At 35.3% G+C, this 115,343-nt stretch carries 116 protein-coding genes, 10 pseudogenes and 1 riboswitch (1 of these 127 running past the window's edge); of the genes and pseudogenes, 99 read left to right on the forward strand and 27 right to left on the reverse strand.

All coding sequences use genetic code 11. The features are described 5' to 3' along the window. Positions 1-55: 55 nt before the first annotated feature. The 4 genes from AB9L17_RS09830 (at position 56) to AB9L17_RS09845 (ending at position 4,276) form a co-directional block, all read left to right on the forward strand. Positions 56-919, forward strand: coding sequence for a GNAT family N-acetyltransferase (locus tag AB9L17_RS09830; RefSeq protein ID WP_375200501.1), 864 nt, complete (start codon positions 56-58; stop codon positions 917-919). Between the two features lie 101 nt (positions 920-1,020). Further along, positions 1,021-1,572: a GNAT family N-acetyltransferase gene (locus tag AB9L17_RS09835; protein ID WP_375200502.1), complete on the forward strand. Its 552-nt coding sequence runs from the start codon at positions 1,021-1,023 to the stop codon at positions 1,570-1,572. A 153-nt stretch (positions 1,573-1,725) separates the two neighbouring features. Further along, the gene (locus AB9L17_RS09840) at positions 1,726-1,959 is read left to right on the forward strand and encodes a hypothetical protein (protein ID WP_068986262.1); all 234 of its coding nucleotides are present in this window, start codon (positions 1,726-1,728) and stop codon (positions 1,957-1,959) included. A gap of 553 nt (positions 1,960-2,512) precedes the next feature. Continuing rightward, positions 2,513-4,276, forward strand: coding sequence for a M60 family metallopeptidase (locus AB9L17_RS09845; RefSeq protein ID WP_375200503.1), 1,764 nt, complete (start codon positions 2,513-2,515; stop codon positions 4,274-4,276). A 196-nt stretch (positions 4,277-4,472) separates the two neighbouring features. On the opposite strand, the gene AB9L17_RS09850 is transcribed toward AB9L17_RS09845, so the two are convergent. Further along, positions 4,473-4,844, reverse strand: coding sequence for a hypothetical protein (locus AB9L17_RS09850; RefSeq protein ID WP_068986264.1), 372 nt, complete (start codon positions 4,842-4,844; stop codon positions 4,473-4,475). Positions 4,845-5,399: 555 nt separating this feature from the next. Between AB9L17_RS09850 and AB9L17_RS09855 the strand changes: the two genes are divergently transcribed. Further along, on the forward strand, positions 5,400-6,176 hold the full coding sequence (locus AB9L17_RS09855; protein WP_068986265.1) for a class I SAM-dependent methyltransferase: 777 nt from the start codon (positions 5,400-5,402) through the stop codon (positions 6,174-6,176). 158 nt (positions 6,177-6,334) lie between these two features. Here the strand turns inward: AB9L17_RS09855 and AB9L17_RS09860 are convergent, their stop codons facing one another. After that, positions 6,335-6,733, reverse strand: a complete 399-nt coding sequence (locus AB9L17_RS09860) for a glucosamine 6-phosphate synthetase (protein WP_068986266.1) — start codon at positions 6,731-6,733, stop codon at positions 6,335-6,337. A gap of 359 nt (positions 6,734-7,092) precedes the next feature. Between AB9L17_RS09860 and AB9L17_RS09865 the strand changes: the two genes are divergently transcribed. Then, positions 7,093-7,881, forward strand: a complete 789-nt coding sequence (locus tag AB9L17_RS09865; protein WP_068986267.1) for a DeoR/GlpR family DNA-binding transcription regulator — start codon at positions 7,093-7,095, stop codon at positions 7,879-7,881. A gap of 308 nt (positions 7,882-8,189) precedes the next feature. Here AB9L17_RS09865 and AB9L17_RS09870 read toward each other — a convergent pair whose 3' ends face one another. From AB9L17_RS09870 to AB9L17_RS09895, 6 genes and pseudogenes are all read right to left on the reverse strand, one after another. Continuing rightward, on the reverse strand, positions 8,190-9,140 hold the full coding sequence (locus AB9L17_RS09870) for a LysM peptidoglycan-binding domain-containing protein (RefSeq protein WP_375200504.1): 951 nt from the start codon (positions 9,138-9,140) through the stop codon (positions 8,190-8,192). 200 nt (positions 9,141-9,340) lie between these two features. Beyond that, positions 9,341-10,645: an alpha/beta hydrolase family protein gene (locus AB9L17_RS09875; protein ID WP_375200505.1), complete on the reverse strand. Its 1,305-nt coding sequence runs from the start codon at positions 10,643-10,645 to the stop codon at positions 9,341-9,343. A 289-nt stretch (positions 10,646-10,934) separates the two neighbouring features. Beyond that, on the reverse strand, positions 10,935-11,369 hold the full coding sequence (locus tag AB9L17_RS09880; protein ID WP_223555651.1) for a DUF3021 family protein: 435 nt from the start codon (positions 11,367-11,369) through the stop codon (positions 10,935-10,937). A 14-nt stretch (positions 11,370-11,383) separates the two neighbouring features. Continuing rightward, positions 11,384-11,821 (reverse strand): LytTR family DNA-binding domain-containing protein, encoded by a 438-nt coding sequence (locus AB9L17_RS09885; protein WP_223555648.1) that lies wholly within the window; start codon positions 11,819-11,821, stop codon positions 11,384-11,386. Between the two features lie 988 nt (positions 11,822-12,809). Then, a pseudogene (locus AB9L17_RS09890) lies at positions 12,810-13,443 on the reverse strand (sterol desaturase family protein). 21 nt (positions 13,444-13,464) lie between these two features. Continuing rightward, positions 13,465-14,148, reverse strand: coding sequence for a GntR family transcriptional regulator (locus AB9L17_RS09895; protein WP_223555645.1), 684 nt, complete (start codon positions 14,146-14,148; stop codon positions 13,465-13,467). A gap of 101 nt (positions 14,149-14,249) precedes the next feature. On the opposite strand from AB9L17_RS09895, the pseudogene AB9L17_RS09900 reads away from it, so the two are divergent. Next, a pseudogene (locus AB9L17_RS09900) lies at positions 14,250-14,719 on the forward strand (radical SAM protein); the annotation flags it as partial. A gap of 187 nt (positions 14,720-14,906) precedes the next feature. Here AB9L17_RS09900 and AB9L17_RS09905 read toward each other — a convergent pair. Then, positions 14,907-16,097, reverse strand: coding sequence for an MFS transporter (locus tag AB9L17_RS09905; RefSeq protein WP_068986275.1), 1,191 nt, complete (start codon positions 16,095-16,097; stop codon positions 14,907-14,909). A gap of 276 nt (positions 16,098-16,373) precedes the next feature. On the opposite strand from AB9L17_RS09905, the gene AB9L17_RS09910 reads away from it, so the two are divergent. The 8 genes from AB9L17_RS09910 to AB9L17_RS09945 all read left to right on the forward strand — a co-directional run bounded on the left by AB9L17_RS09910 (position 16,374) and on the right by AB9L17_RS09945 (position 24,035). After that, a complete protein-coding gene (locus tag AB9L17_RS09910) occupies positions 16,374-17,282 on the forward strand; it encodes a DUF2268 domain-containing protein (protein ID WP_375200506.1) in 909 nt (302 codons plus the stop codon). 243 nt (positions 17,283-17,525) lie between these two features. Next, positions 17,526-18,392 (forward strand): carbohydrate ABC transporter permease, encoded by an 867-nt coding sequence (locus AB9L17_RS09915; RefSeq protein WP_068986277.1) that lies wholly within the window; start codon positions 17,526-17,528, stop codon positions 18,390-18,392. A 3-nt stretch (positions 18,393-18,395) separates the two neighbouring features. Next, on the forward strand, positions 18,396-19,223 hold the full coding sequence (locus AB9L17_RS09920) for a carbohydrate ABC transporter permease (protein ID WP_068986278.1): 828 nt from the start codon (positions 18,396-18,398) through the stop codon (positions 19,221-19,223). 25 nt (positions 19,224-19,248) lie between these two features. Continuing rightward, entirely contained in the window at positions 19,249-20,601 is a 1,353-nt protein-coding gene (locus tag AB9L17_RS09925) for an ABC transporter substrate-binding protein (protein ID WP_068986327.1), read from the forward strand. Between the two features lie 108 nt (positions 20,602-20,709). Beyond that, positions 20,710-21,420, forward strand: a complete 711-nt coding sequence (locus AB9L17_RS09930; RefSeq protein WP_068986279.1) for an HAD family hydrolase — start codon at positions 20,710-20,712, stop codon at positions 21,418-21,420. A gap of 259 nt (positions 21,421-21,679) precedes the next feature. After that, complete coding sequence (locus tag AB9L17_RS09935; RefSeq protein ID WP_068986280.1) at positions 21,680-22,642, forward strand: sugar phosphate isomerase/epimerase family protein; 963 nt, start codon at positions 21,680-21,682, stop codon at positions 22,640-22,642. Between the two features lie 97 nt (positions 22,643-22,739). Continuing rightward, positions 22,740-22,910: a hypothetical protein gene (locus tag AB9L17_RS09940; RefSeq protein WP_375200507.1), complete on the forward strand. Its 171-nt coding sequence runs from the start codon at positions 22,740-22,742 to the stop codon at positions 22,908-22,910. A gap of 24 nt (positions 22,911-22,934) precedes the next feature. Then, a complete protein-coding gene (locus AB9L17_RS09945) occupies positions 22,935-24,035 on the forward strand; it encodes an ABC transporter ATP-binding protein (RefSeq protein ID WP_068986281.1) in 1,101 nt (366 codons plus the stop codon). A 225-nt stretch (positions 24,036-24,260) separates the two neighbouring features. Here AB9L17_RS09945 and AB9L17_RS09950 read toward each other — a convergent pair whose 3' ends face one another. Together AB9L17_RS09950 and AB9L17_RS09955 are read right to left on the reverse strand one after the other, a co-directional pair. After that, positions 24,261-24,368 carry a hypothetical protein gene (locus tag AB9L17_RS09950; RefSeq protein ID WP_083227102.1) on the reverse strand — a complete coding sequence of 36 codons (108 nt, stop codon included), beginning with the start codon at positions 24,366-24,368 and terminating at the stop codon, positions 24,261-24,263. Between the two features lie 15 nt (positions 24,369-24,383). Continuing rightward, the gene (locus tag AB9L17_RS09955; protein ID WP_375200508.1) at positions 24,384-25,202 is read right to left on the reverse strand and encodes a MerR family transcriptional regulator; all 819 of its coding nucleotides are present in this window, start codon (positions 25,200-25,202) and stop codon (positions 24,384-24,386) included. Between the two features lie 130 nt (positions 25,203-25,332). Here AB9L17_RS09955 and AB9L17_RS09960 point away from each other — a divergent pair. The 13 genes and pseudogenes from AB9L17_RS09960 (at position 25,333) to AB9L17_RS10020 (ending at position 40,759) form a co-directional block, all read left to right on the forward strand. Beyond that, positions 25,333-25,957: pseudogene (locus AB9L17_RS09960) on the forward strand (GNAT family N-acetyltransferase). Between the two features lie 446 nt (positions 25,958-26,403). Beyond that, the gene (locus tag AB9L17_RS09965) at positions 26,404-28,086 is read left to right on the forward strand and encodes an S-layer homology domain-containing protein (RefSeq protein WP_375200509.1); all 1,683 of its coding nucleotides are present in this window, start codon (positions 26,404-26,406) and stop codon (positions 28,084-28,086) included. Positions 28,087-28,976: 890 nt separating this feature from the next. Beyond that, positions 28,977-29,285, forward strand: coding sequence for a hypothetical protein (locus AB9L17_RS09970; protein WP_375200510.1), 309 nt, complete (start codon positions 28,977-28,979; stop codon positions 29,283-29,285). Between the two features lie 475 nt (positions 29,286-29,760). Next, positions 29,761-31,584 (forward strand): IucA/IucC family protein, encoded by a 1,824-nt coding sequence (locus AB9L17_RS09975; protein WP_375200511.1) that lies wholly within the window; start codon positions 29,761-29,763, stop codon positions 31,582-31,584. Further along, on the forward strand, positions 31,556-33,310 hold the full coding sequence (locus AB9L17_RS09980; protein WP_068986285.1) for an IucA/IucC family protein: 1,755 nt from the start codon (positions 31,556-31,558) through the stop codon (positions 33,308-33,310). The genes AB9L17_RS09975 and AB9L17_RS09980 overlap by 29 nt, the downstream gene beginning before the upstream one ends. A gap of 2 nt (positions 33,311-33,312) precedes the next feature. Further along, positions 33,313-34,545: an AMP-binding protein gene (locus tag AB9L17_RS09985; RefSeq protein WP_068986286.1), complete on the forward strand. Its 1,233-nt coding sequence runs from the start codon at positions 33,313-33,315 to the stop codon at positions 34,543-34,545. Then, complete coding sequence (gene asbD / locus AB9L17_RS09990) at positions 34,542-34,799, forward strand: petrobactin biosynthesis protein AsbD (RefSeq protein WP_049666019.1); 258 nt, start codon at positions 34,542-34,544, stop codon at positions 34,797-34,799. Before AB9L17_RS09985 ends, asbD begins: the two co-directional genes overlap by 4 nt. Positions 34,800-34,812: 13 nt before the next feature. After that, positions 34,813-35,787, forward strand: coding sequence for a DUF6005 family protein (locus AB9L17_RS09995; protein ID WP_375200512.1), 975 nt, complete (start codon positions 34,813-34,815; stop codon positions 35,785-35,787). After that, positions 35,784-36,608: a sugar phosphate isomerase/epimerase family protein gene (locus AB9L17_RS10000; RefSeq protein WP_375200513.1), complete on the forward strand. Its 825-nt coding sequence runs from the start codon at positions 35,784-35,786 to the stop codon at positions 36,606-36,608. Before AB9L17_RS09995 ends, AB9L17_RS10000 begins: the two co-directional genes overlap by 4 nt. A 405-nt stretch (positions 36,609-37,013) precedes the next feature. Continuing rightward, complete coding sequence (locus tag AB9L17_RS10005; RefSeq protein ID WP_375200514.1) at positions 37,014-38,132, forward strand: IS4 family transposase; 1,119 nt, start codon at positions 37,014-37,016, stop codon at positions 38,130-38,132. Between the two features lie 65 nt (positions 38,133-38,197). After that, positions 38,198-38,809, forward strand: a complete 612-nt coding sequence (locus AB9L17_RS10010) for a hypothetical protein (RefSeq protein ID WP_068986289.1) — start codon at positions 38,198-38,200, stop codon at positions 38,807-38,809. A gap of 57 nt (positions 38,810-38,866) precedes the next feature. Continuing rightward, the gene (locus AB9L17_RS10015; RefSeq protein WP_375200515.1) at positions 38,867-39,211 is read left to right on the forward strand and encodes a DUF6176 family protein; all 345 of its coding nucleotides are present in this window, start codon (positions 38,867-38,869) and stop codon (positions 39,209-39,211) included. A gap of 1,290 nt (positions 39,212-40,501) precedes the next feature. Further along, on the forward strand, positions 40,502-40,759 hold the full coding sequence (locus tag AB9L17_RS10020) for a hypothetical protein (RefSeq protein WP_068986329.1): 258 nt from the start codon (positions 40,502-40,504) through the stop codon (positions 40,757-40,759). 1,443 nt (positions 40,760-42,202) lie between these two features. Here the strand turns inward: AB9L17_RS10020 and AB9L17_RS10025 are convergent. From AB9L17_RS10025 to AB9L17_RS10035, 3 genes are all read right to left on the reverse strand, one after another. After that, positions 42,203-42,481, reverse strand: coding sequence for a hypothetical protein (locus AB9L17_RS10025; protein WP_375200516.1), 279 nt, complete (start codon positions 42,479-42,481; stop codon positions 42,203-42,205). A gap of 96 nt (positions 42,482-42,577) precedes the next feature. Then, the gene (locus AB9L17_RS10030; RefSeq protein WP_375200517.1) at positions 42,578-43,075 is read right to left on the reverse strand and encodes a hypothetical protein; all 498 of its coding nucleotides are present in this window, start codon (positions 43,073-43,075) and stop codon (positions 42,578-42,580) included. A gap of 12 nt (positions 43,076-43,087) precedes the next feature. Continuing rightward, entirely contained in the window at positions 43,088-43,558 is a 471-nt protein-coding gene (locus AB9L17_RS10035) for a hypothetical protein (RefSeq protein WP_375200518.1), read from the reverse strand. 865 nt (positions 43,559-44,423) lie between these two features. Between AB9L17_RS10035 and AB9L17_RS10040 the strand changes: the two genes are divergently transcribed. Both AB9L17_RS10040 and AB9L17_RS10045 read left to right on the forward strand, forming a co-directional pair. Beyond that, complete coding sequence (locus tag AB9L17_RS10040) at positions 44,424-45,194, forward strand: hypothetical protein (RefSeq protein WP_375200519.1); 771 nt, start codon at positions 44,424-44,426, stop codon at positions 45,192-45,194. A gap of 137 nt (positions 45,195-45,331) precedes the next feature. Then, positions 45,332-45,574: pseudogene (locus tag AB9L17_RS10045) on the forward strand (SMI1/KNR4 family protein); the annotation flags it as partial. Positions 45,575-45,756: 182 nt separating this feature from the next. Here the strand turns inward: AB9L17_RS10045 and AB9L17_RS10050 are convergent. Beyond that, positions 45,757-46,200, reverse strand: a complete 444-nt coding sequence (locus tag AB9L17_RS10050; protein WP_375200520.1) for a hypothetical protein — start codon at positions 46,198-46,200, stop codon at positions 45,757-45,759. A gap of 691 nt (positions 46,201-46,891) precedes the next feature. On the opposite strand from AB9L17_RS10050, the gene AB9L17_RS10055 reads away from it, so the two are divergent. From AB9L17_RS10055 to AB9L17_RS10065, 3 genes are all read left to right on the forward strand, one after another. Beyond that, positions 46,892-47,302, forward strand: a complete 411-nt coding sequence (locus AB9L17_RS10055) for a YugN family protein (RefSeq protein WP_068986305.1) — start codon at positions 46,892-46,894, stop codon at positions 47,300-47,302. Positions 47,303-47,632: 330 nt separating this feature from the next. Further along, positions 47,633-47,842, forward strand: coding sequence for a hypothetical protein (locus AB9L17_RS10060; protein ID WP_375200521.1), 210 nt, complete (start codon positions 47,633-47,635; stop codon positions 47,840-47,842). Next, a complete protein-coding gene (locus tag AB9L17_RS10065; RefSeq protein WP_375200522.1) occupies positions 47,836-48,012 on the forward strand; it encodes a hypothetical protein in 177 nt (58 codons plus the stop codon). Before AB9L17_RS10060 ends, AB9L17_RS10065 begins: the two co-directional genes overlap by 7 nt. Before the next feature lie 128 nt (positions 48,013-48,140). Here the strand turns inward: AB9L17_RS10065 and AB9L17_RS10070 are convergent, their stop codons facing one another. Beyond that, a complete protein-coding gene (locus AB9L17_RS10070) occupies positions 48,141-48,317 on the reverse strand; it encodes a hypothetical protein (protein ID WP_375200523.1) in 177 nt (58 codons plus the stop codon). Between the two features lie 546 nt (positions 48,318-48,863). Then, the gene (locus tag AB9L17_RS10075; RefSeq protein WP_375200524.1) at positions 48,864-50,462 is read right to left on the reverse strand and encodes a GMC family oxidoreductase; all 1,599 of its coding nucleotides are present in this window, start codon (positions 50,460-50,462) and stop codon (positions 48,864-48,866) included. A 206-nt stretch (positions 50,463-50,668) separates the two neighbouring features. Between AB9L17_RS10075 and AB9L17_RS10080 the strand changes: the two genes are divergently transcribed. Both AB9L17_RS10080 and AB9L17_RS10085 read left to right on the forward strand, forming a co-directional pair. Next, positions 50,669-50,935, forward strand: coding sequence for a hypothetical protein (locus AB9L17_RS10080; protein ID WP_375200525.1), 267 nt, complete (start codon positions 50,669-50,671; stop codon positions 50,933-50,935). A 418-nt stretch (positions 50,936-51,353) separates the two neighbouring features. Then, a complete protein-coding gene (locus AB9L17_RS10085) occupies positions 51,354-51,764 on the forward strand; it encodes a hypothetical protein (RefSeq protein WP_375200526.1) in 411 nt (136 codons plus the stop codon). 147 nt (positions 51,765-51,911) lie between these two features. Here AB9L17_RS10085 and AB9L17_RS10090 read toward each other — a convergent pair. Next, a pseudogene (locus AB9L17_RS10090) lies at positions 51,912-52,329 on the reverse strand (DUF3888 domain-containing protein). Between the two features lie 188 nt (positions 52,330-52,517). Between AB9L17_RS10090 and AB9L17_RS10095 the strand changes: the two are divergent. The 4 genes and pseudogenes from AB9L17_RS10095 to AB9L17_RS10110 all read left to right on the forward strand — a co-directional run. Continuing rightward, positions 52,518-52,982, forward strand: coding sequence for a hypothetical protein (locus AB9L17_RS10095; protein ID WP_068986311.1), 465 nt, complete (start codon positions 52,518-52,520; stop codon positions 52,980-52,982). 381 nt (positions 52,983-53,363) lie between these two features. Next, on the forward strand, positions 53,364-53,615 hold the full coding sequence (locus AB9L17_RS10100; RefSeq protein ID WP_375200528.1) for a hypothetical protein: 252 nt from the start codon (positions 53,364-53,366) through the stop codon (positions 53,613-53,615). A gap of 295 nt (positions 53,616-53,910) precedes the next feature. Beyond that, positions 53,911-56,040, forward strand: coding sequence for a type IA DNA topoisomerase (gene topB / locus AB9L17_RS10105; protein WP_375200529.1), 2,130 nt, complete (start codon positions 53,911-53,913; stop codon positions 56,038-56,040). Positions 56,041-56,602: 562 nt separating this feature from the next. After that, a pseudogene (locus tag AB9L17_RS10110) lies at positions 56,603-56,905 on the forward strand (dihydrofolate reductase family protein); the annotation flags it as partial. 202 nt (positions 56,906-57,107) lie between these two features. Here the strand turns inward: AB9L17_RS10110 and AB9L17_RS10115 are convergent. Beyond that, entirely contained in the window at positions 57,108-57,575 is a 468-nt protein-coding gene (locus AB9L17_RS10115) for an HIT family protein (RefSeq protein ID WP_375200530.1), read from the reverse strand. Positions 57,576-57,888: 313 nt separating this feature from the next. Here AB9L17_RS10115 and AB9L17_RS10120 point away from each other — a divergent pair, with 313 nt between their 5' ends. From AB9L17_RS10120 to AB9L17_RS10140, 5 genes and pseudogenes are all read left to right on the forward strand, one after another. Continuing rightward, complete coding sequence (locus AB9L17_RS10120; protein WP_223556963.1) at positions 57,889-58,062, forward strand: hypothetical protein; 174 nt, start codon at positions 57,889-57,891, stop codon at positions 58,060-58,062. Between the two features lie 242 nt (positions 58,063-58,304). Then, complete coding sequence (locus tag AB9L17_RS10125; protein ID WP_375200531.1) at positions 58,305-58,601, forward strand: DUF2087 domain-containing protein; 297 nt, start codon at positions 58,305-58,307, stop codon at positions 58,599-58,601. A 179-nt stretch (positions 58,602-58,780) separates the two neighbouring features. Continuing rightward, on the forward strand, positions 58,781-59,332 hold the full coding sequence (locus tag AB9L17_RS10130) for an NUDIX hydrolase (RefSeq protein WP_375200532.1): 552 nt from the start codon (positions 58,781-58,783) through the stop codon (positions 59,330-59,332). Between the two features lie 295 nt (positions 59,333-59,627). After that, a pseudogene (locus tag AB9L17_RS10135) lies at positions 59,628-59,793 on the forward strand (DUF2087 domain-containing protein). Between the two features lie 107 nt (positions 59,794-59,900). Continuing rightward, positions 59,901-60,623, forward strand: coding sequence for an SDR family NAD(P)-dependent oxidoreductase (locus AB9L17_RS10140; RefSeq protein ID WP_068986317.1), 723 nt, complete (start codon positions 59,901-59,903; stop codon positions 60,621-60,623). Between the two features lie 431 nt (positions 60,624-61,054). Here the strand turns inward: AB9L17_RS10140 and AB9L17_RS10145 are convergent, their stop codons facing one another. Beyond that, positions 61,055-61,765: a hypothetical protein gene (locus tag AB9L17_RS10145; protein ID WP_375200533.1), complete on the reverse strand. Its 711-nt coding sequence runs from the start codon at positions 61,763-61,765 to the stop codon at positions 61,055-61,057. Positions 61,766-62,252: 487 nt separating this feature from the next. Further along, entirely contained in the window at positions 62,253-62,852 is a 600-nt protein-coding gene (locus tag AB9L17_RS10150; protein WP_223556928.1) for a hypothetical protein, read from the reverse strand. 492 nt (positions 62,853-63,344) lie between these two features. On the opposite strand from AB9L17_RS10150, the gene AB9L17_RS10155 reads away from it, so the two are divergent. From AB9L17_RS10155 to AB9L17_RS10270, 24 genes and pseudogenes are all read left to right on the forward strand, one after another. Then, positions 63,345-64,139: a MerR family transcriptional regulator gene (locus tag AB9L17_RS10155; protein ID WP_068986320.1), complete on the forward strand. Its 795-nt coding sequence runs from the start codon at positions 63,345-63,347 to the stop codon at positions 64,137-64,139. 148 nt (positions 64,140-64,287) lie between these two features. Next, a complete protein-coding gene (locus AB9L17_RS10160; protein ID WP_223556927.1) occupies positions 64,288-65,121 on the forward strand; it encodes a CPBP family intramembrane glutamic endopeptidase in 834 nt (277 codons plus the stop codon). Positions 65,122-65,212: 91 nt separating this feature from the next. Further along, on the forward strand, positions 65,213-65,638 hold the full coding sequence (locus AB9L17_RS10165) for a hypothetical protein (protein ID WP_223556925.1): 426 nt from the start codon (positions 65,213-65,215) through the stop codon (positions 65,636-65,638). Between the two features lie 498 nt (positions 65,639-66,136). Next, a complete protein-coding gene (locus AB9L17_RS10170; protein WP_223556923.1) occupies positions 66,137-66,496 on the forward strand; it encodes a hypothetical protein in 360 nt (119 codons plus the stop codon). 525 nt (positions 66,497-67,021) lie between these two features. After that, positions 67,022-67,684: a hypothetical protein gene (locus tag AB9L17_RS10175; RefSeq protein ID WP_375200534.1), complete on the forward strand. Its 663-nt coding sequence runs from the start codon at positions 67,022-67,024 to the stop codon at positions 67,682-67,684. Positions 67,685-68,130: 446 nt separating this feature from the next. After that, the gene (locus AB9L17_RS10180; RefSeq protein ID WP_375200535.1) at positions 68,131-68,997 is read left to right on the forward strand and encodes a hypothetical protein; all 867 of its coding nucleotides are present in this window, start codon (positions 68,131-68,133) and stop codon (positions 68,995-68,997) included. A 153-nt stretch (positions 68,998-69,150) separates the two neighbouring features. Next, positions 69,151-69,579 (forward strand): SMI1/KNR4 family protein, encoded by a 429-nt coding sequence (locus AB9L17_RS10185; RefSeq protein ID WP_375200536.1) that lies wholly within the window; start codon positions 69,151-69,153, stop codon positions 69,577-69,579. A gap of 260 nt (positions 69,580-69,839) precedes the next feature. Then, positions 69,840-70,280, forward strand: coding sequence for an SMI1/KNR4 family protein (locus tag AB9L17_RS10190; protein WP_375200537.1), 441 nt, complete (start codon positions 69,840-69,842; stop codon positions 70,278-70,280). Between the two features lie 473 nt (positions 70,281-70,753). Continuing rightward, positions 70,754-71,329, forward strand: coding sequence for an imm11 family protein (locus AB9L17_RS10195; protein WP_375200538.1), 576 nt, complete (start codon positions 70,754-70,756; stop codon positions 71,327-71,329). Between the two features lie 434 nt (positions 71,330-71,763). Further along, positions 71,764-72,189 carry a hypothetical protein gene (locus AB9L17_RS10200; protein ID WP_375200539.1) on the forward strand — a complete coding sequence of 142 codons (426 nt, stop codon included), beginning with the start codon at positions 71,764-71,766 and terminating at the stop codon, positions 72,187-72,189. Between the two features lie 89 nt (positions 72,190-72,278). Then, positions 72,279-72,422 carry a hypothetical protein gene (locus tag AB9L17_RS10205; RefSeq protein ID WP_375200540.1) on the forward strand — a complete coding sequence of 48 codons (144 nt, stop codon included), beginning with the start codon at positions 72,279-72,281 and terminating at the stop codon, positions 72,420-72,422. A 40-nt stretch (positions 72,423-72,462) separates the two neighbouring features. After that, positions 72,463-73,059 carry a hypothetical protein gene (locus tag AB9L17_RS10210; RefSeq protein ID WP_223556905.1) on the forward strand — a complete coding sequence of 199 codons (597 nt, stop codon included), beginning with the start codon at positions 72,463-72,465 and terminating at the stop codon, positions 73,057-73,059. Between the two features lie 92 nt (positions 73,060-73,151). Further along, positions 73,152-73,826, forward strand: coding sequence for a hypothetical protein (locus AB9L17_RS10215; protein ID WP_223556903.1), 675 nt, complete (start codon positions 73,152-73,154; stop codon positions 73,824-73,826). A gap of 193 nt (positions 73,827-74,019) precedes the next feature. Then, positions 74,020-74,523 (forward strand): SMI1/KNR4 family protein, encoded by a 504-nt coding sequence (locus AB9L17_RS10220; protein WP_223556901.1) that lies wholly within the window; start codon positions 74,020-74,022, stop codon positions 74,521-74,523. Between the two features lie 400 nt (positions 74,524-74,923). Then, positions 74,924-75,571: a hypothetical protein gene (locus AB9L17_RS10225; RefSeq protein ID WP_068985557.1), complete on the forward strand. Its 648-nt coding sequence runs from the start codon at positions 74,924-74,926 to the stop codon at positions 75,569-75,571. Positions 75,572-75,667: 96 nt separating this feature from the next. Then, on the forward strand, positions 75,668-75,961 hold the full coding sequence (locus tag AB9L17_RS10230) for a hypothetical protein (protein ID WP_139114460.1): 294 nt from the start codon (positions 75,668-75,670) through the stop codon (positions 75,959-75,961). Positions 75,962-76,320: 359 nt separating this feature from the next. Continuing rightward, on the forward strand, positions 76,321-76,923 hold the full coding sequence (locus AB9L17_RS10235; protein ID WP_068985555.1) for a hypothetical protein: 603 nt from the start codon (positions 76,321-76,323) through the stop codon (positions 76,921-76,923). Positions 76,924-76,985: 62 nt separating this feature from the next. Continuing rightward, positions 76,986-77,450 (forward strand): hypothetical protein, encoded by a 465-nt coding sequence (locus AB9L17_RS10240; protein ID WP_068985554.1) that lies wholly within the window; start codon positions 76,986-76,988, stop codon positions 77,448-77,450. Between the two features lie 168 nt (positions 77,451-77,618). Next, positions 77,619-79,047 (forward strand): annotated as a pseudogene (locus AB9L17_RS10245) (IS1182 family transposase); the annotation flags it as partial. A 168-nt stretch (positions 79,048-79,215) separates the two neighbouring features. Further along, a pseudogene (locus tag AB9L17_RS10250) lies at positions 79,216-79,398 on the forward strand (FAD-dependent oxidoreductase); the annotation flags it as partial. A 58-nt stretch (positions 79,399-79,456) separates the two neighbouring features. Beyond that, positions 79,457-79,771 carry a thioredoxin family protein gene (locus tag AB9L17_RS10255; RefSeq protein WP_068985553.1) on the forward strand — a complete coding sequence of 105 codons (315 nt, stop codon included), beginning with the start codon at positions 79,457-79,459 and terminating at the stop codon, positions 79,769-79,771. Between the two features lie 356 nt (positions 79,772-80,127). Beyond that, a complete protein-coding gene (locus AB9L17_RS10260; protein ID WP_068985552.1) occupies positions 80,128-80,337 on the forward strand; it encodes a hypothetical protein in 210 nt (69 codons plus the stop codon). A 381-nt stretch (positions 80,338-80,718) separates the two neighbouring features. Then, positions 80,719-81,093, forward strand: coding sequence for a hypothetical protein (locus AB9L17_RS10265; RefSeq protein ID WP_068985551.1), 375 nt, complete (start codon positions 80,719-80,721; stop codon positions 81,091-81,093). 165 nt (positions 81,094-81,258) lie between these two features. Further along, positions 81,259-81,873 carry a cysteine peptidase family C39 domain-containing protein gene (locus AB9L17_RS10270; RefSeq protein WP_068985550.1) on the forward strand — a complete coding sequence of 205 codons (615 nt, stop codon included), beginning with the start codon at positions 81,259-81,261 and terminating at the stop codon, positions 81,871-81,873. 196 nt (positions 81,874-82,069) lie between these two features. On the opposite strand, the gene AB9L17_RS10275 is transcribed toward AB9L17_RS10270, so the two are convergent. The 3 genes from AB9L17_RS10275 to AB9L17_RS10285 all read right to left on the reverse strand — a co-directional run bounded on the left by AB9L17_RS10275 (position 82,070) and on the right by AB9L17_RS10285 (position 84,592). Beyond that, on the reverse strand, positions 82,070-82,225 hold the full coding sequence (locus AB9L17_RS10275) for a hypothetical protein (protein ID WP_175401775.1): 156 nt from the start codon (positions 82,223-82,225) through the stop codon (positions 82,070-82,072). Between the two features lie 630 nt (positions 82,226-82,855). Next, entirely contained in the window at positions 82,856-83,809 is a 954-nt protein-coding gene (locus AB9L17_RS10280; RefSeq protein ID WP_375200541.1) for a TRM11 family SAM-dependent methyltransferase, read from the reverse strand. A gap of 429 nt (positions 83,810-84,238) precedes the next feature. Beyond that, positions 84,239-84,592, reverse strand: coding sequence for a hypothetical protein (locus tag AB9L17_RS10285; RefSeq protein WP_068985547.1), 354 nt, complete (start codon positions 84,590-84,592; stop codon positions 84,239-84,241). A gap of 223 nt (positions 84,593-84,815) precedes the next feature. Here AB9L17_RS10285 and AB9L17_RS10290 point away from each other — a divergent pair, with 223 nt between their 5' ends. Further along, positions 84,816-85,643: a DNA alkylation repair protein gene (locus AB9L17_RS10290; RefSeq protein WP_375200542.1), complete on the forward strand. Its 828-nt coding sequence runs from the start codon at positions 84,816-84,818 to the stop codon at positions 85,641-85,643. Positions 85,644-85,847: 204 nt separating this feature from the next. Here the strand turns inward: AB9L17_RS10290 and AB9L17_RS10295 are convergent, their stop codons facing one another. Continuing rightward, on the reverse strand, positions 85,848-85,988 hold the full coding sequence (locus tag AB9L17_RS10295) for a hypothetical protein (protein ID WP_375200543.1): 141 nt from the start codon (positions 85,986-85,988) through the stop codon (positions 85,848-85,850). 26 nt (positions 85,989-86,014) lie between these two features. On the opposite strand from AB9L17_RS10295, the gene AB9L17_RS10300 reads away from it, so the two are divergent. From AB9L17_RS10300 to AB9L17_RS10395, 20 genes and pseudogenes are all read left to right on the forward strand, one after another. Beyond that, positions 86,015-86,341: a hypothetical protein gene (locus AB9L17_RS10300; protein ID WP_375200544.1), complete on the forward strand. Its 327-nt coding sequence runs from the start codon at positions 86,015-86,017 to the stop codon at positions 86,339-86,341. Between the two features lie 491 nt (positions 86,342-86,832). Then, entirely contained in the window at positions 86,833-88,191 is a 1,359-nt protein-coding gene (locus AB9L17_RS10305) for an aspartate kinase (protein ID WP_068985544.1), read from the forward strand. 225 nt (positions 88,192-88,416) lie between these two features. Further along, on the forward strand, positions 88,417-88,599 hold the full coding sequence (locus AB9L17_RS10310; protein ID WP_068985543.1) for a hypothetical protein: 183 nt from the start codon (positions 88,417-88,419) through the stop codon (positions 88,597-88,599). Between the two features lie 206 nt (positions 88,600-88,805). Further along, positions 88,806-89,489, forward strand: a complete 684-nt coding sequence (locus tag AB9L17_RS10315) for an adenosylcobinamide amidohydrolase (RefSeq protein ID WP_375200545.1) — start codon at positions 88,806-88,808, stop codon at positions 89,487-89,489. Then, the gene (cbiB, locus tag AB9L17_RS10320) at positions 89,486-90,442 is read left to right on the forward strand and encodes an adenosylcobinamide-phosphate synthase CbiB (protein WP_068985541.1); all 957 of its coding nucleotides are present in this window, start codon (positions 89,486-89,488) and stop codon (positions 90,440-90,442) included. Before AB9L17_RS10315 ends, cbiB begins: the two co-directional genes overlap by 4 nt. Continuing rightward, on the forward strand, positions 90,429-91,505 hold the full coding sequence (locus AB9L17_RS10325; RefSeq protein ID WP_375200546.1) for a pyridoxal phosphate-dependent aminotransferase: 1,077 nt from the start codon (positions 90,429-90,431) through the stop codon (positions 91,503-91,505). Before cbiB ends, AB9L17_RS10325 begins: the two co-directional genes overlap by 14 nt. Positions 91,506-91,917: 412 nt before the next feature. Beyond that, positions 91,918-92,526: a histidine phosphatase family protein gene (locus AB9L17_RS10330; protein WP_068985539.1), complete on the forward strand. Its 609-nt coding sequence runs from the start codon at positions 91,918-91,920 to the stop codon at positions 92,524-92,526. A 12-nt stretch (positions 92,527-92,538) separates the two neighbouring features. Then, positions 92,539-93,114, forward strand: coding sequence for a bifunctional adenosylcobinamide kinase/adenosylcobinamide-phosphate guanylyltransferase (locus AB9L17_RS10335; protein WP_223556882.1), 576 nt, complete (start codon positions 92,539-92,541; stop codon positions 93,112-93,114). 40 nt (positions 93,115-93,154) lie between these two features. Then, positions 93,155-93,931: an adenosylcobinamide-GDP ribazoletransferase gene (cobS, locus tag AB9L17_RS10340; RefSeq protein ID WP_375200547.1), complete on the forward strand. Its 777-nt coding sequence runs from the start codon at positions 93,155-93,157 to the stop codon at positions 93,929-93,931. After that, positions 93,904-94,503: a histidine phosphatase family protein gene (locus tag AB9L17_RS10345; RefSeq protein WP_375200548.1), complete on the forward strand. Its 600-nt coding sequence runs from the start codon at positions 93,904-93,906 to the stop codon at positions 94,501-94,503. Before cobS ends, AB9L17_RS10345 begins: the two co-directional genes overlap by 28 nt. Beyond that, positions 94,452-94,844, forward strand: a complete 393-nt coding sequence (locus AB9L17_RS10350) for a bifunctional adenosylcobinamide kinase/adenosylcobinamide-phosphate guanylyltransferase (RefSeq protein ID WP_068985536.1) — start codon at positions 94,452-94,454, stop codon at positions 94,842-94,844. The genes AB9L17_RS10345 and AB9L17_RS10350 overlap by 52 nt, the downstream gene beginning before the upstream one ends. Before the next feature lie 112 nt (positions 94,845-94,956). Beyond that, entirely contained in the window at positions 94,957-95,454 is a 498-nt protein-coding gene (locus tag AB9L17_RS10355) for an ECF transporter S component (RefSeq protein WP_375200549.1), read from the forward strand. Further along, on the forward strand, positions 95,451-96,134 hold the full coding sequence (locus AB9L17_RS10360) for a hypothetical protein (RefSeq protein WP_375200550.1): 684 nt from the start codon (positions 95,451-95,453) through the stop codon (positions 96,132-96,134). Before AB9L17_RS10355 ends, AB9L17_RS10360 begins: the two co-directional genes overlap by 4 nt. Before the next feature lie 110 nt (positions 96,135-96,244). After that, positions 96,245-96,430, forward strand: a riboswitch (cobalamin riboswitch). A 162-nt stretch (positions 96,431-96,592) separates the two neighbouring features. Continuing rightward, positions 96,593-98,806, forward strand: a complete 2,214-nt coding sequence (locus tag AB9L17_RS10365; RefSeq protein WP_068985533.1) for a ribonucleoside-diphosphate reductase subunit alpha — start codon at positions 96,593-96,595, stop codon at positions 98,804-98,806. 12 nt (positions 98,807-98,818) lie between these two features. Further along, positions 98,819-99,859 (forward strand): ribonucleotide-diphosphate reductase subunit beta, encoded by a 1,041-nt coding sequence (locus AB9L17_RS10370; RefSeq protein WP_068985532.1) that lies wholly within the window; start codon positions 98,819-98,821, stop codon positions 99,857-99,859. A gap of 170 nt (positions 99,860-100,029) precedes the next feature. Continuing rightward, a pseudogene (locus AB9L17_RS10375) lies at positions 100,030-100,690 on the forward strand (ABC transporter ATP-binding protein); the annotation flags it as partial. 111 nt (positions 100,691-100,801) lie between these two features. After that, a complete protein-coding gene (locus tag AB9L17_RS10380; RefSeq protein WP_223556870.1) occupies positions 100,802-101,224 on the forward strand; it encodes a DUF1801 domain-containing protein in 423 nt (140 codons plus the stop codon). Between the two features lie 129 nt (positions 101,225-101,353). Further along, positions 101,354-102,337: an alpha/beta fold hydrolase gene (locus tag AB9L17_RS10385; RefSeq protein WP_375200551.1), complete on the forward strand. Its 984-nt coding sequence runs from the start codon at positions 101,354-101,356 to the stop codon at positions 102,335-102,337. After that, positions 102,334-103,005, forward strand: a complete 672-nt coding sequence (locus tag AB9L17_RS10390; protein WP_375200552.1) for a response regulator transcription factor — start codon at positions 102,334-102,336, stop codon at positions 103,003-103,005. The genes AB9L17_RS10385 and AB9L17_RS10390 overlap by 4 nt, the downstream gene beginning before the upstream one ends. Next, on the forward strand, positions 103,002-103,997 hold the full coding sequence (locus AB9L17_RS10395; RefSeq protein ID WP_375200553.1) for a histidine kinase dimerization/phospho-acceptor domain-containing protein: 996 nt from the start codon (positions 103,002-103,004) through the stop codon (positions 103,995-103,997). Before AB9L17_RS10390 ends, AB9L17_RS10395 begins: the two co-directional genes overlap by 4 nt. Positions 103,998-104,046: 49 nt before the next feature. On the opposite strand, the gene AB9L17_RS10400 is transcribed toward AB9L17_RS10395, so the two are convergent. Next, positions 104,047-104,961 carry a LysR family transcriptional regulator gene (locus tag AB9L17_RS10400; protein WP_375200554.1) on the reverse strand — a complete coding sequence of 305 codons (915 nt, stop codon included), beginning with the start codon at positions 104,959-104,961 and terminating at the stop codon, positions 104,047-104,049. 105 nt (positions 104,962-105,066) lie between these two features. On the opposite strand from AB9L17_RS10400, the gene AB9L17_RS10405 reads away from it, so the two are divergent. The 6 genes from AB9L17_RS10405 to AB9L17_RS10430 all read left to right on the forward strand — a co-directional run bounded on the left by AB9L17_RS10405 (position 105,067) and on the right by AB9L17_RS10430 (position 110,165). Beyond that, positions 105,067-106,257: an MFS transporter gene (locus AB9L17_RS10405; RefSeq protein ID WP_375200555.1), complete on the forward strand. Its 1,191-nt coding sequence runs from the start codon at positions 105,067-105,069 to the stop codon at positions 106,255-106,257. Between the two features lie 72 nt (positions 106,258-106,329). Then, entirely contained in the window at positions 106,330-106,725 is a 396-nt protein-coding gene (locus AB9L17_RS10410; protein ID WP_375200556.1) for an SRPBCC family protein, read from the forward strand. Positions 106,726-106,910: 185 nt separating this feature from the next. Next, complete coding sequence (locus AB9L17_RS10415) at positions 106,911-107,627, forward strand: toast rack family protein (RefSeq protein WP_068985525.1); 717 nt, start codon at positions 106,911-106,913, stop codon at positions 107,625-107,627. A gap of 299 nt (positions 107,628-107,926) precedes the next feature. Beyond that, on the forward strand, positions 107,927-108,469 hold the full coding sequence (locus tag AB9L17_RS10420) for a sigma-70 family RNA polymerase sigma factor (protein WP_223555205.1): 543 nt from the start codon (positions 107,927-107,929) through the stop codon (positions 108,467-108,469). After that, positions 108,453-109,559 (forward strand): DUF4179 domain-containing protein, encoded by a 1,107-nt coding sequence (locus AB9L17_RS10425; protein WP_375200557.1) that lies wholly within the window; start codon positions 108,453-108,455, stop codon positions 109,557-109,559. The genes AB9L17_RS10420 and AB9L17_RS10425 overlap by 17 nt, the downstream gene beginning before the upstream one ends. 81 nt (positions 109,560-109,640) lie before the next feature. Next, on the forward strand, positions 109,641-110,165 hold the full coding sequence (locus tag AB9L17_RS10430; RefSeq protein WP_223555209.1) for a tubby C-terminal domain-like protein: 525 nt from the start codon (positions 109,641-109,643) through the stop codon (positions 110,163-110,165). A gap of 137 nt (positions 110,166-110,302) precedes the next feature. Here the strand turns inward: AB9L17_RS10430 and AB9L17_RS10435 are convergent, their stop codons facing one another. After that, entirely contained in the window at positions 110,303-111,958 is a 1,656-nt protein-coding gene (locus AB9L17_RS10435; RefSeq protein WP_375200558.1) for a DUF6138 family protein, read from the reverse strand. A 406-nt stretch (positions 111,959-112,364) separates the two neighbouring features. Here AB9L17_RS10435 and AB9L17_RS10440 point away from each other — a divergent pair, with 406 nt between their 5' ends. The 4 genes from AB9L17_RS10440 to AB9L17_RS10455 form a co-directional block, all read left to right on the forward strand. After that, on the forward strand, positions 112,365-112,829 hold the full coding sequence (locus AB9L17_RS10440; protein WP_375200559.1) for a hypothetical protein: 465 nt from the start codon (positions 112,365-112,367) through the stop codon (positions 112,827-112,829). An 83-nt stretch (positions 112,830-112,912) separates the two neighbouring features. Beyond that, a complete protein-coding gene (locus AB9L17_RS10445) occupies positions 112,913-113,764 on the forward strand; it encodes a DoxX-like family protein (RefSeq protein WP_375200560.1) in 852 nt (283 codons plus the stop codon). A gap of 1 nt (position 113,765) precedes the next feature. Next, complete coding sequence (locus AB9L17_RS10450) at positions 113,766-114,377, forward strand: DUF4166 domain-containing protein (RefSeq protein ID WP_068985517.1); 612 nt, start codon at positions 113,766-113,768, stop codon at positions 114,375-114,377. Then, a protein-coding gene (locus AB9L17_RS10455; RefSeq protein WP_375200561.1) for a YndJ family protein crosses the window boundary here: on the forward strand, positions 114,346-115,343 show its 5' portion. 556 nt of this gene lie beyond the right edge of the window; the window shows 998 of its 1,554 coding nt (coding positions 1-998); its start codon is at positions 114,346-114,348; its stop codon lies off the right edge, out of view. Before AB9L17_RS10450 ends, AB9L17_RS10455 begins: the two co-directional genes overlap by 32 nt.

Genomic DNA, 115,343 nt, shown 5'->3' on the forward strand with positions numbered 1-115,343 from the left:
AATAGAATAATCGATACATATAAAATGGAAACAAACGTTCTTTTTAGGGGGATAAATGAATACATATAATCCATTACAGTTAGTGTTATTTGATGCAAATGATATTCCAGGATTAATAGCCCTTTCTGACTCTGTCGGGTGGGATTACGATGAATTCGAAATAACAACGGTTATGTTGTCAGGTAAAATATTTGGTCACAAAAATGCTGAGGGAAAAATTGTATCAAGTGCGGCCATTACTACATATGAAAGAAATTTAGCTTCAATTGGCATGGTCATAGTTCATGAGAATTATAGAGGACTCGGTCTAGGTAAATTAGCTACTCAAAAATGTATCGACAGTGTTTCAGAACATACAGCAATTATGCTCATTGCGACCAAAGATGGTGAGCCTTTATATAAGAAAATGGGCTTTACCACTGTAGACTATATTCATAAACATCTTGCCGACAATTATAGTAGGGCAAAAAACTTTGCTTCTCACGAGTGGTCACTTGAAGATTTTCAAGAGCCTGATTTTGCTGCCATCGTTAATCTGGATGCAGCAGCCTTTGGAGATCAAAGAAGTAATTTCCTAAAGAACAGAATTCAACAATCACAGCGTTGTATCGTTGTGAAAGACCATCAGGCAAATATTATAGGCTTTGGCATGTCTATTGCAGGGCCAATCAATCTAATTTTAGGTCCTATTGTGGCGCCAGATTCACAAACGGCTACCTATATTTTAGATGCTTTAGCGAAAGACCATCATGGAAAATTAAGAATGGATGTACCATCTGGACATGCTGAATTCACTAAATTTTTAGAGCAAAGTGGCTTTAAAAAGGCAAATATACCTCCAGTTATGATTCTTCATGCTGAAAAAATGCCAGCAAGAAATAATACGCTATTCGCCATAGCAGCGCAAATCTTTGGCTAAAACCCTATGAGGGCATCATTCTATTGGATGTGCTCTTTTTTTATTTTTTAAAGGGTTTTAATGGAAATATAGAGAAATAGAAAGTAAAGGGGGAGAATTGAATGTTTCCTAATTTAGAGACAGAAAGACTTATTTTAAGAGAGCTTACACAGGATGATGCAGAGAGCATTTTTAAGTGTTTTTCTAATGAAGAAGTCACTCGCTATTATGGACAAGAGCCATTCCTAGAAATACAGCAAGCGGAAAATCTAGTAAAATTATTTTCAAAGAACTTTGCTGAAAAAAGAGGAATAAGATGGGGAATTGAAAGAAAAGGAACGAATGATATAATCGGAACAATTGGCTTTAACGCTTGGTCACCTCTATATAAACGAGCAGAAATCGGTTATGAAATTCATCCTGATTATTGGAGAAAAGGATATACGTTAGAAGCGGTTACCGAAATTGTAACTTATGGCTTTGAGCACATGGGACTGACTCGTATAGGGGCTGTTGTCTTTATAGAAAATGAAGCCTCAAATAAATTACTAACTAAAATTGGTTTTCAAAAGGAAGGGATTCTGAGAGATTATATGTATCAAAATGGTCAAGCTCACGATACTTTTGTCTATTCATTTTTACAAAGAGATATGGAAGGTGCATTTTTTCGATAATAAATCCTACGGAAATATATTCTTGTATAGCTTTAAATTGGATAATAGATGCTAACTAAGACCCGGTTTTGTATTTGCTTTTTTCGGTTATAGTACTAGTAAAAGCATGTATTTTATTAGTGGTGAAAAAGTAAAATGTAAGGGGCTTTGAGTATGGAAATACACTATAGTACAGCTTATTTTGAAAAGTTGGATTTACTAGAAATTCTATATGCAAGGCAGGCAGCGTTAAAAGAAGCTATACCAATGGACAATCTCAGCAAAAGTCAATTGGAGCGCTTTGAACAAATGGAAGCGGCAATTTCTAAGTTAAATCAGGAAATTCGAATTCTTGAGCTAAACATTATCCAATCCGTAGATACTGCTGAAAATGAGGAAGAAAAATGAATTTAATAAGATTAACTCATGCAAAATAATGAATTGCATGAGTTTTTTTGTTAAGAATTTATGTACTTATTCGAATACACATTCAAAAACGATAGAAAACTCGGTGGGAAAATCGGAATGAAACCGTTTTTATTATCTATTTTTTGAACAATATGGATTCAATTGATCTCTATTTAAACACCTTTAAAACAGCATTCTAAGTAGTATAATTAGTAAAGTTTTCGTTTTATTTGAGGAGAAATAAATGATTTTATTAGATCTATAAATGAGTTCTAGGTCTAAGTGCCTGTAAAAAAATAATAATAACGGGATAGCTTGTATGTCTAATCCTTTACTCTTATATAAAAGTAGTTTTTTCGCTTAATTAAAACAAGCTTTTTAAGCTTTAATAATTATTGTTAGGTGTTATTAGTAGTGTTAGAGTAAATAAAGAATTAAAACCGTCTTTTCCTTCTGCACAAAGGGAAAGACGGTTTTAATTCTTGTCATTCTATCACTGGTAGCTTTTGCTTCATCGACGTTAAAAAAATCTTGTGATATAAGGAGAACTTATATGTTAGAAAAATCAATAAAAATATTTGCAACTTCGGCTATTTTAACAACTGCACTATTTACACCTATCATGACAAATCATGCAGTTGTTCATGCTGAAACAGCTGCTACGCAAACCACAGCTCAATATGAACAAAGAGAATTTGATCTTCCAGGTACAGGGAGCTATGGGGAGGAAGCAAAAAGAGAAAGAAGAGGACAGCAAAAAACATTTACTCCAACTGGAATCTATGTAAAACCAAATGAACAAGTTACAATTGAAGTATCAGGATCACAACCAATTAGAGCTATTATTGGTACACATGGATACGATAAAGAATGGGGTAAAGAATCTACTCTTGTTCCCGGCTCTAATACCATTTCCTCTCCGAACGGTGGTTTATTAGGATTTGATAACTATCAAAATACAGGAACAATTCACGTGAAAGTAACACAAGGTGGAAGCCCTGTTCCATTATTTGAATTAGGGAAGCATACGAAAGAAGACTGGATTGCTATGATGAATGCATACCCTGATGCACATGCCGTCCAACTAAAATCAGAGAAAGCAGTACTTACTGTTACTCAGGCTAGTGCTAGAAAATATATCGTAGATCAAGACCCTGTTCCCTTACTAGAGAAATATGATGAAATGATTCGAGCACAAGATAAGATATCAGGATTATCTGAAACAGACGCTAATCCTTTACATCGACCAACTCGCCGCCTTTGGGCTTTTGTAGAAAACCCTAACAAATCAGATTGGGGAATGTATGCATCTCTTGATGGAGGCTTTTTTACTACTGCTGGGAACGCAATCGAAAGTGCTTTGAATGTAAATAAGTTTGGATGGGGACAGATGCATGAAGCAGGACACGCAAGACAACAACACCCGTGGAAGTGGAATGACCTTAGAGGTATGGGTGAAGTAACGGTTAATCTATATTCTTTAGCTGCACAAAAGCAATTATTCCCGAATGAACCAACACGTTTAGAAAAAGAAGGGGATTATGAAAGAGCCTTTCAATACTTAAAACAAACAGATAAAGATTATAAAAATATTGATGACTTGTTTGTGAAGCTTGTGATGATTTGGCAACTTCATTTAGCATATGGTGATGATTTTTATCCGAATCTTCATAAAATATATCGTGAATTACCCGAAAATCAACTTCCAAAAACGGATGAAGAGAAAATACAAGCATTTATTTATAACACATCCAAAGTAGCAAAACAAAATTTGCTTCCGTTTTTTGATCAATGGGGACTTAAAGCATCGGCAGAAACTAGACAGAATATAGAAGCTTTACATTATCCAACAGTAACTGCACCTATTTGGGAAGCAACGGATACTAGACATATTTCGTTAAACACATTATCTAAAGAAAACATGAAGGTAATTGCAAGTAGTGAAGAATTAGGTGTGGAACCTGCAACGAATGCGATTGATGGAAGAACTAGTACGATTTGGCATAGTAAATGGAGCGAGCAAAACAAATATCCGTTCTATTTAACAATTGATCTTGGCAATACTCGTACGATTACACAACTAGCATATGTTCCAAGGCAATCTGGACCTGCAAATGGTCGTATTCTTAACTATAACATTTACACAAGTACTGATGGTGTTAATTATCAAAAAGCAACTTCTGGAACATGGGAAAATAGCACGAAACAACAATTTGCAACATTTGATCCCGTATCTGCTAAATATGTGAAATTAGAGGTAGTAAACGGAATAAATGGATACGCCTCAGCAGCAGAAGTAGATATTTTAGGCTATTAATTTATCATAAAACGAAATAGACGTTATCCTTTCTATAGAGTTAATTGTTTGTGTGATTAAAGGGGTTGCTTATTTATTGTACGGGTAACCCAAAGGCTATCAACTTTTTAAATTATATACATTTAAACAAAAAACCAGGACTCACTTTACAAATGAGTACCTGGTTATTTTGTGCTTACTAAGGTCTATATGTTGATTAAAGCGCCATTTCTTTTTGAGTGAATAGGGAACCTGCTGCTAAAAATACCATAGCTGCTACGTTAATGACAAGGGCAACAATATTTAAAAAGTCATTTGTCGGCATAAATACAATAATCAGTGATGTTACTGCGACAAATAAGGGAATTACTTTATTGATGTTTGTGACTAATTGTAGCTTGTGGTAATGTCTTAGGATGAAATAAATACCTATTAAGATTGGTGCCGTTAGGAATACGCCTAAATATCCCCATGCATCTTCAATAAACCAAGGGAAAATGGGCATACGTGAAGTAAAGATAAAAAGATTTAATAGGATTGTTCCTACTAATAGGCTGTTTAAAATAATGACTTTCTTGTTTTTTTTCATGTTAATTGCTCCTTTAAAATTTAAATAGTATAAACGTTCTTTTTTCGTGGTCTCATTCCAAAATAATTTCCCCCAAATGTTTTTCCTTTTTGACCTCGTGACCTAATACGTTTCGACCAATCAAAAGATGTTCTTTTTTCAACATAACCAGTGTCTTTATAGAACAGTATCTAATTGTTTTTGAGAATATCTTCTTTCAAGATGAATAAGTCGAACATTCTTAAAAATCAAATCTTTATTCAAATAACATTATCCTTATCAATAAAGGTTACTTATAGTGTAATTTTACACTGAAAGTTACCTTTATGTAAAGAGTTATTATAACGGTAAATAATCACATTTATTAACGGTTGTTTATGTTTCGGTAGTGGTATTTCTTGGGAAGCACTTTATTTTGCAGCTTTTTATGCATATGAAAAACTAAAACCATTAGAGTGATTTATATCAATAAGGATAGCTTATTGAAAATTATAATTAACATTAATTTTACTTATGTTCCATAATAGGTGTAAAATGTAGATAACAAAAATATCCATAAAGAAAAGAGTGATAAAGATGGGAATTGATTTTCACAATAAGGGCAATCAAACTTCTTATACAACTCGACATGCTGACAACTCATGGATGGAAACCTTGAAAGAACTTGTCACGATCACAAATATTTCTAAGGCTGCAGATATAGGCTGTGGTGGAGGAATTTATTTAAAAGCACTAGCAGATATAGGTATACCATCTGTAATAGGCGTGGATTTTTCGGAGGCCATGCTCGTAGGGGCAAAAGAAAATTGTAAAGACTATCATAATATTACGTTCAAACAAGGGAATGCGTTGGATACAGGCTTAGAGAATGACAGCTTTCAGTTATTACTTGAACGAGCTTTAATTCATCATATCCAAGATTTAAAAACTTGTTTTCAAGAGGCCTATCGAATTTTGGAGGATAAAGGGGTCTACATTATCCAAGACCGTACACCAGAAGATTGTTTATTAAAAGGTGATGACTGCCATATAAGAGGTTATTTCTTTGAACGTTTTCCAAAATTAAAAGAACAAGAAATTAAACGCAGACATAGTAGCGACCGAGTAGTTGAAACACTGAAGGAAATAGGATTTAGCGAGATTAAAGAAGTAAAACTATGGGAAACCAGGGAAGTGTATGAACAGAAAGAGCAATTATTAAAAGATTTAAAGGAAAGAACAGGAAGAAGCATTTTACATGAATTAGACGATGAAGAATTAAATGCATTAGTGACTTATATGGATAAGTCAATTTCAATAGAAAGTACTATAGTTGAAAAAGACAGATGGACCATTTGGAAAGCGGTAAAATGATTAATTGTTTTCCGAAAATGAAGGTTCTATTTCAATTTTTGGTAGATTCAATCCGTCGCTACGGAGATTCAATCCATCACCTCCGTACTGTTAACGGACTGTTTAACTTAATCTAAAAAGCTCTCGTTCTGATTATCACACGAGAGCTTTATCTTCATTTATTCGCCTGATAGAGCTAAAAGGTATTTGTCCCGATCCGCTTCCTCCTGCATTTTATTGTCAACCAGCATGGCACCGTACCGCACATTAGTCATGTCACGGTCAACTAAAAATTGAACATTCACCTTTTCCGTTTTTTTATTAACGGGACAATCACCTTTAAATTCCACTACATCTTGTCCTTTTTGTGTTTCAAAATACACCCAATACGGATTTTCACAAGCACTTGCAAAGCCCGATTCTATAGTTTTACTACTATTTTCAAATGAATAGTTTTTAACATATGTAATATATTCATTATCTGTAATGTCCTTTTGTGGACCGTAAAAATACCAAAATACCCCTAAAATACCGATTGGCACAATCCACAGTATAGTTCTTTTGCTTAATTTCCCCATATTTGCAGCCCCCTTTATTAGTATATTTTATCATCTTTATACTAATTATTGCTAGCTTACAATAATATTTTCTGTTTAATGATTTTATCTTGTCGTGAATGGAAGGGGAGAATATGAAGAAGGTAGTCGTATTATAAAGATTTAGCAAGAATAAATTTGATTTAGTTCGAAATGAATGGTTTCAACTTTTCTCAGAGATTTTTTGAAGGAATTGTAAAGGGAATGTTTAAAAGGTTAAGTATTTATAGGAAACTTTCATTTGCTGGGTAACTTAATTACAATAGAACTAAGGATCAGTACATTTTTGGTGAAGAGCCTTTAAGGTTAAAGTATATTGTGGAATACAAAGAGGTGTTATGATGAAATCTTATACACAATTTGAACGAAGAAAATACATACTTGATGAGCTAGATCAATACAATCGAGTGATGGTCAACGATTTAGCAAAAGTACTAAATGTCACGACAGAAACCATCCGAAGAGATTTAGATTTGTTGCATAAAGAAGGCAAGCTAACGAAAATACACGGTGGAGCTCTAAAGAAAAACGATCATACCGTGGAATTATTTTTTAATAAACGTCGTAATGAAAACATTGATAAAAAACGTAGTATAGCAATGGCAGCAAGTAAATTGGTGGAGGATAATGATATTATTGCCATTGAAGTTGGCACAACGACGATGCAAATATTGGACTATCTATATGACAAAAAAAACCTCACTATTTTGACAAACTCTATACCTGCTGCGAATAAAATTATAGAGCTAAAGGAACAGTATGAGTCATTTGATTGCAAACTGATAGTAGCCGGTGGAATGTTAAATACAAATTCATTAGCATTATCTGGTGATATGACATTAAACTTACTTGATCATTTTACGGTGAATAAATTATTTGCTTCTTGTGATGGAATTTCATTGGAAAAGGAATTAACATGCACGTATATTGAGGACGCTCAAATATTTAATCGATTAAAGAAAAATGCAAGACAAGTTGTCATGATGGTCGATGAATCAAAATTCAACTTAATGAAGTTTTATAAAAGTGGGAGTTTTGATGATATCGATCTATTATTTACGAATGCTAAGCTCGATGCAGAATGGCAAAGAGCTTTAATAGCAAAAGGTGTTGAAATAATAACCGTTTAGAGGAAAAGAATATCCAACTGCCAAGAACCGAATTTACTTCACGATATCGATATTGTAATAAATTGCAAAGGGAAGGGCGAAACAGTCGGGGGCACACACCAATTAGATGGGAACAAGGTTGACGAAGTCGAATAGTTTCATCTATTAAATTGCCAATCAGGTTAGTTATATAACATTTATTGATTTAAAAGAGCTGAAAAAATAAGCAAAAAAGGACCGAAGCTGGTTCTTTTTTGCTTATTAAAAGGATACAAAATCACCTTTTTGTATATATATGAAATCCTAAGAATAGGATGGAATTAGAATTGTTAGTTTAAGATTGTTACCTTTAATTTTTTTACTCCGAAATTGATTGCATCTTGTTGAGAAGGGAAAAAGACATCGATTCGATTTCCTTTAATGGCTCCGCCAGTATCTCCTGCAATTGCTTCACCATAGCCTTCAACATAAACTTTACTACCAAGTGGGATTACAGTAGGGTCAACTGAGATGACCTTTGCATTTGGGTTTGTTTTAAGGTTAATTCCAGTAGCGGTAATACCGGAACATCCCTCACATGAAGCTGTATAGGCTGAAGCTTCCACTGTAATCTCCTTTGCAGCAGTATTACTTGTTGCTGGAGCGGTTGCTTCCGGTGTATGCCCCTTTGCAGCAGTATTACTTGTTGCTGGAGCGGTTGCTTCCGGTGTATGCCCCTTTGCAACAGTATTACTTGTTGCTGGAGCGATTGCTTCAGGTGTATGATCCTTTGCAGCAGTATTGCTTGTTGATGGAGCAGTTGCTTCAGGTGTACGATCCTTTGAAGTTGTTTTATTTGTTGATGGTGGGGCTGCTGAAGTTGTAGTTCCCTTTGCTTCATTTGCTGCAGGCATTATTGGTTTTTCAGTGACAGCCGTCTTACTAGTTTTCAAACCATCAAAGATGAATAGTTTTAAACCTGGATGAATGAAATCAGTCTGTAATTGGTTCCATTCTTTAATTTGCGAAACTGTTACTTGATGATCTAGGGCGATGTCCCATAATGTATCACCTTGTTTAACGGTATATTGTTGTGCAATGGTTAGGACATCCCCTGGGTGAATAAGGTCGGTAGTAAGATGATTCAACGTTTGGATATTTTCTACAGAAGTATTATGTGCACGTGATAAATCCCAAAGGGTATCTCCTTTTTGTACGGTAATCGTTGCAGCTTGAGCATTAGCACTTAAAGTTGCCGAGAGCATTGCAACTGGTACAATTGATATAATTTTTTTAAGCATTTTTTTATCCTCCATGTTCTTGGTTGCTAATCTAAAATAATCGTAACATAGATTTTTCTGAGAAAAAGAACAAGGAGATGTTAATTCGTTTACGTCCATGTCAATTATATTGCAATAATATTGCTACTATTACTAAGAAAGTATTATTATTTTTTGAGCCGCTTTCAATATCTAAGTATTTTATAGCTACTAGAAAAAAATCAATATGTTTCTTTGGGAGTAAAATGTCCTTTGTCTTTTAACTTATTGTCAAAAAAATCAAGAATGAGTTCGTTTGTCTTTTCAATACAGTAATATTGATCAATGTCGGCCCTTCCGCCTTGAAGAATATTTGCAAGTATAGGAGAGAAAAGTGGTAAATCGGTTAAGCTTAAATGTTTTGCCCCTTTTAAATGAGTAGTATATGCATCTTTGAAGTGTTCGTTATTGAGTTTGTTCGCTACGTAAGTAGAGTTGCTTTCGAGTTGTTCCCAAACATCGTCAGAATAAATGTTAAGAAGTGGGATTGTAAAGTCTTCGTCACGCGCTATAAAATCATCCATTTCTCTATTATAAATAAGCTCACTAAAGAACGGTGCGTCAATATTTACAACTGCATCTACATCATCACGTTCTTTACCGATCCAAACACTTGCAGCACCGCCCATTGAATGCCCGAACACACCAATTTTCTCTGTATCGATATGTTGATAAATGGGGTCATTGTCACTTTTGGCTTTTGTAAGTATTGTATCAATGACAAAATTCATATCGTCTGTTCGAAGTTTCATCCATTTTTGAATGAGTCCATAAACTTCTTCCTTCGTGTAAATGCCTTCTTTATTAGAATTGCTAATTTCACTGTTATAATCAGTATTGATTAAAGCCTTCGTTCCATCATTTGAAACGGTATAAAAAGAGTGATAAGGATGATCGATTGAAGCGACTACATAACCGTGACTTGCGAGTTCAGTATAGGTAGACGTATTACTTGCCTTAATACCAGTTGCTCCATGTGAGAACACCAATAGAGGGTATGTTTCATCTGCGTTTTTTGGATACCAAAACTCCACATTAACAAATCTGTTGTCCCCCTTGTCAGTAAATTGCTCAATACGATTCTTGTCAATATATGTGTAAGTAGCGGTTGCGACTTGAAATTGACCAGTCACTTTTGGTGATTTATGCTGTGGAAAAACAATTGCAGGTGTAAATGCAAATACCAATGCCAATATCGTAATCATGGATTTCCACATAATAGATGAAGCTTTGTATTGTTGGTTATTTGTTTTGTTACGGATAAGAGAAAACGTTCCCTGTACTGCCAAAATGAAAAGTACTATTGTAGGCATTACCCAGCGGAAATTCCACACAATCACCGATGAAAGTGTGAGTATTACAAAGGCTATAAATACAGCAATCCTCATCCAACTCTTCATTTTTTTGTGATTTTGTTTCGTTATAACACAGTAGATTGCAAAAGTAATCTCGAAAATCAAAGTGATCAATAATAATAAAATTCCCATAGTAGTTACTCCTTTTTTTCGATTCATTTTTATTGAACTCATCATATGTAATCGCTGAAAGGAAGTATATAGAAAAACGGTAAGTTGTATCCACGGGCGACTAAGTTGTAAAAAAGGGGCAGGGACATAAAAATATTTCAATGCAAAATCAAAAAAATTTACATCAGAAAAGCGCAAGAAATCAACGTTGCTAAAATTGATTTCTCGCGCTTTTTAAGGTTTTGATCAGTTATGTTCTAGCCTCATAATATACTGCTTCCAGATAACTGCTGCTTTATGATTTTATTGACTACTCAAATATGTCTTTCTTAAATGCTTTTAGTTTTTCGTTGATTTTTTTTGCTTCTTTTTTATCCTTTTGCCATGACAGTAAACGAACTAGGAGATAGATTACGGCAATTTGTAAGGCCAAAATGATGCAATCTAATACACTATTCACAATACCAAAAATACTACTAAGGGTAATCAATAGAATCTCTAAAGTGAAAAAGTGTATGGCCATTCTTATCCGCATTTGCTTCTCGCTTATAGCATTAGGAGAATACAAAATAAATCCAATTGAGGCGCTTAAAAATGAAAATGCCATAATGATATAAATCGAATTCAAATCAAAGGACATATCGGGATAAAACATTTGTCGCAAAATAGTAATGATCATGATGATGGATGCGAAGATAATCAAGAAATCTTTAACAATCTTCTGTACAAATGCGCTAGTTCTCATTTTTATCCCTCCTTTTATAATCCAAGCATATTTTTAAGGACTGGCACATACTGTCTTGATACAACAGCCCGTTCCCCATTATCAAGTACCGCTTCAAATCGGCCACTTATGGACGGATTAATAGAAGAAATTTTGGCTATGTTCAAAATTGTTGATTTGGATGCACGAAAACAGCTCTTTCCCTGTAATAATTCCTCAAGCTCATAAAGCTTTTGTTTTACCTCAAAAACGTTTTCCTTGCAGTAAAGAAAAACCTTTCCATCAACTGCCTCGAAATAATAGATAGCACTAAGCTTAATACGGTGAACTCTATCATTTTGATAGCCGAGTACAATGAGGTTTTCAGTTTTCAGCTTATTTACGATTTCGTATATTTCGTCATTCACTTCATGACATCTGATGAGGATTTCTTCTTTCATTTCTTTGCTTATTTCTTCTATTCTAATTTTCATATTATCACCTGCGAAAATTCAAATTATTTCAGGTCGACTAAGGATTTTTGTTTTTCATTGTTTTCAAGTGTTCGCGCGTTGATTAGTACAATCGGATCGGGATAATACTTCCATCCTTCAGACTACTTTATTATAACACTCCATATACAGTTCTATTTTACATTTTATTTGATTATTGGGATTTATACTAAGATATTAGCCAGAGTCTATTCATTTTCCTCAATTAAGTTTAGGAGAAAAGGCAGCGGTACAGGAAAAGTGTAGTGCAGCTTATAACAATGTTAAAGTCAAACGGTTAGAGAACTTGTGGGGCAAAAAGGAATCATGGTTGTGTAAATCGATTCTCATAATAATTTCTGATCTTACTTGACTAACAAAGATAGCAGTTGACAATACAAGGTAGAATACTGACAAGGGGGAGTGTTGAGCAAAAGCTGAGAACATAAGTGAAATGAATTCTACAAATAAGGCTCATCACCAAAAGGTGTGGGTGACATTGTTAAGAAGTTGTTTTGTATATAAGTTGATTGTAGTGGAGGCTGGGCTACTTCCTTGGGGATCACAGATGAGACCTTGTAGCGAGAGAGTAGGGGAACGGCCTCACTCATTCCTCGAGTTTTTATTTGTCTTAAGAAAAGCAGCCTGCATTTGATGATGTTAAATCGCATGAAATTCCATACCATAAAGATTTCTTGTCTTTACCGCACTCGTTAAGATTCTAGTAAAAAATGGATGGTCACTACCATTGTGCTTCCGTGTTTTCATTTTTCTTTTAAAAAGCAAAAAAACAACGAAAATTATTATAAGTAACTGAAAACACAAAAAAGCCAAAACCGCTTTATGAATGGGTTGTGGCTTTTTATGTTTATTTAAAGTTTATAAATATCGTCCCTGTGTTCCCGCACATTCTTATACTTCACGGAACAGATTTCTTCTAACATGCAAAAGTTCATTCGACATTTCTCAGGGAGTGACAATGGATTATTTTTTATAATTCTATTTTCTGGTCAACCACGTTTCTCTAGATTTTTAGCAGTTTTACTTTGGTCAACATCCTTTTGGTTTTTAAAGGTACCCATGAGGAAATCATAGGCAGGATTCGTAACACCATACCAGTAATTTTCATTTTTGAAATGATGCCATAAATGAACCTTTTTCATCCAACGCCCCCATGGAGATATTGGCTGTATGGGGCGATGGGCGATATAATGCTTCCACTCATAAAACAATAAAAAGAGCATGATGCCTGCAATAAATGCGTTTGTCATGATAAAGCTAGATGAAAGAAAATAAAAAATGGCTGCTACAATTACAATGTTTGGCACACTATACCATAAGGGTAAAAATAATAAATGTAATTCATTCGGACTTGAATGGTGGTCATAATGTAAGCGTTTAAGCATTTTTAACAAAAAAGCATTCTTTGGTGGTTTCAGATGAAAAAGAAACCTGTGTGTAACATACTCAGCTAAGGAATACATAATCATGCCCAGAATAAAAGCACCCAAAATTCCGAAAGAGGTTAAATGTAGAATCATATAACCAAAGCTAATGAGGAATAGACAGCTCATGATTAATATATCAGGGTAGGAAAAATATTCTTTCATATATTTCATTTTCATTGATCACGCCTCCAGCATTTTTTATTTTTTTCTATCTTTCCAAAGAGCCAAGCTTTTCGCCATTGTTGTCGTAGATAACCTTTCCGCCTCCATTGCATCTCCCTTTAATGCAGCTTTTAATAACTCGTGGTAATAGTGGAAGGACAACTCACGATGATCTTTTACAGAAAAAAATCTCTTCGCCATATCTATATAAATGGAATCGAAGCTATTCAAAATAAGTAGAAAGATTGGATTGGCAGCCAGACCAGCACACTTTTTTTGCAAATCCCAATCAAATGCTGCGTAGCTTTCTGCACAATCTTCAAGCTGCTCTAGATTGGCAAGGAGAGCAACCACTTTCGGTTGATTAAACGTAACAGCATCACGAATATAAGTCGGAGTCAAAGAACTTCTTAATTCTAATAAGTACATGACGAATTCATCTGTAATGGTATGATGATTCTCAACAATATTAACAAGTGTCGATAGATTCCCATTGCGCCAATAATCATTTACAATCGCAGGCATTCCTTTTCTCCCTGTTATCCATCCACTCTTTCCTAAACGTTGAAGTGCTTCTCGAATAGTTGGACGACCAACCCCAAATTCTTTTGCAAGCTCTCTTTCCGGCGGTAAAGTACTTCCTATAGAATAAACACCAGCCAATATAGATCTAATTAATTCATTCTCAATTTTATCTGAGGAGCGTTCTTTTTCTTTCAAATCCTCTTCCCCTTTGTTTTTTTGGTAATACAAATTAAAGACAGTGGTAATACCAAAAAGTATATATCAAGTTTGAATTTTCTGTCAATGGAATGTGGCGAAATTTTATTAGAGAAGCAACGATCCAATTAGATCTAATGGTTTCCCTAAGATTATGGAACCTTACACAAGACAATTCGACGAATATTGAAAGAAAACGAATCAGAGAATTACTAGAAATTATTGAGAAAGAATTTGATTTAGACTACAAAATTGAAGTGAAGGTCATACCAAGAAGCGGCGTGAAAATTGCGGACCGCATCTTCATCAATCAAGATTAAGAGTTTCATTAGCCTGCGTTCCATGAAGAAGATGTTGAGAAGGGCATCTGTTAGGCATACGAAATAAAGCGGGAGTTTTTAGCAAACAGAACCGTTATTCCTTGTTGCCTAGATGGTGAGAGGAAATAGTCATGATAATTCAATTTCTGGAGATAGTTAGAGCCCAAAACCTTGTAGATGGTTTTTCACGAAGAGTGGGAGTGATGGAACTATGTAGAAAATGCGGATTTCGCAAACGGTTTGGAAAATAGATAGGCAAATGGCTAGGATATAGTAAGTTAGATTGAGCCATACCTCATTTAGATATAATGAGGTAAACCTGATCAAAAGTAAGTGCGTTTTTTAAAAACAGGCACATTCGCTTCATGCGAACGTGCCTGTTGGAATTGTATTTCTACTAAAGTATATGTTGCATTTGTATAATTGCTCATTTCATTTTTAGGCTGATTTCTTTTGTTTTTGGTCTAAAAGATGACAAAAGAAAGTTAGTAGACTTGCACAGACTGCAACGATTCCACCGACCCATGTTACATTCATCAAATTCCCTTGATGGTATACAATTCCGCCTAATGCAGAACCAAAAGCGATGCCTACATTGCTTGCCACTGGCATAAGTGAAGCAGCGAGTCCTGTAGCATTTGGCTGATAAATTCCGGCGAGGTCTATTAAATATAGCTGAGTAGATGTTGTTAAGAGGATGGCCATTAACGACATGAAGCCAATGTTTACCAGTCCTAAAATAAAGTGATTTGTTGTCCAAAATAAACTTGTCAGAACAACTGCCTGCACGAGAAAAACAAACCGAAGGCGACCGATTGGATTGTGGCTGGCAATTTTACCGGCAAGGATGTTGCTGAAAATCGAGATAAACCCATAAGCAAATAAGATTAAACTAATTGAATGATCGGGTGCTCCCATCCCCTTTAAGATCGGAACAAGGTAAGTAAAGACGGCATAAGTTGCGCCAAATCCGAGAGCAGGAATGAAAAAAGCCATCAAAATTCGTGGCTTGGTCATTAAAGAAAACTGATCCCGTATCGAGCTGCGTTCTTGGCTGAGACCATTAGGTAAGACAAAAAAGGATGCCAAAAACGCCAATCCTCCTAGGAAAGTGGTTAACATGAAAGTGGCATTCCAACCGTACCGTTCGGCGATGACAATACCAATTGGCACTCCAACGACATTTGCAAGTGTGAAACCACCAAAAACGAATGATATCGCAAGTCCGCGTTTTTTAATTGGCATGGTTTCACTTGCAACAATCATAGCTAGAGAGATTAATACTCCTGTTACAATCGCTGTCATAATCCGAAGTACAAGGAGCATGAAGTAGCTCGTCGAAATGACGCACAAAGCATTCAAGACGATGAAAGATCCTATCAAAAACAACATCCATTTACGCTTTGGTAAATGACTTGTTGCTGACATCACTAGGGGTGTGGCGATGGCAAACGTAATGGCAAACGCAGAGACGAGTGTGCCTGCCTTTGCATTTGTCATATGAAGACTCGAAGAAATATCTGTTAAAATTCCGACAATAACAAATTCGCTTGTCCCGAGTACAAATGTTAATAAAGAGAGTGTTAAAATGAGCAACCAATGTCGCTTGGTTAATTTTGTGGGGTGCATAAATACCTCTTTTCTTAGATGTATGTAAATGTGTCACAGAGTAAATACACAACCTGAACATCATACCACAAAATTTTTAGCGAGAAAAACCCTTTCTTAATCAATAGAACACCACAATCGACAAGGCTGTAGAGTAAGAAGAAGACTATTAAAGTATGCATATTTTTGTTGAATGATTAAGAAACGGACTAAGTACATGGAATGCAATAGTAAACATTAAAAGCTTTACATTGACGTTGCGTAAAGGATTAAGCTTTTAGAAAAGGGGGCGATAACGTGGGAAAAGTAAGGATCAATTTAATCAATAGCTTGGATTTCTATGAAAAGTGTTTACTAGGAAATGTTAATGAGAATTCATTCCGTTATGACTTGATGCAACCAATGAAAACAATGTGGGATTATTTAAATGTACCGTTAAAAGCAACACAACCTAATGGATACGATGTTGTTATGGCATCAGAGATGTTAGGGATTTGGACGCCTAGAAAATCTATTCAACAAGTTGAAGATAATCTACCAGAGCTTGTAGAATCTAGAATTTTTGATGAATATCAGGAAGTGATTTCAAAAGGAATGGATGCATTTGAAAAGATCGGTTATTCTATTCCACTAGAAAAAATCGACATAACTATTCTTTTAGGGGATGAAGATAGTCAAGAAATGAAAGTAAATAAAGGATATTCAGGTTTTGGTGGAATACCGGGATATATTTTGCTAATGGCTGTTCCTAATGATTTTAATAAGAAACGATTAAAATCCGCTTTAGCTCACGAGTTTAATCATAATGTTCGTTTTACATTTGAACCATTTAATCATGGTGACGTGACTGTAGAAGAATATATAGTATTGGAAGGTTTAGCTGAATGTTTTGCTGAAGAAATGTATGGGAAAGAATTGATTGGACCTTGGATTGAAGATTTTGATCAAGAAGAGATGGCGTACTCAATCGAAGTGATAAAAGAAGGACGAAAGACGAAAGGTTTTGGGGAAGTATCAGCTTATATGTTTGGTGATGAGGTTGCTAAGAGAAAGGGGTATAGTCCAGTTGGTTTATCAGGGAATGCAGGTTATACTATTGGTTACCATTTGATTAAGAAATACTTAGCTAACAGTAACAAGAGCATTGCCGAAGCGACACTGACTCCTACTGAAGAAATAGTGAGCGTCTCTAAATTTTTCGATTAACCTCACTTACAACTGATCGGTAGGGCAACAACGGATTAATAAATAATCAAAATTTATTACTAAACTACACCTAATAATCAATCAAACTATTTCTCAATGAAAACGAGAAATAGTTTTTTTATGTGAAAAATGGTTTTTATGTTGTTTTACTTTGTTTATATGTTTATTTTTACAACTTGTTAATAAAAGTACAACATCTGATTAATAATTTGGCTTTACAATGTGAAACAGGAGGTGACATGAATGCAAATAAAATTTTCAAAGGCTGCGTTCTTTTTATTACCGGTTGGAATACCTCTTATACTCTTTTGGATCATTCCGAATTTGTTTAGTTTAGGTATTAGTTTTACAGACTGGGATTTCATGACAAATGATTTTCATTTTGTTGGTTTAGATAACTATTTCAATTTGTTTACCCAGGCATCATTTAAGCAGGCATTGCTAAACACTCTTTATTTTGGATTTGGGACAGTTATTCCAACAACTGTATTAGGATTAGGTTTTGCTCTGTTCTTTAGAAAAAATTTCAAAGGCTCTGCCATTTATAAATTGATGATTTTTTCACCATGGGTAACACCAACAGTAGCTGTATCGATTGTATGGTCACTTCTATATGAACCGGAACTAGGTGTTATCAATAAGCTGTTAGGTTTAGTAGGAATACCTGGTTTGGAATGGCTTAAGAGCAGTGAAACCGCAATGCTAGCAGTTATTATTGTAACGGTTTGGAAACTAGTTGGATGGACAATGATTTTCTATATTGGTGCATTAGAGAAAGTACCTGATAGCTTATATGAAGCGGCGAGTATCGATGGAGCAAATGCATGGCAAAAGTTTCGACATGTCACACTCCCAATGGTTTCACCAACAACTTTTTTCTTAATTGTTGTGAATACGATTGTATCGCTGCAAGCATACGATCAAATTAAAATCTTAACACAAGGTGGGCCGAGTGGTTCGACAAGAACATTACTCTATTTATTCTTTGAACAAGCATTTGAACAATTTGATATGGGATCAGCGACAGCCATCGCATTTATCATATTAATCATTACAATCCTACTATCGTTTTTAAACAAGATAATAGGTGACAAGTGGGTGAATTATTAAGACATGAGTAATCGAAAAAAGACGCCATTGATTTTCAAGCATCTCTTTTTAGCTGTATCAAGTATCTTGTTTGTCTTTCCTTTTATATGGATGATCCTTAGTTCGTTTAAAACATCCAGTGAAGTACTACAAGGTAGTTTTTGGCCAAAAGAATTCCATTGGGAAAATTATTCTGAAGTATTAGAAATCATTCCTTTTCACACGTATATCTTTAACAGTTTCTATACTTCTTTGCTGATTACAATCTATGTTCTTATTTCGTCAGCGCTCTTTGCTTATATGTTGGCATTTTATAAATTTAAAGGGAAAGAATTAACGTTTGGCGTTGTCATGGCAACATATATGATTCCAGGTGCTGTATCGTATGTTCCTGTTTATGTGATGTTAGCAAAAATGGGAATTCTTAATACCCATTTCGGATATATTATTTCTTTAGCAGTTAGTGTATTTGGGATTTTTTATTTAAGACAAGCGTTCCTTAAAGTTGGTTATGAAATTGTAGAAGCAGCCAAAATTGATGGAGCTAGTGATTGGAAAATCCTTTGGAAGATTGTCTTTCCGGTGACACGTTCATCATTTGTAACACTAGGTTTAGTGACATTTATAGAAAACTATAATAACTATATTTGGCCAGCGTTAGTATTAAAAGATAACGATAAAAAATTAATCACAAATGGGATTGCTGATTATTTCATTAATAGCTCATTAGGTAGGGATTGGTCACACATTATGGTTGCAAGTACAATCGCTACAGTCCCACTTTTACTTGTATTTTTAGTATTGCAAAAATGGTTCCTCTCAGGTGTTTCTGATTCTGGAATAAAAGGTTAACTAATTTTAAAGGAGGCATTTCATGATGAAGAAATTATTAACGCTTTTTATGGTTGTATCATTATTTGTTAGTGTACTAGCAGGATGTTCTGGAGGAGAAGGAAATACAGTTAAGGTAACGAAAGAAGGGGAAAAAATCGTTGTCCCATTTATTAACGGAGTTGGGGGGTCCCTTGCGGATCGTTTAGATAAGATTGTGATGGAATTCAATGAAAGTCAGGACAAGTACGTTGTAAAAACGACAAAAGCAGGCAACTACGATGAGTCTTATCAAAAGCTTCAAAGTGGATTTGCGGCAAACAATCAAGAAGCCATAGCTTTACTAGGTTCAGACGTTATTCAAAACTACATTAACAAAGATTTAGTTGTCCCAATCGATCCATTTATCAATAATGATAAAGAATTGAAAATAGAGAATTATGGTAAAGGTTTTGTTAGTCAAGCAACAGTAGATGGGAAAATATATGGAATTCCTTTATATGGTACAACTCAAATACTTTATTATAATAAAAAAGTATTAGAGGAAAATGGCTTTACTACGGATGACTTAAAGACATGGGAAGGGCTTGAGAAGGTAGCTGAAAAAGTATCAAAACGTGATGAAAATGGCAACGTTCAATATGCAGGGTGGATGCCAATTTGGGGTACGACAAATTTAATTGATTCGGTTCGAAGTGCTGGAGGAAATGTATTAAGTGAAGACGGAACAAAAGTTTTAATTAACGATGAAACATGGGTAAAGGTATGGGAGAAATACCGTAAGTGGCTTCATGAAGATAAAATCATGAACATTCATACAGGTGGTACTGGATGGGAATATTGGGATAACACAATTATTGATTTTGTTGAAGGTAAAACGTTAGGATATACAGGTTCATCTGGTGACCAAGGATTTGTCTACAAATCGTTAGGTGAGGGGATGGATGAGGCGGAAAGACTGGCTACGTTTGGAGCCGTTCCGCAACCAGGCTGGGGTGATCATAAGCCAGCACCGAAATTAGAAGCATATTTTTTCACATTAACTAGAAATATTGATCCAGAAGTAGCACAAGGTGCATATGAGTTTATGAAATTTGCGACAACTACTGAAAAAACAGCTGAATGGTCAATGGAAACAGGCTATATCCCTGTTCAAAATAATGTCACTGATTATAAGCCTTATGCAGAATTCGTAAAAAAACAACCACAGGCGTTAGTTCCGTTAGAGCAAGCGAATGAATATGGCGTTTCACCATTTATTGATCCAACAGGCGGAAAAATCTATGATGCACTAGATATAGCGAAAGATAAAGTAGAAATCGAAGGGATCTCTGCTAAGGAAGCATTAGATGAAGCAGCAACAATTGCCCAGCAAGAATTAGACAAAGTAAATAAATAAAACTTTTCGAAGAGAAATGGTGGTGCTTCTCTTTTGAATGGAAGAAGTACCTTTATTGTCTTACAGTTAGAACAAAATAATAGGTTTTAAGTTAGAGGAGGCAAAAAAATGAAAAAAGGAATCATCTTCGATAAGGATGGCACATTAATACAGCTCGATTCGGTTTGGTATAAAATCGTTGATTGTGTACTTCATGACGTCTTTCAAAAGTATCCGAATGAAAAGAACAAACGAAATGAATACTTGCAAATTATTGGAATGGACAATAATGATTTTGAGAGTACGAGCTTACTAGCTAGTCAAACGAATTCCTTTATTGCAGCGGCATGGTATTCAATAGTAGAAGAAAAAAAGAATGTGAAAAAAGGGGAATTTATACATGATGTGTGTGCGTCATTCAAAAAGCATTCAACATCAGATGACCTCGTATTTACAGAAGTACAAGGTGCACAAGAAACACTAAAATATTTAAAAGATCATGCGTATATTATCGGTATTGTGACAGCAGATGATATTGATGCAGCTGTTCATTCACTTAAAATGACTAAGCTTTACGAGTATATAGATTTTTTAAGTGCTGATGATGGAATCAACAAACCTAAACCTTATAGTGATTGTTATCATAAGTTCAAAGATAAATTTCTACTGAATGATGAAGAAGTTTTAATGGTAGGTGACACATTAACTGACATTCGATTTGCACGAAATAGTAATATTGAAGTTGCAGGAGTTCTTTCTGGTGCATGTAGGAAGGAAGATCTTGAAGGAAAAGCGGATTATATTATAGATAGTGTTAAAGATATTCAAAAGATTTTATAGCACATTGTTATTAAACGAGAGAGGTCAAGCCAACTAAAAACAATGACTATTTTAACTTCTTTCAGCTAATGGTTTTGTAGCGAAAGCAAAGGTCAGCTACAGAAGTCTCTTAACTCAATAAAAAACAGGTAAAAAAGCCAGATAATGGGCTGAAGCTAAATTTTCTAGGAAGACAGTAAAATATTAAGGGGTTATAAGTGCTCTTAGTAAATGTTATTGTCTGATATTCAAAAATTTTATTACACAGAAGGTGAAACGGATGAAATTAGGCTTAGAAACAGAAACCTATCACTTACTTTTTCAAAATGGTCACATGGATATTTTTGATTTTATTAGAACAACAGCAGAACATGGATTAGATGGCGTCATGATTAATGTCATTGCTTATCCTGGCGATAAATATTTGCATCCTAAGTGGGGAGCTCTTGGTGGCGCTGAACCGGATCATTTGCAGAAGGTACGTCAGGAAATCGAAAAATATGGATTATACGCTGAGATTGACGCAAGAGGAACAGAACCTGACCATTTATCAGAGGTTATCGAAGTAGCACATAAAATTGGGGCAGATGTGATTCGGACGTATTGCTGTCCAGGGAAATATGATAAAGAATTACTAGATCAAGCACCGAATAATATAAAAAAAATTGTGCCACTTCTAAAAAAATATCGAATTAAACTTGCCGTTGAAAACCACGAGGAAGAAATAGCTGATGAAATCATACAAATTGTCAATGAGGTAAACAGCTATTGGGTAGGCGCTCATTGTGATTTTGGAAATTCAATGATGGCATGGGAAGACCCTGTGGAAGCAGCAAGAAAGCTCGCTCCATATACGTATACAACCCACTTTAAAGATCATATTATCATCGAAGCAAAAGATGGTTATAAAGTGTGCGGTGTTCCAGCAGGGCAAGGGAATATTGATTTAGATGAAATCTTTAAAATTATGGTGGAGCATTCTCCGTTAACAAGAATTAATATTGAAATGTGCTATCCTTATGTAGCTCAGTTTAAAAGGGAAAAAGGTACAGGAGGGGTTTTTGAAGTAGGCGAAGGTGCGTTCAAAGTAGAGGATCCTCCATTTGATCGAAATGTTATCGAGCCAGAAAATTATTACTATCCTGCTGAAGAACATTTAGAAGAGCTGATCGAAAAACAAATTCAAGGTGCTGAACAATCGATTAAACATGCAATAGCGCTTAGAGATAAGTATTGTAGATAACGTCAATTTTTAATCTCATCACCAAAAATTAGGAATTATATTTGTTAAAACATATGCAATGTCTATAAGTTGATTGGAGTGGAGGCTGGGCGACTCCTTGGGGATCAGCGTCACAGATGAGACCCTGCAGCGAGCAACGCGAGTGAAGCGGCTCATCGGACGCCCCCAGGAAGCTCTGCTCTGCGCGAAAGCGAAGCGTCAGCGGCAAAGCGCCCAGCCGGAACGGAAATCAACCCAACATTATGGTAATGAGCTAATCTTCACTTGAAAATCACAATATTAGGAGGCAATGATGGCTCAGCTATTATTCGAACATATTTATAAAAAATATGATAATGATACAACAATCGTAAAAGATTTTAACCTAGAAGTGCAGGATGGAGAATTTATCGTTTTTGTAGGACCTTCAGGTTGTGGGAAATCGACGACTTTACGTATGATTGCAGGTCTTGAAGAGATTACAGATGGAAACTTTTATATTGATGGACAGCGGATGAATGATGTTGCACCTAAAGATCGAGATATCGCAATGGTTTTCCAAAATTACGCTCTTTATCCACATATGACGGTTTTCGAAAATATGGCATTCGGTTTAAAACTTAGAAAGTATAGCAAAAAAGAGATTGAAGAACGTGTAAAACATGCAGCGGAAATCCTTGGGCTTGAAGAATATTTGGAGAGAAAGCCAAAAGCTCTTTCAGGTGGACAACGGCAGCGTGTGGCATTAGGACGTGCGATTGTTCGGAATGCAAAAGTTTTTTTAATGGATGAGCCGTTGTCAAACTTAGATGCAAAGCTTCGTGTTCAAATGCGTGCCGAAATTTCAAAATTACACCACCAATTGCAAACAACAACGATCTATGTTACGCACGATCAAATCGAAGCGATGACGATGGCTTCACGTATTGTTGTGTTAAAGGACGGCATCATCCAACAAGTGGGTACACCTAAAGAAGTTTATGATAGACCAGCGAACGTATTTGTAGGAGGTTTTATTGGCTCTCCTGGAATGAATTTTTTCAAAGGAACATTAACGGAAAGTGCTTTTATTGTGGGAGATTGGAAGCTTCAGGTGCCAGAAGAGAAGCTAGAGTGCTTTAAAAATAACGGGTATATGAATAAAGAAATCATCTTAGGTATACGACCAGAAGACTTCTCTGTTAGTCAAACATCTGAAGACTTACCACATCAAACGAAGGTAACAGTCCATATTGAAGTGGCAGAATTAATGGGTTCGGAAACATATCTCTATTCGAATCATGATGGTCAATCTTTCGTTGCACGTGTTGACTCCTCAACCGATGTGCAAAGCCAATCAAAGATGGACCTTATGTTGAATATGGAGAAAGCTCATTATTTTGATGCTCAAACTGAAAAAAGAATTATTTTATAAATCATCATTATTGAAGTAGCTTTCTATATAAGATATAAAAAGAGATTTAGCTTAAGACCTAAATCTCTTTCTATATAAGATATAAAAAGAGATTTAGCTTAAGACCTAAATCTCTTTTTGCTTTATCAAATACTACTTTATTACTTTTGCGCATAATCAGGTGTGTTGATTAACTATTTTTATCGATCGTGAAACTCGGATTTCCGTTACGGGCTACTCGCTTTCCTAATGCTTCGGGAACTCCTTGGACACGATTGAATGTATCAGTTTGCGAATGGCAGAACGAACATAATCTTGTAAAGTAAATTCACTAATACCAATAGTTGCTGCCATCTCCTGTGAATTATCCTAACAATCAACAGTTTCGTTATTTTCTATAAATATTTGAATTTGACAACTATAAGATTCTGTATTAAAGAAATCGTTATATAACTCTACTTCAATGAAGCTTCTTACTGTTAACTTATTCTCTTTTACAAATTTAATTATTTTATTTCTACGCTCCTCTTCATTTTCTTTACTATAAGCTATCGTTAAGTACTTTCCTTTTGGTAATGTTTTTATATTTTGTTCAGCTTCTAAAGCAGCATCTCCTTGAAGTCTACTAAAAACATACATTGGTATTACATTCGACTCTGCATTAACGTTGTAGAGGATCCCTCTTTCAAGTGACATTTTTCCGCCTTTATCTTGTATGCTCTTCTCTAAGTCTGAATAATATAGTAACTCCTGTAAACTTCCTACTTCTTTACATGGTGCTACAACTACAGACCGTTGTTCAAAGAACTGAATAGATATGTCATCATTAATTAAAATATCTTTAGAAGTCTCTACCTTTATATTTAAACGATCAATGGTTTTGATGACTTCCTGCATTTTCTTTATTTGTTCTTCAGCTTCATATTTTTTTAATTGTAAAAATGCCAGTAATTCATCAGTATTACAGTTCTTAAAAATTTCTTGAAGTTCGACAATGCTTGTTTTTAATTCTCTACAGCTTTTTATTATATCTATATGAATAAATTGATCTATAGAATAATATCTATAGCCTGTTGTTTCATCAATATATTTTGGAATAAGAATCCCCATTCTATGATAATAGCGTAAAGCTTTTATTGTAATGTCCTTCATTTTCGAAACTTCCCCAATAGAAAATAAGTGTTGCACCATCATCACTTCCTTATATTTTTTCTTACTGAATCGTTGACTCTCCTCTTAGGGGAGACCTTATGATTATTATAGGGCATTTGCAAGAAATACTAAATAAATTTACTTATAGAACAGGGAGTTTTTAAATATGGAAAAAGTAATATACAGAAGTCTAGTTAAAGAAGATTACGAAGCGGTTAAAGAATTGATTGGTGAAGCATTTGGTTTCAATGAATTTATTAAGGATAAGAAATTTTTAGATTCAGTATTAAACATCTACTTACACGGTTGCATTTTAGAAAGCTCATTTAGCAAAGTAGCAGAAAAAGACAATAAGGTTATTGGTATTATTTTGGGCCATGCGAAAAAGGACAAAAACCGTTTAAAAAAAGCGCATAATATTTTCAGTTTTGCCTATTCCATAATAAAAGTCCTCTTAACTAATAAGGAAAATAAAAAATTTATGAAAGAGTATGGAAAGGTTCAAAAGGCATATAAAGAACTGATACAAAGAAGATGATTTTCAAGGTTGTATAGAATTATTTATTGTATCGGGGGAATCTAGAGGTCTTGGGGTTGGTAAGGCTCTAATGAATGATTTGTTTAATTATACGCAAAGTATGGATGTGAAATCTTTATATTTATATACAGATAATAGATGTAACTATGGATATTATGACAGTCAAAACTTCGATCGTATAGGTGAAAAAGAAATTCAATTTGATTCAACAAAGGAAAAACTTAACGTGTTTATATATGGTTATGATTTTTAATTAATAGCGATAAGGAGCTGGACAATTCGCTGCCAACACCTATAGAACCAAGCGCACACCGTATGACAGGTGTGCGCTTGTTTTTGCTTAAAATGAACAACAAACACATACGATACAAGATTATGAATTCCAATTTTTCACGGACAAGGATGAATAATTTGCATTGAGGACAATTAATAGGTTTTTAGTACAGATCATGAATAGCCGTTTATCCTTGATTTTTTAATCAAAATCAAGTTTTGTTAATAATTGACCGAAAAAGATATAGGAACAATTGCTACAAATGATTCATAAATTGCCCCCTAGAAATCGAACACCAAACCAACCTCCCACTGTCCGATAAAAACTTCAGGTAGAGAAAACGTTCATACATTGTTTTTCTTATTTGATACTGGTATAATTTTGGAAATTTCATATAAAAGAATAGTTACATCGGGGGGGCCAATTTGCTTAAAAGAAAAATCTGGTGCAAAATTTTATGCTCCATGTTTGTGTTAATGATCTTGATTTCAATTTCATTTAACAGAACAGGTGACGATGAGTATAAAATATATGAACCTAGCGAGAGGGTTTCTCTAGCGTTACCGAATTCCACACAATTACATTTGGAAGCCAATGGTTTACTACTGCAAAAAACAACAAGTTCGTATAAAACGTATATTCGTTCAATGGATCAAACAACGGTCTTTAATTTATTTGAAGATGGAGAAAACATGGGCTCCATCAAGGTTACTGTTCGAGAAATCGATAATGGGGATTTTTTCATTTTCACTCAATTACAAAACAAAAGCAGTAAAGGGTGTAGTGCTACAATCTCATACCCTATCAGCGGAAATGTACGGTATGATTTGATAGATTTCGAACGACAGGAAATTCAACATGAGCACGATAATGTATCTGGCGTAGATCCAACCACTTATCCTATTGGTCTGTTAAAAATAAAGGAACACGAACACGAAAACGAAAACCTAGTTACTAATATGATGATAAGCCGAAACTATGTATCGAAAGAACGGATTAAAAAGTATGAAAACGGAGACAAGAGTGTGGTCCGGGAATTGACGAGTGAAAATAAGTCCTTGGAATTAATTAAAGATTATAAAGGCCTTACTGTCACTCTTCCACTTCACGCAGTAGGAAATGATTTATCTGAAAACTGGATGCTAGTTTCACAAGAGCCTCTGTTTAAAAAAGAACAAGCTCTCGATGAATGGATTAGTCAAAGTACCAAACATTACAAAGAAACTAACAAATGGTATACAGACGAAGGGCCTTATACAAAACTCCCGTGGTCGATTGAACCTGAAACAAAGTTAGGATATGGGAGAAACCTAGTGAGGGTCCAAGATAGAAAAGCATTAAATTACTATGAAACTACACAGGAGCGATACTTCTACGATTTGCTATTAAATTCTGTTGCTAACTTATTTATTTTTCAAGGAGATAAAAAAGGGTTATGGGAAACGGAATATACGAGTACGTGGTTGAAAAAGGATTACGGAATCAATGCTCCTTATATCGATACTAGGCATAACGAAAAAATCGCGTTATTCCTAAAAGAAGCTGGGGACATGCTTGACATCAAAGAACTTAAAAACTCAACCATCATCTATGCGGATTTCTTGGTCAATCAGGCGGAAAATGGAAACAAAATTGAAGTTCCCAAAGGTGGTTACCTTGTGACCGATTATTATTCTCCTCTGCAGACAAAGAAGACACATGTATCCTTAAACCACGCTTTAGGAGAAATGAATTTCTTACTAGAAACCTATCAACAAACAAAAGAAGAATCCTATTTAGTCGTAGCCAGAAATATGAGACGGGGCGTTGAAAACATCGGAGAAAAATGGTTACGAGAGAATGGGGATGTGTGGTATCAAGTAAATGGTGATTTCACATTTGAAGGAACGGATTATCCTCTCTTGACCTTAGAAGATTTACTGAAGTCTCAACAATCATGGGAGGCAGTTGGAGAAAAACGAAGTGAAATATTTGATCGTCTCATTCGTTCGAAGGCACAATATCTTGTGGAAAGCAAACAGGAAATTCTTCGACCGGTAGCGAATTCTCTCATCAACCAAGGATTTGGAGATATCATTGAAGGATACAATAATATTCCTAAGTTCTAATAAACCTCATTATGTAAAGATGGCAAATAAAGGTTGTTCTTACTCTATAGATGAGCGTGAATGATCGTGGAGATTGTCTTTGGGTACTAGGATTAGCGCTAATCTCCAACAATATTTATAGTTTGCTTATCCCTCTAAGTTTATTCTTAGTATTTGTTTTTGATTATATTCCAAAGTCTGATGATTACTTATAAAACAAGTACGGAGAACAATTTACAATATATAAACAGGAAACTAAAAAACTAATTCCTTTCGTTTGGTAAATAGTAATAAATTATGAAAACGAAGTATTCAAGATCACCTATTGTAGGGTGATCTTTTTTAACTCATAAACCCCAAAAATGGCGTTAACCATCACCAGCAATGTAGGATCGCTAGCAACTCCTGTGAATGAGTGGCTAGAAACCTTATCAACCCATGTACAGCAGTATTCAGCTGCCGTTATTCATCTGGAGCTTTCGCAATATTTCTCGTTCACGGGTGATCCCACTCTCTATCTGAAAGACATTGAAAAATACGTTACTCACTGGCAGTCGCCGCATCCATCGCAGGAGAAGGTCTGGCAGGGAGTAGCCGATAACTCCTATATGCTGAATGGGGAACATTTAATATAGAGAGAACGTACGGTAATCCAACTAAAGCAAAATTCGGAAATTCAGCTAGCACAGTCTATTCCCCTAACATCTGGGAAGCTGCAGTCCAAATGGCGGAAGGAGCTCTACATATGGTTGCTGGCGATTCTGTCCGCAGCGATTTTTCTTACCGTCTATGTCAATACCTCCAGTGTTGGAGGTGCTCGGCTTCCTTATTCCTTCTATGTTTATCATTGTGTGGAATCTGATTATCGGTCCTAAAAAAACTCCCGTCATCGGATGGGAGCGGCCACTACCTTGAATAGGAACAGTACCCCCTCTAATGCTGTGCTAAGAATTGGGTATTTCGATGGGTATTCACCTATTAGGACGGATGGTAAGGAAATGGGCCTTTCGGAGTATAAAACATTACCGGATCTTATTCCCTGGCTGCAAATCGTGCAAGCGAAGGTGCTTTCATCTCAGGATGTTGAGCTCAAGATTTCTACTAAAATACCACCAGTCTCTACATTTCAACTTCAGTTGAAGCTGGATGAACAGATGGTAACTAAAGATACCGTATCAGCGATTAATGCCATTGTGTTGGCTCATAAAATGTCCGTGTAACTGCAATCACTTCTAGTTCAACCAGAAAGCCATTCTTACGGTAATTGCACAGCCGTGATAATATAAATTATTTTGAGTAAATATTCATTATAAAAAGTCAAACAAGGTTCACATAAATGATGTGAACTTTTTTGATGTTTTCTAGTTCTGCATAATATTTTGTCGTCACACCGTACCTTATATCAATTATCGTGCGCATGTGATACAAGAAACGAAATATTCTTCTACATTTTTAGCTAATTCGATGGTTTATATTGCTATATAGGTCTTTAGACAGTTGAGTCATTTCCAACTTTCCTATACTATGTAAAAGTAATTGAAAGTGATAATCATTATCAATTGCTTTCGGTAACACATTTGTGCCCGTTCACTTTTATCATCAGTCTTTCTATAAGGGAGACTAATTTTTTTTGCAGTGAGTGATAATCATTATCATTTTATAGGGAGAAGACTTTGTGAAAGGATGATTAATTACATGCAACAGATAGCTAAACAGATTGCAGAAAATGCAACGTTTCAGGCGTTTATGAATTGTTATATACGAGAGGTAAGTAGCGGACATTGGGTCAGAAAGGAGGAGTGGATAAAAGAACAGCGACTATCTATCCTGATTACAGAGGCACATATGTTAGAGATTAAGTTGCCGATCCAAAACACACGTTTTGCATTTGGCATGGAATACAAATCTCTTGTTGGAAGACATATATTTGGTGTCTCATTGAAGTATTGTACGAAACAAAAACAATGGCTTGTCGAAGATAAATTAACGATACTCATCATGCTCATTCAGGAATTACATTTTATGGCTAAGGCGGATGGATGTCTTGGAATTTCTTCCCATTTTGATGAACTCATTCTTCGCATAATAGAGAGCTATCAAACGATGGCAAATTATATTGAAAAGAGTTTGGAAGGTAAGAAACAAAATGGAGCTAACTGTACGTTTATTGAAGCTGAGCAGTCTCTCTTACTTGGACATTGGCTTCATCCGACACCGAAAAGCAGACAAGGGATGGCAGATTGGCAACAAACGAGTTTTGCTCCAGAGTTACAAGGCTCTTTCCAACTTCACTATTTTTGTGTAGACCGTAAAATTGTGAAAGAGTCTTCTGAGTTAGAAAAAAGTGCAAGTGAACTCATTACTCAGTCTTTAACAAAATCACAACCTGATTTTGTTATGTCAGAGAAGCATTGCCTCATTCCGATGCACCCGCTTCAAGCACAGTGGCTTTTACAGCAACAGTATGTAAAAGAAGCGATTGCTGAAGGGTTGATAAAATACGAAGGTGCGCTTGGGGCATTTTATACAGCAACCTCTTCAATTAGAACGGTATATAGCTCAAATGAAGAAATGATGTATAAGTTTTCAATTCCTGTAAAGATAACGAATTCATTGAGGGTAAATAGAACTCATGAACTAAAAGCTGGAATTGTTATGGCTCGGTTAATGAATAAGATTGATTTCTTACAGAACCATCCATCTTTCCGGATGATTGATGATCCAGCCTATATGACTGTAGAGTTCCCAAATCAGACGGAGTCAGGGTTTGAGGTTATTTTTCGCTCAAACGTATTTCCTAAAGGGCATGATGAAGGAATATGCATGATCGCTACTCTTGTGCAAGAGCCCTTGCCAAACGAAAAATCAAAACTGTGTCAGCTCATTATGAAAATCTCTCAATCAGAATTCCGCTCAATAGAGAGTGTAAGTTTAGACTGGTTTAAAGACTATTGGAAATGTGCTATTGAATCATTATTAAGATTATACGATGAGCATGGGGTAGCTCTCGAAGCACACCAGCAAAATAGTCTGTTAAACATTTCTTCTGGTTATCCAACTATTTATTTTTATCGTGATAACCAAGGTTATTACTTATCAAAAACATATAAAGAAGTACTTCTTTCAATAGAGCCTTCTTTACATGAAACAGAAGAGCTATTTTACGAAGATACCCTTATTCATGATAGATTTACATATTATTTGTTTATGAATCAACTGTTTCCCGTTATATCTCGATTCGGAGCAGATCAGCTAATCGATGAAAAAATTCTTTTGAAGTGGTCTATCGATCAACTGCACTTATTAGAAAAAGAATTTACAGGTTTCGGGAAGACATTTGTTCGTAACATTCTAAAACAAGAAGAGCTTGCGTTCAAAGCAAATTTATTAACAAGGTTTCATGATGTAGATGAACTAGAAGCCGAACTAGAACAAGCAGTATACACGAAAATTCCAAATCCGTTTGTTCTTCAACATAAGGAGGCAGAATATGCAGCAGCTACAGCCTTTAGCTTCTAAACAAGAAGAGCTACGTGTAAGGCGGCAGCTTGTAGAAGCAATGATTTTTGAAGGACTAATTAAATATGAAGAAACACGTCTAGATAAAGGGATTTCAATTTTTACTCTTGGTGGTCAGAAGTGCACATATCGTTGTGAAGGAAGAAAAATGGCATTTGATCGCATCCGAATACAGGGAGATAGTATTTTTTTAGTAGGAAAAGATGGAACGTTATTAGAAGCAACGCTTGAGGATCTAGTAGATGAATTACTTTCGACTCGTAATGACAAAGATCGGTTACTGAAAGAACTTCATTTGACGAGTAAGCTTTGTGAATGGAATGATCGACATCTCCCAATGCCGATGTCGAGAAGAATTTCGAGCTATGAAGAATTAGAATCAGAAATTACTGAAGGACATCCATATCACCCTTGTTTTAAATCCAGAACCGGTTTTACGATCGATGACCATAAAGACTATGGCCCTGAGGCAAAGCAATCTTTTACCCTTCAATGGGTTGCAGTGAGAAGAAGCTACGTACGAATTTCTGTTCTTGAAGAGGAAGAGAACTTTTGGAAAAGAGAGCTAGGGCATTTGCTGTGGGAAGACCTTCTTGCAACGCTTGCGGTATTCGATGGAACATTTGAAGAATATACGTTCTTACCGGTTCATCCTTGGCAATGGCATAACATGAAGCAAGAACTAGCTGGATTAATGGAGCAAAAAGATCTAATACCTCTAAATGTGAAAGGAGATTACTATAGGGCAACCCAATCAGTGCGAACATTATGGAATTTTTCAAATCCAAAAAAGGCGCAATTAAAATGCTCGATGAATATGGTGAATACTTCTTCATTACGAAAGTTACATTCTCATGCTGTTTGTGCAGCTCCTCATATTTCAGCATGGCTTAAACGGGTGATTCAATTAGACGACTATTTACATAATGAAGCGTCTCTTATTGTACTGGAAGAATATGCAGGGATTATTTTTGAACCGAATGTAAAAAAGCATAGCAGCAAACTAGAAGGTCAGCTTGGCTCCATATGGCGAGAAAGTGTGCGCTCGTATATGAAGGATGAAGAGGAAGCGGTACCGTTTACGGTACTAATGATGATGGAGGAAGATGGGCGTCCATTTATTGATGATTGGCTTTCCCGATATGGAACGAAGGAGTGGGTAAAATGCTTGATCGAAGTGAGTGTTATTCCTGTGTGGCACTTGCTTGTCGCTCACGGTATTGCTGTTGAGGCACATGCGCAAAATATGATTTTATTACATCAAAATGGCTGGCCAACTCGAGTTGTACTGAGGGATTTCCATGACAGTATTGAATATATGGAAGAATTCATTGCAGACAGAAGCCTCGTTCCAGACTTTGAAACGATACACGAATGTTTTAAAGATGCACCTGTCGATCATTATTATTGGATGTCTTCTGTAGAGGCTTTACGAGAGTTAGCTATGGATACACTATTCGTGTTTCATTTAAGTGAACTATCTTATTTGCTAGAAGAGCAGTATGGATTTGCAGAAACGCGTTTTTGGAGTCTAGTTAAGAACGGAATACAGAAGCACTTTGAACGTTTTCCATCATTATGCTCAAGAAATGAACAGCTTCAGCATACTAGCACACATATTTATGTTGAATCTTTGCTAACAAAGAAAGTTCAAAATCAAGAAGAAGGTAATTTTCGACATATTGTCAACAATACGTTGGCGCAAGCGGATGAAAAGGGGAAATGATGATGTTTTATGTCAATGATCAATTTTATACAGTAGAAGATATCGAGAAGCAATTTGAAATATATGAAAGCTTACCTCATCTAAGGGAGTGTAACAATCGCAGGCTAGCTATTTGTACGGATGATACTTTCCAATATATAGCTCTTTGTTTATACATTCGCGAAAAAGGTGGATCAGTTGTCCCAATCCATCCTGCGACGCCAAAAGAGGGATCTGTACGGCTTGCTTCTTCAGCAGGTAGTCATCTTTTGTTGTTCCAATCAATTGATTCTTTCATTGAACTATTCAATCATTCCAATAACCAAGAAGGAGTATTAGTTCAAATGAGCTCAGGTACAACAGGAGCTCCGAAATGTATAGAACGAACGTGGAGCTCAGTAGAAGAAGAGATTGAAAGCTATGTGAAGACGTTACCTGTTGATTCCTTGACAAATTCTGTTGTCGCTTGTCCGGTTACTCATTCTTATGGATTCATTTGTGGTGTCCTTGCTTGCATAAGAAGAGGAGCAAAGCCAGTTATTATTACGAACAGTAATCCTAAATATATTTTGAAAAAGCTAAAAGAATATCCTAAACACATACTCTATGGGGCTCCAGCATTACTTTATACACTAAGTCGATTATTACCTAAAGAACAACATTTTGATCGTGTGATGACGTCAGGAACTGTGATGCCACATAGCTGGTTGACATCGTTAAGAGAGAAATCTAACCAAGTATTACAGCAGTATGGATGCTCTGAATCAGGGTGTGTTGCAATTCACCCTAATGTGGAAGATCCGAAAGAAATGGGTTATCCCCTTCCTCATGTAAAGGTAACAGCTGGTAACAAACAAACACCGAGCGAAATTATCATTGAATCGTCTACACAAACGATTTATACGAAAGATCTTGGTTATATAGAAGATAATGTTCTTTCTTTTCTTGCAAGAATAGATGACACGATTAATGTAGCGGGCTTGAATGTGTATCCGCAAGAAGTTGAAACCGTGTTAATGGATGAGCCAAGAATAGTCGAAGTAGTCGTATATAAGAAACAAGACCACTTATCAGGAGAGCGAGTATGCGCACAATATGTGTCTAGTGAACCGGTCGATAATATGGAACTTAGAGAATGGTGCCGGAAATTTCTCGCGCCACACCAAATTCCGATGGAGTTTGTGTTTGTTCATGAAATTGAAAAGCTGCCTAACGGAAAAGTAAGTAGAAAAAAACTTGGAGGCATACCAGTATGACGCGTCAACAATTGATCAAGAGCATCTATGATATTATGGAAAATTCATTAGAGTTGCAGACATTGTCCTCTTTTAATGAAGATGCCCGATTAAATGAGGATTTGTATATGGATTCAATTATGGTCCTTCAACTGATTCTTCATATAGAGTTGGACCTTGGCATTTCCATTCCCGATGAGGTTCTCGTTCCAAAAGATTTCAAAACAGTAGGAACACTAGCAAGCTTTTTAGAAAAACAGCAAAAGGTAGAATAATCGGAGGCTAAAAATGATAAAAGTTCATTGTTTTGTAAGCTGTGTTTGTGAGGTTATTAAGAAAACGAAAGGCGTCGATCATAGGCCCTACTATTTTGGCGTATGGGACGCAGACTTTGATGTGCTTGATAACGGAGTGCTAGCATACCACTCTGATCAAATTGATCATCATTTCTTTCAAACATGGTATGAAATGCTCTATGGAATCAAGCTTTACAAATGGTATGACGAAAAGCAATCAAAACAAGAAAATATAAACAAACTGCTAGGATTATTAGAGAATAAATCTCCACATCAATATGTGATGGTGATGCTGGATTTATCGATGCTTCCAGAGCGAGAGAATAAATTTCATCAACGTCCATTCCCTCATTATGTGATGCTAGAATCGACAGAAAATGAAGAAGAATGGTTTATGTATGACCCTGATTTTCGCTGGGAAGGGATTTTACCGAAGGAGAGAATTTTAGCTGCAATTCAAGAGCCAACTGTCGAAGGAGGTTATTACTTTGATGCAAAGACGATTATTCCTCCAACTACAGAGACGGTTGAAGCCTATTTTAATACATGTATAAAGCTTCATTGTAATCCGTTGACAGATGCAATTACCGAAATTATTAAAGAGTATATCGAAGGAAAAGAAAAAGAAAGGATGAAAAAACTTCCGACTGCATTAAAACAATTGCCGGTTATAGCGATTAGAAAGTATGCATATGAGCATGCGTTTGCATTTTTTTGGGAAGCGCTTGGCCGCGAAGAGGAAGGCTTTGACACATGGTGTGATGAAATTGAGCGTCTAGTGAATGGCTATACAACGATTCAGTATCGAGCGATGAAGCTTGCGCTAACGGAAAATTTGTTATTAGCGGAAGATATTTTTGTGAAGTTAGAAGAACAAAATCTCCTTGAGTTCAAGATTAAGCAAGGATTACAAGAATGCTTTCAAGCATGGTTAACATTACAGCACAAGAAAGAGGTTATAGTATGAAACTATCTATCTGTACAATCTCGTTTCGGCACCATCTCCACTCGATTGACCAATTAGCCCAATTTGCAAAAACGCAAGGTTTTCAAGGAATCGAGCTCTGGGGTGTTCATGCAAAGAACTTGGCAGATGAACTTCATTATGGAGCAGATTGGCTAAGCTCCTACGGTTTGGAAACAAGCATGCTTAGTGATTATTTGCCATTAGAAGCACCAGTTTCTGTGATGATGGCTGAAACAGAGAGGTTATCTTCACTTGCAAGGCGTTGGGGAACAAATAAGATTCGTACATTTGTAGGAAAGAAGGGCAGCTCAGACACGAGTACAAAAGAAAGGGAAGAACTTATTTTTAGACTTAGAATGCTCTGTGATTATCTTGAGTCAAAAGGACAATATTTGCTTGTTGAAACTCATCCGAACACATTGACAGATAATCTTCCTTCAACAATGCAGTTACTCGAAGAAATGAATCACTCAAGCCTACGAGTGAATTTTGACGTTTTACATATATGGGAATCAGGGATGGACCCTATTGTCGCCATGAAGCAACTTCGTCCATATATCTCTCATTTTCACTTTAAAAATATTGCCTCACGTGCACAACTTGGTGTTTTTGCTCCAAACAATGTTTATGCTGCAGCAGGGTCTAGAGAAGGGATGGTTCCATTGTTTGAAGGTGCAGTTGATTATGGTGAATTCCTAGCAGAAGTAGATTCAAACATGGAGGTAGATGCGTCATTGGAATGGTTTGGAGCCAATGTGAAGAGTGTATTAGCAAAAGATGTTCAGGAGGTTAAGAAGGCAGTGCAGTTGGTGCAAATATAATATGAAGGGAGATAAAAAACTAGTATGTAAACCAGCGAACATAGTTGAGATTTCTAAAAACTAAGTACAAGAAATTTTCAACCAAGTAGAGGCAGGTACATTAACGATATAGGAAGCAATAAAACAACTTAATGAAGCTCTTGGAATTAAGTGTTAAAAATTTAGTGAGTAGTTCAGTAAGCAAACAAAGAGAAGGTATAAGCTATTTAACTAGCACGAATAGGTACACTCGGGAGCAATAAGCCAATTTGATGGAGATCAGAATAAGAAGTAAAAAAACAAACTTAAATAAAATACCACGCGTGTTGATTATCTAGTTTCTTCCAATAAAAATTAAATAAAAAGAGAGATTCTCATGTAAAATGTTAGTTACGACACAAACAATTACGAAATGAGGAATCTCTCTTGAACAAGAATAACACGATTCTTACGCTCATTCAAAACTTTCTTTCAGAGGAAGAATGGCAATCAATCTTAAGCGAATTCGGTTATGTAGAAACAGCACGAAAATGTACGGTTCCTATTCTTATTTCTTATTTAATTGGTGCTGCAACGAACAAGTGGAAAAGTTTACGCCACGCAGCGGATGTGGGTCCAATTAACGGTCTTGTTTCGGTGAATCATTCATCGCGTTCTAAACATTTAAAGGCACTCGATTACTGCATCATCAAACGTATTTTTGAAGTGATTGTCAGGAAACTCAATCGTGCAGCTCGTCGTCAGTTGAAGATGCCAAAAACGTTATTAGCCGTTGATTCAACTACAATTACAGTAGGCAAAACAAGATTACCTTGGGCTGTCTATCACGGCGAACGTTCAGGAATCAAATTACATGTTAGTTTTACTAATGAAACTACGATGCCCTTAAAAGTCGTAGAAACAACCGGTTTAAAACATGATGGTCCCATTGGAGAATGCCTTGAAGATAAAAGGTTTATCGTCGTTTGTGACCGTGCCTACTTTTCTATTGATAAAGTCGATCGTTACCTGAAAGAACATCAACATTTCGTGTTGCGTTTAAAAGACAATGTGCAATTAAATCACAAAAAATCGCTCCAAGGTAGTCGTACCAGCGATTCCAATGTGACAGCTTATTTTACTTGCACGCTTGGAACATCACAAAAACAAACGAAAAAGCGCCATCGTGTCGTTCAATTCATGGATCATGAGGGCAAAGAGATACGTGTCGTGACAAGTTTAATGGATATCACCGCTGAAGAAATTGCCAACATGTATAAGTCGCGTTGGGCGATTGAATGCTTTTTTCGTTGGATTAAGCAAAACTTGAACGTACCTGTACTATTCGGTACAACGAAAAATGCCGTATTCAATCAGCTATTCGCAGCCCTTATTGCCTATGTTTGTTTGAAATTTCTTCATACAGAAGGAATGAAGAAGAATAATACCAAACCCTTATCATTCGTAGGTTTTACACGGATGACAATATCTTGTGGAAACCAAGCAGGAAATTCTCCGACCGGTAGCGAATTCTCTCATCAACCAAGGATTTGGGGATATCATTGAAGGATACAATAATATTCCTAAGTTCTAATAAACCTCATTATGTAAATAAATTAGGAGGTAATACGATGAGTAAATGGCTAAGAGGTTGGAGCATATTCATTTTTTCAATTGGAGGAATAGTGATATTACTAATATTCGGGACTGTCTTTTCATTATTTAATTATAAGGCATCGTTGATACCAGATGAAAAAGAGGAGGAAAAGGTAATTTCACAAGCAGAACAATATATACAAAAGAAATATCCAACTATGAAATACGAAATTTCCCATGTCCTTCATGATAGTGATGATCAATACCCTGATTTTGAATATGCTGCAATGATTTTAAATACAGAAACACAAAAAACGTTCAAGGTTTATGAAAATAAAAATACGAAACAAATAGAAGACGATATAACAATTCAAGAAGAAGCAAAATTCATAGAACAATTAAGACCAAAAGTTCATAGTTATATAACTAAAACATTTGGGGAACCGGAAAGTATTTCATTTACGCCTACATATCATACAAGAGGTACACCTACGCTTATTATTAGGTTAAATAACAAAAAAGAAGAAGTAAACGAAGAAATGTTTCAATCTTTTATTGATTATTTACAGCATGAATTGAATGTTGAACATGCATATGTAAATTTTTTGTATGATAATGAAACTGAAGGATGGAGTACGGAATTTTAAATAAAGCAAAATATAGCAGAATGAATGTGGATTATTAAAAGAAAAGAACAAAGTACAATGAATATTGAGTGCACGCGAGATCGAGTGAAACAAAATAAAACAGAAAAAGGAAATGAGTGGTTGGCTTTCCTGAATGAAAATATGGAAGATGTACTAGTTACCCTTGAAGGCGAGAAAATGTACGTTGAAACAATTTTTCGAGAAGTTTTAGGTGGAGAAGAATATTTGTATTGGTATGTTGTTCAAGTGACAGGTGGAATTGATGTCGATGAATCAGAACATTGGATTGATAAAAAACACATTGAATACTGGGATGAATGTATTGATAAAACCTTTAAACCTGTAGCTTTACAAACTGAGGTAGTGATGATTCCTGAAAAAGTACGAAATTCTATGAAGTAAGCACTTTTTAAACAATTTTGAGATGTTTAGACAACTCATATTTTTTATTCAACTCCCATAAAAGAACATAATCATCTTTCATTTTCTGTGGTGAAGTGCTAATTTTTGCACTTCATGGATGGCTAGTGGGGCTTTACTTCAATATGGTCCACTATTTTTCACCAATCCCTAAATCTATTATAGAAACGAAGGAAGACGTAAAATCAAAAAAATGCTGGGACATAACTGACCCAAATCATAAAAAGCGTGAGAAATCAATTTTAGAGACGTTGATTTTTCGCGCTTTTTAATGTGAAATTTTTAAATTTTGCTTTGGATATATACTTATGTCCTAGCGTCCTTATTTTTTTCTCAACAGTGTATCCCCAAGAGGGATTCCAATTACAACAACCAAAACCGTTAGAATTACCAGGGCTTGAAAAATAAAATACGCAACTTGATCGAACATCCTATCTCTCCTTCTTTTCTTAATAATTCCTACCTCATATTCCGTAATTATCCAACTCCTAGTGAAGAGTCAAATTAAACTAATAAAGCCCAAAATCATTTGTACTTTATTAGTTTAGTTTATTTCATTACAACGTATGTATGCAGTCGTCACTTTTTATATTTTGTGATCTTCAACAATAGCGCGCGATTGTTTAATAAGCTTCGCTGTTCTTCTTAAACTCCCATGAAAGAACTTAATCATTTTTCATTTTCTGTGGTGAAGTGCTGATTTTTGCACTTCATGGATGGCTAACGGTGCAGTTATTGAAATATCATAGGTGTATCAAGAGGGGAATAAATGTGACAAATACTCCGGTATTCCGTTTGGATTGAAGCTGAACAGTGGGAACAGTTATGGAATGAAGATGATGATAATACTGACGTTGTCGTAAGGTTTGAGGGTGGTTCCGAATGGAGGGCAACCTTCTTTATTTATCAAAACATTTTTAGCATGGCAAAGAAAAATGAGGAAACTGGAGAATGTTTAAGAGGTAGTTATTTTTGGGCAAGTGAAATGATTTTGGTGAGGAAAATTACTCGGATTGATATTGAAGTGGTTATAAAAAACTTGAGATAGTAGTAAGTTTTAATGAACCAGCTGCTAAAACTGATAAATGATGGGAATAACGTTTCCCAATAGTTTTAAGGAATTATTGCTCATACATAATGGGCAACGAAATGAATATTCAGAGCAACGATTCGAGTACGTAGGAGTCGTAGGCAATTATGATTTATAGGTTAATTGAAGAAGGAAATAATGAATGGTTAGAGAAATCAATTTTATACGAGGAGGAAAGGTTAATGAGTAAAAGTTTACAACCTTTTTCTATTGTGTTCTTGGGAATATGTATTGTTTTAAGTTCATGGTTAATTTCCCAATCTTTAATAACCAATCATATAGATATTGAAAAGACTGATAACGAACAAAATAGATATGATTTTATCACAATAGCATCCGATTACTTTATCATTTTTGATAAACAAAAAGGGGAGTATTGGATGAAAATCGGTTCTTCTGATTGGGAAAAACAGCAATCTTTTTCTAATCCAACAGAATAGCTTCTTCTGATGTTAGCTTTTTCAACTAACGAGTGCTTTACTTGAACAACAATGAGTTGCATATGCAGCTCTTTTTTTCTTTATTGAACGGAGCAGGATAGTTGTGCGAAATGTTCCTAGCTCAAATGGAGAATGATCACATTACTCTGGTAAAGCTAGGCAGTTCCTTCGAAGAATCAAATGAAGAGGTAACGCTCAGAAGGGTTCTCTCTTAGTCGAATAGCACTGAATTTAGTAAGAATGAAAGTGTTATAAGCTCGGCGAAAATGCGTGAGAATTTACCGTAACAGTTCGGCTGACGAAAGCCTACCCGTGGGGGTGGTGTAAATCATGATGCTTGAGTTGAATGAATATGGTGAGAATGCGAATAAACCTAAAAGAAAGGGTTAAGCTGACGAACTTCTGAATGTACGGGTTTATAACTGCGATACATAGAAATGTGTATATCACCAAATTGTGGTTAGATGTGGGTGAGTAAGACTAACTAATATGAAAATCCACGATACGTTACAGGCGTATGAACGCTAACAGGCTTACAGGAAGCACCTAAGTTCATTCTGTAATAGATATAATTCAACATTGTAAGCTGATAACGTGGAGGGATAGCCACTAGACTAATGAAGAATTACTTAATCATGCTTGGCAAATCTTTATCGGTTAATAAGGTTCTCGTGAGACTAAAAGAGGTTCACCTTCCAAGGGAGGCACCGACTTATTGAAACGGAAGAATTGAGATATAGAGGGTATTTTGATATCAGAAGTGTTGATGATTAAGTGAATTGGATTAGTTGGAACGCCATATGCGGTGAAAGTCGCACGTACTGTGTGGACAGGGGGAAAAGCTGGCGATAACTTCAAAAGCTTACCTATCTGTATGAAAAAATCACATATATAAAACAAGGCAAATTACTGTTAAGATTTTATAGATCAATCATTCTATGGTGGAATTTCCATATCTAATTAATTCAAAAGGGTCACTTGGGACAGTGACCTGAAGTCAATAAATTTTAAAGGTGCTTAAGCAAATTTGCTTAACACTACTATAATTGCTGTATGTGGATGACCTAGGAAATCGAATTTAAAGAACATAACGGTGAGGTTGTTACAGTTTTATGGTAGTAAATATTTTTTAATATTTTTTCTGAACATTATGAAGATGTTAAAGGGATAGCACGTGCGATAACAGTTAGGGGCAAAGCAAGATGTTGCTATCCCGTTAAGTATTAATCCCACTACGTGAATTTCTGAATGGACAATCAGTAAGCTCAGTTCCATTAAAAGGAAAATACGCCTTAAAACGCAAATATGAGCGTCTTAGAAGTACTTTCAAATAACAGTTCAATAACATAATAGAAAAGAATCCTTAATCGCCACCAACCATACTACTTCCAATATATTAATTTGTGACCTTTGATAGAAGTTGGTTTTTCCCTTGAAAAATCATTACTTATTAGGGATTTCATGTTTGTCTTCTTTATAGTTTTCAGGTATTTCAATTTTAAATTCTTCAGCATCATCTGATATAGAATATGATGTAATTTTATTCGTATTTAATTTTATGTCATTTAATTTAATGTTATTTACTATTTCCTTCGAATCATCATATATTTCTAGATTCAGAATAATGCCTGTATCTTTGTGAACCCAAATTTTAAATAACTCACCATCAAAACGTTCTTTATACATGTCTGGAAGTTCGCCAGTTATAACGGTTGCTGGCAAACCTAAAAACTCATCATCCTCATTAATTTCCCATTTGTTGTAATCTTCTAAGAAGCCTAGAGCAATATATTGATTATTTAAAACTGAACTAGCTTGTCACATATTTGCAGGATCGCGGGAAATTATAAAACCATCTTGTCCTTTTAAGTAACGTCCCTTAGCTGACTTTGGCGGAGTTGGACTATTAGAATCAGCTTCTAGCACCGGATCAACGGTATATGTTTTATTTTCATTATCAACATTCAAACGATTATCTCCATCAAATGTAGTTTCAATACTAGATTGATCCTGGTTATTAATAGTTTTTACATAACTACCTGGTTTACCATTGAGGTTAACATTAAAGGTAACCGTATCATCTATGTTGCTCTTTTTTATATAATAACGAAAAGAACCTTTTGCATTTTTAAAATAATCAACACTATTAAGCATTTTATCTTGGATAGATTGTTTTGCTAATTCCTCAGAATTGATAGAACTAGCTTCTACTTTATCCGCTACTTTATCATTATTTGATAAAGATGAATATACACCTATTGAGGATATTGATACAGCAAGTAATGGTATAGCAATCATTTTAATTTTTTTAGACATATTAATCCTCCTTTAGTAATTGAATGTAACTGTATCTGCACCTGTATTCCTATTAGAAGGGCTATATTTAGCAGACACCGAAAAATAATTATCTACATTTTTTTGAAATGCGACTGATGGATATAATCTTGACCATGTAGGAGCATATTGTTGATCTAAATCACATATAAATTGGGCATTTGCATAATAACTAGCTTTAGAATTATTGAACGACGAATTATTCAAGTAAACCATCATATTAAGGGATGAATTATAGTCACCAGGATTAATTATCCACCAATATTCCCCAGAACCACTTCCATAAAATATTCGAGAATCACCATAATTTCCAGGACTTAATTTTTGCCAATTGCCAGTCATGGAATTTTTATACGTATCAGAATCATTATCAATTTCAAATTTTACAGCGGCCATAGCTGAAGTGGTGGAAAACATTGTGAATAATAACAAACTAAATAACGCTAATATAACTTTTTTTTGCAACAACAACTTACCTTTTTCATATAGTTTACTTCCCCTTTCGTAATACTACTACTTTATAATTTTTTGTAATCACTGGAAATATATAGTTGTTATACAAAAATAATAACACTACATACTTGTCCTGCAAACCATATTTTTCTAATAAAAACCATATAAATAATTTTAGTTTTTTTAATGTAAAAAATATAAGGTAGCTAATAATAAAAAATTTAGTTTATCTAAGGGTATTCCCCATTTCCCTAACAGTCTTATTCATGTTAATTGAAATATTAACAAGTAACAAAACAGGAGCCATATTGAGTACAACGACAACAGAATCAGTAAGTTCATTGCCCAGTATGGTAAATGCGCCATTTTAGGTGAAGAATTAGGTATTAATGATTGGCATTGTCATCATATTAATCCGTTTAAAATTTCAAAAGATGATAGTTATTCGAACTTAATAATTTTCAATAAGGCTATAACAACTTATACATTTGAAAGACCAGGCAAAAATTAAAACACTCTTAAAAGCTGTAAAGCTTTCGAATAAGCAAATAGTAAAAGTAAATAATTTACGACTGAAATGTAACAATGAAATAATCTAATAATGGAAGAAAAGCACTCGTCTGCTTAAGATATAGAAAGAATAAATTGGATTAGTTGGAACGCCGTATGCGATGAAAGTCGCACGTACGGTGTGAACAGGGGGAAAAGCTGGCGATAACTTCAAAAGCTTACCTATCTGTATGAACAAGAAGGGCTATTGAATGACGTTCCTTTTTGTATCGTAATCTGTTTGATTTGCATCTTTGTTCTTTAAGTATTTATTTTTAATATAAGGGGAAAATACCTACAAAATTCACAATAGAGGTGGCGATAATTCTTGAGAAAGTTAGTCATACTAGTCACGGTGATTTTTGGATTGTTTTTCTCGATGCAATTACTATTAGTAAAAGCGAGTTTTCAACCAAAATTAGAAAAAGAGGCTGTTTCATTTATTCAAGTAAACCGTTTAAATGGGGAAACTCGTTTATTTAAAGAAAATGATGGATATGAGGAAGTGATTATCAGTAAGGTTGTTAACTGGATAAACACAGCAAGTCCTTCCGAAGGAGTAATTGAGTTAAATAAAACTCCCATAGTCTCGATAATGAGAATAAAAATGAAAGATGGGGACGTTGCAGTTATTGAACCTGCATATAATTGTGTGTCCGAAAACCATGTAAAAACATGTACGATAGCAGATGGTGAGGTTATATATACTCGAAATAACAAAAAGGTTCGATTGAAATCACTAGAACTTTATGATTGGCTCTTAGTTGGCTGGAAATATGAAAGTGTTGGGGCACCAAAAGATGAGTTGCTTGAAGAAACTTTATATACCAGATATTTTTCCTATCTCGCTGAAACTTATTCAGATTTTATCATTTGTCCAAAAATAGATAAAGTTGAAAGGATGGATGGCGATACAAGAAGACATATAGTTCATGCAAGTGCGTTAAATTATAGTGCACATCATGGTGACGCTCCCTTTGATAGAATCCATATCACGTTGACTGATAACCCAGAAAATGGTGTTAAAATAAATAAAGTTACAATACAAAAGGGTATTTCTGAAAAAGAAAGCACTATACAATGTAGGCGGGAGAGTTAAGGATTTTTTTCAACTAACGGAGTGCTTTACTTACGTGGGAAACAATGAAAGAACTCTTAGATAATAAGGTATTCGAGGATTTTGATGAAGTCGAAGCTGTGGGACCAGTAAAAGAGGAATACTGATGGAATCCTCGATGGATTTCCATAGCCACCAATGGTACAGGGGATGATATTTGTATTGATTTAGACCCTGATGAAGGAGGAACGGTGGGTCAAGTTATTACGTTCTGGCACGACTGGGAGGAACGGAAAGTTATATCACGGAGCTTAGAAGAATGGTTTGGCGAAATCACAAAATGCCTCGAAGATGGAACATATAAGCTGATTGAGGAAGATGGGGAACTTGTGTTTAATAATGATGGCTTTATGGGCGAATAAATATTGGTTCTTGTTTCAATAACGGAGTGCGATTGTTCAATAGAGCAGTCGCTTTTTCACAAACGGAGCAGCATTCCTTCCATCACGTTTCCTCCTGAAAAGACACGAATCTCATTAATTAAGTGAGTTCCAGTCTTTTTTGTAGCTTTGAAACTAAGCCGTACTTCAGTAAATCGAATTTTTTATTCTATATTCAAATCGAAAACATAAGTTGATTTTCCTTCATTCCACTTGGCAACAACTTCGTAAATATAATATCCTTTTTCCGTTGGAAGGGTTATTTCGTTATTTTGAATTTCAAAATTATCAATTGTACCATTTTCATTCTCCTGATATACAATTATTGAAGATGGGTTTTGATCAATTTTAATTTTTATTTTATCTCCTTTTTCAACAGTTAATGTTTCAAATTCTTCTGCTAAGCCATATGTATCGGATGGACTAATTTTTCGAGCTTCAAAGTCATCATCTTTCCATTCGAATTCGCCAATCATCATCGGGTAACCTTCATGATCTACAATAACTTTTCCCTCTGGTTGTTCAACAGAATCGGACTGTGATGAAGGTATTCCGTTACAACCAGCTATAATCATCACAATGAACATTAAATAAAACAAATTTTTCATTGAATATCCCCCTCGTATATCTATTATTTTATAATAAATACTTATTTTAACATATTTTTATTATTTTATACAAAGGCATTCAATATTACCATAATTAGTGTTTTGGTTAATCTACAACCAAAGAGTAACCTAAAGACATAAGCAGGAGCAAAGACATCTGGATACTGTTCTTTTTAGAAATGCCTGACGCATCTGTAAATAGTAGAAAAAAGTTCATTATAATAATTTATCAATTGATAAAGTTTTTACTATAGAATTTAACTGTGATAAATACGGAAATATACATTAATATATATAGAAACATTTTTTGTGAAGATCAAGCAGCACGACCAGTCGCACGCATATAGGATATACCTCCTAGTGCAAAATTTAACGATTTGGACTATAAATCAATAAAAGATTTTATGTTTTGAGATGAAAAAGAAGTATTTGTACATGCGACAATGAGCTGAAGGAATATAGTTAGTCATAGATCATTTCCTTACTTGAATTTGCGCATTAGAAGCATACGAACAACTAAAAATATATGGCATCTGTCCGTTTTTCCTGTATAAAGGAAAGCGGATTTTTTAATCTATAAAAATATTTTGTTTAAGCTTTTTTGTCCTATTTATTGTTTTGATTAGTTTGAATACGTATATATTTTTTTGGTAAGAATGGCAATAAGTATTTTAAGCCGGGAGGGAATGTATTGTTAGAGTTACAAACGGAGCTTGAAGGAAAGAGGACTACTTTTGGTTATATTAATTACCGAATTAAAGAACTAGGATATACATTGGGAGGAAATTGGGATTATGATCGGGGATGCTTTGATTCCATTTTGTGGAGAGAAGGAGGAGAAACCATCTACTTAAGAGTTCCATTTTCAGTTTTGGAAGGAGAGCTCGACCAATACGATGCATCTATTATTTTCCAGAAACCTTACGTTATAAAGCATGTCGTAAATATTGGTTTAGACAAGGATAAAAATTCTTTATTGAGTGCCACGGGAATTAGCCAATTTCAAGATCCTCTTGATAAAGACGGTTATATTAGGAATAAAAATGAATGGGCACATGCGGGAGAACAAGCTATAAAAAAAATTATTAGCTGTATGTTTTGAGGTCTATTTAAAAAAACAGATGTATACAACCATATATAATATAAAATTACGGCAATAATAAAAGTTGAAAAAGGTGGATATAAGGGTAGCTGAAAATAAAAAAATGAATGCAGAGGCAGGGACGTAACTAATTTGTCCATGATGAAAGCCGAAAAATTTTAAATTTACAAAGCAATATAAAAAAACGAATTAATACGAAACACAAAATGAGCGTTTTGTAATATAGTTCGTTTTTTTAATTGGCTAAAATCCTTTTGTTCCAGCTTCAATTTTTATTTTAATAGTCTAGTAAACATTCCTATCATCAGATCATTCGATGGTGTATCCCCAGTGCACCTTGGGTTTACATCTGTAGGAGAAGGGAATGTAGCTTGGATCTACCGTCCAGATTTAGGTGAAGCTACTGCCAATGTGTTAGCAGGTGATGAACACGATAATAAAGCATACGAATTAGCAGATGAAAACTTAACAAAGCAACACTTCGTTGAAGCAGTTAATGAGGTTACAGGAAAAGTTCTGAGGAACACGCAAAAATGCTAAAAGAGGCCGGCGTGCCAGAAGAATTTGTATCAATGCTAGTCATGATACAAAAAGGAATCCGTGAAGGTGGACTAGAAGGATCACATTCTGATCTACAAATGCTACTAGGTCGCAAGCCAACAACTAGAATACAGTGGCTTTTTTTAACGTGTAATAATCGAAACGAATAGTTCCCTTATTCAACTCCCATGAAAATAAAACTCTTCTATTTCGGAATAAAGACAACACGAAAGCAGACGCAGCTCATTTGTTTTTTAAAATTTGCAGCGTCAAAATTAGGAAAGAATTATTTGTTGGATTAGGAGGCATCCGGTTCAACGATTGTGACGTTATACCCTAAGTTTTCAAGTCTTCGAACTGAATATCGTACAATAGATTGTTCTTTTTGCTTGTCAAAGTAATCTTTACCTAAGTCTACGTACATTTCTTTGCGTGTTAGGAGATAGTAGGCGATTCTTAAAATTGCATGGGCCACGGATATTCCTGCTCGCTTTTTACCTTTTCGCGAAGCAGTTCGTCTATACATTGCACACAGGTAGGTTTTGGATCCTCTGGCAGAATGAGCAGCTTCTATTAAAGCTGATTTCAAGTATTTGTTTCCTTTCTTCATATTAGTTGATTTCCTTTTACCAGCACTCTCTGTCCAGGTACAGTATGCTGGTAATATCGGTGGTGAGCTAATAGATTTTACCGACATAGGACTTATAATTGAAAAGGAAGATGAAAACCTGAATTATGATGGATTCAAACAAGAAGGATGACACGGAGAAGCCAGCAGAATAACTAAACTCAGACTATGAGACTCCGGTGCAGCATAGCAGGCCTCTTCCTATGAAGTGAAAAAATTATTTTTTTCATCATGAAGTGATGGAAAGCGTTGATACATCAATGTTTATAGAGGGAGGATAAGTTTACATTTACTAGAAACATAAATGAGTCACTTTTTAGAAAAAGTCTGCTCTAACATACGCCCAATGTATACATATTAACCGTGTGAATAAGACCTGTAATGTTAATAAGTTTATTGTTCAAAAGCGTTACCCCCCATTAAACGTTTTGCAATGGTATATCCAATTAGGTATGCAGATGCAGACGTGTTACCGTCAACTGTAAAAGGAATGATTTGTGCATCAGCAACCATTAAATTATTAACGCCATGTACATTGCCATACCGATCTACTACTCCACCTTTTTCAATAGGGGCCATTCGAAGTGAGCTTTGTTGATGGTGATTATGATCAAAATTTTCTCTAATAAAGTTTTCAAGTTCATCATCATTATCAATGGTCTCTAATGTTGGATTTACAAGCTGATAATTTGGGTCAATTTTTGAAAGTTTTTCCGCAATGCCTTTAATATAAACTCTGTAAATAGCCTTTATTGCTTCTAGGTCATATTCATTTTCTAAGAAACCTTCATCCGCAAGGACAATTTTTAAGGGGTCGTTATTTTGTATTTTAATGGCTCCTCGACTTTTTGGTTGTAAAAATAAAATAGCAATATTTAAACTTTCTTCTGCAACAATCCCAATGAGTTGAACTCCTCGGCGGTGATTGATACTACTATTTAGTGGATTTGGTAAGAAGGCACCTCCTGTGTAAAGGGCAAAGGGATCGTTTTGAAGCTGAGGAATATCTTTTGGATTCACACTAAATGTAGCAGTGTTTAAGGTATGATTAGTTAAATGTTTCCCTACATTTGGATTGTTAAAAATAACGGGGATACCGGCCTGATGTAGGTCATTTGAAGGTCCGATTCCAGATAACATTAATAGCTGCGCACTGTTTATACCTGCTGAAATAATTACTTTTTTACGGGCAAAAGCTTGGACCTTTTTACCTTCCTGTAGATATTCAATACCTATTGCTGTATTCTCCCTAAATAAAATACGAAGTCCGGTTGATTTATAAACAACCCTTAACTTACGTCCATTCACCCCGTATCCACCAGGAGTCATAATGTCTGAAGATAAAAATGCGGTAGAAGAGCTTTCACGTTCTCCATTAATCTTTTGAAATAGTTGCCATTGAGTAAAAGGACCAATAGGGGTTTTTGGGTTATTATAGTCAAGAATTTGTTTATAACCTGTTGCTTGTTCGATCGCTGAAACTAATTTTTTCGTTATAATTGGTGGATTTTTAGGGGCTTGCCTGATATCTATACGACCATTGAAGCCATGAAATTCAGGATTACTTGTTTCTCCATGAAAATCTTCTAACTGTTTAAAGCTACGATTTGCTCGTTCGGGGGACCATAAGTTACCTAAAAGACGTTCCCATTCTTTTAAAACAGCTGGTGTAGGTCTGACATACTGTTCACCATTAATTGAAGACCCGCCCCCAGAAAGCCGCCCCGTAGTCCATTCAAATGTTCTGTCATCTACTTCAGGTTGAGGCACTCCTTCACCTTGCCAAAAATATTCTGCGAAAAACTGCGCTTCTAGTTCAGGAGTGAATCTAGAATCTCGAATTGGTTTATCTCTATCATTGTTTTCTCCTGCCTCTAGGACTAAGACTGAGGTTTTTTTATCGTCTGTTAGTGTTTTAGCTATAACTGCTCCAGCTGGTCCCGTCCCGACAACAATAAAATCAAATGTATTATTTGAATGTTTAGAATCCACTTCACTATCTCCTTTTCTATTTTTAGTTATCTTATGTGAAATGGTGTGGAAGAAATAGGTAAAGTAATTATGCTATTAAAGTTAAAAAGGGTTTGGCAGAGGGTTTGGGAATAGATAGAATAAAAGGCACTTGACGGTATAATTCCCAGTCACATTACACACTTGAGAATATATTATTACTATTAAAATAAAGGGAGGTGAATAGATTGGAGTATGACAATCATTACCAATCAGAAAAAGATTACGGTTGCGCAAGTCCAATAAATTGTCAACGACTTGCTAATATCATCGGTGGGGAAGTTATTACTGCAACACCTGTTTGTGTTGTACAGCGCCTTCGCGATATTAAAGCTACCATTCTTGGACGAACTACTCGATCCCCTCTCGCACTTCCATTTGCCCTTTCTTTTGAAAAGAACATTGAGCGTCTAAACAGCTCTTATTTTTTTCTCAACTCCCATGAAAGAACTTAATCATCTTTCATTTTCTGTGATGTAGCGCTGGTTTTTGCGCTAAATGGGTGGTTAACGGTCAAAGAAGGATTTTAAAGGGAGGTGTCCAAATGGTTGGTTTAGTTATTGATATTTCCAATTATCTCGGTTTTGGTTGGACTATATTTTATAACTTTAGGGCTATGGGAATTAAAAGAAGGCGTAAATAGAAAACAATACATAAAGTATAATGTTTACTGGCTTATTTTTGCTGGTAGTTTTACCCCCTATGATTTGGCTATTTTGAAGTAGCCTTTTTATGCCAATGGGTTAAGTATGTGAAAAAATATACTTAAAGTAACGGGTGCTTTACTTCTTTATGAACTAATGGAGGTTAATCGAATAAAAAGTAGCAAGATACTAATAATAAGGAGTAAACATAAATCAGAGGTGAATCTTGATGGTTAAGCAATACTTAATCTTATTAGGATTTTTATTTATTGTTCTTACTTCTACGCAAGTTGTTAAATCAGAAACTGTTCCAAAAGTAGAAGAAATGTATGTCACAACAGAAGACATTATTTCAGACATAATATTTCCAACTGTAGATAAAAGAGTAATAAAAGAGTATGGGAAGGATACACTTTTTGACTGGCAATGGAAAAGGATTTTAGATATTACTTACAATGATAATCATTCCTATGACGTTACTGTGAAAATTGAAATCCCTTCGAAAAATTTTGAGGATGCTAAAGAAGATGTAGTTAAAGTTAGGATATCCCCATCCTGTGATAGTGACAAAATTAATAAACAGCAATGTAATCACGGTTTCAAAATTGAAGTATTAGATTACAAACATTTATCTCAATAAGAATTATTACCTTTAATTCAACTAGTGAAGGTTTTACTTCAATAAGGGGTAGAGCCTTTTTCTACTTAAACTAACGGTGCTGGCTTGTTTAATATGGCTATTTTATCTTTTCGCAAAGAAACGGGGAAAGTCGATATAAGTATTTAATTATTCTGGAGGATATTTATACGTCTCTAGGTGAGTGTGATTTATCAATTTAACCTCAGATCCAGCAGATATTTCATAAGTCATTCGATCCTTCCCTAATGAAATATTATGACCGCCATCAGTTGGTTCAATTTCAAAAGTAATTTGCAAATCAAAGCCTCGGTAATGATTTCTTTTAGTTTCAATCAATTCAATTTTCCACGGAGTTACATGAGGTGAAACATCCTTAAAAATCTTCGGATAATAATAGTTAGTCAAATCTTTTTCAATATAAGGAGTAAGCATCAACATAAGCATATCCTGTAATCTAAGTTCCTCAGAATCTTGAGTTGGTTTAGCTGCCGAAACGATTATTTTTTGAAAAGAAGTAATAAGAAAAAGGGATACTATAAAAACGGATTAACATCTTCTTTTTCATTATCTTCAATACACCTCTTTGCGACTTTATCTAATTAATTGTATTGTTTCCTTTATTGAATAAAGTATGTACTTATTGAAGTAATGGGTAGCTGTATTTCAATAAGAAGTAGAGCTAAATTAAAGGCGTGGTTTAGTTAAACAAGATGATAAAATAATGTTAGTCCAAGCAAACAATCGAGGTAAATTATGAAATTAACATTGGCAACAAACGAAGAAATCAATATCCTGCATTCAAAATATAAAAGATTTAACACTCACCTTCTTGAAAAGCCAAGTGAGTTATACAATCATATCGGTATTATGGATGTATTCAATCGTGTTCTTACTGAAGAAGAGGCATCTGAGTTATTGGGAAAAAATCATAATTTAAAGTATGGTGCAAATTTCTTGGATACTTTTACGCAACTTTTTCATCTAAAAGAGAGTGGAGTGTATGTACACATTTATAAAAAAGGATTGAGTAAAGAAGCGTTCAAATATAAATTAAGTTGCTTAAATCGATCGGAGGCGAATCTCTTTCGAAAACTATTTTCCCATAGTAAGGGTATTTATAAAATAGGAGATGTGGAAGCCCTTGTCTTTTTAACGAAACTCTCAGTAACTGAACTATATTTCGCAGATTTTATTATTACCATCTGCGACGTCTTATAAATTTACATAGGTTGTTGATGGAGCTACGTAGTCATGTGTGGAGCTTCAGGAAAGGTTGAGGAAACATAACAAAAGGACTTGTATATATGAAGGTATTCCTTACATGTTCTATTGGTATACCGTAAACCGATTTAATAATTTGAATTACAAATTCTTTATATCTGGGTCGTAGGAAACGTCAACTAAATAGGAAGAAAAAATAAGTGTTGAAATGAACTTCTAACGAAATACTTTATTTTCATGGATAGATGTCGTGAATTTTCACAGCTTGACCAAAAAAAATCTACCTAACGTAATAAATCCTAGCTCTATAACATAGCTTGTACATATATATACTGATAAATAAAAAAATCCCATAATAGAGAAAGGAGGACTGTGTAAATGAAAAAATTATTAACTACAATTCTATTCAGCAGCAGCGTTCTTTTCGTTCCTCATTCTATTTTGGCGCAAGAAAATAACACTGAAGTATCAAGTAACAAGATAACACCACAAGAATTAGAAGAATATCAGGAACGTATGGTAAAAGAAGGGATGGATAAATACAATGCAACTGCTGGTAAAGCTATACTATACGATAGTCGTGGAAACATAATCCATACATACAAAACAATATATAGAGGAGAAAAGTAAAAGGATATACAATATTTAATATTGAGAATTAAAAAGAGGTTGTCCAATGGCCTGTTATGGACCATAAGACACCTCTTTTATTATGTTCATTTTGTTTCAAGATTAGGTTTGTTGTTAGATTTAAAATATTTGAAGGGTGCTTCTGGTACAAAGATCTTAGTAAGTGCTATTTTAAATTGTTTAAAGTAGAATAGTAGTAAGGTATTTCACAATAAACTCAACTAATCTGATTAGTTGAGTTTTATGTTTTTATATAAAAATCTACTAAAATATTTTAAAGAAGATGTGATGATTAATGGGAAAAATCGCAATTTTGGCAGAGAAACCATCTCAAGCAAGAGCTTATGCAGACGCATTTAAAATTAAACAAAAAGAGAAAATACTTATTGAATTGGAACCTTGTTCTACTTTTCCTGAAGGTGCAGTAATTACTTGGGCAGTTGGTCATCTTGTTGAATTAAAGGAACCAAAAGAATATCAAAAGGAATGGGAGAAATGGTCGCTTGGATCATTACCGATCATTCCACAAAAATTTGAGGATAAAGTTGTCTCTAAAATGTATACACAATTTAATGCAGTAAAAAAAATCTTTAGTGATCCGCAAGTAACAATGATTTATAATTGCTGCGATAGTGAACGTGAGGGCTCAAATATCTTTTACTCACTTTTAAAAATGACGAAAGTAAATAAGCCTGTTAAACGATTATGGATCAATTCATTAGAGGTTGAGGAAATTCGAAAAGGTTTTAATAATATGCAAAGTAATGAGCGTGATTTGCTCATGTACCAAGAAGCAAAAACACGTCAAATTAGCGATTGGTTAGTAGGGATGAACTGTAGTCGTCTATACACGCTACTTTTACAAAAAAAAGGCTTTAAAGGTAGTATCTCCATCGGACGTGTGCAATCGCCAACCGTATATTTAATTTATAAAAGACAACAGGAAATCGAACATTTCAAACCCGAAAATTTTTATGAAATTGAAGGGGTTTTTAAAGCACAAAATGGTGTGTATAAAGGGAAGGCAAAGTTAAAAACAAAAGAGCGTGCAGAGGCTGTGCAATTATTGCAACAACATGGGGTTGAACCGATGGATACAGGTTTAATTACAAGTGTAACGAACAAAACGAAGCGTATTGCACCACCCAAACTACATGCGTTATCAACATTACAAGCCGCCGCTAATAGACGTTGGAAATACAGTCCGTCGCATGTGTTGAAACTTACGCAATCACTTTATGAGAAAAAGCTAGTTTCTTACCCACGTACCGATTCACAGCTCATTACACATAATGAATTTGCCTATTTAAATGAATCATTGGCAAAATATCAGCAGCTCGTAGGAAAGTCATTTAATGCGATCAATCGAGGAAATAACAAACGCTACGTCGACAGTGCCAACGTAGGGGAGCACTATGCTATTATTCCAACGAAAAAAGTGCCGACAGAAAAAGCGTTACAATCAATGAATGCTGATGAACGAAATATTTATTTCGAAATAGTCAATACGACACTCGCCATGTTTCATCAAGATTATGAATACGATGAAAAAACGATTATAACGAATGTCAAAAATTTAGAGTTTAAAACGGTAGGGAAAACAGAACTTGAAAAAGGTTGGAAAGAATTGTTTTCAAGTGAAAAAGAGTTGCAGGAGCGTGAAGAGTCGTTACCTGTCGTTTTCCAAGATGAAATGGTACAAAGTAAGGTTTCTATTCTAGAGGGCACGACAACACCTCCTAAACCTTATACAGAAGGGCAACTCATAACGATGATGAAAACATGTGGTAAATCAGTTGAGGATGAAGAAGAAATCGAGGTGCTGAAATCGATTGAAGGTATTGGTACAGAAGCAACTCGGAGTGGCATTATAGAGACGATTAAAAAGCATGGATTTATCGAAGTAAAGAAAAATATCGTAAGTATCACTCCAAAGGGAGAGCTTTTATGTAGAGCGATTGAAGGGACATTACTTTCTAGTCCCTCTATGACAGCTAAATGGGAAATTTATTTAAATAAAATTGGTCGTGGGGAAGGCTCTGCTAAACATTTCATTGAAAGTATAGGCAAGTTTGTTAATCAATTAATAGCGGAGGTGCCTAAACAGTTAGAGTCACTCACAATTGATGCTGAGCAGTTTAAACCAGCTGTTGTGAAAGATATTGTGATGTGTCCGACATGTAAAGTAGGAAAAATAGGTTTGCGTAAAAGCTTTTACGGTTGCTCGAATTATAAAAATGGTTGTAAGCAAACGTTCCCAGGAAGGTTATTAGGAAAAAAACTAACTGAAAAGAACATTAATGATTTATGTAAAATTGGTAAAACAGCTGTGGTTAAAGGATTTAAATCAAAGAATGGTAAACAATTTAATGCGTCACTCCGTTTAGTAGAAGGAAAAATTGAATTTGAGTTTAATGAAAAGTAAAAGAGGAAGAGATTTATAATCTATTCCGCAAAAAAACGTATAAATTGAATTTATCTTGCAATTTTTTGAAATTCGCCTTCCTTTTTCATCATCATCACTATTTACTTCTGGATTGATTTCAGGGAAAAACGAATCCAAATTCTCTAGACTTAGATTTTTCTCTAAATTAAAATTCATACCGATTAGATTTTTATGTGGTCATGGCGTGATCGAAGGACAAAAAGTATTCAGCTGCAGCAACTGGAAAAAGGGCTGTAAATTTGTCATCTGGAAAAACGATAATTTTTAGCCACTATGAAGAAGGAGCCTACAAAAACAATGGTGAAGTAATTATTAGTCTACGGAACAGTTTACTAAAGTGAAGAATGCTTCGAAAAGTATTAAGTGTATTTCATAAAGAATTTTTTCTCTTTTTTATTTAATCATGTCATTACTTGGCATGTTTTATGGGTAATATAGTGTTTGTACCTTTTGAGTTTTTCAAAGAGAAGGAGAGTTTAAAATATGTCACGTGAAGTTGTTCTTTATATTGCTACAAGCTTAGATGGATTTATTGCTCACTTCAGAAAAAGGTTCGAATGAATATGTAGACTTTGTCAATGAAGATGTAGTAGAGTTTACAAAAAAATTAAGAGAACAAGAAGGCTCTAAAATATGGATGGTCGGTGGAGCAGATATACTTGATGCTTTTATAAAAGCAAATTTAATTGACGAGTATATTATTACAGTCACACCCCATATATTAGGCGCTGGTATTCCGATGTTTAAAGAAAAAAATCCACAGATAGATTTAATTTTAATGAATACAAGACGATATGGACAGTTTGTACAACTACATTATAAGGTGAATCAAGAAGAGAACTAGCATAGTGTATGTTGTGTACTCTAGGGTTTGTTTCCATATATTGTCTAAAAAGTCCTTCGTAAGAAATCTAGTTGTAATTTGGCTAGTTGAAAAAAAGCACCATCTATCAGCTTTATCGATAGATGGGCTTTCCTAATATTTAATTTTCGAAAAACGAAAAACGTCCATAGCCATTAGTTTGAATTAAAACTTAATTAATGCACTAAATATTTTTATCTATCCATGACCGTAATTTTTCCGCGTAGAAAGGGCGTTCATCAGGTTCTGTGTAGAAACCTTTCGTCATGTAAAGATTGTCACCTTTATATCTGGGATATACATGAAGATGATAATGCCACACATCTTGATTTCCAGCAGGCTCATTATGCTGTCGAGTAGAAATCCCATTACATCCGTATGTATTTTTCATTGCCAATGCTGTTAATTGCGCAACACGATGGATTTCAGCAGCCATTTCTGCTGGAAGTTCATATATATTTTCAAAATGTTCGTTCGGAACAACTAGAATATGTCCTTTATTATTAGGCCACCATTTGCTCGCAATAAATGCTGTTACATGTTTATTTTGATAAATAATGTCTCTTTGTTTCGTACCTTTATTTTGTTTTTCTTTACCTGATACAATTCGACAAAAAGGACACTCATAATCTTTTGGCTTATGAGAATACAACCTAGTTCACCTCCTTTTCTACTATAAATTTTTTCATACTTTAATTATATAAGGAAATCAGAAAGATGATAGAAAATAAAAAATCTACCACCTTTTAAAGAACTATATTATTTGAGAACACAAGCGTATTTGTAATTGGTTAAAATTCGTTTCGTTTTTCTCAGCAAGGCAAGAGCATATTGAAGAGGAATCTATTTAAAATGGATTCTTCTTTTTTATTCAATTTTTTATAAACGAGTGGTGATGTTGTTTACAAATATGTAAACATATTGTATATTGTTTGTTGAAAGGTGAACAAAGTGAGGGTGTGTTTGTGAATGTAGGTGATTTGATAATTGAGGAATTATCGAATGGATATGTAAACACTGGTGATACCTATGCATGTATATTTTGTAAGGAAACATTTGATGCCCAAGAAGATTTCAAAATAAGTGATCGATTGTATACAGCTAAATATACAGTTCCATATCGAGCAAGAATATGGTGAAGCGTTAGTTCAACTGGATAAGGGGTTGACAGATTATCAGATATCCAAACGGAATTGCTTAAGCTATTTGCACATGGGGCATCAGCTAAGGAAATTATTAATAGCATTTCTGCAAATAGTGTTTCAACTGCATTGGTTTAAATTAAATGAAAAAGAAAAACAAGCAAAAGTTTTTCTAGTGATCATGCAGGCTCTGGAAACAACAAAAGTTTACGAGCCAATTCATAAGGGGGGCAACACAGGTGGATGAGCGTTATGCGATTACAGTTGAAGAGAAAGAAAAAGTACTAGCGACGTATTTTAAACATGGCTTAGATGGTTCTATTGAAAGTTTTCCGAGCAAGGAAAAAAGAAAAATTATTTTGCTGCAACACATTGTCACGAAGTTTGAGGTAGGTAGTAAATATGGTGAAAAAGAAGTAAATGAGATTTTAAAGCCAATATATAGCGATTATGTTTCACTTAGAAGATACTTAATAGAGTATGGTTTTCTAAATCGAAGCGATGATTGTACAACCTATTGGGTGAAAGAGGTCTAACATGAACTTTTTCGAGCGTAGTTTATTTTAATTACTCGTAATTGGTTTAAATAACAATTACAAGAAATCAATTCTTCCATCTCTATAGGCGGTGAGATGAATGCTGATTTAAGTTACTTTTCCGGACGCAATTATGCCTCGGTATAATTGATTGAAGTAACAAATTTTGGAGGGAAACTATGGATAAATGGAAAAGGATAAAGTCAGAGTATTTGCACAAAAGTCCGTTCGGGAATATCAGAAAAGATCATTGTCAACTTCCGAATGGCATATTGATTGATGATTATTATGTCAATGAATATGCTGATTGGGTAAATGCAGTTGTAATAACAAAAGAAAACCAGATTGTGCTGGTTGAACAATATCGTTATGCTGGGGAAGACTTTTTCTTAGAAGTCCCTGCTGGTAAAAAAGAAGGAAATGAAACAGACGAAGAAGGATTAATTAGAGAAGTAAAAGAAGAGACAGGCTACACTTCTTTAAGAAGGCCGATTTTCTTAGGTGAATTTATGGTGAATCCGGCAACACAAAACAATAAAGTAAAAACCTTTCTAATCCTGGAAGCATTCAAAGCGTATGAACAAGACTTAGATGATACAGAAGAGATAAAAGTTAAATTGTTTGAATTTGATAATTTTGGAAATGAAATGGTTGCAAATAAAATTAAAACACAGCTATTTACGGCAAATGCTTATTTTATGGCAAAAAATTTTATTGCAGAAAACCTATGAAAATATGAAGAATTAACAATACTTAGTAAGTTAAAGTGGGTGTTTCTACAACAAGCGGGGACACCTTTTTACAAACATTCTGGATAAATGAGAGTTGGAATGATAATGAAGAGGAGATTATCTTGGAAAGTAAATAAAGAAGAGTTTAAGACCGAAGTCAAAAGGTCGATGAGCGTTATGCGATTACGGGAGAAGAGAAAGAAAAAGTACTAGCGACATACTTTTAATTTGGCTTAGATGGTTCTATTGAAGACTTTCCGAGAAAGGAAAAAAGAAACATTATTTTGCTGCACACATTGTCACGAAGTTTGAGGTAGGTAATAAATATGGTGAAAAACAAGTAAATGAGGTTTTAAAGCTATTATACTAGCGATTATGTTTCACTTAGAAGATACTTAATTGAGTATGGCTTTCTAAATCGTAGCGATGATTGTACAACCTATTGGGTGAAAGAGGTTTAAAACATAGATAATTTTTATTACCCAAATATTCCTAGAAATCACTTTAGTTGTTACTAATTTTTATATTAACTATACTTACGTTGTAGTTACATAGAAAGGGTGATGGGATGAGTAAGAACTTTATTATATTTGGAGCAAGCCAAGGATTAGGTGATGCATTCGTAAAGGGTTTACCAATTGAAGGGGATACAGTATGGGTGGTGTCACGTACTCGACCAAGTAGTTTAGATATAAATGATGGCGTAAATCGTAAATGGCTGACTATTGATTTATCTAGTCAACAACATATTCCTGCTTTAAAAGAAGCTTTAAAAGGCGTTGCTATTGATGTATTAATTTACAATGTTGGAGTATGGGAAAAGCGTGGTTTTGAAGATGACTATACGTTTGATAACGATGAAGTTGGGGATATTGCAAACTTAATTAATATTAATTTAACTTCCACAATTACATATATTCAGGCGCTTTTATCTAATTTAAGACAGGCGGAGAATGGGAAAATAATTTTAATAGGATCGACAGCAGGTTTAGATCATACGAATAATGCGCAAGTTTCGTTTGTGACATCTAAATTTGGCTTACGAGGCATTACAAATGCTTTACGCGAGCATGTGAGAAAAGATAAGATTTCTGTAACGTGTATTAATCCAGGAGAACTTGCTGCTGAAGTACCTTTTGAAGAAGGGGCTGAAAAAGCAATTAAGTTGTATGAAGGTACACGTATTCCTGTACAAGATATTGTAGCCATTGTCCAATGTGTGATTAATCTATCACCAGTTTCATGTGTCAAGGAAATAAATATTCCTGCTATTACAGATATGAATGTATAATTCAGTATAAAAAAACGTCTCATATGTTGAATGATTTTGTTCAACGTGTGGGCCGTTTAAAATGATGCTTATTTTACAATTATTTCCTTTGAACTTTACATATCATTAGTATTTATAATCCCATTTTAGATTCATTCAACGTGCAAACTCAACTCAATTGATTGAAAATGAGTTCGAGAAAAGCATACGGAATTATTGAAGATCTGTTTGGTTTTCAAATCCCATTAATGTTTGATGATCGACTAAGCATTTAAAGCTTCAGGCATTAGATATCTATAAATATGTTTTTTAAGTGGGTCTTTTCTTTTTCGATGGATGTTTTCTTGAAAATAGGATTTCTTGATGTCTAATGATTGGGGTGATTGAAGAGGGAAATAACTTAGAGAAATCAAAAATAGAAAGTGAACCAGAAGTTCACTTTCTATTCGGATTTATTTTGTTTTTGGGTGTTTCATATCATATGCTTTCCAATCAGATGTTGAATTTTCTTTTATCAAATACAGGTCGCTGTAAAATCCATTGTGCGAAGATACCATACTTTCATAAGGTTTCCTATATTGAGAGATAAGTAGATACTCTTTACCATCCTTTTTGCTATAAGTTACAGTAGGTTTTTTAACGTATTGATTTTCTTCCCAGGAATCTATAAAGATTGTGTTTGGATTTGCTGTTATATTATCAGTGCCTTTAAATATATATTTGTTGTTATCTTCCAGAAACATCATATCTTCTTTAATATACTTATCAATATATTCAGGTGTGAATCCAGGAGATAAGATTTTAATTATTTCTGCCTTTGTGAAATAGTAGGTTTCTCCAAGTCTTATCTTATCTTGCATTTCTATTAGACCATCAACGATTTTCTTGGCTTCAGAAAGTTTGTAAATGTTTTTTTTTAGTTTTCTAATGTGAGAATTGCGGTTTATAGAAGAAGGTTTTATTAGCTCTTTGTTATCGCTAAACATCTTATTTAAGTACGTAACTAAGCGTAGGTTACTCTCTGAAGTTGTTTCTTCTTTAGCAAGATTTTCGGGGTCAAGATTTGCTATAGTTTCTGCTTTTGTTTCTTGTGGTTTTACACCGCTAAAAATGACTGATAAAATTGTGCTAATCATAAAAAGATACAAAAAATTTCTTTTCAAAAAAATCCTCCTTTATCCATTTCTTACAATTATATCATAAATTTTCCAATAAAATTAATTTTATGCAGGTGATTATTCCTATTTTTTAGAGAAAGGTAATTCTTTTGTACGTCTAAGTGTATTGGATACCTATAAATATCTTCTTTGGTGGCTTGGGTGATGTTAAAGAAAGAGAATTAGACAGCATCGAAAGTTTAATTGTTTATCTGAATGAGAATCAATCCATCAGCTTAGACAACATGAGAGAGATGTTTACAAATCTTGCTACTTTTTTTAATCTAGGTGGTGTTTGGCAGTGATCTTGCTAAAGAAGGGCGTTTGGTGATTGATTATACAAATAGAAATTTTGAGCTTGTGTTTAACAAATGATGCTTCCCGGAGTCAAGCAATTATTATGACACATCTTTTTGAATTTTACCTTACCATTCTTATCCCATTTATGAGGCTATCAAAATAAAGCATGGGAAAAATGTATCCTCATGCTTTATTAAAACTCTTTATCCCAATGTTCATTTTCATACATAATTGTTACATGTGCGTGTTCGACTTTTAATTCATGCTGAAGATAATCAATAAAAGATTCAAACATTTCTTCGTTTACCTCTTCTTTTTTGTTATTTAATTTTATAGTAAGCGAAGAGGGGGGATCGATTGAAGGCGTAAATGCCATACCTTGTGGTTCTCCGAATGTTTCAGTTATATAACTATAAACTTTCGGTTTTACTTGTTCTATGAATGTTGATAACTCTTGAAATGCTAGATCATCTTCCATTTGGTTCGTATGTCTATTTTCATAAACCATGAACGTATTTTGTGTTTTTGTATTTAAAATCACTGCAGCATAATCAAATTTATCGTGTTGCGACTCTGTATCATACTCGACACCGGAGATTTCGTATTCCATGGTTGGATATTTCTCTTGTAAGTATTGTTCGGCTTGTGAAAGTACCTTTGCTTCTTCTTTTTCATCTGGTATTAACGATGCCCTAAAATTAAAAATTAATAAGACAGTTCCGAATATTAGTAATATCGCTATTCCTCCAATTGAAAAAATGAATATGGTCCAACCTTTTAACCACTTATTCATCTTTTTCTCCCCCTCTCTTTCAAAGTATATCGATTTAGCAATTGAATTTCCAGGTATTTGCAGTATCAATGTCAACAGTGTAATAAAACAGACTCTTTGAGCATGGCGAGACGATAATCCGGAGGTCTTTGCTCCCTACTGCACTGTCGGAGAGACCCGGTAGGATGGGGACATCTAAATTTCTACATGAATAAACTTTATAAGAGGGCGGCTTACATATGCCCGCGTTTCTTTATTCAGGAAAATGCTTCGTTACAAAATCCTCATTAATACGAACAGTCATCATTTTTTATATCCTGCATTTTTAATTTATTAATAAGTAATAGTATTATATGGTTATAAAGACAATAAATTATGTTTCGTTTATATCCTAATCTTTGTAATGTTTTCTGTTCGCAGTTAAAGTTCACAGCGTCCACTATTACATGGCACTGCTTTTCAAGTGTTACTTTAAATATCATAAAGATTATAGCAATGTTAAAGGAGAGTAACATGTACACCATAGGACAAGTAGCTAAATTTTTAGGAGTCTCTAGAGATACCTTGAAATTTTATGAAGAAAAGAAATTAGTAAAGCCTAAGCAAAATATGGAGAATGGGTATAGAAAATATAATCATTTCGATATTTACGATATAACAACAGTAAATTTCTATCGAGAAGTTGATATTGAAATTAAAAAAATTCAAGAATTAAGAAAAAGTAAGAGTATAGAGGGAATAAAATCATTGCTAGAAGAGAAAGAACAAGAGGTTTTAGAGGAGATAGAATATAAAAAGCTGCTTTTAAAAAAGCTCCAGACAGTAAAAGAGGATTGTGAAAAAGTTAAACAATTCTTAGGCGAATACATAGTAAAAGAAATGAAGCCTTTAGAAATAAAAGGAGAAATAGAACATTTTACTGCGTTTGATGAATATGAAACGCTAAAAAAGAATGTAGAAAACTTAAAAAAAGCAGTAACACTAACATCTTTAAGAAGAGTCATAAGTTTCAATAAAGAAGGTATTATAGACGATCAGTTTTTCGTCGTAAGAAAAGTAGACGACTTAGATAAAGAAATAGGAGGAGAAATTCGATCTCATCCAAAATGTATTTATACCGTTATTGAAGATGGAAGATGGGCAACTGGTGGAAAAAGTATTGACCATAACGTGGAAGCTAGTTTAAGAAAAGAAGCAAAAGACAAAGGGTATGAGCTTTTGGGGCTAGTATATATTAATCAACTACTTACCACTTACGAAGATGGACTTGAACGTGTATTTTTAGAAATTTATGCACCTATCAAGTGAAACGGAAATTGGATTTTAGTGCTCGTTACTACGGGATAAAGTAATACAGGCAGTATTGACCTGTGAGTAACTCCTAGGTTTAAGCTGAAGATATTGGTAAATATGCGCGTATATTTACGAAATACTTAGTTTGAAGCGGGGAATATGCATGAAAAGTAAAAAGATATTAAAAAAACCAATAGCAAGTTTTATTCTACTTACCAATCTCATTTTTTTGCCACTTTTTTGTCTAATAGGGATCATCAGCATGTTAGGATTTCCTGCATGGGTTATGGATGTAATGTTTTGCATATCAGCTTGGTCCTCAACCTTTTCTTTTGCAATACTTTTTAAAAAAATTTATCCTGGGCAAAGTTTTATCCAATTTGTAAAAGATAAGTTCAACAATAAACTAAAATTTTCAGTGATTCTTACTGCAATTATAATTCAAGCCTCCATATTTTTGATGATTCTATTTCTCGTATCGAAAAATAGTGAAGTAGACGCTATTTTTACTATTTCATCATGGGGAATGTTGGTCTATTTCTTTATAAAAAACCTTCTTTCTGGACCATTAGGAGAAGAATTAGGGTGGAGAGGTTTCGCTCAAATGGAGTTCCAAAAAAAGCATTCGCCATTAATAGCTTCGATCATCATAGGATTTTGGTGGGGGATGTGGCATCTACCTATATGGTTTACTACAGGGCTTGTAGGCAGTGATTTAATCAAATATATTCTATTCTTTATGATTGCAATCATGTCTACTAAGATCGTCATGACAGCATTTTATAACTTAAATCAAAATTTAATCGTCCCAATCATCATCCACCAATTCTTTAATTTTTATATTGGCTTAATTAATGGAAACATACTCGATTTAATCATGTATAACGCAATTCTTTATTTAGTAGTGGCTGTTTTACTCATCGTGATAAATCCAAAGAACGTATTGTATGGAAAGGAAGAAATCAACGTTATTCATGGAGATATCAATTGTTATTAAATGTGCAGTAGATGGGGGTAGTGGAATACCTACATTAGATGAATTATCATATAAAGAATTTAAGTGTAAAGGATAGAAAGTAGGAATCTAAATGGAATTGAATAAAAAGGCTTTAAAAATTTTATTGGAGTACGATTTACTTAATCCTGATAGAACTGCAAAGGAAGATTTTGAATTTGCTAAGGATGCAGGTTATATGTTTGACAGTATTACACAAACACATGATGAAACAATAGAGATTGCTTTGCAAGAGTTAAATAAGTGTAAAAAGAAGAATATGACAGATTTATTTCTATCAAGTTTAAGTTCCGGTCGTTTAGATTGGAGAATTGGATTGTCTGCATATAACATTTTAAGGATGTTTCCAAAACATTTCATCGAATCTAATGGAGTAAATTGTATTATTTGTTCAAGTAAACCGTATGAGTTAGTGGATTTTTCGTTTATTAATAGTATTCGATTTAATATAGGCGGAATTATCAGCGGAAGAATATATCATTTGGCTTTTATACTTTAACAGCACAATAAACTTCCGCATGTAAAGCCGACAAAAAAAGATTTTGAAATTTTTCAATCTATAATTGAAATTGTTAGAAATGCAGAAAGTAATGATTCACCATCTAAAGTTCAAAAAAAGATTGGAAAAGTTGAAGGATTTAAATCAAATGCAGAACAAAGAAAAGCATTACTGGAGACGCTTGGTTTCTGTAGTATTTTAGAAACAGAAGAGCATAAAGGTTTTTTACATCAATTCATAAACCTTGGTTTAGCCCCAAGATCTAGACATAGCTCAGATTGGTTATATCCCGTTGATTGGTGGAAAGGGAGAGATGGTATAAATCAAGTTGCACTAAAATTTTGGTTTGGTGAATATGAGGAATTACGAAGTTTGTTTAAATGAAGCTTTTGGGAATCCAGCATATAGGTTGTAGCGAAAGATGCGGAGGTACTCATTCAAGGTGAAATACCTAAAAGTGCTTCTACTTTTCATAAAAAGGGAAGGGGTCGTTAAATTATGAAAATAGATTACGGTAGTGAAATCGACAAAATTAGAGATTCTTTAAAGAACTACTACAAAAACTACTACAATGAGCAATTCAAAACTGAAGAGGAAGATTACATTGAAAACAAAAAGACTAAAGAACAAATAAAAAAATTAATAATTCAAGTATATAATGATAGTACTCTGTCTGAAGCAGACAGAGGGTATATAATAAAAGTAGCGGTAGAACTTCTGGCAAAAAATACAGGTTGTGCAGAAGACGCAGAGATTGCTGAAGATATTCTTGATTGTCTTTTTGATGATATGAAAATACTAAGTCAGGAAAATGTTGATAATTTTTATGAGCAATATTCCTGCAGAAGATGGTATTAAGGACTGGATTATTCTCAAAAAAGTAGACGTCCGTTTAGAAAAGTAAAAACGATGCCCATGTACAAATAGAAAATAGACTCGCCATGACTTTTCATGTCATAACGAGCCAATTTTCTATTATTTTGTTTTAGCTATGAGTATTAAATTTCGAAAATTAGGTCTTTTGTTGAATAAGGAGATTGCGTTTATTGTAAGAGCGAAAATGTCAACATTATTAACATTCAGGAACTAGAGACCCGAGAATGAATTCACTTGTTGCACAAATTCAAGGCACATGGAATTGATTCAGATGGAAAATATAATGGGATTTGGTTACTGACACGAGAATAATGATAAAGTAATAGTTGGGGCAGATACTTCTCATCAACATGATGATCTACATAGAAAAGAGTGCAAATACTAGCTATTCGATAGATTAGATAATAAAGAAAAGTTTGAGAATGAACTGAAGAGAAATAAAGAAGGAGCTAAATAAAGGACGGACTTGGGAAACAAAATAACTAAAGAATTAGGGGAGTGTATAAGATGATAGAAAAAGAGTACGAGATGATTGTAAAAATATATGAGGAATACAGTTCTTCATATAATATGTTGCATCAACAAGTTGAAGACGTTGAAAATGAAACGATTATTTGGAGCAATTCTTATCTAGAAATATACCCATATCAATATGAATTAAATCAATTACCAAAACCAAAAATTTATAAAAAGGAACCGAAATCTAAGGAAGGAATTATAGTGAATAAGTTGAAAAACAATGAACTGTATTTTTCTTATAACGCTGAAAATAAGGGATGGGGGAGTTCTTTTATAATAAATGAAACTGAAAAGAAAATCAGTCTTGGATTTGAAAGTAATAGGGCTGGTGAAATGGTTTTAAGCCAAGTATATTATATAATATATGAAGGATCTGTGATAGAAAAAAGATTGTTCTACACAAGGGACGATGATACGAACGAAGCGACGTTTATGGTTGACAGATATTCATATAATGACAATTCGACTGTTCATACTATTATTAGAGACGGTTTCTTTGGAGAAAAAATAAAAATTTTATCCACAAGGACATTTAGATTTGAGTATGAAAATGGAGATGTACGTATTTACTCGAAACAATTGAAAAAAAATCTAAAAGTTGTTGAAGATCTATTGTATACCTCTAGAAAGTCAAAAAAAAATAAACAGTGACATCAGTGACAGGTAATGCGAAACAAAAATAGGGAATTTAGATTAGAGTGTAAGGAATTGTAATTAGCGGATGCGGTAGGAACTGATTCCAAAACTCCATGTAGAGAAGAATAAACTTTCTTTTCTACATGGTTTTTTTGTTAGAAATGGAACTGGTTTAATTCATGTATTTCGTGAACACCACACTATCATTCGGAGAGTAAGTATAGATAACCCGAATCGATTGGACTAGCGGGTGGAAATCCTACGCTTGCTTTATGCTTATGTTGAAGATTCGAATAGTTGGTTGATTCGTTATTTTGAGAAAGTGATAAAAATGGATATTTTTGGTCTTTGAATTGCGATAGAATAAGAGAAGTGTTGGAATACGCAGGAGACAATGGATATATAACCTATGGGGAACAAAAAGATTTTCTAGAAAACAAATTGTAGATGAGGTAGAAGTTATGAGAAGAGAGTTGAAAATATTACCTAAAATCGGGATAAACGAAATAAAGCTATCTATGACATCTTCAGACTTAAACAGTATCATAGGTGAATTGGATAAGAAAAATGTCAATGGAAAAGAATTTTTTCAATATCAAGATGATTATGTTTTTCATTTTGTTGATGATGTTTTAGTAAGTATTTCTGTGAACAATCCAAAGATTATTTTCTTGAATAAACAAAAAATTGATTTAATGAATGAATCAAAGCAATTCTTATTCAAAGAAGATCCGTATTTTGTTGATAGATGTTATTTATTTCCTCAGTACAACATGTCGATTTACGGTTTAGATTTTCCTGATGACGGAATTCAATTAACAATTTATTCAGATAATCAAAAAAATATATACGAGAAAGATATAAAATCAGGTTTTCCATTCAGAAGTATTGAAAATCAGCTAATAAACTTAAAATATAAAATTACTCCGTATCAATCTGTAGGATTATTGACATTCGGCATGCAACCGAGTGAAATTGAAAAAATATGGGGAATTCCTTTGAAAATAAGCAAGAATAATAAAAGAGGGATAACTACAGAAAACAGGACGAATAGTCAAGCGATGTATAATGAAAAAGGACAGTTAATTCAACTAGCTTTAAATTGTAAAGAGGAAGTTTTTATTGATCATAAATTGGTATCAGAGCTCGGATCTAAATTGGATAGTTTAAAAAATGAAGAGTATTTTATAAACAGAAACTATAAAATATATTTCAAGTTTGGAATTGCATTAGATAATTTAGGAAACCTATCTTCTAATGATTTCATTTATATTTTTTCAGAAGAGATGATTCCTTACTGGAAAGATGTATATCGCCCTTTAATCTAACGAATCATTAGAAGTGCATGAATACTTCGCCCCTAGTTGTTTATTGCAAAATCAAAAATGTATATGAAGGTTTAGTTGGAGCAAAAGCGAGAGAAGCGGTGGAGAATATCAGGAATGCTTTGTAGGGGGTAAATAAAAAGGGGTTAAGGAAAAATGAAAGAAGAACTGATGAAAAGAATAGAATGTTTTCTCCAAAAACATCCTGAATTAAAAGGAGTAACTGCTACGCTTAATGAGATTGCGAAAGCGGAGGAAGAACTTCAAATAAAGCTAGATGATGATTATAAAGAATTTATTAAGCGATTTGGAGGCTCTTATGCAGGAATAGCAATTCATGCATTTTCTAATGGGTCATCAATGGGTAATGAAACTATTATTAATTTGACGAATTGGTGCAGAGAATCATTTGAAGGAGATGAGTTTTCTCCTGAAATTAACAAAAGCTTAATTTTTTCTGATGATGGTTCAGGTAATCCAAGAGCAATAAATGCTAACGGGAAAGTCGTAATATACTACCACGACTCAGGAGAAAAAAATTTTATCGAAATCTTTCGAAAGTTTCGTCGAGGAGAATTTTGCTGAATGGTAATTTGGTAATTATTACCAACCGATTTGCCGTTATTTTTTATCAGAATAGAAATGGGATAGAAGTACCCCCCCCGAAATAAACATACGTTCGTTCGGATGGAGTATGGCATTGTAAATGAAGGGTGTGAAATATTATAAATAATACGTTATTAAATATTGAGGAAATAACAACAATTTTAGATAGAGATTTTATTCCTATAGAGTCAATTGTTACAGGATTAAGACTAAAGAAACAAGTTGGGCTGCAAAAAAATGTGGAGCAAGTAGAGCGAAGACTTGGTGTGAAATTCCCTGCTGATTTTGTTAATTTAATTTTAAATTACGATTTTGGTGATTTTAGTATTTTAGGGATACATTTTGGGAGTGAAACAAATTATCTAGAAAAGTTAATAAGTTTCCATGAACATTTGTCAAATGAAGATGTAGCTAATTTTTCCAATCAATTTATATGTATAGCAATTGGGGATCACTTTACATTTATTATGGATGTAAATAGTGGGAACATTTTCGTTTTTGGTTCAGAGACACCCTTTAATAAAAAAATAAAAATAGCTGAATCTTTTACGAAACTAATTCAAGCGTTAGGAACAGCATATTTTCATAGAACTCAAAACACCCAAACTGAGTTTTTAGATATAGTAATAAAAACATTCGACTCAGATAATATAGACTTTTGGAAAGAAGTAATCAAATAAATACTAACATGAGTCATATTAAGCAGTTAGTTAAAAGGAGCTACGTTGAACGTGATATGAAAGGGAAATTCATTAAGGGAATTTGCTTTGATGAGATGACAAAAACGTATGAGAGAAGTTAGGCAGGGATGGTTCAGAGGATCACTTGGTAGGTGAAAAAAATGGATTATCTTTATCGGAGGTTAAATTAAATGCCCAAGTTAAGTAGGAACTTTGCGCTTAAATTTTATTCTATCTATAAAATATCAAGTTTCTCTGAAAACGAATTAAAAGAGAGACTTTATGCAGTCCGTTTTGATAGAAAGACAAAATTTATACCAAAATCAAAGTACATATAAAGAAGAGACAATCTTACGTGCTGATTCTTAATTGGACTCAAACGCAATATAGAGATGAAATTAAAAGTTAATTAGAGACACTAAAAATTTGAGGAATGGAAAAATTCAATTACATTGTAAAGGATAGTGGTGCGAATGAAGTACTATAGATTAGTGGAGATTTATAAAAGGGATGTTTATTTTCACCAAGATGATCAAAAGAATCAGGTGAAATCATATGAATTAGAATCAGGAGTATCATCTTTTAGTATAGAAAGTATTTATTACAAAGTTGATAAACTTGATAAATATGTTAACAAATACGACATGTTACCATCAGTTGGTGCGCCTTTAGTAAGCTTAAAAATGAAGTGTTTTTTAGAGGAAATTGCTAACAACGCCTGTGAATTTTTTCCGGCTATTATTGTAGACGAAAAAGGCGAGATGAACACAGATTTCTTTGCACTGAATATATTGGCTGTTTCTGATTGTTTTGATGAACAGAAATCGGAATATGATATGACTGCAAACGATCCTAAAAAAGTTGGTCGAATTACAAGCATATACTTTAATTATCAAAAACTTGGACAAGAGCATATTTATCGTATGAGCATAAGACCTTCCATGATAGTTGTATCTGAGGCTTTTGTTGAAGGATATAGAAAGAATAAACTAAAAGGATTACTCTTTGCAAAAGAGGGAAGTCGCCTAAGACCGGAATTTTTAGATTAGATTGTTTATGTTTGAACGTGATAAAAAGGATCAGAATTATATCATGCATTCCAAACGGATGCTAATGTACGTACGAGCAGTCTTCGAGGATAAGGTTCATTCCGAGCACCGAAACAATATAGATAGACCATATCATCTGGATAGTCGCTAAGATGGCCCAACTACAGGTGCATGAGTAATCCAAACATGGGGAGATGGCAATGTCCTTTAGGTGAACTTTCATATAATTAGGGTTATAACGAAATTACGAATAGTTTAGGTCATAAGAGTTATTACTTTTTTAACAAAGATAGGCTGTGTACGAAAATGTTCATCCAGTGGGTAGTGAAGTCAGCTATGAATATTATGAGGACTTTGAATTGACGTTTTAGCACTGAAACAGACGATAGGACGAATTGAAATTCGTTGCTCTATGTAAAGAAATGGAGGGCATAATGAGAACCAGATTTATTGATACAACAGTGGGTGTAATAAATGCTAGAGATGCGTTGATTTTAAATAAGTTAATCATGGAACGATTTCCAAGAGAAGTTGAACTTTCGTTAAATTTAGCAACAGCGTTGGCATCAAATATTTCCACAGAAGAACGATACATAGATATTTCTTTCATTTTTAAAAATGTAGTCAAGTTTGGACTTTGTGGTCTTGATTATTTTAACGAAAATTTATTGGATACGTGTTTTTGTGAAGTGATTGATTCCGACTTTTTGAATCAGCAAAAGACACTGGTTGAAAAGGGATTTAAGCATTATTTTCTTGAATGTTATGATGAAATTATTGAAGTTGTGGCCCAAGAATACAATCTTATTTTGCCAGATGGACTTAGAATAGCTGATGAAAAATTGGATAAAAGCAATTAAAAAGAGTTTGAATTGTAAGCACGTAATGATGATAGGCGAACGTCCATTTTAATCAAGAGCACGAGGTTCAAAAGGGAGATGCTTATAAAATGAAAGAAAAAACAGATATTTTAAGTATAATAATTTACTATTATAGAGATGAAGAACGAATGAAAAATCTTTGGTTAAATAAAAAAGAGTTTTCAAAAACACTCTCTCTAGTCATGGGAGTTGAGTGTAAGAGAAGCTTATAAATACTTAATGGACTAAGTAACATTGAATTGGAGGAAATCAATGATTTTAAATTTTGAGTCGACACCATTAATCACTAGAACAGAAAGAAACATTGATGCAAATGAGATCAATACCAGTTTTCAAACTAGTATACATACGAGACTAATTGAGTTTTGGAAATTTTTTAAGGAAGTTACATTTGAAAACGGAATAAATATTTATGGTTTTGACATTGCATTGGAAAGGAACGAGTTGTATGAAATAAGTGCTTACGCATCAGATTATATTTTGATAGGGGATGATGGTGGGGGGCAAGGAGTGTTTTTAAAAAAGAATAGCGACCAACTAAACGTATTCTATCAAGATTTGGGTGCATTGTCGTCGCCTTTTTATTCTTTAGATATTGATTTATTTAGTTGGCTTGAAAATAATCCTGTTATAGATGACGAAGATTCACCTTCAAACGAACTTGATTTGATAGATGCGGTAAAAGTGTATATAGTCAGAATACCAAATGATGTAAACAAGTTTATTATGGAAATAAGAAAATATTTTAATTTGAAACTTTCTATTAACGACATTAGAGAAAAACTAAATGGTTTACCTTTTTTTGGTTATTCAAGATATCAAACTTATGAAGTATGGCAAAACAATTGAAATTTCAAATCAAAAATACAATTGTTTAGAGGTTCTCAATTCAAAGAATGAGATTTTAATTAGGCCAGTAAAAAATTAGGGAAGTGTACAAGATGATAAAAAAAGATTACGATTTGCTGCTCGAAATTTTTGAAAAATATTACGACTCATACGAAGAAATGCTTGACCAAGTGAAAGACGTAGAAAATGATACGGTTATATGGAGTGATTCGTATTTGGAATTTTTCCCATATCAATATGCACTGAATCAATTAAAGAAGCCCAAAATCTATAAAACTGAGCCTGAATCCAATGAAGCTATTATAGTAAATAGGTTAAAAGATGGTGAACTGTACTATTCTTATGATAATGAAAATAAGGGATGGGGCAGTGTTTTTGTAATAAAAGAAGATGGAATGAAACTGTATCTTAGGTTTCTAAATAACGATAATGATGAAATCGTTTTAGAACAAGTATATTGTGTAGTTTTTAAAGAGACTGTGATTGAAAAAGTATCATTCTATTTAAAAGACGCTGACTTGGACGGAGACGAGGAATTAAACGAAGAAACATTTTTGGTGGATAAATATTCATATAATAGCAATGCGACAATTGATACAATTATAAGAAATGGTTTCTATCATGAAAGTAAAAATATTATCCCAACTACCACATTTCGATTTGAGTATGTTAACGAAGATATATTCATATACACAAAACAATTGAAACTAAATCAAATGGATGTCGAAAAGTTAAGGTGGAAGATGAAAAAATCCAGAATCAAGTAGGAAACGGATAATGTGGACTAAACCCATTTTAAAATCAACTGTACCTCAAATACTAGTTTTTTACTGGAATTATTGGCAAGACATGGTTTGAATCCTGATATTGCTGAAAATGGAGCAAAAATGTAGGGAACAGCACGATTTTAAAGAGTTCAATATACTAAATGCAAGTAAAATTGAGATTTAAGGAGTAAGTATGGGGATAATAGAGATTATTAAAAAAATTGAACAAGATAGTAATTGCAGACTTGTGAAAAGGATCACAGATTTCACAAGTGAATTAGCTCTTCCAAAAGATTTGAATTATTTTTTTAGCAATTATGACTCCTTACAAATGTTTATAGATAAGCCTTATGGAATAAAAATAGTTTCTTCAAATGAGTTTATTCCAACTAGTAAAAGACTTTACCCAGAGGATGATGTTATTTGGGAGGAACTAGAGGGGGATATTAGTAATGAGTGGTATCTTATTGCTGAATCTGAACAAATAAACCAATACATTAGCATGGACATGAGCAAGTCGCATTTAGGTTATTGCTATGATAGTTTCTTGGAAACCCATGCAACACTAGGAGATAGTCAGATTATTGCTAAAAGCTTTACGGAACTGTTAGAGCGTTTATACTCTAGTAAAGGTGAAAATTGGTTTTGGTTGGCTGAAAATTTCGAGCCGTATGGGGATGCTTATGATGGCAGGTAAACAAGGAGAAAGGGATAATAATTAGTTGGATCGTTGGATGACTATAATATTTTGCTAAAAGCTAATTACAAAAATTCTAAAACATATGTAAAGAAGATGTCTCAATCTCTTTCTTTACATATGTTTTTTTGTTAGATTCCTTGTCTTAAAGTTTTAAAGATATGAGTGTAAATCAATGCCTGATGGTCCAATTGGTATAAAATCTAATACTTATTTTCCAGATGCACTTAATGGATACCATATGGATGTAAGAAGCAGAAAAACCACTCTTTTTTAGCATTGAATTTATTTAAAACGGTATAAAATGGTATTATATGTTATGAGGTATTTGGTGACACCTGAGAGACGTTTGACTATGACAAAATGGATTGTAAGTAATAAACGAGAGGATTGAGCTTTTATGAAAAAAATAGATGATTCGATATTAAATTTTATACAGACAATGAATAAACATCCTCAAGAAGAATCCCTAGTTGTAAAGAATGGTGGAGTACGTTATAGGTCAGAATTAGTAAAACTACAGGTAGATGAAAAAATTTATCTTTCTCCTGAATTAAAATTTTTTTATGAACATTGTGAAATAATTTGTGATATCCGTCATGATGGTCACAAGCTAAAAAGCACGAGCATTGATTTAGGAAATGCACCTCTTAATCTTTGTTCTCCTGAAAATCTTATTTATAGGCAAGAGGGGTTTCGTTGGATTGAAACGGATCTGAAAGAAAATCCAAAATGGAATCCATTTTTGCTTGTCATTGCAGATATAAATGATGATCCAGTCGTGGTTGTAACTGATAAAGAAGGCTCACCAGTCATGGCTTCTTATGAATCAGGTGCTCTTTTTCCGATTGCAAACTCATTTTCCGATTTTCTGGATTACCTCTCAATTACAATAGAATTAATACAGGGAAAATATAATGGGGAAATAATAGATGATGAATCTTTTGAATTCCTAGAAGGCTTTATAGAGGATTTAAAAGAGAGGATAAGTAAGATAAATCATAACGATGAACTTGTTGAAAATTTTATCGATTACTTATATGGCTAATAAATCAAAAATTGTTTGACTCCTTTGGTAATAAAGGTAAACCTGCCTTAAACACAAAAAATTAAAAGGAAAAATTCAACTGATACTATGTTCAAGATGACGATGATTAATATACATATAGGGGCAAGTCAAATAGTAGTTTCATTTTCCGCAGACTTTACTATTAGACATGATTCTACTCAACAAAGAATGGTATTTTCTGGTTATAGCAACTTGGATGTTTCTCCTCAACAAGGAAGTTGGTCTACTACAGGTGTAAACGCTGTAATAATAGAAGGTGGAAGAACTTATAAGTTTACAATTGGAGGTAAACTTACTTATCTTGGCATTACAACTGAACATACTCAAGAAGTTACATTTTCATGTTCTGCAACTGGTGTAATTTCCTAAAGACAACATAAAAAAAGAAACTCCTTTCAATGGAGCTTCTTTTTTTATCCCTACAAGTAACCTCACAGCATCCGAACCCTCTTGGTATATATTACGAAATCACGACCACCTTTACTGCTCATATAGCCTATTATGGGCAGTATTCCCCAGCACCAAATACACTCGGAAATTCTTTGAAGGCTTGCGTAGACTAGGTTTCTTACAGTTTTCAATTTGCAAGTGTAGCAAGTAGCATTTGTTACTCTGTTTCTTTTTTTAATAATTAATAAAAACAAATTATTAAAAGGGTTATTAAGTATTTGTATAGAATAATCCTAAATATGGAATATTATTGAATTTAAGTGATTGGAAGTGGAATATTGAAAAAGATATATATTTTTATAGTTATTATTTTAATATTTAGCTCAATCTTTTTTATAAAATTTAATCCCTTTTCGGATAACCAATTAAAAGAAGTGAGTTATGACGTTGATGAATCTCTTCAGGAAATTACAATGCTTAGGGCATATGAAATTGGGATTGAAAAGGCGAAAACATATGACGATGAACCTGAACTTGTTTATTTAAATAGTGTTGATGATAAAAAAGTGAGTGGTGGCGATGGTAAAAAGGGAAATTGGCAAGGGATAATTTCTTTGCCAAATAAGAATCAGCGTTTCATATTTGCAATTGAAAAAGGTGAATTAAAGAACTTTAAATTAATGGATGGTTCTGAGAAATTAACAATCAAAGATTATGATATAAAGGTGGATAGTGATCAAATAGTAATGCAAGCAGTAACGGAATTTAAATTAGAACCTGGAAATAATCAATTTTCAAATGGATATCATTTTCGTATTTTGAGGGATGAAAAGAATATATTTATGGCTGTAAATGGCCAAGTAGATAAAAAAGAGATGGAAATATACTATAACCCCAAGGATGGAAAATATATGGGTAATACAGAAGATGCTATTGATTAATCTAAAAAGGAGGCGAAATATGCTAATGGGGTGCTATCTAATCTATTAAAGAGGAGTTAGATTTGAAGAAAAAAGGTTTATTATTAGGGATTTTATTTTCGACTTTATTGTTATTATTACCAATTAAAGATACTGTGTTTGCTGCAACTTATAATTCTCAAAATGTAACTGCTTATGTAGCACCATTGGGGAATAAAACTTATCATGGGACAACCCCACAAATATATGTTATGGCCGCTGTTCGTCCTGCTAAATGTGGAGATATATCTTCAGGAACAAAATTACCAAAAGGAACAATTATTACGACTTCAACTAAATTAGATAGTTTTCCAGATTCTGTTTCAAGGGATTCGTTTGCGGTTTATGACATGGGAGATACTAATTGCGTAAGGGATGTGACTCCTTACTTTTTTGATATTTACTTTGGTATAGATACAAAGAGCAATTATGAACATGCAAAATATTTTGGGAAAAAGACAGTTAATTATAGCACTTTTGCGTGGGGGGAATTGGAAATCCTTGAGTAAGTGAAGATTACTTGAGGATGGGACAAAACCCATCTCTAAACTAAAAAGCCGGTGAAATTTTACGATCACTAAAATTTCACCGGCTTTAAATTTTTTTCATAAAAAATAAGGACCACTTCTGCTAAAATTAAGTCACCACAACAAAATTATACAGAAAGAAGGATCCTTATGTTTAAAGATTATAACATGAATCAATTAGTTTTGCCTTTAGATTTAGAAGGAAGTTACAAAAGAATGATATTGCCTTCCATGTTCACCATTTAGTCGAAAGTATCCAGCCCGAAGCGTTTGAAGCATTCCTTTGAAATGAGGGTTGTCCTGCCTACCATCCACGCATGATGCTTAAAATTATCTTATGTGCCTACACGCAATCTGTCTTCTCAGGGCGAAAAATTGAATCGCTTTTAAAAGATAGTCTTCGGATGATGTGGTTAGCTCAAGGATATGAACCAACCTACCGCACAATCAACCGATTCCGTGTCCAACCAGAGGTGAAAGAGCTAATTCGTCAATGCTTCGTTCAATTCCGCTGCCAGCTGGTACAGGAAAAATTAATTGATCAGGAAGCTATTTTTATTGATGGAACAAAGATTGAAGCGAATGCGAACAAATTTACATTCGTGTGGAAAAAATCGATTGAGAAATATTATAACGGACTAATTGAAAAGTCGAACCAGCTATACGATGAGCTGCTTGAAAAAGAAATCATGCCAGAAATTGAACGGGAAAATGAAAAGGAATTAGCCTTGGAAGACCTCGCTCAAATGGTCGAAAAAGTAGATGAAGTGATTTCTGAATATGATCGGAAAATTGAGGACTCGTCGGATGTAGCAGAGCGAAAGGCTTTAAGAATAGAACGGAAATTCCCTAAGCAAGCTCGCAAACAATTAATCGACTATATTGGACGCAAACTAAAATATCAAAGAGACTTCGAAATTTTTGACGAACGAAATAGTTATTCGAGAACAGACCCGGATGCGACATTTATGCGTATGAAAGATGATTATATGAAAAATGGTCAATTGAAGGCTGGTTATAACATACAAGTGGCAACAGAAGGTCAGTATGCGCTTGCCTACAGCATTTTTCCGAACCCAACGGATACACGTACATTAATCCCATTTTTAGATGAAATCGAACAACATTATTTTAAGTTACCAAACCACATTGTCGCAGATGCCGGATATGGCAGTGAACAAAATTATGATGATATCCTTTCGAATCGTAAGCGAGAAGCCTTAATCACTTACAACATGTATATTTAAAAGAACAAAAGAAAAAGTATAAGCAAAACGAATTCAATACAGCAACCTGGGATTATGATGAAGAAAATGATCAATACACTTACCCAAATCAACAACAGCTTGTATTTAAATATCGTACCACGAAAACGGATAAGTATGATTTTACGCGTGAGTTTAAGATATACGAATGTGAAGACTGTTCCGGATGCCTCCTCCGTTCATTATGTACAAAAGCAAAAGAAGGAAATAATCGTAAGTTAATGGTGAATGAGAAGTGGGTTAATGGAAAATATAGCGTTCCCATGCTTCATCTTAGGGGAGCATTATCTGAACCTAATGTAATAAAGATCTATTTCATTGTCCTTACAAGAAAGCCCCAACAATGCATATCAAAATGTCATTGTTGGGGTTTTAGCTTTATATATTATAGATGTTTTTTAAAATCTAACATGGATTCCGATACGACACTCAATTATTTAGTTCAGGATTTGAATTGTAAAAACTTTGTGCGTCCAAATCAATTTTCAGTGCAGCTTTGTTGTCATTTAAATGAAGATGGTAGCATTGTGGTGGATGAGGCAGGGCGTACGTCACAAGAAAATGTTTATGCAGCGGGGGGAACTGCTAAATTAGGCCGGTCTTCATCAATAGTAGCTGTTGCTGAAGGATATAAAACGGCGATAGTAGGGTCTAATCATAACTAAAAGCATATTATATCTTCAAGATTTATATTTCTTATTTCCACAAAGGGAGGAAGGGATTATGTCAATTGTTCATGTAACAACAAAGAAGGAATTAAAAGAACAATTAAAAACTAAAAAGATGGTGTTAATAAGTTTTTGGGCTGAGTGGTGTGGACCGTGTAAAATGTTCGCGAGGGTTCTAAATCAACTCAATGAAGAATGCAATGGTAAGGTGAAAATTGTAAGGGTGAATATTGAAAAAAGCCCAGAGATTGCAGCGGAATATAAGGTAATGGGCATTCCTCATACTCGATTGATTATTCATAATAAATTACGCGAACCAATTATTGGATATGTCCCTTTTGAAAACTTAAAGCAGATGATTGGCGTTTGATCGTCAAACAGCAGGAAATTTGATTGCATAATTTATTGGTGAAGGACCAGCAGAATAGTTCTTTTTAGAGTGTACGTAAGACTTTCCGAATTTCTGGAAGAAGGCACTTGTTACATTAGAAATACCGTCATTAATAAAATGAGGGGAATATGTTTACTTCATCATAAAGTGGTTGAATCCGTTGATATATTAATGTTTGTAAAAGGATGTTAGTCAAATACGATATTTTCAATCTGTTTAATTATATACCAGCTCATGTTATAATGAGGAACTTAAGGTAATGAAGACTTTTCCTTATAACTGAACGGATGCCAAGAAAGCCTCCGCATAGAGATAAAATATAGAGGTGTAAGAGATTGAATAAAAAATGGACGATTGAAAAAATTAAAGAATTTGTTGAGAATAATTCGGAAAGTAAGTTGCTAACGACGGAATATCACGGTTTTTCTCAAAAGTTACTATTAAAATGTGCATGTGGTAGCAACTTTGAAAAAACATTTACAAAATTTAAAAATAAAAATCAACGTAAATGTGACGTCTGCCAACCACCAAAAGAGTCTCGCTAAACGAAGTGCCAAAAGAGAAGTTGGCGTCTTGATTAAAATCACCTCATACCTATTCTTTATAGAGATGAGGTGATTTTTTATGGACATTAATATTATTGAAATATTTCCGGATGTAATTTTATACTAAGAGAAGATAAAGGTGTTAATGAAATATAGATGAACGCACTTTTTAACATTTGATATAAAAACTGATGGGGTTACTGTAACTGAAATTAAAGAGTGATGTTCAACGATTGGTGCTTTACTTCAAAATGGGGTAGAGCCATTTTTTTCTTAGACGAAAAGCGCAGATTAGTCCAAGAAAAAGTTATAAAGTAATATAGATTCATTTGTGGTGAAATATGTTATTGTTGCGAATTAAAAATAAATGGAGGTTTTTATATGAAAAGGAAGTTAGTCTTAGCCTTTGGTTTAACAGGAGTTTTAGCATTAACATTTGGTTTTGCAAAAGACTTGCAAAGCATAAAGGTATCAGCAGCAGAACAAACAGTAGTTGCTTCAAAACAAACAGACATTACTACGGTTATAACAAAAGAAGAACAAAATATGGTAGAAAATCTGCCGACTAAAAAGGGGTTTGTACCACAAGGAAATGGAACAGGCTTCTTTTTTGTAAAAGGGGACCCAACTGAAAGAAAGGATATTACTACTGTAATCACAGCAGAGGAACAAAAAATGGTGGAAAAAATGTCCGTTAAAGAAGGATTTGTAACACAGGAAAATGGAACAGGTTTCTTTTTTATGAAAGAAAAATAATTGTTAAAATAAGGTTGCATTTCTGTTATAAGCAGGAATGCTTTTTCATTAACGGGGGCGATTGTTCAATTAAAGCAATCGCTTCTTGTGCTAACGGCGCAGTTTAGTGAAAGAAGGACTTAAAATATTGTTGCATATGGACGCAAAACAATGGGGGGAAGTAGTATGTTTATAATTAGAACAGCTATTTTATGGATTATTATATCAACGATCATTAATGCATATTTAATGACATTACCCATACCTGTTTTACGAAAAAGAGATTATCCGGCTAACTATCTCATTAAACGAAATAATAGGATAGATAGTCAAAACAAAAGGGAATGTGCAGCATTTTCAACAGCATATGTGTTGCGTCATTTTGGAATGGAGGCAGATGGTGAAGAGTTATATACTAATTTTCCTAGTAAAGTGAGGTCAGGTAATGTATATCCAAAGGGAATTCGTACGGTGTTAAGAAAAAAGGGATTTAAAACAAACTATTATAAAGGAAATATCAATACATTAAAGTACGAAGTTAGTAAAGGAACTCCTGTTATTGTCTTTATTAGAGTACATAAGGATCGTAATAATTTGCACTTTGTCCCTGTCGTAGGATATGACAAGGAGTATTTCTACCTTTCAGAATCATTAAGGCAACTGGTGAATTGTAATAATGATAACAATAGCTATAATCGAAAAGTTCCTATTAATGAATTTAAGAAATTGTGGAATGTAAAAAATATTAATATGCTTCTGTATAGCAATACTTACATAACCGTAGACGCCACACAGAGCTAATGTTAACGACGAAGAATTTCATCTGGAAGTAAATGGTGATTAGCCCGGAATTATTTCCGGTTTTTTTGTGCATTAAGAAATTGAAGGAGATGGATCATGGGTGGATGTTTTTACAGAATAAGAAAAGCCCCCATACACACCTTTTTCTAAAGTGAATATTGGGGGGTAGTTCAAAAATTAATTTTTGATTTTACAACTAACGTTTATTTTCATTTTGAATATTACTGAAGTCTACTTCCTCAGCGAACTCTTCTCTGTTTTTATTTTTACGCTCTCTGTTAGCATTTTGATTTTGATTCTGCTGTTTTTTGTTGTCTTGAGTTTTATTATTTTTATGTTTATTATTACCCATTATCATCTCACCTCCACCATTAGTGTGAGTGAAAGATGATTTTTTATCCGCATAATTTTACAATTAAATTTTAGATGTAGTTTTATAATAAAGATTGATTGTTAATAATAACCTCACATTTAATTTTGAAAAGAGACAGTGAATTTTTTTCATTATAACTATTTATGGTCTTTTTTAATGTTATTGCAAATATTTTTGGGTTTGTATTCTTCAAAAAAAAGAAAAGTTTATATTTTGCTTCTTTCGCAATATTTATACTAGCAGGTGTATTGGGTGGAATCGGCGTTATACTAGCACTATTTATTATTCGTGATGCCTTTGCAGTATTCTATGGGCTGAATATTGCCTACGATTTGCTAATAAATAGTCTTATCGTATTTGTTATTGCCATTATAGTTACTATAAATAACAGAAAAAAATTGTGATTCATCAAATATTCAAAGAAATTATTGCTAAAGGAAATGCTGTCTCCGAGTAATCCATATATAGTTCTTAGTGAGGGGGTCAAGTTGTTTATTATTTGATAAATTTGTATCCTTCTATACATATGGACAAAAAAAGTAAACCGCCTCCGCATTGCAAGCTGTGAGTAGGTTTACTTCCTTCTATAATGATAGAAAGTACGTGCTTTTATTTACATAATAGAATCTGGCGTAAAAACGATTGTTTTTTAGCAACGCATCGATCTTTTATAATAAAACCTGCATCTTCTATCATGTCATCAATTGTTTCAATTGTAACGACAACTACCGTATCGGCAATCCGACGAGCATGTTTTATAATATCAAATTGATCTTCTGGTGATGAATGCGTAAACAAGTTATATGGTAAATCAATTATGGCGACATCGTAGTGCTCCGTTACTTCTGAGATTGGACCTACTGTAATGTTACCTGTTAACCCAAAATAAGCGATGTTTTCGCGGGAACCTTTACAAACATTGTAATATATATCTCGCCCTTCCATATTAATTCCCATAGAAAGGGCTTCAATTACCACTGTCCCTATACCACAACAAGGGTCGATTGCACGAATATTTTGAGGCTGGGGAACGGCGATATTCGCTACAGCGCGAGCAACTCTAGTGCTAAGTGCCGTTGAATAACTGTTTGGCTTGTGTAAATGTTTACGCCAAATGGATTCACTCTTCGAATGCTTTCCAAAATACCAAATTCCATCTATTAAAATAAGACCAAATATAGTTTCAGGATGATTTAGATCTGGTTCTCCATCTATACATAATCCTATCTCACGTTCTAACAATCTACGCTCTGATTGAGGGATTTTCTTCGTTTCACCTATATCCATACTATTTAAACAAACCACTTTAAAAGTTGTTTCATTTATGTTTGTATCCTTCACCATTGTCATGATGTTCTCTACGCTATTGTCTTCATATAGCACTTCAAGTCTCTCTTGTATAAAAGGGCTGCGGCTTGGATCTATTTTAACATTGCTTATTATATAGTTTGATTGGGAATCAAAACTAAAAAATGAACGCATCTCCATTCTACACAAATCGTATTCGTCAACATGATGTACATATGTGTATATAAATTTACTTTTATTTTGTTCATTACTCAATTGACTATCATCCTTTTATATTGTTATTCACTTGATTTCACTAAAGTTAATAAAAACCAAATGAAGTTGTTTATTTGGTAATCGTATCATAGGTGACTCTATCAAGCCACTCGATAACAGTATCGAATTGAGATAGTATTCAAATAGTGAGGAGGTCAATGCCTAAAGAACGCTTTCCAATTGTTGGTTTTCGTGGAAAACTAACAATAATATCTTCAGCAGTTATGCATTCTGCCATCACGTTATCCTGTTAATTGGTTGCAAGGGAGAATGTGGATCATGTACTATCGGAAGAATTAGAAAGTTGTAGACTATCTCGGTTTTATCCTGTAATTGGGTGGAGGACCTTATCCCGTATTAACTGCCCGTAACGATCGCAACCTTAAATTTTTCACTATAACAATCACCAAGTTAAACAAGCAAAAGGTATTAATCCTGTTGCTTGTTTTTTTTGTTATGCTTGATTGCTAAATGTAATGAGAAACTAATCGCAACGAACATTATTACAGAAAAAGCAACCGAGAACGTGGCTTTATAGTAGATTGATGTAATAAACATGACGATCGAACTAATGATGATGGCTACTCGAAGTAATATATCTGTTCTTTCACTTGGATTAAAAAAATCTTGAAGAATAGCAAAGAAATAAGCTATTCCGAAAAATACAAGATACTCATAAACAAACACAGGTTTTACATAATCCGGAATGCCAAAATAAATTATTTCAAATATAAAAATGAGTAGTATTACATATTTTGAATATTTGCTAAAGAAGTTTGACAAAGTATCATCTCCTTTCAATACTTATTCTAAAAAAAATAGAAATTTTTGCTATGAGCATTTAGTTTCAATCTAAAGGGATTTTTCTGAAAGGTGATGGTGTTTTTGTCCAGTGCTTCATTTTTAATAGAGGAAAACAGTGGAAATAATTTGTAAGAGAAAATAATATAGAAAGAGACATTCTAATAATTTCTAGGATTTTTCCATTAATTTCAGGGGGTGTGAAATGGTTGTAAAAGAAGATGTTTTAAATAGAAAGGGAGCTAGGAAGGCTAGCGATATCCCTAATGACGTTTTAGCGTTGTTGAATCAAGGCCGAATCGAGAGTGTTAATTTAACGGAATGGCAAGCTGTTAACCATATTTCTTTAGTCAAAAATGTTCTACCAACAATGGGGCTAGAAGAAGAGTTGGAAATTATTTCAACTGAGATAGAGAAGCAAAAAGTTGAAACGGGAATGAAGGCTATACGTTTAATAGGTGGTTTATTAGACACAGTCGTGGTTAATGAAAGTGCGACTAAAAAAGAGGATGTAATCAAACTATGCTCCCAACATGTATCTGATAGTGTCCGATGTTGGGCAGCATTTATGAATAAAAACAACGATCATACTTTAGAAGAGAAATTGTTGTATATCCGATCTTTCGCAGCAGATCATCATTTTGGTGTACGAGAAATTGCTTGGATGTCAATTAGGGAAGACCTTTCAGAAAATGTAGAGGAAAGTGTAGACTTGTTAACGGAGTGGGCGAAAAGCGAAGATGAAAACATTCGTAGGTTCAGTTTAGAATCAATCCGTCCTCGCGGGGTATGGACAAAGCATATTGAAAGATTAAAGCAAGAACCACAAATCGTACTTCCTATCCTAAATTTGCTACAATCAGATTCGTCAAAGTATGTTCAAGATTCTGTCGGCAACTGGTTAAATGATGCTAGCAAAACTCAACCAGAGTGGGTAATAAACCTTTGTGATGAATGGCAAAAGGATTCTCCAACTAAGGCAACTGAGAGAATTATTAAAAAAGCTCAAAGAACAATAGAAAAAGGGAAATAACGTTTGTACAAAATATATAATCAAAACCATCCTATAATGGACCATAATGTAATGGACATTTTAAGGGTGGTTTTTTTAGCTTTATCTGGCTGATCAAGTTGTGGATGACATTTGTTAAGACGTACGCCTAGTATATAAGTTGATTGGAGTGAAGGCTGGGCGACTCCTTGGGGATTAGCGATAGAGGAACGAAGGCTAAAAGCATCAGGTCCTGTGATAACGCCTTCGTGACCAACATCGGTGCTGTTGCTGTCGCTGCGCTTTCGCACAAACAAAACCCTCTGCTGCCGCTACGTTAGCACTACGCTTTCGCGCAAAAAACATCTGTTGGCCCAAGCGGCTCATCGGACGCCACCAGGAAGCTTTGCTCTGTGCGAAAGCGAAGCGACAGCAACAATGTTTTTTCTGCGCGAAAGCGAAGCGACAGCAACAAAAGGTTTATCTGTGCGAAAGCGAAGCGACAGCAACAAAAGGTTTATCTGTGCGAAAGCGAAGCGACAGCAACAAATGTTTTATCTGTGCGAAAGCGAAGCGACAGCAACAAAAAAAAGCGCCCAGTCGGAACAAAATCAACCACACGTCTTGGTGATAAGCTCTTTATCCTCCAAAAGGATTGTCAACATAAGTGCCCTTCTACGCAGGGGGAGAACATCCGCGAAAAGAGAAAAATAACAAGCAAAACAGGTGAATCAACTTGAAGAGTGAGGACTTTCAGCAATCGCGAATAGCACAAACATCACAATTTTTTCTGCATATGATAACAAGGAAGCGTTTTCATTAATTAATATAGAAGAAAGTTAATTTCATTTCATTCAAATTGGAAACAATATAGAAGGAAAAATTGGCTGCAAAAAAATTGTTAAATGACGGGGTTAAGTTGGTTCAAATTGGCATGTTTTATCGCTAAAATTGATTACTTAAATCCTGTAATTTAGATGATTTAAGCTAGTTCAGACAAAGATTTGTACGATTATGTGAATTCTACAAAAAATTTTTGTAAAAACCTTAACTATTTCATATGAAATCCGTATAATAAATCAAACAGTGCGGAAATTGTCCATATTCTATCGGTAAATTGCGTGAATTTTTTAAATTGTATTGACGTAGAGAGCGATAATTTGTACACTGTGTACATTCAATTGTTTTGTGGGGGAATACAATTAATTTAAAAAGTTAGGATTTGATAGATATGATCGTATGTAAATTTGGTGGAACATCTGTAGCAAGTGCAGAACAAATTCAAAAAGTAGCAAACATTGTAAAATCTAATCCGGCACGTAAAATCGTAGCCGTTTCTGCACCAGGGAAACGCTCCGGTGACGATATAAAGGTAACTGATTTATTAATTAATTTAGCAATGGCAGCATTAAAAAAAGAAGATGTTGAAGAGAAAGTGCAAACCGTTGTGAATCGTTTTAAGGCGATTGCAGATGGTTTGCAGTTAGATCATACAATTTGTGGCGTGATAGCTGAAGATTTACGTGAACGTGTGCAAGGTGATAAATCAAATGAAGAATTATTTATCGATAGCATTAAAGCAGCAGGGGAAGATAATAACGCGAAGTTAATCGCAGCGTATTTCAATTCTATCGGTATGCCGGCTCGTTACGTAAGTCCGAAAGATGGTTTAGTGGTCAATGATTTACCTGAACGCACGTTTGCTTTACCAGAGGCTTATGCAAATTTAGCACCTCTAAAAAATACAAAAGAAATTATTGTGTTCCCAGGTTTCTTCGGTTACACTAAAGCGGGCATATTGCGAACATTTGACCGCGGTGGCTCTGATATTACAGGCTCTATTTTAGCAGCAGCTGTTGAGGCAGAGCTTTATGAAAACTTTACGGATGTGGATTGTGTGTTCTCCGCGAATCCGAAAGTCGTGAATGATCCAGTGGAAATTAAAGAAATTACGTATCGCGAAATGCGCGAATTATCCTATGCAGGCTTTTCAGTGTTCCATGATGAAGCATTAATGCCTGTCTATAAGATTGGGGTGCCAGTTAACATAAAAAATACAAATAATCCATCAGCCCCAGGTACTCGTATCGTACCAAGTCGTCCTGCAACAGGTCGTCCAGTTACAGGTATCTCGGCAGACAGTGGTTTTTCAACTTTATATGTGTCAAAGTACTTGATGAATCGTGAAGTAGGCTTTGGACGTAAGCTTCTACAAATTTTAGAAGACGAAAATATTTCTTATGAACATACACCGTCTGGTTTAGACGATATTTCTGTCATTATGCGTTCAAATCAAATAACACCAGAAAATGAAGCGCGTATTCTTTCTCGTGTGAAACATGAATTACATGCAGATGATGTGCAAATGCGTCATGGTTTCTCTATGATTGTTATCGTAGGTGAAGGCATGCGTAATAATACAGGTTTAGCGGCACGTGCTGCAACGGCCATTTCAAAAACAGGTGCAAATATTGAGATGATTAATCAAGGTTCATCTGAAGTAAGTCTAGTATTCGGTGTGCTACAGGAATTTGAAAACCAAATTTTACAAGCACTTTATGAAGAATTTTTTGCACATGTGAGAGTATAAGTAAAAAGTGAAACGATAATCAGTGGGGGTTTTTCTTGATTATTAGTCTTCACCAATCGGGTTTTTACGGGCAGTTAATCGCTGACCGAACTACTTTACTTTCGCTACAGACAAATTACTGCCCGTTCATGCGGGATAAACACTAATCCTTGAACGGGATTAGTGTTTTCTTTTTGGCGGGAATACGGTAAAATCGAGGGCGTACATAGATTGGAGGTTTTTCTTTTGAAAAAATTATCGATTGGTATGTTTCTATCAATGATTGGCATACTATTTGTTTGTTTAACGATCATGGATATTTTACCGTCCTCGACAAAAACAATGAAGATTGTCTACATCGGTATTGGCTGGGTATTTATCATTGCAGGATCCATTGTTCGTTTTAAACACTTAAAACAAAAGCAATAACGGAATATCTCGAAATTGAATTGTTATAAAACGCGAATTTGTGATACAATTTCAAAAAAATAAATAATTTGAGTATTAGGAAGTTGTAATGCTGTACAAAATTCAAAAAGTTCAAATTTGGGAACAATCATAAATTTAAGATTGAACAGTACAAATTCTTCTTTGTAAGAATTTGTTTTTTTATTTTCTGAATGGGAGGCGAGATAATGCCAGTACTACGCAAGGAAGATATTCACATTTCTGAACATTATGTTGCTTTCCGCACAGATTCACCAATGAAGGTCGTATCCTCGGCAGTACATAATCCGGGATTTGGCTATTATACACATCTAATCAATCGTTCAGTGCCATATACGTACGATGAACGAAAACCGCAGTTAGAATTGCAACGATTTTTACAGTCCGAAGGCTTTCCAATTGACAATACGGTTGCGATGATGACGGCTGTCTATGCCAGGTACGCAACAATTCGTGAGTTTACATATGAAGGCATTCATCTTGTCATTATGATTACAGCAGGGCTCGGGAATGCCGTAGATATAACGCGTGCCTTTCATCGTCAGGAGCAGTATCATGCTGGCACTATCAATACGTGGGTACTTATCAATGGGAAATTGTCGGATGAGGCTTTATTTCAGGCAATGATCTCTACGACTGAGGCAAAGGTCAAGGCTCTCATTGATGAAGGTATTACAGATCCAACAACGGGCACGCAAGCTACAGGTACTTCAACAGATAGCTTGTTAATTGCTTCGACGGAGGAAGGTGTCTACCATCAATATGCTGGTCCGATTACAATGCTTGGGAAAGTCATTGGTCATGGTGTTTACGAAACGATGCGTGAGGCTATTCAAAAATATAAAAAAGATAAAGAGGAGAATCCTTTATGATGGCATTGATGATTGCTTGTATCATTGGGCTTGCTTTTGATTTAGTAGTCGGTGATCCTCCTAAAATGCCTCATCCAGTGCGCTGGATTGGAAAGCTCATTCAATCTCAAACGGAATTATGGAATAAAGGAAGAATGAGAAAGTTTCGTGGGATGATCATGGCGCTCACTGTAGTCGGCACAACGATGTTTGTTGTGATGGTCATTGTGCTACTAAGCTATAAGATTAGCCTATTATTTGGCATACTAGTAGAGGGATTACTGATTGGTATAGGATTAGCGCAGCGTAGCTTAAAGGAAGCTGCGATGGCTGTGTATGAACCGCTTGCTAAAGGGGATTTTGCTGAAGCTCGTGTGAAGCTATCTTGGATTGTCGGACGGGATACGGAGAAGCTTGACGAGGATGAGATTGTTCGTGGTGTTGTGGAAACGGTCTCAGAAAACACGAGTGATGGTGTAACCGCTCCGTTATTTTATGCCTTTTTATTTGGCGCAATAGGGTTATGGGGCTATAAGGCAGTCAATACGTTAGATTCTATGGTTGGCTATAAAAATGAGAAATATAAAGATTTTGGTATGTTTTCTGCAAAGCTAGACGATGTATTGAATTTTATTCCTAGCCGATTAACAGGCTTACTCATGGTACTAGGGACTAAAAATGAAACAACAGTATCTCTTGGTCAGCGATTAAAACGTTGGCTACAGGATGCAAAAAAGCACCCAAGTCCGAATAGTGGGTATTTGGAGGCAGCTACAGCTGTTCAGCTTGGAGTACAGCTTGGAGGAAAAAATACATATCAGGGTGTCGTTTCTTATCGAGCAATTATGGGAGAAAAATTAGTTCCATTAACTAAAGAGCATATTGCAACGTCTATTATTCATATGCGTATGGCTACTTTGCTCTTTACTCTTGTTATATTAGCAGTGGAGGTGTTAATTTTTGCAATTACCTAATCACGGAGCAAATCCGCAAAATGTCTATCATCAACTTGGACTGATCATGCCCAAAGAGGTGTATGATTTTAGTGAAAATGTCAATTCTGCAGGACCACCTCAATTCGTTGAGGCACGTTGGCGAACATTTTATCCGCTCATTCAACGTTATCCAGATCCAGACGGTGAGCCATTTTTAACAAAGGTGACAGCTTTTCATCATGTACAGAAAGATTGCGTTTTACTAGGCAACGGTGCCTCAGAGCTTTTTAGTGTTCTGGCTAAACGCTATGCCAATAAACGGGTGATTATCGTACATCCCACTTTTTCAGAATATGAACGAACATTACGGGCGGCAGGTGCTGAAATTGTGCCAATACTTGTAGAGGATATTGTTCACTACACATTTCCGATGGAGCGTCTAAAACGAGAGATGGCGAATGCAGATGTTTTATATATTTGCACACCGAATAATCCGACGGGGGTACTTCCAAATAAAGAGGAGCTCCTACAATTAATTACTCATGGTGCACAAGTGAATTGCGAGCTTGTTATTGATGAGGCCTTTATTGACTGGATCGATGAAGCCTATTCATTGATTCAATATGTGGTAGATAATCCGCATATGATCGTCGTTCGTTCGATGACAAAAATGTACGCGATTCCAGGATTGCGCCTTGGCTATTTAGTTGCGAGTCCTATTGTTGTTGCTGAGTTAAAGTCTAGTCTACCGCATTGGAATTTGAATGCCTTTGCACTCGTGATAGGGGTAGGTTGTTTAGATGAAGAAAATTATTGTCAAAAAGCGATTGCCTATGCAACAACACAGCGGGAATTGCTACAAAGCTATTTACAAGAAAATGGTTGCCAGGTGACAAATAGTGTAACCAATTATGTATGTTTTACGTTGCCTGAAAAACAGCAAGCAGATACATTTTTTACTTATTGTTTATCAAAGGGCGTCGTACTACGCCATACAAAAAACTTTATGGGCTTAAATGGTGAATGGTTCCGTATCGGGATTAAAGATATTGCGGCCATGACTTATTTAAAAAACTGTTTGCAAGCATGGTTTAACTTATGAGTCTTCTACCTCTGTATGTGGTGAGATGAATGTGGGTTTAAGCTAATTTTTCAGCGGGTGTCCAAACATCTATACCTGTCGCTCGCTTTCGGTACAAAAAACATAGGTTGCTGACGCTACGTTAGCACTGCGCTTTCGCACAAAAAACATCTGTTGCTGACGCTACGTTAGCACTGCGCTTTCGCACAAAAAACATCTGTTGCTGACGCTACGTTAGCACTGCGCTTTCGCACAAAAAACATCTGTTGCTGACGCTACGTTAGCACTGCGCTTTCGCACAAAAAACATCTGTTGCTGACGCTACGTTAGCACTGCGCTTTCGCACAAAAAAATATCTGCAGGCCTATGCACAAAGCCGATTCGGATGCAATTATGCCGAGGTAGAATTGATTATTAATTAGGGGTGAGAAAAGTGACAACTTTTTATTTAGTGAGACACGGTGAAACAATGTGGAATAAAGAACATCGGCTACAAGGATGGTTAGATTCTCCGTTGTCTGAAAATGGTATTTCAAATGCGAAAAAACTGCAAAAACATTTGGGGGAAATTGCATTCGCTGCAGCATTTAGCAGTTCGAGTGGTCGTGCCAAGGAAACATTGCAGATTCTTGTCAGTGATCGACAGCTTCCCATTTACTATGCGGATGATTTACGTGAGATTTTTTTAGGGGATTGGCAAGGTAAAACGGTCGAGGACATCATAAAGACACAACGCTTAGACTATGAATTATATACCGATTATCCTGCACAATTTATCGCAACTCATACCGAAAGCTTTGGCGCAGTAACAGAGCGAGCGATGTATATGTTGAAAGAAATTGCAGATAAATTTCCTGATGAAAATGTATTAATTGTTTCCCATGCTGTAACAATTAAATGTGTCGTTAACGCCATTTTAGGCAGAAGCATTGATCAGCTTTGGTCAGAACCATTCATTCATGGTACAAGCGTAACGATTATTGAACGATTAGAGCATCAATTGCTCGTAAAAGATATCGGTAACATTCAACATCTACAATAGGAGGCGTAATCATTGCCACTGATTTTCATTACAGGGGGAGTACGCAGTGGCAAATCCCACTTTGCTGAAGATGCGGCTGTTACTCACTTTCAAACAAAGTCCATGCATGGACAACGACTTATTTATATTGCTTCAGGAGTAGCGCTGGACCGTGAGATGGAGAAGCGAATAGTGCGACATCAGGCTGACAGACAGGCGCAAACTGTTAAATGGCTAACGATAGAAGCACCTTATGAAATCGCTGATACATTGAGTAACCTGATTGATGGAGATGTCGTGTTATGGGACTGTGTCACGACATGGCTGACAAATGCTTTTTACGAAGGATTTGAAACAGGGACTCCGTGTGTGGCACAACCAGGCTGTTTAGAGGAGAAGCTCCGTGTTGTAAAAAGGGCGGTAGAGACGTTACTTGAGAAAAGGGTGACGTTTTTTGTCGTCTCGAACGAATTGTTTGATGAGCCTCCATATACAAACGAGGAAGTTGAATTATACCGACAAATGCTCGGGAAGTTACATCAATGGTTCGTTTCTATAGCGGATGAGGCGTATGAAATCAATTATGGAATCGTAAAGAAATGGAAATAATAAAACGCGCTTTGAAAATAAAAAGAAAGAAGGCAAGGCGATGAAAAATTTCTGGCAGAGCATACAACTTGCATTTCAATTTTTTACAGTTTTGCCGGTACATAAAGAAATTCCTTTAACCAAAGTAACCATTACGGGGATGTTCGCCTTTTTGCCGTGGATAGGGGCTCTGATGGGTACCATAGTGGCAGCGGTGATATATGCTTTAACAGAATGGACGACGAGCAGTGAAGTCTTGCTTTCCTTTATGATTGTTGGATTATTCGCTTTGTTTACGGGTGGTTTACATTTAGATGGTTTTATTGATATGGGGGATGCTTATTTTTCATATCGGGATCGTGAGAAGCGGCTTGAAATTCTAGATGATCCACGTGTTGGCGCATTTGGAGTGCTTGCAGTCTTATTTTTAGTGCTTGGTAAACTTGTTATTTTGCATGAACTATTTGTGCAGCATAAATTAGCTCTTTGGATGCTGATTTTTATTCCATTATTAACACGAGTGGGTATGAGTTTTTATTTTATGTCGCTACAGTGCTCAAAAGAAAAAGGGCTTGCCTACTTTTTTAAAACGCATATTAAGCCAGGATTACTTATCTGCTTTATGCTTATAACATTGGTAGTGGCGTATAGTAGTTTATTGATCGTAATAGGCTTTTCGTTTGTTCCGTTAGTGTTGATGGCTGTATTAGCGATTGCCTTTTTAGTCTTTCGACAATTTACAGTGCGCAACTTTGGTGGTGTTTCTGGGGATTTACTCGGTGCATCAATTGAAGGAATGGAGGTTGTACTGTGGGTGACGTTGTTATTGTGCGCTTAATGAGACATGCACCAACAAAGGAAAATTTAGAAAAACGATATATTGGCTGGATAGATTCTTCATTAGCCGATGTATCTTCACTGGCTATTGTAGATAAAGATGTCACGAAAGTGTATGGTAGCGATTTACTGCGCTGTAGAGAAACGGCCGCTCATTATTTTCCGAATGCAACTTACATGGCAGATAAAAGATTCCGAGAGTCGAACTTCGGAGAATTTGAAGGGCGAACATATGAGGAATTAAAATCTGATCGTCGTTATTGTGCATGGTTAGATGATCCAGTACAGTCACCGCCTCCAAAAGGGGAAGGTTTTGATGCATTTTGTGCGCGAGTCATTGAAGGATTTACAACGTTACCAAAAGGAGAAGACGTTTATCATCTTGTTGTGCATGGTGGCGTCATTCGAGCACTTCTTGTTGCATTTGCACCGACTGAGCAACCCTTTTGGACGTACCATACACCGCATGATAAAATGTTTTCTTTATCGTTTTCAAGAAAGGCTTGGGAGGAGGGGGCGAGATGCATGTCTTTATCGGAGGAGCTTATAGTGGAAAAACCGACTATGTCATGAATTTACTTGCAGATCAAAAAGTTGAGCTAGTAGATGGCTATGTACCTGATGACACTCCTAGCTGTGATGTACTGGTTATTAAAAACCTAGAGAAGTGGCTCGTGACACAAGATCTGGAGGATGATGAGGTCATTGTCAGAACCATTTTGACAAGACTAAAGACTCTTGAAGAAAATTGTGCACTCTATATAATTGTGACCGATATGGGACGAGGGGTTGTGCCGATGGAAAAACAGGCACGATTATTACGTGATACATGTGGGCGCTTGTACCAGGCATTATTTGCTGAAGCAGAACATGTCGTACGTATTTGGTACGGTATTGGGGAACAAATCAAATGACGTAGTTAGTCAGTTGAATGGGGTGCTCATCGTACACTTCCAAGCGCTCAGCCGAAACGGAAATTAACCTCACGCTATAATGAACAATGTTTAAAAGAAAAGAGGGAATGGAATGGATCGACAAAGATTAATGAAATTGACACTCGTTGCCATGGTAGCGGCAATTTGTGCAGTTGGGGCAGTTATTAAAATTCCAACACCATTTATTACAACTGCTGCACTGGACGCGGCTCCTGCATTTTTGAGCGTTGTATTTTTATCTCCAGTATTGGCTGGGGTTGCAGGGGCAATTGGGCATTTTATTACGGCCTTAACTTCTGGCTTCCCACTTGGACCACTCCATATTATTATCGCAGTAGAGATGTTTATCGTAGTATGGATCTTCGGGATTATGCATAATAAAGGAATGCATTTCTGGAAATGGCCTGTGGCACTTATTTTAAATGGCGTTGTGGCACCATTACCGTTTTACTTTATCATTAGTCCGGCATTTTATTGGGCATCTCTTACTAGTCTACCGTTGGCAACTCTAATTAATTTAGTCATCGTTGCAGTTGCAATGCCAATTTTATCTAAAGTATTTGTGCGTAAGGCAGGGCGATTACATTGAGAAATGCCATAAAAGTAGGGGAGCTGATTGCTACGACAGATAATGCCGCAGCAATTGGTGAAAAACCGCAAGATGTTGTGTCTGCCTCAGATCAACTCACGGCATACTTGACAGCACGTGTTACTTTTTTAGAGCAGCTTGCCGCAAATGCTTTACCTACACATGTCCTACTCGCTAATTTTTCAGGGGGTGTGGCATGGTCTCGCTATGTGGCAGGCATTCAGCAGGTTTTTGATGAAGCTGGTCTTATTTGTCCGCAAATAGACGGTAGCACTGAGTCCAATATGCCGACTGTACAATCTGGTTTGTCCATAACGATGCTTGGTGAACAGCAGCAACGTACACCCTATAAGCATGATCAGCTGATTTGGTACACTTATGGACTGCCGCTTGTAGGCAATGAAGTCCTTGCACAGCCTGAGGATGTCGCACAGCTACAGCCTATTTTTCAGGCATGGAAAGAGGAAATCGTGCAGCAAGTTTGGCCAGTTGGATCAAAAGGTTTGCAAGCAGAATTTACTCGACTTTTTGGCAATCAACAGGTCACATGTTCGTTAGATGTTGAGAAAACAGCTGGCCCGTGTGCAGTCATTTTACTTGGTGTACATCCAGAAAAAGAGCAGCTGGCACAAAAAATTTTTCTTAGAAATTTTGAGAAACTACGTAAAACTGCCTTGTAATTGGGCTTGCTTCGAGAAAAAGTAGTGCGTAATAAAAATCAAGGGGCAAAACGCCTATTGCAACAATAAACACCATATGTTAGATTTGTTTAGGAGTTAAAACACTATATATAGTATTTTGAACAAGAGGTACCAATATGGTTTAAAAGGGAATTCGGAAAAGAGCATCTTAAGCCGAAGCTGTCCCCGCAACTGTAAGTGCTGACAAATGATGCAGAGGCCACTGTTAACAATGGGAAGGCGATCATTTGGAGGAAGCATGAGCCAGGAGACCTGCCGATTTGTTCAAGACAGCGACACATTCTTCGGGGATTGAGAAGTGGAGGCGAGAGATTTGTTCACTTCTGTGTGTGCATGTCCTTCATTTCCATTTCCGATTTTACAGCGATCACGCAACCGATAGAGGATGCGTGATCGCTTTTGTGTTGTCTGGAGATAGAAAGGGAGAGTATGTGTATATGACAATTCAAATCGAACAGCAAATTGCTAAGCTAAAGAAAAGTTACACGGAGGATGAACTTGAAAGTTTTGTAAGGTTATCGGATCGATGGCTACGAAAAAATGACAATGCCACATTTGAGGCATGGGCGGATGCGATGATTTTACAAACGCTTAGCCTAATTGATGAAGAGGAGCCATATTGGACATTTGTTGCAGCGCAAATTTATTTAGAAAAATTATATGACCAATTTGCAATGCGCCGCGGTGTTTCTGTGAAAGATGTTTATCAGGTTTTCCCAGCACAATTAGCACGCTATACAGAGGCTGGTTTGTATCATGAAAGTTTAACAACAAAATATAGTGAGCAGGAGCTTCAGGAACTTGCTTCATATTTAGAACAAAGTCGAGATGAGTTGTTTACATATATTGGCTTAAAAACATTAATGGACCGTTATGTTGTTCGTGATTATACGAAAACACCTGTCGAGTTACCACAGGAACGTTGGATGGTCATTGCGATGACATTGATGCAGGATGAAACAGAAAATCGTTTACAAAAGGTGCGAGAGTCTTACTGGGCAATGAGTAATTTATATATGACTGTTGCCACACCAACATTATCGAATGCAGGGAAAACACATGGACAGCTATCTAGTTGCTTTATTGATACAGTAGATGATAGTTTACAAAGTATTTATGACACAAATACAGATGTCGCAACATTATCTAAGTATGGCGGCGGTATTGGTGTTTATATGGGCAAAATTCGTAGCCGAGGCTCATCTATTAAAGGTTTTAAAGGTGCATCAAGTGGCGTTTTACCATGGATTAAACAGCTTAATAATACGGCAGTTTCGGTCGATCAGCTTGGGCAACGACAAGGAGCAATCGCGGTCTATTTAGATGTTTGGCATAAAGACGTCTTTACGTTTTTAGATTTACGTTTAAACAATGGGGATGAGCGTTTGCGTGCCCATGATATTTTCACAGGGCTATGCTTACCGGATTTATTTATGGAGACAGTTGAGGCACGTGGGGAATGGCATTTATTTGACCCACATGAAGTACGAGAGGTCATGGGCTTCTCATTAGAAGATTTCTATGATGAGAAAAAAGGTGACGGCTCTTTCCGTACAAAATATGCAGAATGTATCGCCAATCCTTTATTAAGCCGTGAAGTCGTACCAGCGATAGATATTATGAAACGTATTATGCGCTCACAGCTTGAAACAGGCGTGCCGTTTATGTTTTATCGTGATGAAGTAAATCGTATGAATCCGAATAAGCATGAAGGGATGGTTTACAGCTCGAACTTGTGCACAGAAATTTTCCAAAATATGTCAGCTACTGAATTCGAATCTATTACCCTTGAAGATGATGTTATCGTAACACGTCGCAAGCCTGGAGATTTCGTTGTATGTAACTTATCATCTATTAATTTAGGCAGAGCTGTACCGGCTGGTGTACTAGAACGTTTGATTCCAATTCAAGTGCGTATGTTAGATAACGTTATTGCCTTAAATACAATCCCAGTGAAACAAGCAGAGCGTACGAACTTGCGCTACCGTGGTATTGGGCTAGGCACATTTGGTTGGCATCATTTATTAGCTTTGAAAGAAATTCAATGGGAGTCTGAGGAAGCTGTAGAATTTGCGGACAAGCTATATGAGGAAATTGCCTATTTAACGATTCGCGCTTCTAACGATTTGGCAAGTGAAAAAGGTGCTTACCCATTATTTGAAGGTTCAGATTGGCATACTGGTGCGTATTTTGACAAACGTGGTTACGACAGTGAAAAATGGAATGCGTTACGCGCAGCAGTTGCTGATAACGGTATGCGTAACGGTTATGTAATGGCCGTTGCCCCTAACTCATCGACATCTATTTTAGCGGGCAGTACGGCAACGATTGATCCAATCTTCCAAAAAAGTTATTCAGAGGAGAAAAAGGATTACAAAATACCAGTAACTGTACCAGATTTATCACCGACGACGACTTGGTATTATAAATCAGCTTATTTCATCGATCAAAATTGGACAATCAAGCAAAATGCTGCACGAGCTCGTCATATTGACCAAGGCATTTCACTTAATTTATATGTTCAAAATACGATTAAGGCGAAGGATTTATTAGCACTACATATGAACGCTTGGGCGAGTGGTGTGAAAACGACATATTATGTACGCTCAACATCTGTAGAATTGCTAGAATGTGAGTCTTGTGCAAGCTAGGAGGAAGTAACGATGACAACGATTACGAAACGACAAATTATGGATAAGGAAGCACCGAACCGTTCAACAGGGATTGTGAACGGTCGCTCTTCTAACATTTTAAACTGGGATGATGTGCGTTTTAGCTGGGCTTATCCAAAGTATAAAAAAATGCTTGGTAACTTCTGGACACCATTTGAAATTAATATGAGCAATGATGTGAAGCAGTTTCCTGAGCTATCAGCAGTTGAACAGGAATCATTTTTGAAAATAATTGGTTTACTAGCACTTTTAGACAGTGTACAAACAGATTTTGCTGGTAAAGTAGCAGATTATTTAACAGATTCAAGCTTAAATGCATTAATGATTATTTTAGCGCAGCAGGAGGTTATCCATAATCACTCTTATTCCTATGTGCTATCAAGTATTGTGAACAAAGATGAGCAGGATCGTACGTTTGACTTTTGGCGTACAGAGCCAGTGCTAGAGCGACGCAATGATTTCGTTATTAAAGGCTACCATGCATTTTCGGAAGAGCCATCTGTTGAAAATATGCTAGAAGCGATCATTTATGATGTGATTTTAGAAGGCTTATTCTTCTATTCCGGCTTTGCCTTCTTCTATCATTTAGCACGTAATCAAAAAATGGTGGCCACGTCAACGATGATTAATTATATTAATCGCGATGAACAGCTTCATGTCGATTTATTCATCAAAATTTATCAAGAGCTATTAGCGGAATATCCTGAATACGATACACCTGAACGAGCAGCACGTGTACAGGAAATATTCCGTGAGGCCGTACAGCTAGAGGTAGATTGGGCCAATGAGGTGATTGGCGATAAAATTGATGGCCTCGATGTGGAAGATGTCCATGATTATGTGCACTTCTATGCAAATGTTCGTTGTAATCAGCTTGGCGTTGAGCGTCCATTTGAGGGCTATCGCAAAAATCCATTGAAGTGGGTTAAAGCTTATGAGGATGTTGACTTAGGGAAAACAGACTTTTTCGAGCAACGTTCTCGTCAATATGTGAAGGTTAATGTAGAAGATAACGGGTTTGATGATTTGTAAAAAATGATAGAGAAAGAAAGCCATGTTAGCGTGAAATTGCTGACATGGCTTTTCTTCAGTTATTCAAAAAAATCTGATTCGAAAAATGGTGGGATGCCAGATTCTCTTAAAAAGTATTTGTATTCAGTAGGGACTTCTAAAAGTGATTTATTAGGAATTAATACCAGTATGCCAAGGCGGGTGACACCATTGCACTTGTAGGGCCGACGGGATCAGGGAAAACGACCATTATCAATTTGTTAACTCGTTTTTATGATGTGGATGCAGGTGAAATTTTAATTGATGGTCATAACATCGAGGATTATAAAATGGCAACAATTCGTCAAAGAGTTGGTGTCGTACTACAGGATACCTATTTATTCTCTGGGACGATTCGTGAAAATATTCGTTTTGGTAAGCTTGACGCTACGGATGTAGAAGTAGAGGAAGCGACGAAAATTGCCAATGCCCATAATTTTATAAAATATTTACCAGCACAGTATGATACACCTGTACAGGCAGGTGGGACAAACCTTAGTCAAGGTCAACGACAATTACTTGCTATTGCCCGGGAAATTTTAGAAAATTCGGATATTTTAATTTGGATGAAGCTACGTCTAGTGTGGATACGTAAACAGAGGTTGATATTCAAAAAGGTCTACAGCATTTGATGCAGGGACGCACAAGCGCTTTGTCATTGCACACCGCTTAAAAACAATTGAAAATGCCGACCAAATTCTTGTTATTCAACAGGGGGGAATGGTTGAGCAAGGTAATCATCAAGAGCTCATGCAAAAACAAGGGATTTATAGTCATCTACAGCAAAAGCTTTTGCTAGAGCAAGTTGAGTAAGGTCATAGTAGGCGGTCTATTAAAATCTTTTAGACAGCTTTTGGTATAGCAGTTGTGGTAAACTTCTGTAAACGTTATGATACACTAAAATGTAGATGGTGAGGGATCAACATGTACGAATTAAAAACGAAAGAAACGGATGACAGTGTGATTGAATTTATAGAAAACGTTGATCATCCTAAGAAACGTGAAGATGCTTACCGACTAGTAGATATTTTTACTGAAGTAACGGGGCATGAAGCGAAAATGTGGGGGCCCAGTATTATCGGTTTTGGCAGCTATCATTACAAATATGAATCTGGACATGAAGGCGATGCACCTTTAGTTGGATTTTCTCCTCGAAAGGCTAAAATCAGTTTATATTTTGCTCCAGGTGACAATGAGCGCGATCAATTATTACAAGAATTTGGCAAACATACAACAGGAAAAGCTTGTGTTTATATTAATAAGCTAGCAGATGTGGATGAGGAAGTATTAAAGTCACTCATTAAACAATCTGTATCTTTTTTACAAAAAACGTATCCTCAATCATAATTCTCTTCGGGTCAAGGGCTGTCTAAATGGTGTAAAAACTTTTAGACAGTTTTTTATTTCTTGAAAAAATTTATTAGAAATTTATTTTTAACGTGTATCCTTTCAAGTATCAACTGAGAGGAGAATTGTATGAAAAAACTAGTGAAGAAAATAGGAATCTACTTTATTGCGTTAATGCTACTTGGGCTTGGCGTGATATTTAGCTATCATCAATACGAGTTAAGTAAGGAATCTAATGTTTTGGAAAATAAAGGAGTGAATGTAGAGGTCGATCATAACAAAATGAATGTGTATACTGAGGGCGATGGTGAGGACACTTATGTATTTATGGCAGGTTCAGGGGTTGCGGCTCCTATTTATGAGATGAAAGGACTTTACAGTAAATTTTCGCATGAACATAAGATTGCTGTTATTGAAAGAGCGGGATATGGATATAGTGATGTCTCTAACGACGAACGAGATATTGATACAATTTTAGCCCAGACAAGAGAAGCACTCCAGAAAAGTGGCAATAAGCCTCCTTATATACTCGTACCACATTCCATTTCGGGGGTTGAAGCTATTTATTGGGCACAAAAATACCCAGAAGAAATAAAAGGGATTATTGCACTTGATATCAGTTTGCCAAGCCAATATATAGAGCATAAAATGGGAGTAGCCGATTCTTGGACTGTTAGAGGAATGAATCTGTTAACGGACATGGGCTTACACCGACTAGCACCTTCGAAAGTGTATAATCCAGAAGTAATCAAGCAAAATTTTTTAACGGATGAAGAAAAAGAAATCTATAAAGCACAATCCTTTAAACAATTTTTGAATGATGATATGAAAAATGAACTTCTACATGTCTACGAAAATAGTGTGAAATCAGAAAAGCTTCCAAAACCAAAAGACACACCTATATTATTGATTGATGCCATTGCTGAACAAAATAAAGACTCCAAATATACGAAGTACAATCGCCAGAAATATGCGGAATTTGCTGAGCAAATACATATAGCAGATGTGAAAGAATTAAGTGGTACCCATAGCATCTATTTGTATAAACCGGATGAGATTTATCATTTTGCTATGGAATTTATGAAACAAACGAATGAAAGGCTGATGGAATGAAAGGATTTACGATTTTAATTGTAGAAGACGATCCGATGATTGGTGATTTGATGCAAAAAATACTACAGCGTGAAGGTTACGATGTTGTATGGAAAACAGACGGACAAGAAATAATGAGCATTATTCGGCAAATCGATTTAGTGATAATGGACATTATGCTCCCAGGGGAAGATGGCTATCAGCTGACAAAGAATATTAAAAGCCTAGGCTTAAATATACCTATTATTTTTCTGTCTGCTCGTAATGATATCGACAGCAAGCTTCAAGGCTTAACGGTTGGTGAAGACTATATGACAAAGCCTTTTGACCCTAGAGAGCTGCTATTAAGAATACAGAAAATGCTAACGCAGCAATATGGAACATTTACGCAAATCCAGCATTTGTTAATTGATGGTGAGCATCGAAAGGTTTTTATAAATACGATTCATGATGAAATTTCATTGACTGCGATTGAACGTAAAATCTTCTTTTATTTATTTGACAACAGGGACAGAGTTTTAACAAAGGATCATTTTTTTGACTATTTATGGCCACTTGAGGATCGAAATCATAATATTATCAATGTTCACATCAAAAAGATCAGAACAAAAATGGATGATCCTTCAGGGTACATCCTTCAAAATATTTACGGAGAAGGGTATCGATTAAATACCTACATAAAGAAATGACATTAAAAACAAAATATCGAATGTTATTATTTTCTGCCATTGTTAGTGTGCCAATCGTCTTGTTAGGAATCAGTGTGTCAATGTCCATTATTTATGACGTTGCCTTTAAAACGCGCAATAAAGGCACGCCATTCCATGAATCATTCGCCTATCCAGCCATGCTGATTGTATTTTTTCTCTCATTATGTTTGTTAGCGTTTTTATTTTCGAAGTCAATCAATTCATTACTTTCCAAAATTAATATGCTAAACAAAACGATTCGTGACTTAGCAAGCAATGAAAGAACACCGAGTACACTAGAGGTTGGTAGTGAGGATGAAATTGGACAGCTCATTCAGTCTGTGAATATTTTAATTGAGCGAACTACTTACCGAGAATTAGAGCTTAAGCAACAACAGGAGTTGCAAAAAGAGCTTCTACAAAAGCTAAGACACGATATTAATACACCGCTCACTGCGATCCGTTTACAATTATTTTATCTAGAAGATCACTATAAAGATCAACCGAAATTGGTAGAGTCCTTAAACGAGCAAATTCAATACATGGCTAACTTAACGAATGAATTTAATGTGCAGTCCTTAGATACAATCGAAAATTCTTATGTTGTGAATGAAGAAGTACAGCTCACGGTATTGTTGGAAACGATGATAAAAAAGTGGAGCTATTTATATCGAATGCATAACATTGAACTAATCTTTCGTGCAGACGATCTCGATATAACATGGACGAGCAATGAGCTATGGCTACAACGCTTATTCGATAATGTGTTTCAAAACACAATGAAACATTCAAAAGCTACAAAACTTGAGGTAACGATTAAAGAAGGCAAGGTTTATATGAACGATAATGGGATTGGTTTTGAACAGCATCATGCAAGTACTGGACTAGGGTTAAAAATAATAGACGATATCACAAGAATATTGACTATTACCTATACCTTACAATCAACTGGTGAAGGAACTTTTTATTGTTTTTCATTCGCTAAAGGTTAGGCGATAAATTCTAAAATTATTCCGATAAACTGATAAAGCCCCTATTGAACTAGCTTTGTTCAATAGGGGCTTCCAGTAATGATTCAATCACATTTTTTAGTTGATAAATGGGTGATTGTTTACTGTCGCTCTTTTTGTAAATAAAGACTGTTTCTATGATGTTGTGGAGCTGCTGTAAATCGTAATAATGAATGTTGGTATAGTTATATAAATCAATTAGTTTTGTATTTAACACAGCAATCGAATTGTCAATTTGAAGGAAATCAAGAATACTACTCACTGATTTTATTTCTTTCATCGTAAACGGAACTTGATGCTTTTTCAGCCACTCGGCCATTGGTCGTGAATACATACATCCTTTACTTAGTACAAGTAATGTAACGGGTGAACGTTCCTCAAAATTAATGATATGTGTATTATTCGATATGACTTCAAATGTTTCGGATGCAATCATGTCATAATTTAAATCAGGATAATGTTTAATAGGGTTACTTGTTAGTGCACAATCCGTTTCGGCATTGTGTACTTTTTCATTTAAGGAAGTACTGGATTCTACTGTGAAATCGACATCTAAAGGTATATTATTTGTTTGCAAGCTATTCATAATGGATGCGCCATAAATTTTGATTGTTGTATGGGAAGTGCCAAAGCTAATTTTTGTGTTCGTTTGTGCTGCCCCGATTGCTTGTAAAAATTCCTGATACTCTTCGGTAATCAGCTTTAAAAAGTGTAAATATTGTATGCCTACATCCGTAATTTTTAAGCCTTGCGGTGTACGCTTAAAAACTTCCTGACCAATTTCAGCCTCCATTTTTTTCACTTTAGACGTTAAGGCAGATTGCGTATAATTCGTCATTTCTGCGGATTTACTGAGATTTTGCCTCTCCAAAATTTCAATTTTTAATGCGATTTCTTCTATGTTCATGTTGTATTTCACACACCTATTAAATTTTTTGATAGCCACTATCATTTTCCTCCATTTTACGCGTTGCTATGGCAAGCGTAAACTCTAGATACATAAAGTTATACTGCACAAAGGAATCAGTGTAACGGTATTGGAGGAATTTTCATGAATACATATTATAAATGGATCATCGTATTGGTAGCTACGCTTTCCCAAACAGCAGCAACTTTTGTGACGTACGGCATGGGGCCAATTGCTACATTTTATCAAATTGAATGGAATTTATCATCGTTCCAAACAGGATTTATTGTTTCGGCTGTTAATATTGGACCCATTTTCTCGATGATAGTCTTTGGCTATTTAATGGATAAGAAAGGGGAAAAACAAATCATCGGATGGGGCTCTGTTTTACTTGGGTTCTCAGCTTTACTGCTCATGTTGGCGAATAGCTATACGGTGTTAATCATTTTATTAGTAGTCGTAGGAATATGGTATGGAAGTGCGCAAACAGGAGGTAGCACGGCCATTGTGAAATGGTTTCCGGATAAACATCGAGGGCTGGCGATCGGTATTCGACAGACAGGTATTCCGATTGGTGGAGCCTTAGCGTCCGTCATCCTCACATATATGTACCATCATTATAACCTAACATCAGCGCATCTTGTGCAAGGCTTGGTGGCTATTGCCGGAGGGTTACTTTTTTTACTCATCTATCAAGAACCGAAACAACATCATGCAGTAGCCGCTACATCTGTAACGTTTAAAGAGAAGATTCACGCCATTAAAAATAATAAAGATTTATATCCCATTTACATTGTAGGCATCGTGATGATGACCTTACAAATGATAATTGTTGCCCATTTTATGAGTTATTTACATCATGAGGGTGGTTATTCATTGACGAAGGCTGGGCAGTATTTAAGCCTTGTATTATTAGGAGGAATGATTGGAAGAGTAGCTATTGCCTGGATCAGTGATCAATTTTTTGCACAGAAGCGGGAGCATTTATTAATCATGGTGATGGCGAGTGCAGTTATTTTCACAGTTCTATTGCCTTTTATCCTGCAAGCGAAAATATTAATGCTACTATTTTGTTTTTTATTAGGCTTTGTAGCGCTTGGCTGGTATTCATTGTTTATTGCCTGTGTGACAGAACAATCTAATCCACATTATGTTGGTCTAACAGTGAGTGCAGCTTTAACGTTGAATCAACTATTTATTGTGATTGCCCCTACGTTATTTGGATGTATGGTAACGATTTTTTCTAGTTATCAATTGGCGATGGACATTGTCGCTGTCGTAGTGGCCATAGGTGCATTCAATTTATATTGGTCCACAAAAAGTAACAAAAGGTAAATTTTGTGTCGTGGAGTTAAATGCGATAAAATGATGAAAAAGGCATGAATTCAAGTAACGGAGGAGTTACAGATGACAAAACATGAAGAAAAAAGTTCGATTTGGATTGATGCAAGTATTGCTACAGTTTGGCAAGCAATTACGGATGAAGAGCAGCTGTCGCAATGGTACGCCCCAGGTTCAATATGGAAGATCCCTAAATTAGAGGCTGGTGAACAAATAACCTTCACGTTAATGCTGAATGAACAAAATCAGCTCTCTGAAAAATTACCGATGAATTTAACGATTCACCATGTCATTCCAAATCGAGAGTTTTCGTTTTACTTAGAAGTACCAGAAACAGTCATTGCTATTTTCTTAGATGAAGAGCGAAATGGTACTACTGTCACTTTTAATATGAGTGGCTATGAGTCTAGTCTTACCAACTTGAAGGTGTTAGTAGAGGAAAAAAATATACCAAAATTTTAAAAATGAACCCTGTATGAAGGCAAATGTGTCACAATACAGGGTTCATTTTTGTGGGTGCATATTCATGAGAAAAGTCTTTACTACGTCTTAGGTCGTAGATGAATTTAAAGCTGAGGGGCGTATTTATAAATTGGTATTTTGATACAATTTAATGAGTGGTATATTATACGGTAGGAGGAATTATTTTGAAAAAGTTTTTCGGTTTTGGATTAGTCATAAGTGCTTCATTACTTGTTTTATCAGGGTGCAACTCAGTTATACCAGGTAAAACTAAAGATGAAACGATCTTCGTTGAAAAGGATAAAGCAGAGAAATTAGATGTTGAAATACAGTTTGGTGTTGGAGAAATTACAGTTAAAAAAGGTGCTAAAGATTGGGTTGAGGGTACGGCTCAATATAACATTAATAAACTAGCACCAAGAGTTGAATATGACTTACGCGGCAAGACAGGAGAAGTGCTGATTGACCAAAAAGGTTCCACGAAAGTGCGTTTGGGAAAAATAAAAAATACATGGGATATCGAATTGAATGAAGATACGCCAATGGATCTTTTCGTTGAAACAGGTGCCTCGGATGCAGAACTCGATTTACAAGGTCTGCAGTTGGAAAAATTAGAGATTGAAGCAGGCGTTGGTGATCTCACTGTAAATTTAGGTGGAGATTGGAAAAAAAGCTTCAAAGCGAACATTGAAACAGGTGTTGGTCAAACTACTGTCATTTTACCATCAGAGGTTGGGGTAAAGCTGACAACAGAAGAAGGGATCGGCTCTTCCAATATAGAAGATTTTATTTCAAAAGGGAATGGCGTGTATGTCAATGAAGCATATGAAAAGGCAGATGTAGTGCTAGAATTGCACTCGGAAATCGGTGTAGGCGATATTTCTTTTGAATTGGATAAATAATGAAAAGTTAAGTAGGCTACTTTGGATGAAGTAGTCTATTTTTTTGTTCTATAATATTTGGCGAGTGCTAGTGCCGGATAAAAGAATCGAAGTAGCGGATAGAAAAGTCAAAATCGACCGATAGAAAAACAGAAGAAGTGGATAAAAGAGTCAAAGCGCTGGAACAATTATGGAAACTTTACATTGTATCTTATTTCAACATCGGAAGAAGGACCACTTTGTTCAATAAAAAAAGAAATTATAAAAGTGAAACCTTTTGATAGGGTTATTTACTCTAAGTATTGAAAGGAGGAAACAGCATGGAACATGATCTATCTATTGTCAAACAGGCTATTGCAGGGAATAAGGAAGCGTTTGAGCAGCTACTCATTTTAGAGGAAGAAAAACTTTTTTATACTGCGCTTTCTTATGTTGGCCAAAAAGAGGATGCACTGGATGCGATTCAAGAGGCAGCGTGTAAAGCCTTTCTAACCGTTCACCAGTTAAAGCATCCAGAATTTTTTTCCACATGGCTGTTTCGCATTTTAATTAATGAGTGCTACCGATTACTTAAAAAAGGCCAAAAAATCATTCCTTATGAAGAAAGCGAATTATTAAATCGTTTACAAGAGCAAGAAAATGTCACGGGTAATCCTATTGATTTATCGGAAGCTATACAGCATCTTAATCATTCTCAACAAATGGCCATCATCTTATTTTATTATCACGATTTACCGATTAAAGAAATTTCAGAAGTAATGGAAAAGCCAGTAAGCACGATTAAAACGTATTTGCATCGTGGAAAAAAACAGTTGAAGCGAGAATTAGAAAGGAGTGCAACGTTCAATGAAAAAATCATTTAATGTAAACGGACCCCTTCCAGAATTCCCAAGAGATGAGGTACGAGGAGCGATTGCTAAAGGAATACAACAAGCAGAGGAGCAAACAAATATGAGTCAACCACCTGTACAAAAGAAAAGAAAAAGCAAACGTAAAGCATTATTATATCTAGCAAGCACGGCAGCCGCATTTAGTATAATGATAGGTTCTGCAGCCTATGTATCACCAACCTTCGCAAGCACTTTATCACAGCTACCGATTGTTGGGTCGGTCTTTAGCAACTCTGGCTTACTTGGGCTAAAACAAGCGAGCGAACAAGGGTTAACAAGCACGATTGGAGAAAAGCAGACCATTAACGGTATTTCCGTAACTGTAGATGAAGTACTTTATGATGAATCAAATATTACGGTAGGCATTACAATTGATTCTGAAAAGGAATTAAGTAATGAATATTTTGGTGCAGGGTTTGATATGACTATAAATGGTAAAAATCCTGAGGTGAGTTCTGGTTCCTATGGTGAAAAAGTTTTAAGTCCGACTGTTCGTACAGGAATCGCAACATTTAATGTGAAGGACAACATGCCAGATTCCTTTGACATGGGCTTAGTGCTAGAGGGCAAAGGAGGAGAAAAATGGGAATTTACGGCGCCAGTTAAAAAAATTACGGATATTGTTCATGTTCCTGTCAACCATCAACAACAAGCAGAGGGCATTCAACTTGATGTTTCCAAAATTTCAATAAGTCCTTCAGGTGTATCACTGGACTACAAAGCGACTGAAAAGGGAACGATTGACAATGCACAAGTAGGCGCATCGTTTATAGAATTCCGTATGACGGATGAGCATGGCAAGGAAATCACGTCACATTCAGGTGGCGGAGAAGGACATTTTAATGATGGTCAATGGAAGTTTAGTAGCACAAAATCCTTTGACCCGATTTCAAAAGATGTTCAAAAATTAGTCATTACACCGTTTTTAATGCTTCCATCAGACGGTGGTGGAGTTCAAATCGATTCTACGGGTGTAGAAACAAAAATTCCATATGATAAATCATCGCTTAAAGAAGTGAAGTTCCAACCATTCACAGTAGAAATCCCTTCACGACAAAAATAATGAAAAAAGCGTCAAATTTTGTATTTGGCGCTTATTTTATGGTAGCTTTAAGAAAGCATAAGTATTGAAGGAGCGAAGGTATTGAAAATTTATACATATCAGCAACCAGCGGCGATTGAGTCAACAGAAAAGGTAGCAGTATTAAATGAAGCGGGGGAAGTATCATCTACTGTTCAACGTGTATATTCAAACGCACTGAAAAAAGCATTCGACCGCTCAATGGACTACCGTTATTTTGTGCGTTTCGACGTCAGTGATGTCGCTGGTCAGCCTCTTTTCACCTGTAAAAAGGTGTCGCGTCGTGGGCGAGTACATTTCAAAGGCAAGGATTTCATCACAGGGAAGGACTATATGATTGCTTATGATGGCTGGCAAATTATGATCCCTGATTTAATCATTTCAGATGGCGTCCAAAAAATAAATCTGAACAAAGAGATGGAGGACTGGTCCATATTCTCTCTAGACGATCAACCCATTGCGCGCTGGCAGGCCATTTTTCAGGAGACTCATTTTGAAATTACCCTGCAAATCGAAGACAACAGCCCGATACAGCATGAAGCCTTTTTTATTGCGATTGGACAGGCCGTGTTGTTTGTGGGCGCGTAATATGTCGATACATTTGAAAAGTTGGTTGATAAACTGAAAAATTTGAGCGATAAATCTTTGTCATAAAGTTTGGAGCTAATCTAAAGAGCATGTTTTGAAAAAATTAATCAAAACATGCTCTTATTGAATTTGGCAAATCAGGTCATTTCGATTTGAAGCGCCAACAGCTGCTCAAATGCTTCTTTTAATGGCGCTTGTGCCTTTTGGGTTTCTTCTACAAGATTTTCTATGCTCTCAAAAATCCTACACAGTACCATTTCGCATTCATAAATTTCTTTGCCTTTCAGCGCCTCGAATAGCGCCTCGGCAAGCTCAAGGCTGTCGATGGTTAGATTTTTGACCAGCGTGCCTTCATCAATCCCACCCTGCAAAATGGATACAATCACGGGTATAAGCTCTTTCTTTACGCCATGCGCCTCAATAAAAGCCTCTGCATAGCCATCCTGCGCTAACTGATGCTCTGTATCTACTAGTTCCATATAACGGCAGACTAGCGGAAAATAATCTTCGCTGTACAAGCCAAGCCCCATTACTGCATAAGTGCCCGGCATGACCGATTCCTCGCTCGGCTCTACATCCTCGTACCATGCGTACTCTTCCATAGCTGTATCCGCATATTCTGCAAGCTTCGGGAACAAAGCAGGGTAGCTAAGTGCATTGGCAAAAAACTGATGTAGCTCTGACCTCGCCAATTCCTTCAAAGGTAGGAAGTTCTTTTGGCTACTCTCCAGCTTTAGCTGATAACTTTTGGAAAACCCTTGTTTCAAAAGGTCAATAATATAATCCAACGCTTCTTTATAAGCAAGTTCTTCCTCTGAAAGAATCCGGATTTCTATCGTTTGTGTAATATCGTTGTTTCTTCCTTCTATCAGCTCTCCTCGATATGTACGTGCAAATTTTCCGCTACCATTTTTCAAATAATCTGCAGCCTCCTTAGAATCCAATTGGATCGCCAGTTCCATATACTTCTGCGGGATGTACGGATCTGAGTTGCCAATCTGCAATGCTGTATAAAGAAAGAACTCCATTTCTATGGTATCTACGGAAGGATGAACCTCCTTCAGAGTCCAATTCATTCCAAAATTACTGGATCGAGTAAAATGCTGCAATAAAAAGTCAATCGCCCATTTGTCGAGGGCCGAGGTATACCGGCGAATCCAGTTGTTTTTTAGTTCTTGATTATTATTTAGCTTGTCGGAGAGACGACGGATTAACGGATCAATTACTTCCACTTCCTGTTTCATTAGATCAGGATTGACCAAATGCTTGGCGAAAAAGAAAATGTCTCTCTCCGGTAACATGAGCGAATCAGAAAGAATCATTGTTTGAATAAAATGATCCAGCGTCTTTTGGAGTTGGATCAACTTCGGCTCATTCAACAGTTGTTTGTTAAGCGTTAATTTCGATTTCTCCCACTCAAACTCAAATACAACTTCAAACTTGTAATCAAAGAAACGAGGTCCCAGTTCCTCTGAGCGGAACAGGTCATTCACAAGCCCGCACAAAGCTGGAAAGAACTCCTCAGTCAGAAGTTCATCGGTCAACTCCATGATGTAAGTATCCACTTCCAATTTATACGAGCCAGAGTATGACGACTTAGAGAAATCAATATGAATTTTACCTTTAGCCCAGGTAAACTTGCCTTTTCTCCACGTCACTCGGAGGTAATTGTGAACGCCAGCTTGCAAAGTACTTCCATCCTTAAACTCATTAATCCTTTTGCTGTCTTGTGCGTAAATCGTAGTGATTTCCTTCCATACCATATTCAGAAAAGCTTCCACAGCCTGATTCAAAGATTTCTCCTCCTACTATCACATTCTAGTTGCTCAGTTAGTTAATATAAGTAAAAAGTGTAATGTTTCTCTCAATAGTTTCAATCTACATACATTTTACATAATTTACACTAAAAACGAACGTCTTTTTTACGAATCGGATCCTTTTGTTTAGTTCAAGTACAAAAATTTATAATCTTCACAGTCAGGTTCGCATAAATCTCCAATAAAAAGAAATCTATAGAGGTTAGATAATTTTAATTTAACGGCGGGCTACTTTCGACTAGTAGAGTTGGCAAGTTGTCATTTCGATTCAATTATTTTTACTTTATTGAAATTTAATGGGTAAATCCCGATTTATGGTGATTAATCAATTTACTGCTATAATAGTATAAATCGATTTTCAAATGGAGGTAGGATGTATCTAGTGATTAAAAGAATATTAGTAGCTGTTGCTTTCATTATATTGATTTTCGCAGGGTATAGTTTTTCTCTTAATAAAGAGCGATCGATTGAAAGTGAATTTTCAATGGATCTTTTTGAAAAACAAATTAGAAGCATCGGTATCGTAACCACTCAAAATGACGAGGTAAAAATTATTTCTCTAAAGGAAGAAAAAGAGGTTCATGACTATCTTAAAATATTATCAGATAGTAAATTTACAAAAAAAGACATAAGCTACAAGAATAATAAGGAAGATATTCAATCTTATGATGTCAGTCTTACAAGCTATAAAAGAGGAACAACTTTTCATTTAACGGTTGATCAGGCTGGAGGATTTCACTTTGTTGCAGGTGGCAAAATGAAAAACAGCGGGAAAAACTATCGTTTAGTAGACCAGTTGCTATTTGAAGCAACTGCTAAGATTATGAAAGAAAATATGATTGAATAGTGCTTTCCATCGAGGAGGGAAGAAAGCGTGAAGAAAAAGCCGATTTTTGTGGAGATAGAGATAAATGCACCTATAGAGGAAGCATGGACGTATACGCAAAATCCAAAGCTACACGACAATGGGATTTACGTTTTACCTCTATTACATATATGGAGAAAAATTCACCAGAAGAGCCTCAGCGTTTTACTTATGAAACGAAGGTAATGCCAGGCTTAACAGTTAGTGGATGGGGAGAAAGTAAGGGTGAGCATCAGAAGGGAAATGGCAGCAAAACATCGTCATTACACTTTGGCACGCCTCAAAAAATATCACCGATTGCAGAAGGGAAAGGGTACTGGCGATATATTCCCAATGACAAGGGACTCACATTTTTGACACAGTATGACTACGATGTTCGCTATGGAAAACTAGGAGAGTTATTTGATAGAGTGTTTCGTCCAATAATGGGCTGGGCAACAGCTCTTAGCTTCGATGTCTTAAAAAGATGGCTTGAAAAGGGAGAAAATCCTTCTTCTCAGTATCGTCGTTTCTTTTTAACAATCCTGATCAGTGTCCTATTTTGTTTTGTATGGTTATATCATGGACTTGTGCCGAAAGTCATGGTGCAGCATCCTACTGAAGTGATGATGATTGAGGAATTACTTGGTGGGGAGAACAGCCATGCTAGTCAAATTGTAAAATGGATTGGCATTACAGAGATGATCTTTGCACTTTTTTGGCTGTTACCTCGAGCGAAGCGTTTCTTGTTTGGAGCTCAAATTTTACTATTTCCGCTAGTAACACTTGGGGCCATTTTTGCAGATAAAACGATTGTCACTGCTCCGTTCAATCCGGTGACATTTAATCTAGCATTATGGGTAATGTCCATTATTGGCTTCGTTCTTTGTCAAGATATGCCGAGTGCCAAAAGCTGTAAACGAAAGCGAGGGAAGTAACATGACGATTTATCAAACTTTGTTGGGCGAGGATTTTAGACGGCTGCATCCAATGCTTCAGAGGCGTTATACATTACCTGTCGATCAACCTTTTTTTGCTACGGGTGTGATGCGCAAAATTGAGTCTGGTGCCAAGTGGCTACGTCCCTTTTATGCGATCGCTACAAAAACGAGATTTTTGTTTCCTGAATCAGGTGAGGATGTTCCATTTTCAATTTGTAATACTTGTCGAACATTGCCAAGTGGGGAACATGAAGTGTTATGGGAGCGTACCTTTTATTTTTCTAACAAAACTAGACATTTTGATGCGAGGATGACAGTTGATCCAGTTCAAAAAATAGTGAAGGACTATTTAGGTTCACCAGCTCTTTTTTATTCAGACTTACATTTTGCAGTGACCAGTGAGGGACGATTAGTTATTCGCTCCGGTGTTCAACGATTTGTAGTCTCGAAATTAGAATGTCCGATACCCAATATTTTGGAGGGACGTGTTGTTGTCGAGGAAGGATTTGATGATAGCAGGAATGTCTTTACGATTCATGTGTCCATTCATAATCCGTTGATTGGGAGGCTGATGATGTATGCTGGCGAATTTACGCAACAATCTAGGTAGCCCCGTATTACTTTTAGGATTTGTGCTGACGGTCGTTTGTTTTGTCTTTAGTGTTCAACCTAATTATATGTTGTTACTGACAGTTGCCCAACTGATCTTCGTTCCTGCGACGGTGAAAATGGTCATAGATGTTAACAAGGTCGGCGATACTATTGTTGTCGTAATGATGCTTGCAGTTACGATGCTCCACTGGTGGTCTGAAGGTTGGGTGGCAATCGCTCTAGCACTTATCTATGTTCTTTATACTGCGTTTATCGCTGTGCAAGGTGTAAAGCGATTTTTACAGCGAGGCTTTACCAATATGGCAGAAATTTCGATTGATGTTGGACTCATCTACATATTTATTGGGGGACTATGGTTTTTCGCTTTTATCGCAAATATTGATACAGGTTTTTCATCATTGATAACGTGGTTAACAGCTATTCATTTTCATTACTCAGCTTGTCTATTAGCGATTTCAATTGGTCTTTTTGGGCGTATTCATAAGGGCAACTGTTACAATATGGTCGTTGTAATTTTAGTAACAGGTCCACTTCTTGTTGCATTCGGTATCACGTTTTCTACGATACTAGAAATTATTTCAGTGGCACTTTATATAGTGGCTATTTACTGTTTATTTTTCCTTGCTCTAAAAACGAAACTTCCTCGTCAACAAAGCTTACTTTTACTAATTTCCTACGGTGCTTTATGTATCACGATATTATGGTCGTTTATGTATGCATTTAGTAATCTTGTAGGTAATTCCTATGTAGGGATACCAGAAATGCTAAAATTTCATGGAATTATGAATGGTGTTTTCTTCGGTGGAGTAGGGGTTCTGGCTTGGGCTTTAGCAATACCAGACACTACACATCAACCATTTCATTTTCCAGTTAGCCAAATTCGAGGGAAATTGCAAGACCAAAGTGATCCGCATCCAGGTTTAGTCGATGCGCTTAGTGACTTTGTTGATACGACAAAGCTACC

Origin of the sequence: Lysinibacillus sp. RS11 (genome assembly GCF_042019215.1) — a bacterium.
GTDB classification, from domain to species: domain Bacteria; phylum Bacillota; class Bacilli; order Bacillales_A; family Planococcaceae; genus Lysinibacillus; species Lysinibacillus xylanilyticus_A.

What these genes read in the sequence shown, in the direction of transcription:
- AB9L17_RS09830 (WP_375200501.1), top strand. Translation starts at nt 56, where the DNA reads ATGAATACATATAATCCATTACAGTTAGTGTTATTTGATGCAAATGAT.
- AB9L17_RS09835 (WP_375200502.1), top strand. Translation starts at nt 1,021, where the DNA reads ATGTTTCCTAATTTAGAGACAGAAAGACTTATTTTAAGAGAGCTTACA.
- AB9L17_RS09840 (WP_068986262.1), top strand. Translation starts at nt 1,726, where the DNA reads ATGGAAATACACTATAGTACAGCTTATTTTGAAAAGTTGGATTTACTA.
- AB9L17_RS09845 (WP_375200503.1), top strand. Translation starts at nt 2,513, where the DNA reads ATGTTAGAAAAATCAATAAAAATATTTGCAACTTCGGCTATTTTAACA.
- AB9L17_RS09850 (WP_068986264.1), bottom strand. Translation starts at nt 4,844, where the DNA reads ATGAAAAAAAACAAGAAAGTCATTATTTTAAACAGCCTATTAGTAGGA.
- AB9L17_RS09855 (WP_068986265.1), top strand. Translation starts at nt 5,400, where the DNA reads ATGGGAATTGATTTTCACAATAAGGGCAATCAAACTTCTTATACAACT.
- AB9L17_RS09860 (WP_068986266.1), bottom strand. Translation starts at nt 6,733, where the DNA reads ATGGGGAAATTAAGCAAAAGAACTATACTGTGGATTGTGCCAATCGGT.
- AB9L17_RS09865 (WP_068986267.1), top strand. Translation starts at nt 7,093, where the DNA reads ATGAAATCTTATACACAATTTGAACGAAGAAAATACATACTTGATGAG.
- AB9L17_RS09870 (WP_375200504.1), bottom strand. Translation starts at nt 9,140, where the DNA reads ATGCTTAAAAAAATTATATCAATTGTACCAGTTGCAATGCTCTCGGCA.
- AB9L17_RS09875 (WP_375200505.1), bottom strand. Translation starts at nt 10,645, where the DNA reads ATGGGAATTTTATTATTATTGATCACTTTGATTTTCGAGATTACTTTT.
- AB9L17_RS09880 (WP_223555651.1), bottom strand. Translation starts at nt 11,369, where the DNA reads ATGAGAACTAGCGCATTTGTACAGAAGATTGTTAAAGATTTCTTGATT.
- AB9L17_RS09885 (WP_223555648.1), bottom strand. Translation starts at nt 11,821, where the DNA reads ATGAAAATTAGAATAGAAGAAATAAGCAAAGAAATGAAAGAAGAAATC.
- AB9L17_RS09905 (WP_068986275.1), bottom strand. Translation starts at nt 16,097, where the DNA reads ATGCACCCCACAAAATTAACCAAGCGACATTGGTTGCTCATTTTAACA.
- AB9L17_RS09915 (WP_068986277.1), top strand. Translation starts at nt 17,526, where the DNA reads ATGCAAATAAAATTTTCAAAGGCTGCGTTCTTTTTATTACCGGTTGGA.
- AB9L17_RS09920 (WP_068986278.1), top strand. Translation starts at nt 18,396, where the DNA reads ATGAGTAATCGAAAAAAGACGCCATTGATTTTCAAGCATCTCTTTTTA.
- AB9L17_RS09925 (WP_068986327.1), top strand. Translation starts at nt 19,249, where the DNA reads ATGAAGAAATTATTAACGCTTTTTATGGTTGTATCATTATTTGTTAGT.
- AB9L17_RS09930 (WP_068986279.1), top strand. Translation starts at nt 20,710, where the DNA reads ATGAAAAAAGGAATCATCTTCGATAAGGATGGCACATTAATACAGCTC.
- AB9L17_RS09935 (WP_068986280.1), top strand. Translation starts at nt 21,680, where the DNA reads ATGAAATTAGGCTTAGAAACAGAAACCTATCACTTACTTTTTCAAAAT.
- AB9L17_RS09945 (WP_068986281.1), top strand. Translation starts at nt 22,935, where the DNA reads ATGGCTCAGCTATTATTCGAACATATTTATAAAAAATATGATAATGAT.
- AB9L17_RS09950 (WP_083227102.1), bottom strand. Translation starts at nt 24,368, where the DNA reads ATGGCAGCAACTATTGGTATTAGTGAATTTACTTTACAAGATTATGTT.
- AB9L17_RS09975 (WP_375200511.1), top strand. Translation starts at nt 29,761, where the DNA reads ATGCAACAGATAGCTAAACAGATTGCAGAAAATGCAACGTTTCAGGCG.
- AB9L17_RS09980 (WP_068986285.1), top strand. Translation starts at nt 31,556, where the DNA reads ATGCAGCAGCTACAGCCTTTAGCTTCTAAACAAGAAGAGCTACGTGTA.
- AB9L17_RS09985 (WP_068986286.1), top strand. Translation starts at nt 33,313, where the DNA reads ATGTTTTATGTCAATGATCAATTTTATACAGTAGAAGATATCGAGAAG.
- asbD (WP_049666019.1), top strand. Translation starts at nt 34,542, where the DNA reads ATGACGCGTCAACAATTGATCAAGAGCATCTATGATATTATGGAAAAT.
- AB9L17_RS09995 (WP_375200512.1), top strand. Translation starts at nt 34,813, where the DNA reads ATGATAAAAGTTCATTGTTTTGTAAGCTGTGTTTGTGAGGTTATTAAG.
- AB9L17_RS10000 (WP_375200513.1), top strand. Translation starts at nt 35,784, where the DNA reads ATGAAACTATCTATCTGTACAATCTCGTTTCGGCACCATCTCCACTCG.
- AB9L17_RS10010 (WP_068986289.1), top strand. Translation starts at nt 38,198, where the DNA reads ATGAGTAAATGGCTAAGAGGTTGGAGCATATTCATTTTTTCAATTGGA.
- AB9L17_RS10015 (WP_375200515.1), top strand. Translation starts at nt 38,867, where the DNA reads ATGAATATTGAGTGCACGCGAGATCGAGTGAAACAAAATAAAACAGAA.
- AB9L17_RS10020 (WP_068986329.1), top strand. Translation starts at nt 40,502, where the DNA reads ATGAGTAAAAGTTTACAACCTTTTTCTATTGTGTTCTTGGGAATATGT.
- AB9L17_RS10030 (WP_375200517.1), bottom strand. Translation starts at nt 43,075, where the DNA reads ATGTCTAAAAAAATTAAAATGATTGCTATACCATTACTTGCTGTATCA.
- AB9L17_RS10050 (WP_375200520.1), bottom strand. Translation starts at nt 46,200, where the DNA reads ATGAAAAATTTGTTTTATTTAATGTTCATTGTGATGATTATAGCTGGT.
- AB9L17_RS10065 (WP_375200522.1), top strand. Translation starts at nt 47,836, where the DNA reads ATGCTAAAAGAGGCCGGCGTGCCAGAAGAATTTGTATCAATGCTAGTC.
- AB9L17_RS10085 (WP_375200526.1), top strand. Translation starts at nt 51,354, where the DNA reads ATGGTTAAGCAATACTTAATCTTATTAGGATTTTTATTTATTGTTCTT.
- AB9L17_RS10095 (WP_068986311.1), top strand. Translation starts at nt 52,518, where the DNA reads ATGAAATTAACATTGGCAACAAACGAAGAAATCAATATCCTGCATTCA.
- AB9L17_RS10100 (WP_375200528.1), top strand. Translation starts at nt 53,364, where the DNA reads ATGAAAAAATTATTAACTACAATTCTATTCAGCAGCAGCGTTCTTTTC.
- topB (WP_375200529.1), top strand. Translation starts at nt 53,911, where the DNA reads ATGGGAAAAATCGCAATTTTGGCAGAGAAACCATCTCAAGCAAGAGCT.
- AB9L17_RS10130 (WP_375200532.1), top strand. Translation starts at nt 58,781, where the DNA reads ATGGATAAATGGAAAAGGATAAAGTCAGAGTATTTGCACAAAAGTCCG.
- AB9L17_RS10140 (WP_068986317.1), top strand. Translation starts at nt 59,901, where the DNA reads ATGAGTAAGAACTTTATTATATTTGGAGCAAGCCAAGGATTAGGTGAT.
- AB9L17_RS10150 (WP_223556928.1), bottom strand. Translation starts at nt 62,852, where the DNA reads ATGAATAAGTGGTTAAAAGGTTGGACCATATTCATTTTTTCAATTGGA.
- AB9L17_RS10155 (WP_068986320.1), top strand. Translation starts at nt 63,345, where the DNA reads ATGTACACCATAGGACAAGTAGCTAAATTTTTAGGAGTCTCTAGAGAT.
- AB9L17_RS10160 (WP_223556927.1), top strand. Translation starts at nt 64,288, where the DNA reads ATGAAAAGTAAAAAGATATTAAAAAAACCAATAGCAAGTTTTATTCTA.
- AB9L17_RS10165 (WP_223556925.1), top strand. Translation starts at nt 65,213, where the DNA reads ATGGAATTGAATAAAAAGGCTTTAAAAATTTTATTGGAGTACGATTTA.
- AB9L17_RS10170 (WP_223556923.1), top strand. Translation starts at nt 66,137, where the DNA reads ATGAAAATAGATTACGGTAGTGAAATCGACAAAATTAGAGATTCTTTA.
- AB9L17_RS10175 (WP_375200534.1), top strand. Translation starts at nt 67,022, where the DNA reads ATGATAGAAAAAGAGTACGAGATGATTGTAAAAATATATGAGGAATAC.
- AB9L17_RS10180 (WP_375200535.1), top strand. Translation starts at nt 68,131, where the DNA reads ATGAGAAGAGAGTTGAAAATATTACCTAAAATCGGGATAAACGAAATA.
- AB9L17_RS10185 (WP_375200536.1), top strand. Translation starts at nt 69,151, where the DNA reads ATGAAAGAAGAACTGATGAAAAGAATAGAATGTTTTCTCCAAAAACAT.
- AB9L17_RS10195 (WP_375200538.1), top strand. Translation starts at nt 70,754, where the DNA reads ATGAAGTACTATAGATTAGTGGAGATTTATAAAAGGGATGTTTATTTT.
- AB9L17_RS10200 (WP_375200539.1), top strand. Translation starts at nt 71,764, where the DNA reads ATGAGAACCAGATTTATTGATACAACAGTGGGTGTAATAAATGCTAGA.
- AB9L17_RS10205 (WP_375200540.1), top strand. Translation starts at nt 72,279, where the DNA reads ATGAAAGAAAAAACAGATATTTTAAGTATAATAATTTACTATTATAGA.
- AB9L17_RS10210 (WP_223556905.1), top strand. Translation starts at nt 72,463, where the DNA reads ATGATTTTAAATTTTGAGTCGACACCATTAATCACTAGAACAGAAAGA.
- AB9L17_RS10215 (WP_223556903.1), top strand. Translation starts at nt 73,152, where the DNA reads ATGATAAAAAAAGATTACGATTTGCTGCTCGAAATTTTTGAAAAATAT.
- AB9L17_RS10220 (WP_223556901.1), top strand. Translation starts at nt 74,020, where the DNA reads ATGGGGATAATAGAGATTATTAAAAAAATTGAACAAGATAGTAATTGC.
- AB9L17_RS10225 (WP_068985557.1), top strand. Translation starts at nt 74,924, where the DNA reads ATGAAAAAAATAGATGATTCGATATTAAATTTTATACAGACAATGAAT.
- AB9L17_RS10230 (WP_139114460.1), top strand. Translation starts at nt 75,668, where the DNA reads ATGACGATGATTAATATACATATAGGGGCAAGTCAAATAGTAGTTTCA.
- AB9L17_RS10255 (WP_068985553.1), top strand. Translation starts at nt 79,457, where the DNA reads ATGTCAATTGTTCATGTAACAACAAAGAAGGAATTAAAAGAACAATTA.
- AB9L17_RS10265 (WP_068985551.1), top strand. Translation starts at nt 80,719, where the DNA reads ATGAAAAGGAAGTTAGTCTTAGCCTTTGGTTTAACAGGAGTTTTAGCA.
- AB9L17_RS10270 (WP_068985550.1), top strand. Translation starts at nt 81,259, where the DNA reads ATGTTTATAATTAGAACAGCTATTTTATGGATTATTATATCAACGATC.
- AB9L17_RS10275 (WP_175401775.1), bottom strand. Translation starts at nt 82,225, where the DNA reads ATGGGTAATAATAAACATAAAAATAATAAAACTCAAGACAACAAAAAA.
- AB9L17_RS10290 (WP_375200542.1), top strand. Translation starts at nt 84,816, where the DNA reads ATGGTTGTAAAAGAAGATGTTTTAAATAGAAAGGGAGCTAGGAAGGCT.
- AB9L17_RS10295 (WP_375200543.1), bottom strand. Translation starts at nt 85,988, where the DNA reads ATGAGCCGCTTGGGCCAACAGATGTTTTTTGCGCGAAAGCGTAGTGCT.
- AB9L17_RS10305 (WP_068985544.1), top strand. Translation starts at nt 86,833, where the DNA reads ATGATCGTATGTAAATTTGGTGGAACATCTGTAGCAAGTGCAGAACAA.
- AB9L17_RS10315 (WP_375200545.1), top strand. Translation starts at nt 88,806, where the DNA reads ATGCCAGTACTACGCAAGGAAGATATTCACATTTCTGAACATTATGTT.
- cbiB (WP_068985541.1), top strand. Translation starts at nt 89,486, where the DNA reads ATGATGGCATTGATGATTGCTTGTATCATTGGGCTTGCTTTTGATTTA.
- cobS (WP_375200547.1), top strand. Translation starts at nt 93,155, where the DNA reads ATGAAAAATTTCTGGCAGAGCATACAACTTGCATTTCAATTTTTTACA.
- AB9L17_RS10350 (WP_068985536.1), top strand. Translation starts at nt 94,452, where the DNA reads ATGCATGTCTTTATCGGAGGAGCTTATAGTGGAAAAACCGACTATGTC.
- AB9L17_RS10355 (WP_375200549.1), top strand. Translation starts at nt 94,957, where the DNA reads ATGGATCGACAAAGATTAATGAAATTGACACTCGTTGCCATGGTAGCG.
- AB9L17_RS10365 (WP_068985533.1), top strand. Translation starts at nt 96,593, where the DNA reads ATGACAATTCAAATCGAACAGCAAATTGCTAAGCTAAAGAAAAGTTAC.
- AB9L17_RS10370 (WP_068985532.1), top strand. Translation starts at nt 98,819, where the DNA reads ATGACAACGATTACGAAACGACAAATTATGGATAAGGAAGCACCGAAC.
- AB9L17_RS10380 (WP_223556870.1), top strand. Translation starts at nt 100,802, where the DNA reads ATGTACGAATTAAAAACGAAAGAAACGGATGACAGTGTGATTGAATTT.
- AB9L17_RS10385 (WP_375200551.1), top strand. Translation starts at nt 101,354, where the DNA reads ATGAAAAAACTAGTGAAGAAAATAGGAATCTACTTTATTGCGTTAATG.
- AB9L17_RS10390 (WP_375200552.1), top strand. Translation starts at nt 102,334, where the DNA reads ATGAAAGGATTTACGATTTTAATTGTAGAAGACGATCCGATGATTGGT.
- AB9L17_RS10395 (WP_375200553.1), top strand. Translation starts at nt 103,002, where the DNA reads ATGACATTAAAAACAAAATATCGAATGTTATTATTTTCTGCCATTGTT.
- AB9L17_RS10405 (WP_375200555.1), top strand. Translation starts at nt 105,067, where the DNA reads ATGAATACATATTATAAATGGATCATCGTATTGGTAGCTACGCTTTCC.
- AB9L17_RS10410 (WP_375200556.1), top strand. Translation starts at nt 106,330, where the DNA reads ATGACAAAACATGAAGAAAAAAGTTCGATTTGGATTGATGCAAGTATT.
- AB9L17_RS10420 (WP_223555205.1), top strand. Translation starts at nt 107,927, where the DNA reads ATGGAACATGATCTATCTATTGTCAAACAGGCTATTGCAGGGAATAAG.
- AB9L17_RS10425 (WP_375200557.1), top strand. Translation starts at nt 108,453, where the DNA reads ATGAAAAAATCATTTAATGTAAACGGACCCCTTCCAGAATTCCCAAGA.
- AB9L17_RS10445 (WP_375200560.1), top strand. Translation starts at nt 112,913, where the DNA reads ATGGACGTATACGCAAAATCCAAAGCTACACGACAATGGGATTTACGT.
- AB9L17_RS10450 (WP_068985517.1), top strand. Translation starts at nt 113,766, where the DNA reads ATGACGATTTATCAAACTTTGTTGGGCGAGGATTTTAGACGGCTGCAT.